The following is a 91933-nucleotide window of genomic DNA, read 5'->3' on the forward strand; positions in this document are numbered from 1 at the left end:
CCCTTACCTCCCCCACCCCCTCGCCCCCTCTCCCGCCCCGCGATCTTGCACTTTCTGCGGCGACAAATCGGGGCTCAAGGGGCATTACGTCAACCGAAAGTGCAAGATCGACGAGCAGGACGAGGGCGAGCAGGACGAGGGTGGGTAGACGCGACGGCGGGCGCCCCGTGCGGGGCGCCCGTCGTCGTGTGCGGGTCAGTTCTGTGCGGCCGCGTCGCTGGCGGTGAGGCGGTCCGGGGTGGCGTCCAGGCTGGAGATCCAGCCGGTGACGTCGCGGGCCACGTCCTGGGCGGTCAGGCCCAGGTCGGCGAGGATCTGCGCGCGGGTGCCGTGCGGGTGCCACTCGGCCGGCACACCCAGGTCCTTGAGCGGCACCCGGACGTCGGCGTCCCGCATCGCCTGGGCGAGCGCGTCACCCACACCGCCGACCCGGACACCGTCCTCGACGCTGACCACGAGCCGGTGGCGGGCGGCCAGGTCGACCAGCTCCGCCGGGACCGGACGCACCCAGCGCGGGTCCACGACGGTGACCCCGTAGCCCTGCTCGGCGACCCGGGCGGCCACCTCCATGCCCAGTTGGCCGAAGGAGCCGACGGCGACGAGCAGCACGTCGGTACGGGCGGACTCGGCCAGCACGTCGACCGGGCCGACCCGGCGCAGCGCCGGCAGGTCCGCGGCGACGGTGCCGGTCGGGAACCGCACCACTGTCGGGCCGTCGTCGACGGCCAGCGCCTCGCGCAGCTCCTCGCGCAGGGTGGCGGCGTCGCGGGGTGCGGCGATCCGCAGCCCCGGCACCACACCGAAGACCGACATGTCCCAGATGCCGTAGTGGCTGGGGCCGTCCGGGCCGGTGATGCCCGCCCGGTCCAGCACGAAGGTCACCGGCAGCTTGTGCATCGCCACGTCCAGCAGGACCTGGTCGAAGGCGCGGTTGAGGAAGGTGGCGTAGACAGCGACCACCGGGTGCAGCCCGCCGAGCGCCAACCCGGCCGCCGAGGTGGCGGCGTGCTGCTCGGCGATGCCCACGTCGTACACCCGCTCGGGGTACTTGCGGGCCAGCTTGGCGATGCCGGTCGGCTCGGCCATCGCGGCGGTGATGCCCACCACGTCCGGACGCTCGTCGGCGACGGCGAGCAGCTCGTCGGCGAAGACGTGCGTCCACTTCACCGCCGGGGCGGCCAGCAGCGCGCCGGTCTCCACGTCGAAGGCGCCGCCGGGGCCGTGCAGGCAGTCCGCCTCGTCCTCCTCGGCCGGGCGGTAGCCGTACCCCTTGCGGGTGACGGCGTGCACGATCACCGGGCCGCCGAAGTTCTTGGCCGCGCGCAGAGCCGCCTCGACCGCCGCCACGTCGTGCCCGTCCACCGGGCCCACGTACTTGATGCCGAGGTCCTCGAACATGGCCTGCGGGGCGACCGCGTCCTTGATGCCCTTCTTGACGGCGTGCAGCACCTCGTACATCGGCTTGCCGACCAGCGGGGTGGAGCCGAGGGCGTCCTTGACGGTGTCGAGGACCTTCTCGTAGCCGGGGTTGAGGCGCAGTGAGGAGAGGTGGTCGGCCAGGCCGCCGATGGTCGGCGAGTACGACCGGCCGTTGTCGTTGACCACGATGACCAGCGAGTTGCCGGCGGTGGCGATGTTGTTCAGCGCCTCCCAGCACATGCCGCCGGTCAGGGCGCCGTCGCCGACCACCGCCACCACGCTGCGCGCCTCGCCCCGCAGGGCGTACGCCTTGGCCAGGCCGTCGGCGTAGGAGAGCGCGGTGGAGGCGTGCGAGTTCTCGATGAGGTCGTGCTCGCTCTCGGCCTGGCTGGGGTAGCCGGAGAGGCCACCGCGCTGGCGGAGCTTGTCGAAGCCGGCCTGACGCCCGGTAATGATCTTGTGTACGTACGCCTGGTGGCCGGTGTCGAACAGGAGCCGGTCCCGGGGGGAGTCGAAGACGCGATGCATGGCGAGCGTCAGCTCGACCACACCGAGGTTGGGCCCGACGTGCCCGCCGGTACGGGACACCTTGGTGATCAGGAAGTCCCGGATCTCGGCGGCGAGGACGTCCAGCTCCTCGCCGGACATCCGCTTGACGTCCTGCGGACCGCGAACCGTCCCCAGCAGCCGGCCGTGGTTGGCCGTGTCCTCTTCAACACTCATGACCGGAGAGTCTATCGGCCGCCCGGTACTCCGCAGCTCGGCCCGAGCCCCGGCCACCCCGGCCGGGCGGGGAGTTGGCGGCTGAGCAACCGGTCAGGCGCCGGCCGGCGATCCTCGGGTGGCCGGCGACACTCCCGCTCAGGCCGGCGCCTGACCGGCAGCCCGACCTGCTCGACGTGCTGGGTCATCGGGAAGAGGTCGAAGCCCCGCAGCGCCGCCAGCCGCCACCCGAGGTCGGCGAAGGTGCGCACGTCCCGGGCGAACGCCGCCGGGTCGCAGGCCACGTACGCGACAGCCCGGGGGCCGGCGGCGGCCAACGCGCGGACGACCGGGGCGCCGGCCCCGGAGCGCGGAGGGTCGAGCACCACCACGTCGACCGGGCCGGTTATCCGTCGGCGGGCCAGCGCGGTCTCCACCCGGGCCGCGACCACCTCGACGGTGGGCAGGTCGGCGAGGTTCTCCCGGGCGGCGGTGACACCCTGCGCCGCCGCTTCGACAAGCGTCACCCGCCCGGTCGCGCCGACCCGTGCGGCCAGCCCGGCGGCGAACAGCCCCGCACCGCCGTAGAGGTCCCAGGCGGTCTCGCCCGGCTGCGGGTCCAGCATCTCCAGCACCGCGGTGGCGAGGGTGTCCGCCGCGGCCGGGTGCACCTGCCAGAACGCGGACGCGGGCAGCGTCCAGTCCCGTCCGGCGGCGACCTCGCGGACCTCGGTCGGGCCACTGACCGGGGTGGGCACCCCGTCGCGCAGCTCGGTGACTGTCACGTCCCCTCCGGTGCTGGCGACGGTCTCCACCGCCTCGGCGGCCGGCCAGCGCGCGCCGGTGGGGGTGAGCACCGGCAGCTCCTGGATGGCCGGGTGGGCGATCCGGCACCTGTCGATCGGCACCACCTCGTGCGAGCGGTGCTTGAGCAGTCCGGCCCGGTCCGCGCCGTCGACCGCGTAACGGACCCGGGAGCGCCAACCCAGCAGCCCGCCGGGCAGCGCCTCGACCCGGACGCCGAGCCGGTCCAGTTCGACGTCGGTCAGCCCGCCGAGGCGGACCAGCTGTTCGCGCACCACGGCCGTCTTCCAGGCCAGCTGTGCGGCCGGGGCGACGTGTTGAAGGTCGCAGCCACCGCAGGCGCCCGGCTTCGCGTACGGGCAGGGTGGCTCGACCCGGTCCGGTGAGGGGTCCAGCACTGTCACCGCGTCGGCCCGGACGAACCCCTTGTGCACCTCGGTGACCTCGGCGATGACCCGCTCACCCGGCAGCGCGTGCCGGACGAAGACCACCTGCCCGTCCACCCGGGCCACACAGTGCCCGCCCGGGGCGACCGCGTCGACGGTCAGCTCGACCCGGTCCGCCTCGGCCAGGCCCCGCTCCAGGGCCGAGGAACCCGACGCCGACGGCGTCCGAGGTGTCGCGGTCCGACTGCCCGGCTCAGTCACTGGTGTTCCCCCTCGTCGCACTACCTCCGCGCTGCTCACCCTCGCCGGACGGCGCGGCGACCACCGGCGGCACGGCGACCGGCGGCGGGACGGTGCTGCGCGGCCCGCGCGCCGGGGTCCGGGACAGCGTGGCGTCCAGCCGGTCCAGGTTCTTGCTCGCCGTCGACGCGAGCTGCCACGGCACGCTGACCACCATCACCCCCGGTTCGAAGAGCAGCCGGCCCTTGAGGCGCAGCGCGCTCTGGTTGTGCAGCAGGTTCTCCCACCACCGGCCGACCACGTACTCCGGAATGAACACGGTGACCACGTCGCGGGGCGACTTGCGGCGGGTGGAGGCGACGAAGTCCAGGATCGGCCGGGTGATCTCCCGGTACGGCGAGTCGACAACGGTGAGCGGGATCGCCATCTCCCGGCGCTCCCAGTCGGCCTGCAGGTCCCGGGTGTCCGACTCGTCGACGTTGACGGTCACCGCGGTCAGCGTGTCCGGTCGGGTGGCGCGGGCGTAGGCGATGGCCCGCAGCGTCGGCTGGTGCAGCTTGCTGACCAGCACGATCGCGTGGTTGCGGGCGGGCAGCACGGCGCGGCCCTCATCCGGCGGCGTCAGCTCCACGGCGATCCGGTCGTAGTGCCGGCGGATGGCCAGCATCAACACGTAGATCACCGCCATCGCGGCGATCGCGATCCACGCGCCGAGCAGGAACTTGGTGATCAGGACGATCACCAACACCGCGCCGGTCAGGCCCGCGCCGAACGTGTTGATGGCCCGCGACCGGTGCATCCGGCGGCGCGCCTCCGGGTCCCGCTCGGTACGCAGGTGCCGGTTCCAGTGCCGGATCATGCCGGCCTGGGAGACGGTGAACGAGACGAACACCCCGACGATGTAGAGCTGGATGAGTCGGGTCACCTCGGCCTGGAAGCCGACGATCAGCACGATCGCGAAGAGGGCCAGGAAGACAATGCCGTTGGAGAACGCCAGCCGGTCACCCCGGGTGTGGAACTGCCGGGGCAGGTAGCGGTCCTGGGCGAGGATCGAGCCGAGCACCGGGAACCCGTTGAACGCGGTGTTGGCGGCCAGGAACAGGATGAGGGCGGTCATCCCGGCCACCACGTAGAGCAGGATCGACCCGGACCCGAAGACCGTCTCGCCGAGCTGGGTGGTGACCGTCTTCTGCACGTACCCCTCGGGGCCGGCGACGATCTGCAGGCCCGGATCCTCGACGAACTGCAGGTGGGTCAGACGGGCCAGCCAGATGATGCCGACCAGCATGCTCACCGAGATGCTGCCGAGCAGCAGCAGGGTGGTGGCGGCGTTGCGGCTCTTCGGCGCCTTGAACGCGGGCACCCCGTTGGAGATCGCCTCCACGCCGGTGAGCGCGGCGGCGCCCGAGCTGAACGTCCGCAGCAGCAGGAAGATGAGCGCGAAACCGGTCACACTGTGCTCGGCCTGGATGACCAGGTCGGCGCTCGGCGCGCGGAGCTCGTCACCCAGCACGAAGACCCGGAACAGCCCGGTGAGCAGCATCCCGCCCATCACGATGACGAAGCCGTAGGTGGGGATGGCGAACGCGGTGCCCGACTCGCGCAGACCGCGCAGGTTGACCGCGCTCAGCAGGACCACCGCGCTCACCGCGATCAGGACCTTGTGGGTGGCCACGAACGGCACGACCGAGCCCAGGTTGGCCACCCCGGAGGAGACCGACACCGCCACCGTGAGCACGTAGTCGACGAGCAACGCGCTGGCCACCCCGACGCCGAACTTCGGACCCAGGTTGACGGTGGCCACCTCGTAGTCACCACCACCGGACGGGTAGGCGTGCACGTTCTGCCGGTAGCTGGCCACCACGGTGAGCATGACCACGACCACGGCCAGGGCGATCCACGGCGAGAAGACGTACGCGGAGGCACCGGCGATGGACAGGGTCAACAGGATCTCGTCGGGCGCGTACGCGACGCTGGACAGCGCGTCGGAGGCGAAGACGGGAAGCGCGATGCGCTTCGGCAGGAGGGTGTGCTGCAGCCGGTCGGACCGGAACGGTCGACCGAGCAGAAGCCGCTTCAGCAGCGAGGTGGGACTGGCCACGAACGCCAAGGGTACGACCACCACGGCGGGGGCGCGGGGGTGGGCGATCACGGCCGCTCAGCACGGCGGGGTACGGTCGGTCCCCGCTCGCGACCGGGACGTGGCAGGCTCGCACTCGGAAGGCCACCGGCAGCGGGAGTGGTGCGCACCTTGGGAGGGACAGCGTGCACGTCGTGATCATGGGGTGTGGTCGGGTCGGGTCGACCCTCGCCCACAGCCTGGAGTCCCGAGGGCACTCGGTGTCGGTGATCGACCAGGACGCCGACGCCTTCCGCCGGCTCGGCCCCGACTTCGCCGGGATCACGGTGACCGGTGCCGGTTTCGACGGCGAGGTGCTCCGGCAGGCCGGCATCGAACGCGCTGACGCCTTCGCGGCGGTGTCGAGCGGCGACAACTCCAACATCATCTCGGCCCGGCTGGCCCGCGAGACGTTCGGCGTGTCCCGGGTCGCCGCCCGCATCTACGACCAGCGCCGGGCACAGGTCTACGAGCGGCTGGGCATCCCCACCGTGGCGACGGTGCGGTGGACGGCGGACCGGATGCTGCGACACCTGGTGCCGGAGGGCAACGTGGAGATCTTCCGCGACCCCACGAGCACCGTGTCGATCGTCGAGGTGCCGGTGCACAAGGACTGGATCGGTCGACCGGTGCGGACCCTGGAGGAGGCGGCCGGAGCGCGGGTGGCCTACCTGATCCGCTTCGGCATCGGCACGCTGCCCACCGGCTCCACCGTCCTGCAAGAGGGTGACCAGGTGTTCATGCTGGTCAGCGACGACATCGTGGCGACGGTCACGTCGGTGGCGGCGACGGCGCCGGAAGGAGGGCACTGACCATGCGAGTCGCCATCGCTGGCGCGGGCAACGTGGGCCGCTCGATCGCCCAGGAGTTGATCGACAACGGCCACCAGGTGATGCTGATCGAGCGCCAGCCCAAGATGCTGCGCCCGGACCGGGTGCCGGACGCCGAGTGGGTGCTGGCCGACGCGTGCGAGCTGACCAGCCTGGAGGAGGCCGACGTCGCCGGGTGCGACGTCGTGGTCGCGGCGACCGGCGACGACAAGACCAACCTGGTGCTGTCGCTGTTGGCCAAGACCGAGTTCGCGGTGCCCCGGGTGGTCGCCCGGGTCAACCGGGCCGAGAACGAGTGGCTGTTCACCGAGCAGTGGGGCGTGGACGTCGCGGTGAGCAAGCCGCGGGTGATGGCCGCACTGGTCGAGGAGGCGGTCACCGTCGGCGACCTGGTCCGGCTGATGACCTTCCGGCAGGGTGAAGCGAACCTGGTCGAGATCACCCTGCCGCCGACCGCCCCGTACGTGGGTCAACCGATCCACGCGGTGCCGCTGCCCCGTGACTCCGCGCTGGTGGCGATCCTGCGCGGCAAGCGGGTCCTGGTGCCGAGCCCGGACGACCCGATCGAGGCCGGCGACGAGCTGATCTTCGTCTGCACCGCCGAGGTGGAGGACGACGTCCGCGCGGTGATCCTCGGGGCGGACAGCGTCGAACGGACCCGCGGCTCCCGCTGACCGCAGGGCCGCAGTGAGCGGCCGGGTGGCCCGGCCTCGCTCAGGCGCTGGGCAGCGGGGCCGGCGACGACTCCCGGGTGACCCGGCGAACCGTCCAGACCGTGATCAGCAGCAGCAGCGCGTACGGCGGGTAGCCCAGCGCCAGCCGGGCCACACCCAGCGCGGTGTCCTGGTGGGCCAGGTAGAGCCCGGCCTGCACGCCCACCTTGGCCAGCCAGACCACACCCCAGAGCACTGTCAGCTGGGTGAAGGTGCGGACCAGCTTCGGGTCGCTGCGCCACTCCGAACGGCCCTTGGCGACCAGCACCGACCAGATCCAGCCCACCAGCGGCTGCCGGATCGCGGCCGAGATCAGCAGGGCCACGCCGTACCCGATGCCGTAGAGGATGCCGGGGAGGTAGAAGTCACGTTCGTTGCCGGTGCGCCACGCGATGGCCGCGCCGACACCGACACCGAAGAGCCCGTTGACGGCGTGCCGGACGGGCCGGCGTTGGGCCAACCGCACCCCGGCGATCAGCACCGCGACGGAGACCGAGGCGATCACCGCCGGCCGCAGTTCGCCGATGATGTTGGCGAGGACGAAGACGACGACCGGGATGCTGGACTCGACCAACCCGCGCCAGCCGCCGAGCTGGTCGGCCATCTGCTCGGCGATCGTCGGCAGCCGCTCCTCGTCCTGAGGGCCCGTCTCGGGCTGTGCCGCCCGGTCCTGTCCCGTCGTCATCGCCGGCCTTTCGTCCGCAGTGTCGTCACTTGGGCGAGTCCAGCTCGTAGTAGGGGTTGTAGATGACCTTGCGGTCGTCGCGCACCGCCACCCGGCCACGGGCGGTCAGGTGCCGGCCCGGCTCGATCCCGGCGATGTGCCGCCGACCCAGCCAGACGAGAGTGACCACGTCACTGCCGTCGTACAGGTCGGCCTCAAGGGTGGGCAGGTTGGTGCGCGGGGTGTAGACCACGGTGCGCAACCGACCGGCGACCGAGACCATCTGCCCCCGGGAGCACTGCTGGGCGGGGATCCCGCCACACTCGGCGCTCTCCCGACGCAGCTCCTGCGCCTCGATCTCGGCCTCGCTGGCGGTGAACCTCTGCAGGATGCGCCGCAGCGACACCCGGCTCTCGTCGGCCGTCATGACCTCCGCGTCACCCTCTCCACGCTCGCCGTTCCCGGCCGGCCCCGGCGGCGCCGGAACCGTCCCGCCAGCGTACGCCGACGGGGCTGGTTCCGGCGGGCCGGTGCGCGCGGGTCAGACCTGACGCGGTGCGGCGGCGGCGTCGTCCGCCTCGGCCGCGGCCTGGTCGGCGACCTCCCGGGGCAACCGCAGCGGCAGCGGCTCGCGGACCGGCTTCGCCTCCTGCCCACGGTCGACCACCAGGCCGTCCAGGCACTCGACGAGCGGCCCGCCCAGGGCCGGGTCGGTGGCCACCGGGCCCTGGAACACGCCACGGACCATCCAGCGCGGCCCGTCGATTCCGACGAACCGCAGGTTCGTGGTGCCGTCCGGGGTACGCACCTGGGCGTGCAGCTCCGGGCCGTACTCGCCGGCGACCTCCTGCGCGCTCGCGCCGTCGCGGAGCAGCGACTGCCGGATCTCCTCGCGCACCTCGTCCCAGATCCCCTCGGACCGGGGGGCGGCGAAGACGCCCAGCTGGAGCGCGTTGTCGCCGTGCACCAGCACCACCTGCTGGATCACACCCTGCGGGTCGGCCTGCACCCGCACCTCGACGTCGGCGATCGCCGGGATGTGCAGGCTGCCGAGGTCGAGGCGCTGCACGTCGTCGTAGCTCTCGGAAATGTCGTACGGGCCGCGCTCCAGCGTCGGCGCCGCATCGCCCTGGTCCGGGACCTGGGTAACCCGCTCGTCACGGGTCTGCCGCTCGGCGTCGGCCCGCTTTCGGGAGAAGATCACTGCGCCTGCCCTCCGCTGTTCACACTCACCCTGCCACCTCTTCCGTCTGCCCGCGGCCCGGCTCGCTCGGCCGCCGCTCGATCCGGTCCTGACCCGTCGGCGACGGCACCAGCCCGGCGTGCCCACCGGTGGACCCGTGCCCACCGGTCCCACGCCGGGACGCGGGCAGCTCGACCACCGGCTCGAACCGCGCCCGTGCGACCTGCTGGACCACGAGCTGCGCGATCCGGTCGCCGCGGGAGATCTTCGCCGGCACATCCCGATCATGATTGATCAGGTTGACCAGGATCTCACCCCGGTAGCCGGCGTCGACCGTACCGGGCGCGTTGAGCACCGTCACGCCGAGCCTGGCCGCCAGACCGGAGCGCGGATGGACCAGGCCCACGTACCCCTCGGGCAGCGCGATGGCCACCCCGGTGGGCACCAGGGCACGACCACCGGGCGGCAGCTCCACGTCCGCGGCCGCCACCAGGTCGGCCCCGGCGTCGCCGGGATGGGCGTACGTGGGCAGCGGCAGCTCGCTGTCGAGCAGCTGCACGGGCACGGGTACGACGTCGGTCACGGGTCCCCTCTTCCGTCCGGTTCGCGGGGTGACCCTGCCATCCTGCCGGTTCGTCGCGCCGCCGTGCGCCGTACCCTCGCAGGAGTGAGCATGTCGTCCTCCCCGTCCGCCGATCAGCCGCCCGTCGCCGCCCGTGCGGCGTACGCCGAGCGGCTGGATCTGCCCTGGTGGCTGTGGCTGGCCGGGCTGGTGGCCGCCGCGTTGCTGGCCGTCGAGATCTGGATGGGCGCCTCCGGCGTCCGCGCCTGGCTGCCGTTCGTCGTGCTGGTGCCGCTCACCGCGGCCGGGCTGTGGTGGCTGGGCCGGATCCGGGTCGGGGTGGCCGATGGCGAGCTGCGGGTGGACGACGCCCGCCTGCCGGTACGTTTCGTGGCCGACGTGGTGCCGCTGGACGTGGCCGGCCGACGTGAGGTGCTCGGCGTCGGCGCGGACCCGCTCGCCTTCGTGGTACAGCGACCATGGATCGGTGGCGCCGTGCAGGTGATCCTCAACGATCCGGCGGACCCGACCCCGTTCTGGGTGGTCAGCACCCGCCACCCGGTCGAGCTGGCCGAGGCGGTGCTGGCCGCGCGGGACGCGCTGGCGCTCCCCGGTCCGACGGCGCGCGAGCCGGGCTGATCCGACGGCCGGAAGGCCCGTTCAGCCGGACGGCCAAGGCCCGCTCAGCTGCCGGCCTGGACGGCCAAGGCCCGCTCAGGTGCCGGTCGGCGGACCCGGCAGGGCAGCCGGCGGCGCGGGCCGGGCGATGCCCCGCCGTCGCAGGTCCAGCTGGAGCTGCTCGGCCATCTGCTGGGTGGCCCGCCGGTTGAGGAAGCTGGCCACCGCCGCACCGGTCAGGAACGGTCCGAGCGTGGTGAGGTTGCGACCGAACCGCCGCAGCAGCATCTCCCGCAGCTCCTTGCGGGCCGCGGTGCCGAGCACCGCGCCCACTCCCACGCCGGGCACCATCGGGTTGACGCCGCGCTGGGTGGCCCAGGAGTGCACCAGGGCGACCGCCCGTTGGGTGCCGGCGTCCGGCAGCGCCACACCGTGCAGCTCGTGCAGCTCGCCGACCAGTTTCAGCTCCACCGCCACCACGGCGACGGTCTCGGCGGCGAGCAGCACCGGGGCGGAGAGCAGGGTCGGTGCGACCGTCCACTCGACGGCGGCGACGCCCCCTCCGGCCGCGCCGATCGCGGCAGTGGTCCGGGACGCGTTGCGGACGAGCCGGTCGGCGATGGCACCGTCGTCCAGACCGGGAAAATGCCGACGCAGGGTGTCCAGGTCCCGTACCGGGACGTGCGGGGCGATCTCGGCGACTGTGTCGACCATCCACCGCACTGCGGCACGCGGCTTGAACAGGTCGGAGATGCCTCGTGCGCGGGCCTGCCCGACCATCCGGGTCAGCAGTTGGCGGCGACGGGCCGGCTCGATGTCGTCAGCTGTCAACGCCGCGACGGTGGCACCAAGGTCGCTCGCGCCGCCGTCAGTACCGAGGCCGCTCGCACCGCCGTCGGCGCCAGGATCACCCGCGCCACCAGGGGCCCTGACGTCACTCGCACCACCGGTGGCGCCGAGGCCGTCCGTGCCGCCATCGGTGGTGCCGCCTCGATCGCTCATCGGACCTCCCGGTGCTGTGGCTACCCGCTACGAGTCAAGCAGGTACCCACCGCTGACGCATGCCTACACCGGCAGCGGCGGCCCCGTTCCGGAGGCCGCCGCCGTGTCGTGGTTGTCAGACGCACTCGCGGCAGATCAGCTCGCCGTTGCGCTCGACCGCCAGCTGGCTACGGTGGTGGACCAGGAAGCAGCGGGCGCACCTGAACTCGTCCTGCTGCATCGGAAGCACCTTGACCGTGAGCTCCTCGTCGGCCAGATCGGCACCGGGCAGCTCGAAGCTCTCGGCCACCTCGGCCTCGTCGACATCCACCGCGCCCGACTGTGAGTCGACGCGCCGTGCCTTGAGCTCTTCCAGGCTGTCCTCGCCGAGGTCGACCTCGTCGCGACGCGGGGCGTCGTAGTCGGTGGCCATCGGTTTCACTCTCCCATATCGATGTTGTCGCTTCCGGTTGTAACGCCGGACGACGCTGTTTCGGTTCCGCTGGCCGGCCACCACTTGTGTCGGGCACCCGACCCGAGGACCGAACGGGTCGAGCTCGCTGGGGCGACTCCCCTGCGAGCGCGGAACCTTACCCCCCCTTGGGCGAGGCATGTATACCGCCCTTGCGGCTGAGATGTACGCCCCCGCACGCGAAGTTGTTCCCAATGTGATTCAGGCGACACGAAGATAGGGGTAGTAGTACCCGGTTCGCGGTCGCCGCGCCGGCATGTCGGGCTGTTTCCACGCGACGGCCGGACAACCGTTAACCTCAGCGGCGTATTCGACGGCCGGCGGCCTGAGCGATCGTTCCTGGCCGTCACCACCCACCTGAGGTTCGGGGAGTGCCCTGATGAGTTTTGCGCGCGTGCGAGCACTCGTCGTCGTCGGCCTGTTGGCGGTCATCGCCCTGGTCTTCGTCGTCGTCGCCGTGGTCCGCGACAGCCAGGGCAACGCGGGCACCGCGGCGGGTTGCCCCGAGGGTTGGCCACTGGCGGATCTGACCCTGCGCGAGCGCAAGGACGTCAAGATCAACGTATTCAACGCCACGGACCAGCCCGGCCTCGCCCACACCGTCGCCGACGAGTTCAGCAACCGACAGTTCCAGGTCAAGAAGACCGGGAACGAAAAGAAGGTCGACAGCGTCGCGGTGCTGCGGTTCGGCCCGAAGGGCGTCGGTTCCGCGCACCTGCTCCAGGCGTACTTCCTCAACAACGCCGTGCCGGGCTACGACCCGAAGCGCACCGACGACACCGTGGACGTGGTGCTGGGCAACCGCTTCCAGCAGCTCGCCACCACGACCGAGGTCAACCAGTCCCTCGGCGACTCGGGCCCGCCGGTGGCGCCCAAGGGCTCCTGCCCGTCCCCACCCGCCAAGTGACGGCGTAACCGCCCCGGCGTCAGGGACCGCCGGACGCGTCCAGGGCGGCCAGCCGATCGTGCAGCGGCGCGAAGAGCGCGGGCGGGGCCGCGACCACCAGGTCCGGCCCGGGCGGTCGACCGGCCAGGCCGGCGACCCGAACCCCCGCCTCGGCGGCCACCAGCCCGCCCGCCGCCAGGTCCCAGGCCGCAAGACCCTTCTCGAAGTACGCGTCGAGCCGCCCCTCGGCGACCAGGCAGAGGTCCAGCGCGGCGGCGCCGAGCCGACGGATGTCCCGCACGTGTGCGATCAGCCCGGCCACCACCCGCGCCTGGTGCGCCCGGCGGGCGGCGTCGTAGCCGAAGCCGGTGCCGACCAGCGCCTGCCCCAGGTCGACCTCGGCGGAGCAGCGCAGCCGGACGCCGTCGCGCCAGGCACCGCCGCCGGCCGTGGCGGTCCACTCCTCGCCGGTGCTCACGTTGCGCACGACGCCGGCGACCACCACCCCGTCCACCTCGGCAGCCAGCGAGACCGCCGAGTGCGGCAGCCCGTACAGGTAGTTCACGGTGCCGTCGATCGGGTCGACGATCCAGCGCACCCCGCTGCGCCCCGCGTCGGAGGTCCCCTCGCCGTACTCCTCGCCGAGCACCGAGTCGTCCGGGCGGAGCGCGGCCAGCGCGTCGAGGATCTGCCGCTCCACCGCCCGGTCGGCGGCGGTGACCACGTCGGTGACGGTGCTCTTGGTGGCGGCCACGACGACCCCCTCGGCGCGCATCCGGTACGCGGTGTCCGCCGCGTCCCGGGCGACCTCCAGCGCGATGGCCAGCAGCTCCGACGGCGGCGTAGCCGAGTTGGTCATGATTCGCCTCTTTCCGCACGCCGGGTGCAGGTGGGTGGAACTGGCGACCCGGCTTCCGAAGATCATCGTTCCCCACGCGGTGCGACGGCACCAGACCGGGATGTTTGCGCAGGGCATCCCCCTGCGGGGCCACCTGGCCCACAGGCGCGGACTGACCGGGCCAACCTCAGCAAATATGCCCCTTTAGGTTGGTAATGTCGCTTAAGTGCTTACCGCCCCGTCCGTGCTCAGCTCGCAACCGTTGCCCAACCGCGACCTGGTGGGGCCACCACCGGCCAGGCCGCCGGTGGTCCCGGTGATCCCCGCCGGCACCCTCGCCACCACGTACCCGCTGCTCAGGCGGCGGTTCGGACACGATCTGCGCACCGCCGGGCTCGACGACGGGCGCCCTTCGCCGGCCACGCGGCTATCATTACCGCGAAGCCAACATCTCCGCCGCGCTGACGGTCCCCACCGGCGGTACGCGGTGCGGAGCAGGATGATCGCCGCAGACGGCGTTACAATTCACCCCTGCCCACGCGGCACGGACCGCCGATCACCGGCCGGACCGTGACACGGGGGTCCCTCAACCACATCGCCCGGCACGGTAACCCTCGCTGCGCTGGACGAACACGCCGTGCCCGCTCTTCGCCTCCGGAAGGTCATTCGTGACAGAACCCCGCCAGCCCGGCGCCGACGTTCGCTCGCTCACCGACACCCTGATCGCCCACGCGCAGAGCGCCGGTGGCCAGCTCACGTCGGCCCAGCTCGCGCGCACCGTCGAGTCCGCCGAGGTGACTCCGGCCCAGGCCAAGAAGATCCTGCGGGCGCTCTCCGAGGCGGGAGTGACCGTCGTGGTGGACGGCTCGGCGAGCACCCGTCGCCGCGTCGCCGCGGCCCGCTCGACCACGCCGGCGTCCCGGGCCACCACCGCCAAGACCACCAAGAAGGCAGCCGCGCCGGCCCCGAAGCAGGCGCCCGCCGCCGACGACGCCCCGTCGACGCCGGGCCCGCGCAAGGTGGCCGCCCGCAAGGCGACCGGCACCGCCGCCGAGGCCGCCGCGGCGACGCCGGCGAAGGCGACCCGGTCGACCCGAGCCACCAAGGCGACGGTGGCAGCGGCTGCCGGAGCCAAGCCGACCAAGGCCGCCGGCAAGGCCAAGGGCGAGGGCGCCGAGGGCGAGATCGACCCGGAGGAGCTGGCCGCCGCGATCGAGGATGTGGTGGTCGAGGAGCCGGCCGAGCTGGCCCAGGCCGCCGAGACCGACGCCGCCGCCTCGGCGACCGACAACGACTTCGAGTGGGACGACGAGGAGTCCGAGGCCCTCAAGCAGGCGCGACGTGACGCCGAGCTGACCGCCTCCGCCGACTCCGTGCGGGCGTACCTGAAGCAGATCGGCAAGGTTCCGCTGCTCAACGCCGAGCAGGAGGTGGAACTGGCCAAGCGGATCGAGGCCGGGCTCTACGCCGCCGAGCGGCTGCGGGCCGCCGACGAGGGCGAGGAGAAGCTCGTCCGGGAGATGGTCCGTGACCTGGGCTGGATCTCCCGGGACGGCGAGCGGGCCAAGAACCACCTCCTGGAGGCGAACCTCCGACTGGTGGTGTCGCTGGCCAAGCGCTACACCGGCCGTGGCATGGCCTTCCTCGACCTGATCCAGGAGGGCAACCTCGGCCTGATCCGGGCGGTCGAGAAGTTCGACTACACCAAGGGCTACAAGTTCTCCACGTACGCCACCTGGTGGATCCGACAGGCCATCACCCGAGCAATGGCCGATCAGGCCCGTACCATCCGCATCCCGGTGCACATGGTCGAGGTCATCAACAAGCTCGGCCGCATACAGCGTGAGCTGCTCCAGGATCTGGGCCGCGAGCCCACTCCGGAGGAGCTAGCCAAGGAGATGGACATCACACCCGAGAAGGTGCTGGAGATCCAGCAGTACGCTCGGGAGCCCATTTCACTGGACCAGACCATCGGCGACGAGGGCGACAGCCAGCTCGGCGACTTCATCGAGGATTCCGAGGCCGTGGTTGCGGTCGACGCGGTTTCCTTCTCGCTCCTGCAGGACCAGCTCCAGCAGGTGCTGCAGACGCTCTCCGAGCGTGAGGCGGGTGTGGTACGTCTGCGCTTCGGCCTGACCGACGGCCAGCCTCGGACGCTCGACGAGATCGGCCAGGTCTACGGGGTGACCCGGGAGCGGATCCGGCAGATCGAGTCCAAGACGATGTCGAAGCTGCGTCACCCGTCCCGGTCGCAGGTCCTCAGGGATTACCTGGACTGAGCGGGTTTCGTCAACCCAACGTGTCGTTTTGACCACCTGGTGTGCAACACCAGATGGTGATCGTCCGGATGCACGAATGTGATCGTTGACGTGGCACCCTGGGTGCACGGCACACTGTCCCTTCCAGGTGTGACCTCGGTCCCCCGCGGGCACACAGGGAAGGCAGTGCCTAGTAAGGGTGTTGCACGATAGGTGAGCAACGACCGAAGAGATTGTTCATCGGTGACGACCAGAGGAGGAAGGCGATGACCCCGACCCTCACGCCGCCGCCCGAGACGGTGGCGCCCCCAGCCGCCGATGAACGGTGCGACCGCTGCAATGCTGCCGGGAAGCTCCGGATCACTCTGGCGGGTGGGAGCGAGCTGGTGTTCTGCGGGCACCACGCGAACAAGTACGCGGAGGATCTCGTGAAGATCACCGAGCGGTTCGCTACGGAGCCCGATTTCAGCTGGCGTGGCGCCGATCTGATGGCGAACTAAATCCGCAAACCGACATAGCCGGCCGGAGGCACCCCGAGGGTGCCTCCGGCCGGCTTTTCGGTCCAAACGTGCGTCGGGCATCCGCGCCGCCTCGGGCAGGCGATCCTCAGCGGCGGCAGGGCACGGTGATCCACTCGGTTTCACGGAAGTCGCGCTGTCCACCTCGCGCGGACACCGCGTTTTTCAGGAAACCGAGTTGATCAAGCAGCCAGCCCGGCCCGGCCCCAGCCAGCCCAGCCCGGCCCGGCGCCTGCCCGGCGGCCGGCGCGCTAGAGGGTCTGCACGGTGGCGATGCGTTCCTCGAGCTGCTCGATGGTGGCCTGGGCGCTCGGCGGGCCGCCGCAGAGCCGGCGCAGTTCGGCATGGATCTTGCCGTGCGGCTGGCCGGTGCGGTGGTGTCGGGCGGCCACGAGGGCGTTCAGTTGGCGCCGGAGCGCCACCCGACGCTGGGCGGCGCTCATGGGTGCCGGCGGCGCCGCGGTGGGCGCAGCGGCCGGCTCAGCGGCCCTGTCGGCCGTACGACGGCGTTGGGCGGCGAGCTGTGCGGCCTGCCGCTTGGTCAGCAGCAGCGACACCTGGTCGGCGGTGAGCAGGCCGGGCAGGCCGAGGTACTCCTCCTCCTCGGGGGTGCCGGCCTGGGCCGCGGTACCGAACGACGCGCCGTCGAAGATCACCTGGTCCAGCTCGGCGGTGGCCGAGAGCGCCGCGAACCGCTTCTCCAACTCCCCGCTGGCCTGGTCGTCGCGCTGCGCACGTTCCAGCAGGTCGTCGTCGAAACCGTCGGCTTCCTTGGGTTTGCCGAGGACGTGGTCGCGCTCGGTCTCCATCTCGCTGGCCAACCCGAGCAGGTGCGGCACGCTGGGCAGGAAGACCGACGCGGTCTCCCCCGGCCGGCGGGCCCGCACGAAACGGCCGATCGCCTGGGCGAAGTAGAGCGGCGTACTGGCACTCGTGGCATAGACCCCGACCGCCAGTCGCGGGATGTCGACCCCCTCGGACACCATCCGCACCGCGACCAGCCAGCGCTGGTCGGACGCCGCGAACGTCGCGATCCGGGCGGACGCGCCCTGGTCGTCGGAGAGCACCACGGCGGCCTTCTCGCCGGTCACCTGCTCGATCAGCTTGGCGTACGAGCGGGCGGTCTGCTGGTCGGTGGCGATGATCAGACCACCGGCGTCGGCCATGCCGGCGTTGCGCAGCACGGTGAGTCGGGCGTCGGCGGCCCGCAGCACCTGCGGCATCCAGTCACCGGCCGGGTCCAGGGCGGTACGCCACGCCTGCGCCACCAGGTCCTGGGTCATCGGCTCACCCAGGCGCGCCGCCAGCTCCTCCCCCGCGTTGGTACGCCAGCGGGTCTCCCCGGAGTACGCCAGGAAGAGCACCGGCCGGACCACGCCGTCGCGCAGGGCGTCGGAGTAGCCGTACACCGAGTCGGCGCGGGAACGCAGGAGCCCGTCCCCGCCCCGCTCGTAGCTGACGAACGGGATCGGGTTGTCGTCGGAGCGGAACGGCGTCCCGGTGAGCATCAACCGGCGTACGGCGGGTTCGAAGGCGGCCTTCACCCCGTCGCCCCAGGACCGGGAGTCGCCGGCGTGGTGGATCTCGTCGAGGATGACCAGGGTGCGCCGGGTCATGGTGCGCCGCCGGTGCACCTGCGGCGCCATGCCCACCTGGGCGTAGGTGACCACCGCGCCGTGGAAGTCGGCGGCGGAGTGCAGGTCGGCGTTACGGAAGGCGGCGTCGAGCTGGATGCCCACCCGCGCCGCGGCTTCGGACCACTGGTTCTTCAGGTGCTCGGTGGGCGCGACCACGGTGACCGCCTCGACGGTGCCGTCGCCGAGCAGTTCCGCAGCGATCCGCAGGGCGAAGGTGGTCTTGCCGGCGCCCGGCGTGGCGACCGCCGTGAAATCCTCGCTGCGCCGCCGCAGGTACTCCACCAGGGCCTTGCGCTGCCAGGCGCGAAGTGCCGGGAACGTCTCAAGCACCGGCGTCCGGGCTGCCACGCGAAGCTCCTCTCCGACCGCACGACGGCGGACCCCGGGCGAGGGCCACGAGTATCCGCCGCCCATGAAAACGCCTCCGCGCAGAAGCTGCCGCGAAGGCCGACTCAGCATAACCAGCGCGGGCGGTGCGGCCCAGGCGACGCCACGCTGGTCACATCTCTCGACCGCCTCACCACTCCCGGTCGGTGCGCGGATCCGCCCCGTCGGCGCGCGGCGGGCGCAGCCGGGCCACCGGCGCGGACCAGCGTCGACGCAGCGCGATCAGGCGCAGCCCGAAGACCAGGACGGCGGCGGCGGTGAGCGGTGCGGGTCCGGTCTGCCCGGTGGCGTACAGCAGCACCACCAGGATCGCGCCGGCCAGCGCGGCCAGCGCGTAGATCTCGCGGCGCAGCACGACCGGGATCTCGGCGGTGAGCAGGTCCCGGCCGAGCCCGCCGCCGATAGCGGCGAGCATGCCGATCAGGCAGGCTCCGACCGCCGGCACCCGGGCGTCGAGCGCCTTGAGCGTGCCGGTGACGGTGAACAGCGCCAGACCGGCCGCGTCCAGCACCAGCACTGTCGTCCGCAGTCGGGTCAGCTGGGGGTGCAGCCAGAAGACGGCGAGCGCGGTGATCGCGGCGGTGGCCGCGTACCGCCAGTCGGCGAAGGCCAGCGGTGGCACCTCGTCGATGACCAGGTCCCGCAGGATTCCACCGCCGAGGGCGGCCACGAAGCCGACGAACGCGATGCCGAACAGGTCCAGTCGCTTGGCCACCGCCGCCGAGGCCCCGGAGGCGGCGAACACCGCCACCCCGGTCAGGTCGGCGACGAGCAGGGCGGTGGAGGTGGTCACCGCCGCAGGCTACGTCGCCGGCCGGAGCGCCGGCCGAGGTTCACTCGCGGTACGAGTCGTAGATCTCCTTGCACTTCGGGCAGACCGGGGAACCGGGCTTGGCCGCCTTGGTGACCGGGAAGGTCTCGCCGCACAGAGCGACGACGAAAGTGCCCATGACGGCGCTCTCGGCGATCTTCTCCTTGCGGACGTAGTGGAACATCTCGGGACCGGTGTCGGCGTCCTTCAGCTCTGGACGCTCGAGAACCTCTGTGCTCACGTCTGCACCTCCGACCGTCAAGTTTGGCAGGTCATCACGGCCGGGTCCACTTGAGGCCGGTCGAGGCACCACCCCGTACGGTGCCCGTGTGACTGACTTTCGCATCAGCTACGGCACCCCCGTCGCCGAAGCCCTGCGCGACGGCCGGCCCGTCGTCGCCCTGGAGAGCACCATCGTCTCGCACGGCCTGCCCCGGCCGGAGAATCTGCGGGTGGCCCGGGAGATCGAGCAGACCGTTCGGGACGCCGGGGCCGTTCCGGCCACGATCGGGATGATCGCCGGCGAGCTGGTGGTCGGCCTGGACGACGCGCAGCTGACCCGGCTGGCCACTGTCGACGGCGTGACCAAGCTCTCCGTCCGCGACCTCGCGGTGGCCGCCGCGACCGGTGCTGACGGCGCGACAACGGTGGCCGCGACCAGCGCGGTGGCCGCCGCCGCCGGCATCGGCGTGTTCGCCACCGGCGGGCTGGGTGGGGTGCACCGGGAGGCCGCGCACACCTTCGACGAGTCGGCGGACCTGGTCACCCTGGCGCAGACCCCGATCGCCGTGGTCTGCGCCGGGGTCAAGTCGATCCTCGACGTGGGCGCGACGCTGGAGCGCCTGGAGACCCTCGGGGTAGCGGTGGTCGGTTACCGCACCCGCCGGTTCCCCGGCTTCTACCTCACCGACGCCGGCTTCGACCTGGACTGGTCGGTGGACTCGCCGGAGCAGGTCGCCGCCGTGCTCGCCGCCCGCGACGGGCACGCCGTGCACACCGGCGGGCTGCTCATCGCCAACCCGCTGCCGGTCGATGAGCAACTCGACCCGGAGCTGCACGACCGGACGCTCACCGAGGGTCTGGCCCTGCTGGAGCGCGACGGGATCACCGGCAAGGCCGTCACGCCGTACCTGCTCGCGCACTTCCACTCGTCGACCGAGGGCGCGAGCCTGGCGGTGAACGTGCGGATCATCCTGCGCAACGCCGACCTGGCCGCGCGGATCGCGGTCGCCTCGGCGGCCCGCAGCACCGCCGTCCCGGCATGACCCGACCGGCCCGGGTGCTCGTCGTCGGGGACGTGATCACCGATGTGGTCGCCGTGCTGTCCGGGCCGCTCGCGGCCGGTTCGGACACCGGGGCCGAGATCAGTCTCGGCGGTGGCGGGCAGGCGGCCAACACCGCCGCCTGGGTCGCCGCGCAGCGGGTGGACGTCACGCTCGTCGGCGCTGTCGGCGACGACGACGCCGGGCGGGACCGGGTGGCCGAGCTCGACCGGGCGGGCGTCGACTGCGCGATCGAGCGGGTCGAAGGGGTTCCGACCGGCACGGTCATCGTGTTGGCCTCCGACGACGAGCGCACCATGGTCAGCCAGCGGGGCGCGAACCTGCGGTTGAGCGCCGCGCACGTCGAGCGGGCCCTCGCGGCGGCGCCCGACGCGGGGCATCTGCACCTGTCCGCGTACACCCTGCTGGACGCCGAGTCGCGCGGCGCCGGGCTGCGGGCGTTGGCCGCCGCCCGCGAGCGCGGGCTCACCATCAGCGTCGACGCGGCCTCCGCGGCGCCGTTACGGCGGGTCGGTGCGGCGGCGTTCCTGAGTTGGGTACGCGACATCGACCTGCTCCTGGTCAACGCGGACGAGGCCACCGTGCTGGCCGGCGGGCTGGAACCGGCGGCGCAGGGGCGGGTGCTGTCGGCGACGGCTCGGCGGGTGGTGGTGAAGGGCGGCGCGGCCGGCGCGGTCTGGGTCGACCGCACCACGCCGGTCTGTGTGGCGCCGGCCCGTCGGGTGGCGGTGGTGGACGTCACGGGCGCGGGCGACGCCTTCGCGGCCGGTCTGCTCACCGCGTGGCTCGCGGGCGCCACCCCGGCGGCGGCGTTGAGCCGTGCCACCGATCTGGGCGCGCTGGCCGTCTCCACAGCCGGCGCCCGGCCACAGGCCTAACGGCCGGCGCGCGGCCACCGGCGTGGTACGGCCCGGACCGGGCGAACCCTGGCCCGCTCGCGGGTCAGGGTTCGACGTCGATGACCTTGTGCGGGCGCTCCTCGGCGGTGAGGCTCATCGGCGGGGTGTCGTCCTGCTGGCGGGGGTGGAACCGGTTGGCCAACCGGTGCTCTTCCTTCGGCGGCCGGTCGTTGGCCAGCAGCACGGCCAGCCAGGGGATGAGCACCATGCCGAGGCCGCACAGCGGCAGCCAGAGCCAGAGCAGTGGGGCGTTCGCACCGACCAGGATCGCGCCGACGATGATGCACAGCACCCGGATGCCCATCATGAGGACATAGCGGCGCTGGCGACTGTTGAGCTGATCGTCCTGGCTGCGCGAGGCGTCGGTGATCAGAATCGGCTGGTACGCCTGACGCTTCACCATGGACCTCCTCGAGGGGGTTACGCCTCATCCTGTCACCGCAGGCCCGTGATCAGCGAACTTCGAGTCATCCCGTCGCGTGTTACGTGCGTGGTACGCTCCCGGCGTGGGCAGCAGGTTCAGCTTCACCGACGAGGCGTTGGCCAACCTGAGGGTCTACGACGTCACACCCGGGGAAGTCTGGGAGGCGCTGCACAGCGCCCGACGGGTCATCCGCCATCTGGGTGACGACGTGATGGTGGTCTACGCCGCCGCCCGCCGGGGCCGCCGACTGGCCGTGCTGCTCGCCGAAGCCGATGGCACCGACAACGACTGGGACATCCTCTCCGCCCGCGAGCTGAGCGACGTCGAGTCCAAGCGCTACGACGAGGCCGTACGGAGAGACCGCCGATGAGGGGGGCCGTGACGATGCACCGTAACGACGCGACCAAGCAGTTCCACGGCGGCGATGACCGGATCGCCGACCTGATCGACGAGAGCCCGGCGGTGGACCTGCCCACCCCCGACACCGACGTGCCGATGGTGAGCCGCTCGGTGCGGCTGCCGCTCGACACCTACGAGCGGGTCCGCGCCGCCGCCGACGCCCGGGGCATCGGGGTCACCACGCTGATGCGCCAGTGGATCGAGGCCGGCCTGGCCGACCTGGACGACTCGGCGACCGTCTCGCTGGCCGACGTCCGGCGCGCGCTGGCCTCGCTGGCGCACCCCACCGCAGCCTGAGGGTCATCCCCCCGCAGCCTTGGCCGCCGCCTTCATCTGCTGCTTGAACTCCCGCACCCGGCGCAGCGAGTCGGCGTCGGTGACGTCGGCCACCGACCGGTACGCGCCCGGGTCGCCGTAGTCCCCGGCCGCCTTCCGCCAGTCCTGCGGGGTCACCCCGAACCGCTTGCCGAGCAGGGCCACGAAGATCTGCGCCTTCTGCTTGCCGAAGCCGGGCAGCGCGGCGACCCGGCGCAGCAGCTCCGGCCCGTCCGCGACCTCCGCCCAGAGCAGCGCCGCGTCACCGTCGTAGCGCTCCACCAGCACCCGGCAGACCTCCTGCACCCGAGCCGCCATGGCCTTCGGGAACCGGTGCAGCGCGGGCGGCTGGGCGAAGAGCGCGACCAGCGCCTCCGGGTCGTACCCGGCCAGCTCCGCCGCGTCCAGGTCGTGACCGAGCCGCTGCGCCAGCACGTACGGCGAGGAGAACGCCTTCTCCATCGAGACTTGTTGATCAAGGACCATGCCGACCAGCAGGGCCAGCGGGCTGCGCTCCAGCAGCCGGTTGGCCTCCGGGTCGATGGGCAGTACGAGCGTCATGCGGTCCATCCTGCCCGGCGCACCGATCCGGGTGGACACCGACGCTCCGACAGCTACCGGCGGGTGACGCTGACCCGGGACGCAACGGGAGGCAGGATGTCGGGGTGGACGAACACGACATGCTGCTCTCCCCCGCCGGCGTCGACGCGCTGCGGACCGCGCTGACCCGGACCGGTTTCACCAGCCACGGCATCGCCGAGCGCCTGGGCGCCCAGGCGACCGCAGCGGTGGCCCGCAACGACTACCGGGCCGCGCTGCGCGCCACCGAGGACGGCGACCCGCTGGGCACCCTGATCCGGGTGTTCATCTGCGACCAGACCGAGCCGGAAGCGCAGGTGGCCGCCGCACTGGCGCCGCTGAGCCTGGAGGAAGCGCTGGCCGGCGGGCTGGTCGAGCGGTACGGCGACGGCCTGCGCGCCGGCGTCGACCTGGAGCCGTACGGCGACGACTGGTGGGTGCTCGCCGACGTGCCGGCCAGTGCCCGACCGGGTCGCCCGTTGCACGCCGAGCACGTGCTCGGCATCGGCGGGGCCACCCACACCCTGATCGGGGCGACCATCCGCCGGCCGGTGGGCAGCGCGCTGGACCTCGGCACCGGCTCCGGCGTCCAGGCCCTGCACCTGGCCACCCACGCCGACTCGGTGACCGCCACCGACCTCTCGGAGCGGGCACTGCGCTTCGCGGCGACCACCGCCGCCCTCAACGGTCAGGACTGGGAGCTGCTGCGCGGCGACCTGGTCGCCCCGGTTGCCGGCCGGCGCTTCGACCTGGTGGTGAGCAACCCGCCGTTCGTGGTCGGCCCGGGCACCACCACGCACGTCTACCGTGACTCCGGCCGGGTCGGTGACGCGATCGGCGCGGAGCTGGCCGCCGCCGCCCCGGGCCTGCTCACCGAGGGCGGCACCATGCAGTACCTGGCGAACTGGGTGCACGTCGCCGGCGAGGAGTGGGACGAACGGGTCGCCGGCTGGTTCTCCGGGACCGGCCTGGACGCCTGGGTCATCCAGCGCGAGGTGGCCGACCCGATGGCGTACGTCGACCTGTGGCTCACCGACGCCGGCGAGGCCACCGACCCGCAGCGGATGGCCGCCTGGCTCGACTGGTTCGACGCGCACAAGGTGGAGGGGATCGGCTTCGGCATCGTGTCGCTGCGGCGGGGTGGGCACGCCGATCCGGTGGTCCGGGTGGAGGACCTGCGCCAGCGGGTGCAGCCGCCGTTGGGCGACCAGGTGGCCGCCTGGTTCGACCGCCAGGACTTTCTGCGGGTACGCGACACCGAAGCGCTGCTCGCCGAGCGCTACCGGGCCGCCGAGGGCCTCCAACTGCGCCAGGAGGCCACCATGGGCGACGAGAGCTGGGGGGTGGACCGACAGGTCCTCGCGATGCCGCACGGCCTGCGCTGGACCGAGGAAATCGACCCGCTGGTGCTGGCCCTGGTCGGTGGCGCCGACGGCCGCCTACCGCTGCGCGACCAGCTCGCCCTGCTCGCCGCCGCACACGACGTGGAGCCCGACGAGATGGCCGAGGCCGCCGGCCCGATCGTGGCGCACCTGGTGGAGCGGGGCTTCATTGAGCCGGTGAGCGCCTGATGCGCGCGGTGGTGCAGACCGTCGGGCAGGCCAGCGTGACGGTGGACGGCGAGGTGGTCGGCGCGATCGAGAACGGTCTGCTGGTGCTGCTCGGGGTGACCCACACCGACACCGAGCAGACCGCCCAGACGATGGCCCGCAAGGTGCACGAGGTGCGCATCCTGGACGGTGAACGGTCCGCCGCCGACACCGGCGCGCCGATCCTGGTGGTCAGCCAGTTCACCCTCTACGGCGACGTCCGCAAGGGCCGCCGCCCGAGCTGGACCGCCGCCGCCCCCGCCGAGGTGGCCGAACCGCTGGTCACGGCGGTCGTGGAGGCGTTACGGCAACGCGGCGCCAAGGTGGAGACCGGCCGCTTCCGCACCCACATGCTGGTCGAGAGCACCAACATAGGCCCCCAAACCCTCCTCCTGGACCTCTGACCCGCACCCCACCCTCAGCCCGCCGAGCCCGGTGATCAAGAGGTTTGCGTCAAACCACGGGCAAAATCTGACGCAAACCTCTTGATCACCGCAGAGAAGCGGCCGGGAGGGGGTGGGTTGGGGTTATGAGAAGAGGCCTCGGCGGGTCAGGGACTGGCGGAGCCAGTTGTCGAGCTCGGCGGTCCAGTCGGTGCGGTCGGCGGTGGCGTGGTCGACAGTGAACCGGCCGAACGCGTCGCGGCCCTCGGTGAAGACACCGCCGCGCTTGTCGACCTCCAGCACCACCTGCATCTGCTGCGCGTCGGCGATGAAGGTGACCTCCAACTGGTTGATCGAGCGGGCGTACTGCGGCGCAGGATTGAACTCGATCTCCTGGTAGAACGGCAACGTCTGGCGTACGCCGTAGATGTGACCACGCTCCACATCGGCGCGGGCGAACCGGAAGCCCAGTCGCAGCAGCGCGTCCAGCAGTCGCTCCTGTGCCGGCAGCGGGTGCACCACCACGGCGTCCAGGTCACCCTTGTCGACCGCGCGGGCGACCTCCAGCTCCGTCCGCAGGCCCATCGTCATCCCGTATAGGTGCTGTCCGTACAGCTCGGTGACCGGTGTCTCCCACGGCACGTCGAACCGGAACGGGATGTCGTAGCGCTGCCCCGGCTCCAGCCGGAACGCGCCGGTGACCTGCTGGCGGTGGAACTCCTGACTGGTGTCGTAGTCGTTGTCGCCGCTCTCGACCTCGACCCGGGTGACCAGGCCGAGGGTGACGTGGTCGATGTCGACCTGATGGTCACCGCCGAGCACCTGGATGCGGCCCTCCAGCTGGCCGCCGGGGCGGCAGTTCGGGTTGGCCAGCACCGTCTCCACCGACGGACCGCCGACGCCCATCGCCTTCATGAGCCGCTTGAAGACCACACCGTCCTCCTCTGTCGTTCTCGGCCGACCTAAGGTGGCCGGCCGTCCGCAACGTAGCCGGGCCGGGCAACCACACAGCGGGACGACACACCGCACCAGCGATCCGACCCAATTCCTGTCGGGTGCCCGATCGCCTCACTCCCGTTTTACGCCCCGCCCGCCAAGCTGTTGTCACACCGGCACCACTGGGCCGGGCACACGGCACAGATGTGGAAACGGGGAGACAGAGATGGTCCTGCAGATGACGGAACACCGGACGCGCCCGACCACCACGATCGACACTGACGGGGCCCCCGAGACCCTTGCCGACCTGGACGCCACCGACGAGCGCGGCATCTCCACCGACCTGGTCCGGGCCTACCTCAACGGGATCGGCCGGACCAAGCTGCTGACCGCCGCGCAGGAGGTCGACCTGGCCCGGCGCATCGAGGCCGGCCTGTTCGCCGACGAGAAGCTCGCCACCTGCATCCCCGTCTCCGCGGAGCTGCGAGCCGACCTGGAGCTGATCGTCGCGGAGGGTCGGGCGGCCAAGGACCACCTGTTGGAGGCGAACCTGCGGCTGGTGGTCAGCATCGCCAAGCGCTACACCGGCCGGGGCATGGCGTTTCTCGACCTGATCCAGGAGGGCAACCTCGGCCTGATCCGGGCGGTCGAGAAGTTCGACTACGCCAAGGGCTACAAGTTCTCCACGTACGCCACCTGGTGGATCCGACAGGCCATCACCCGAGCAATGGCCGACCAGGCCCGCACCATCCGCATCCCGGTGCACATGGTCGAGCAGGTCAACCGGATGGTCCGGGCCCGCCGCGAACTGGCGGTGACGCTGGGCCGCGAACCGACGGTCGCCGAGGTCGCCCGGGCGCTGGAGATCCCCGAGATCCAGGTCATCGAGCTGATCTCCTACGACCGGGAGCCGGTCAGCCTGGACCAGGCCGTCGGCGACGACGGTGAGAGCGCCCTCGGCGACTTCGTGGCCTCGGTGGACCCGCGCACCGAGCCGGGCGACGCCGCCGCCCAGGGTGAGCTGCGCAACGAGGTCAGCATCGTGCTCTCCACCCTGTCCCAGCGGGAGCAGGCGGTCATCCGCCTCCGGTTCGGCCTGGACGACGGCCGGCAGCGCACCCTGGACGAGGTGGGCCGCGAGTTCGGCCTGTCCCGGGAGCGGATCCGCCAGATCGAGAAGGTCACGCTGCTGAAGCTGCGCGCCCCGGAGCGGGCTCAGCGCCTGGAGGCGTACGCCTGCTGACGCACCCGGTTCCCACGAAAGGCCCCGGCGGTTCGCCGGGGCCTTTCGTGCTGTCGGGGTGTTTGACTGGGACACCGATCCGCGACCGACGAGGCGAGGAGAGCAACGATGAACTGGACGCTTGAAGTGGTGATCGTGCCGGTCTCCGATGTGGACCGGGCGAAGAAGTTCTACGCCGGCCAGCTCGGCTTCACGGTGGACCACGACACGGTGATCAGCGACGAGGCGCGCATCGTCCAGTTGACCCCGCCCGGCTCCGGCTGCTCGATCGTGATCGGTAAGGGTGTCGTCCCGGAGATGCCGCCCGGCTCACTCAAGGGCCTGCAACTGGTGGTGCCCGACCTGCGGCGGGCCCACGAGGAACTGCTCGGGCGAGGTGTGGAGGTCAGCGACATCCAGGTGGTCGGTCAGAACCCCCGGCCGGTCCCGGACCCACTGGACAATGTCGGCTTCGTCTTCTTCGCCGACCCGGACGGCAACACCTGGGGCGTCCAGCAGATCTCCAGCCGCGCCTGAGCGGGCACGCTCACAGGCGGCGGGGGCCGGTGTCCGGGCGGGCGACCACGCCACCCACCCTTAGCTGGGCGTGCAGGACCGAGAGGCCGTCCGGGCGGGCGAGCACCGGGTTGAGGGTCAGCGACCGCACCCGGGGCTGCTCGTCGGCGAGCTGACCCACCCGCAGCAGCAGGTCGACCAGGGCCGCCCGGTCGACCGGCGCGGCCCCCCGGTGCCCGCGCAGCAGCGGCGCGGCCCGGGGTTCGTCGACCAGCTCGGCCGCGTCCCGGTCGGTCAGCGGCACCGCCCGCCAGGCCCGATCGCCGAGCAGTTCGGTGGCGACCCCACCGAGGCCGAACCCGACCACCGGCCCGAACGCCGGATCTTCCACCACCTCCACCACGCAGGCCACCCCGGGCGCGACCATCGGCTGGACCAGCGCGTCCGCGCCGAAGGTCGCCGCCAGGTCGGCGTACGCGCGACGGAGGGTCGGCTCGTCGGGCAGGTCGAGCCGGACCGCGCCGAGGTCCAGCCGGTGCCGCAGCCCGGGGGCGGCCGCCTTGAGCGCCACCGGGAAGCCCAGCCGCGCCGCCGCGTCGACCGCCGCGTCGACCGAGTCGACGGACACCGAGGCCACCACGTCGATGCCGTACGCGGCCAGCAGCGCACCCGCGTCGGCGGCGTCGGCCCGCAGAGCGGCCTGCGCGGCGGCGCGGTCGAGGTCGGGCAGCTCCGGCGTCACCCCGGGCGGGCGACGAAGCCACTCGGCGTACCGGTGCGCGCGGGCGAGCGCGCGGACCGCCTCCTCCACGCCGCCGTACGCCGGCACCCCCGGCGGCAGCCGCCCGACCAGGAACGTCGCCACTGTCGGCTTGCCCAGCGCGAGGGCGTCCGGCAGTGCGGCTGTCACGTCGGCGTCCACAGCGGTGAGCTGGCCGGGAAGCGGCGGGGCGAAGACCACCACCAGGGCGTCCACCCGGTCGTCGGCGGCCGTCTCGGCGAGCGCGGCGGCGAACTCGGCGGCACCCGCGCTCGGCCCCACGTCGCGGGGGTAGCCGTCGGCGACGGTGAGGCCCTGCCCGACACAGGCGGTCGCGGCCAGCCCGGTGAGGGCGGAGGAGTTGCCGACCACACCGACCCGGCCGCCGGCCGGCAACGGCTGGTTGGCGAGCAGCACACCCACGTCGAGCAGCTCCGGCACGGTGTCCACCCGGATCACCCCGGACTGGGCGAAGAGCGCTGCCACCGCCACCTCGTCCGGCCCGGCGGCGTCGCCGACCCCGGGCGGGCGGGCCGGCGAGGCGAGCGCGACGACCGGTTTGGCGCGGCCGATCCGTCGGGCCAGCCGGGCGAACTTGCGGGGGTTTCCGAAGGTCTCCAGGTAGAGCATGATCACGTCGGTGCCGGTGTCGTCCTGCCAGTACTGCAGGAGGTCGTTGCCGGAGACGTCGGCCCGGTTGCCGGCCGAGACGAAGCTGGACAGCCCGAGGCCGCGCCGGTCCGCCTCGGCGAGCAACGCCACCCCGAACGCACCGGACTGGCTGAAGATGCCGACCCGACCGGCCGGCGGCAACGCCGGGGCGAGAGTGGCGTTGAGGCGTACCGTCGGGTCGGTGTTGGCCACGCCGAGACAGTTCGGGCCGACGACCCGCATGCCGGCGGCGTGCGCCGCGCGGACCAGCGCGCGCTGCGTGGCCGCGCCCTCCGGGCCGGCCTCGGCGAAGCCGGCCGAGATGACCACCAGGCCGTGCACCCCTGCGGCGGCGGCGTCGGCGACCACCGCTGTCGCCGCCTCCGGCGGGACCGCCACCACCGCCAGGTCCACCGGGACGCCCGCGTCCACCGCTGAGGGGTACGCGGGAAGGCCCGCCACTGTCGACGCGCTCGGATGCACCGGCACCACCGCACCGGTGAACCCGCCGTCGCGCAGGTGCCCGAGCACCGCCGCGCCGACGCCCTGACCGGTGGCGCTGGCCCCGTAGACGACGATGCCGCGCGGGGCGAGCAGTCGGGCGATCGATCGGGCCTCGGTGCGGTGTTCCCGGCCGCGCTGCACCTCCAGGCTGGCCTCGGTGGGCGCGATGGGGAAGCTCAGGTGGACCACGCCGTCGGCGTACTCGCGCTGGACCTGGTAGCCGAAGTCGGCGAAGACCCGCAGCATCGTCCCGTTGGCCGGCAGCACCTCCGCGACGAAGCTCATGATGCCGTTGCGGCGGGCCGCGTCAGCCAGGTGCTCCATCAGCACCGAGCCGATGCCGCGACCCTGGTAGGCGTCCTCCACCACGAAGGCCACCTCCGCCTCGGGAGCCTGCGGGCCGAGGCGCTCGTACCGGCCCACAGCGACGATCTGGTCGGCGGCCAGCACCACGAACGCCTCCCGGTCGTGGTGGTCGACGGTGACGAAACGGATCAGATCCCGCTCCGGGATGCGCGGGTACGGCGAGAAGTACCGCAGGTAGCGGGTGCGCTCGGAGAACCGGCTGTGCATCGCCACGATGCCGGGCGCGTCAGCTGGCTCGATCGGTCGCAACTGGACGGTGCTGCCGTCGCTGAGCAGCACGTCGACCGGATGGCCCACGGTCGTCACCGGAACAGCCCTCCCCCGGCCCGGCTCAGTCCCGCGGATCGTGCGGGTCGAGCCCGAGCAACGGGAAGACCGTCTTGCGGGTGGCCGCGATCGCCCGGTCCACCGCGTTCGGCTCGCCGGTCGGCTGCCACGGCTCGTACGACGGGTCGGCGTCGTCGGTCATCCGCAGCGGCACCTCCCGACCCAGCTGCCGGGAGGCGACCAGGTCCCGCCACGCGGGTGGGGTGAGGGTGGCCGGGTCGATCGGATCACCGGTGGCCACCGCCAACAGGTGGGTCCAGGCCCGGGGCACCACCTCGACGAGGGCGTACCCGCCGCCGCCGGTGGCCACCCACCGGCCGTCACACAACTCGTCGGCCAGCGCCCGCATCGCCAGGTAGGTGGCCCGCTGCCCGTCGACAGTCAGGTTCAGGTCGGCGAGCGGATCCAGTCGGTGCCCGTCGGCGCCGCACTGACTGACCAGCACCTGCGGGCGGAACGCGCGCAGCACCGACGGCACGATCGCGTGGAACGCGCGCTGCCAGCCGCTGTCGTCGACACCCGGCGGCAACGGCATGTTGACAGCGGTGCCCTGCGCGCCCGGCCCACCCGTCTCGTCCGGGAAACCCGTGCCCGGGAAAAGGGCCAACGGGGTCTCGTGCACGCTGACCGTGAGCACCCGCGGGTCGTTCCAGAAGATCTGCTGCACGCCGTCGCCGTGGTGCACGTCGACGTCCACGTACGCGACCCGCTCGGCGCCCAGGTCGAGCAGCCGGGCGATGGCCACCGCCGGGTCGTTGTAGACGCAGAAGCCGGCGGCGCGGGCGCGCATCGCGTGGTGCAGCCCGCCGGCCACGTTCACCGCCCGGCGGGCGTCGCCGCGCCAGACCGCCTCGGCGGCGGCCACCGTCGCGCCGGCGATGAGCGCGCTGGACTCGTGCATCGCCTCGAAGACCGGGTTGTCGGAGGTGCCCAGCCCGTAACCGGCGAAGAGCGGGTCACGCGGCGCGTTGCGTACCGCGGCGAGGTAGGCCGGCTCGTGCACCCGGGTGAGCAGTGCGTCGTCGGCGGGCTCCGGCTTGACCACCCGCACCCCTGGCCGATTCAGGATGCCCAGCTCGCGGGCGAGCGCGAAGGTCAGTTCCACCCGGACCGGGTCGAGCGGATGGTCACCCATGTCGTAGGCGAGCAGCGACTCGTCCCACACCACCACCGTGTCGTCGGACATGAGCCCATCGTCGCACGAGGACGGGCGCCGGCCCACCGCACGCGCTGGTCAGTGGCCTGGTGTCGACCCGGAGGCGACCGGCCGGGCCGGGTCGGCCACCCAGTTGCTCCACGATCCAACGTAGAGCGCGGCGTCCGTGCGACCGGCCAGGTGCAACGCGAGCACCGCCTGCGCGGCGGTCACCCCCGAGCCGCAGTACGCCCCGACGGCCCGCCCCCCGGTCACCCCGGCTTCGGCGAACCGCTCGCTCAACACCTCGGCGGCCGGGAAGCGGCCGTCCGGCCCGACGTACTCCCCGGCGGGCAGGTTCGCCGCCCCCGGCACGTGCCCGGCCACCGGGTCGATCGGTTCGACCTCGCCCCGGTAACGCGGCGCCGCCCGTACGTCGAGCAGCACGGCGTCGTCAGCGGCGGCCAGCGCGGCGGCCTGTCCGGCGTCCAGCACCGGGAGCTCACCGGGGCGCACCACGACGTCACCGGGGCGTGCGGCGGGCGCGTTGGTGGAGACGGGCCGGCCGGCGGCGACCCAGGCCGGGTAGCCGCCGTGCAGCAGGCGCACCGAACGGTGCCCCGCCCAGCGCAGCGTCCACCAGGCCCGCGCGGCCGCCAGGCCGTCGCCGCCGTCGTACACCACCACGGGGTGACCGGCGCGGACGCCGGCGGCCCGCAGCGCCGCCTGCAACGCGGCCGGGTCGGGCAGCGGGTGCCGACCGCCGGCGCCGGGGGGCCCGCAGAGCGCGGTGTCCAGGTCGACGAAGACCGCCCCGGGCAGGTGGCCGGCGAGGTAGTCGTCGCGGCCGGGCGGGCCGACGAGCCGCCAGCGCACGTCGAGCAGGGTGGGCGGATCGGCCTGGTCGAGCTCGGCGACGAGGGTGTCGACCTCGACCAACGGCTGCTGGGTACCGGACATGGCGACCATCCAACACCATTCGCGGAGACGGCACGCGGTTCGGCGGCGGTCGCCGGCCCGCCACCGAGGTAGCATCGTGCACCGGAGGGCCGCTGACCTTATGAAGTCTCACGACCTGGTCGACACGACCGAAATGTACCTGCGCACCATCCTTGAACTGGAAGAGGAGGGGGTGCCACCGCTGCGTGCCAGGATCGCCGAAAGGCTGCAGCAGAGTGGCCCCACCGTGAGCCAGACCGTCGCCCGGATGGAGCGTGACGGCCTGCTCACCGTCGAGGGAGACCGGCACCTGACGCTCACCCCCCAGGGGCGCGGCAGCGCGGTGTCGGTGATGCGCAAGCACCGCCTCGCCGAGCTGCTGCTGGTCAACGTCATCGGGATGCCCTACGAGGAGGCCCACGAGGAGGCCTGCCGCTGGGAGCACGTGATGAGCGACGCGGTGGAGAAGCGGGTGTACGACCTGCTCAACCGGCCGACCCGTTCCCCGTACGGCAACCCGATCCCGGGGCTTCAGGAGCTGGGTTCGCCGGCGGCGGAGACCACCGAGGCCGCCGAGGGCGAGCGCAACCTGGCCTTCCCGGGCCTCTCCGGTCCGGTCGTGGTGCGCCGGATCTGCGAGAGCGTGCAGAAGGACGCCGACGTGCTGCGCCAACTGCACGCCGCCGGTGTCGACCCGGGCGCCACGGTCACGGTGGCCCAGGAGCGCGACGGGGTGTCGATCGACCGCTCCGGTGACCGGGTGCGGCTGCCCCGCGAGGTCGCCTCCCGGGTCTTCGTCGCCGCCAGCTGATCGGGCGTGGGCCCGGGCGTCACAGCGCCCGGGTGTCCACCTTCTTGGCCAGTGCGACAAGGTCGCCGGTGAGCTTCTCCACCGCCGAGCGCTCACTGCCACGGGCCGCGGTCCAGCTCACCGTGGCGAGCCGTCCGTCGCCGGCCAGCCAGCCCACCTCGGCGACGGGTCCCCGCCCGCTGGCCGCGGCGGTGGTCCGCTTGTACGCCTGCTGACCCAGCCCGGTGATCTTCGCCGCCTTGTCCGGCACCACGTCCGCGCCGAAGCTGGTCTTGTCGATCGTGGTCTCGGTCACGCTGAGGGTCAGTTCCGGCAGGGTCGCACCGGCGGCCCGGACCACACAGGTGTGGGTGTCGCCCTGTTCGCTGGACGCCGCCACGTCGAAGCGCGTCTTCACCACCTGCTCGATCACCGTGAAGTCGAGCAGTCGGCAGGCGCCGCCCGAGGAGGCCGCCGCCACGTCCACAGCGGTCGGCACCGGCGGCGGTGCCGTCACCGGTTGCGCCTCGTCGGCGCAGCCACTCACCAGCAGCCCGGCCAACCCGGCGACCACGATCCGCCCGCGCACATTCCACCCTCTCGCCGACCGACGGCGGAAGGCGCCCGCCGGTTGTCCGTCGGACACCGTACGGGGTGTCGGTGTCGCGCGGAAGCCCCCGCGGACGACTACCCGGACGGCGTGTCGTCCACGTACGGGCAGTGCCGGCAGCCGCGCCCGCAACACGTGCCACGGCGGGCCAGGAAGTCGGCGCTCAGCACGAACAATCCGCTCGCCGGGTCGAGGTAACCGGCCTCCCCGGCGGCCAGCGCGGCGGCGTGCGCGGCGAGGACCCGGGCCCGGTCGGGGTGCTCCGGCGGCAGCCGGGACGGGTGCGGCTCGGTGAGCGGCCGGTCGGCCAGGGGTCGTCGCTCTCCGGTCACCGCAGCAGTCTAGGGACGGCTACCGCCCGGCCTCCGAGCTGGATGCGCGACATGCCCGGTGTCGTCGCGGTGCGCTGTGGTTTCGTCGTACGGTCCGGGGACGATCGGTTCGACGCCCGTCGACGCATACGGAGGGGACGCGATGCGGAAGATCGTTGTGCAGATGAGCCTGTCGTTGGACGGGTTCTTCGAGGGCCCGGGGGGTGACATCGGCTGGCACCAGGTCGATGAGGAGCTGCACCAGCACTTCAACGATGTGATCGCCCCGATGGGCGGGTTCCTCAGTGGCCGGGTCAGCCACCAGTTGATGGCCGCCTACTGGCCGACCGCCGATCAGGACCCGAGCGCCAGCGGCCCGGAACGCGAGTTCGCCCGGATCTGGCGGGACATGCCGAAGATCGTCTACTCGCGCACGCTCGACCACGCCGACTGGAACGCGACGGTGGTGCGCGAGGTCGACGTCGAGCAGGTCCGCAAGCTCAAGGCTGAGCCGGGCGGCGATCTGGCCCTCGGCGGGGCCGACCTGGCCGCGACGTTCGCCCGGCACGACCTGATCGACGAGTACCGGATCTACGTCAACCCGGTGCTGGTGGGTCGGGGCCGCCGGCTCTTCCCCGACGCCGAGACTCCGGCCGCGCTGCGACTGGTGGAGAGCCGGGTCTTCGGCAACGGCGTGGTCCTCCTCCGTCACGAGCGGGCCCGCTGACCGATGATCACCACCTTCGCCGCGTCCGACGGGACCACCCTCGCGTACCGGACGGTCGGGGTGGGCGACCCGCTGGTCTGCCTGCCGGGCGGGCCGATGCGTGACTCCGCGTACCTCGGTGACCTCGGCGGTCTGGGCGCGCACCGGTCGCTGCTCGTCCTCGATCCGCGAGGCACCGGCCGCTCGGCGGTCCCGGCGGACGCCTCGACCTGCCGCTGCGACCGGATGGTCGACGATGTGGAGGCGCTGCGCGGACACCTGGGCCTCGACCGGCTGGATCTGCTCGGGCACTCCGCCGGCGCCAACCTGGCCCTGCGATACCTGACCGGGCACCCCGATCGGGTGGGCCGGCTGGCGCTGGTCGCCCCGAGCGTCCGCGCGGTCGGGCTGAAGGTGACCGCCGCGCAGCGCCGGGAGGTCACCGAGGCCCGGTCCGGCGAGCAGTGGTTTCCGGTGGCGGCCGCGGCGATGGAGGCCGTCCTCTCCGGTCGGGCCGGGCCCGACGCCAAGCAGGAGATCGCACCCTTCCTCTACGGCCGGTGGGACGCTGCGGCGCAGGCCCACCAGGCCGCTGAGGCCGGCCAGCACAACGAGGAGCTGGCGGCGATCTTCAGCTCGGACGGCGCGTTCGACCCACCGGTCACCCGTCGGGCACTCGCCGCGCACGCGGGCCCGGTGCTGCTGCTCGCCGGTGCCGTCGACCTGGCCGCGCCGCCGGGCCTGGTGGCCCGGTTCGCCGAACTGATTCCCCGCGCCACGCTGGTCGTCCAGCCGGACGCCGGGCACTATCCGTGGCTCGACGACGCCGAGGCGTTCACCGCGACGGTCGCGGCGTTCCTCGCCGGCTCGGACGGTGCTTGAGTCTCCAGCGGGGGGAGACGCGAGGGTGAGGGCATGAGCGGGGAGACACGGCACACGATCGGCGAGCTGGCGCGACGGACGGGCCTGAGCGTCAAGACCATCAGGTACTACGCCGATAGCGGGATCGTGCCGCCGACGGACCGGAGCCCGGCCGGCTACCGACGGTTCGGCCCGGCGGCCGTGGCCCGACTGGAGCTGGTCCGCACGTTGCGGGAGCTGGGCGTGGACCTGGCCACCATCCGGCGGGTGGTGAACAAGGAGGTGCCGCTGCCCGAGGTGGCCGCCGCGCACGCCGAGGCGTTGGCGGTGCAGATCCGGGTGCTGCGGCTGCGCCAGGGGGTGCTCACCGTGGCGGCGCGGCGCGGGTCCAGCGCGGCCGAGGTGGACGAGCTGCATCGGCTGGCCCAGCTCACCAGGCACGAGCGCGGGCAGCTGGTGGCGGACTTCCTGGGCGGCGTCTTCGCCGACCTCGGCGATTGGCCCGCGTCCCCGGGGGTGATCGTCTCGATGACACCGGAGCTGCCCGACGACCCCACCAGCGCGCAGATCGAGGCGTGGCTGGAGCTGGTCGAGCTGTGCCGGGACCCCGGGTTCCGGGAGCGGATGCGGCTGCTGGTACGGCAGCACGCCGCCGATCATGACGTCCCGGGACTGCCCCGCCCGGACGCCGTCGCGGTGGTCCGGGACGCGGTGGCCGCCGCCTTGACGGCCGGTCTCGACCCGACCAGCCCGGACGCCGACCCGGTGGTCGCCGCCGTCACCGGCCGGTATGCGCGCCTGCGCTGTCACCCGGACGACGCCGACCTGCGCCAGCTGTTGCTCGACCGGCTCGTTCCGGCCAACGACCCCCGCCGGGACCGCTACCTCGACCTGTTGGCGGTGCTCAACGGCTGGTCGACCGGCACGGCGACAGCGCCGGCGGTGGACTGGTTCATCCGGGCCCTGCGCGCCCGGATGCCCGAGCCGGCTCGTTGACCCGCCCGTCAGCCGAACCAGGTCATCGCCTGGCCGTGGCCTCTGGCCCAGGCCAGCGGCTTCCCGTCGAGCGCGAGAACGTTGTGCAGCGCGTCGTTCGGCGGCGCGGGCAACGCGTCGTACCGGAGCACCTCCGGCCCCTCGGCCGCCACCCAGTGCCCCGGCAGTTCGCGGACCAACCGGACGAACGCCTCCCGGCGCGGGGGCGGCACCTGGTAGAGCACTGACGTATGGAAGACCACGAGCGTCGCGTCGGCCGGTGCCCGCGCGGCCAGCGCCGGCAGGTCGTCCACCAGGTCGCCGCGGACCAGCAGCGGCGGGTCGGCCGCGGCGATCGCCGCCGCGGCGCGCAGCCGGACCCGCCGGTGGGCGTGTTCCGGCCAGATCAGGGCGTCCAACCAGGACACGTCGTCAGGGTCGGTCACGTCGAGCGGGTTGAGGTCCAGGCCGGCCCGCCACACCACCTGGGGTAGGCGTGCCGGCGGCACCAACCCGTCGGCAGCGCAGTCGAGGATCGGCTCACCGGAGCCGACCTGGTGATCGCCGTAGCGGTACCCGTACCGGTCGGGGTAGAGGCAGAGCCCGGCCGACGCGCCGACCTCCAGCAGGGCCACTGGCTGTGGCAACGCGGCGAGCAGCGGCAGCAGGACCGCGCACCGGCCCGCCTCGTTCGTCTGGGTGGCCCGGGTGAGCATCTGCGCCTCGATGGCCGGCCAGTGCGTCAGCACGTAGTCGTGGAAGGTGACCGGGTCGTCGACCGGGCCGCCGAGCCAGCGGACGACGCCGAACAGCAGGTTCGGCTGCCGTTTGGCCGGCGGTAGCCCGTCGAGCAGGGCCAGCAGGTCCTCGTCGTGGGCGACTGCCTGCGACAGGCGCTCGTACGTGGGCGACACCCCGCGCGCCTCCCGGACGGCGAAGTCGACGTACTGCTCGCTGATCGTCATGGCCCGATGATGGCACCTGCCCGATGGCCGGACCGTCCGCTGCTGCGGCGACCGCACCCGGGATGACGGCCAGCACCCGGTTCGCGGCGCTGGTCAGCGGTTCTGCCGTTCGATGCCGCGTCGGACGAGTCCGCGGATGCCGGGGAGGGTGACCGCTCGGATCGTGAGGTCGTTCATCCAGACGTGCAGCCGGCTCGGTGGCGCGTACTGGTACATGCCCCGGCGGGCGAGCGCCTGCCGCCTGGTCACCTCGGGGCGCAGGCCGGTCTCCCAGCCGGCCAGGGCGGACGGGATGTCGTCGCCGTGCCGGCGCAGGGCGGCACCGAGTTGGTCGGCGCCGGCGAGCGCCAGTCCCGCGCCGTGCCCGGCGAAGAGGGTGACGCACCAGGCCGCGTCGCCGAGCAGGACGGCGCGGCCGGTGCTCCACCGTGGGCTGTCCACCTGGCTGACCCGGTCGAAGTACGCCCCGGCCGGGTCGGTCTGGAGGTGACCGATCGCCTCGGGCACTCCCCCGGCCAGGTCTCCGAACGTCGCGCGGATCGCGTCCACCGGTCCGCGTGCCAACTCGCGAGCGGGGTCGGCGCACCGGTAGGTGAAGAAGGCCGACGAGCGGCCGGGCCCGAGGTTGACGATCGCCGCGGTGCGCCCGGGGCCGATGAAGGTCGTCGCCGACGACTCGGGCACATCCGGCACCGGGTGCGCCAGCGGGAAGGCCGCCACGACGTACGGCAGGTCGACCCGATGGTCCGGGCCGAGGATCGTCGCCCGGGTCGTGGAGTGCACGCCGTCGGCACCGACGAGCAGGTCGACGTCCTGCGTGGTGCCGTCGCTGAGGCTGATCCGCACCCGGTCGGCGGTGGCGTCGATTGTGGACACGGTGGTGCCGAAGCGGATCTCCACCTGGTCGCGTACCGCCTCGTACAGTGCGGTTTCGAGGTCGCCGCGGAACACCGTCATGGTTCGGGGACCCAGCGCCGCCTCGGCGACCGCGGCGGGCACCGTGAGCTTCGGGCGACCGTCCGCCCGGACCAGCACTGTGGTGAACGGGCCCAACGCGTGGGCGGACAGCGCCGGAACCAGCCCGAGCCGCTCGGCCGCGTCGTAGCCGGCGCCGAGCAGGTTGACCAGGTAGCCACTGCTGCGCCGGGTCGGAGATCGCTCGACGACGAGCGGATGCCACCCGTCCTGCGCCAGACGTAGGGCCGTCGCGAGACCAGCTATGCCGGCCCCGACGATCACCGCTCGTTTCATCAGCACTCCCCAAGACCAGAATGAGCATATGCTCAAACATTATGAGCAGATGCTCATACCCGCACAACCCGCCTAGACTCAGGGAATGCCACGCGGAGTTCCCATCGCTGAGCCCCGGCAGCACCTCTTCGCCGCCGCCGAGCGCCTGATCGCCGCCGCAGGTCCCGGCCAGCTCACCAGCCGAGCCGTCACCGGCGAGGCCGGCGTCGCCACCGGGCTGCTCTTCGCCCACTTCGCGAACTTCGACGACTTCCTGGTGGGTTACGCCGTCGACCGCAGCTTCCAGATCGCCGGCACCGCGGCCGGCCTTCCCGCCCGCGCCGGCACCGGCACGATCGCCGCGAACCTCAGCGCGGCGATCCTCGCGACCCCGCTGATCGTCCTGCGCGGCGTCACCCGGCTGATGGCCTGCCGGCCGGCGTTGGCCGCACAGGTCGAGGCGGTACTGGGCACCGGCAGCACCGTGCCGCAGAGCCTCGAACGCGCCGTCGTCGACTACCTGAACGCCGAACGACAGCGCGGACGGCTACCAGCGGGCGTCGACACCGAGGCGCTGGCGCTGGCCGTGGTGGGCGTGCTGCACCACGTCGCCCTCATCGACGCGACCGACGAGGTGGCGCACGCACGCATCCGGCACACCGTGACCGCGCTGGTGGAAAGCTTCCCGGCCGTCACGTCCTGAGCCCGCCCCCTGGCCCGCACCGGCCCGCCGGCACCGTAGAGTTCTGCGGCGGCCGGACCGTTGATCAGCAGCTCAGCGGGCAGGGGCAACGGGAGGAACGGGTCGTGCGGGGTGCGGGTGTCCGGGTACTGATCGTCGGCGGAGGTGTCGCCGGACTGGCGACGGTGGCCGCGCTGCGCGAGTGGGGCGCGACGATCGACGTGGTCGAGCGGGCGTCCGGGCCGACCGGCTCCGGCACCGGGATCTACCTCACCGGCAACGCGACGCGGATGCTCGACGTCCTCGGTCTGCGCGAGCCGGTCGCCGACGTCGCCGTGGAGATCACCCGGCAGCGCAGCGCCAACCAGCGCGGGCGTCGCCTCTTCGACATCGACGTGGCAGCGCTCTGCCGGGGCGTCGGGCCGTGCGTGTCATTGCCCCGGGCGCAGCTGCACCGGGCGCTGCTCGACGGCGTCGGCGACGCCCCGATCCGCTGGGGCCGCCAGCCGGTCGCGCTGTTGCAGGAGGGCGGCCAGGTCGCCGTCGAGTTCGACGACACCAGCACCGACCGGTACGACCTGGTGATCGGCGCGGACGGGGTGCACTCGACCGTCCGCCGGCTCGCCTTCGACGGCCAGGCCGCCCGCGACCTCGGGCAGTACGCGTACCGGTGGGTCGCTCCGCGGATCGACGACGAGCCGGTCTGGTCGGTGCAGTTGGGGCGCGGGAGGCAGTTCCTGACGATCCCGATCAGCGCCGAGCAGACGTACTGCTACTACAACGACGGTCCGGTGGCCGAGCGGCAGGGCTGGCGCGACGACCTGGGTGCGACGTACAGCGAGCCGGTGGCCACCATGCTCAAGGCCCTGGACTACGACGACAGCACCCTGCACGCCGGGCCGAACCAGGAGGTGGTGCTCGACTCCTGGGCCCGGGGGCCGGTGCTGCTGGTCGGCGACGCCGCCCACGCCACCTCGCCGAACATGGCCCAGGGTGCGGCGATGGCGCTGGAGGACGCTGTCGTGCTCGCCTCGTCGTTGGCCGCCGCCGATTCCGTCGCCGACGCGCTGCGCGCTTTCGAGGCGCGGCGCCGCCCACGGACGAACTGGGTGCTCAGCCAGACGCACCGCCGCGACAAGGCCACCGGGCTCCCGCCCGCGCTACGCGACCTGGTGATGCGCCGCCTCGGCGAGCAGATGTTCCGCTCGAACTACGGGCCGCTGTTCGCCCAGCCCTGACCGGCGCTGCTCACGGCACCTGGCCCGGCCGGTCGACGATGGCGACCCGCAGGACGGCGGCGGCCGACTCCAGTGACTCCTTGCCGTTGCGTATCACCGAGTTGCGGGTGCCGAGGTAGACGTGGGAGTCCCTATCGAAGATGAGGTCCACGTTGCCACCGATCACACCGGGCATCCGAATCGCCACCCCGTGCCGGCCGGCGGCGTCCACCACGTCGCCGGAGATGACGACCGCCCCGGGCTCCCGTGCCAGCACCTCGTACAGCGCCGCCAGCGCTCGGGGTGGCACGTAGCCGCGAAGCATCGACCGCGCTGTGGTGTACGCCATGCTCTCGTCCCCGTACACGGCCTCCTCGTCGGCGCCTTCGGGAAGGTGCAGGTCGACCGGGTGCTTCCGGAGGTATCGCAGCAGCGCGTCCGGGTCGGTGGGCAGGCCGCCGTGGTACGCGGGCGGCTGGAACGCGTCAAGCTTCTTCTCGGGATCGCCGGCATCGTTCATACGGAGCTCCCTCAGCCCGCTCCACCCGTTCGGATCGGCCTCGGGTCGGTACCGCCCCTGGGTGTACGCGACTCCGCCGGCCGACTGCCACAGTTGGTTCCGGATCGTCAGGTACGGGCCGCTGTCCGGCAACTCCCGGGTCGTCGCCAGGATCTCCGTGAAGACGTACTGGTCGGGACGGGCGGTGAGCTCCGGTTGTTGCCGGGCGGCGTCGGCCGCCAGGTGGAAGATCTCCGACGCGCTGGCCGTCGGCGGCGGCTGATCACCCAGTTTGATCGTCTGGACCACCAGCGCACCGGCGGTCAACGTCACCGCCAGCCCGAACGCTCCGGCGAGGCGCCAACCGCTGAGAAACCGGGTACGGCGACCGGTGGGACGGGCCTCCGACGCCGCCTCGCCCCGATGGGCCACGTGTGCGGTCAGATCCCTGAGAAGTTGCTCCTCGAAACCCTGCGGCGACCGTTCGGTCTCGTTCATCGTCATCTCCGTCTCCTCAGGCGAGGGTGGTGGCAGGGCGGGCGAGCACGGCGCGGACGAGCCGACGGGCGCGATGCAGGCGGACCCGGGCGGCGACCGGCGACATCCCGAGCACTGTCGCCGCCTCCGCGACGGTGAGGCCGTCCACGGCGACGAGTTCGACAAGCGTCCGGGTGCCCTCGGGGAGGTCGCCCAGCGCCCGATACGTGCGGCGGGCGGCCTCCTCGGCGTCGATCCGCTCCTCGATCCGGGCGATGTCATCGGGGCCCAGGTCCCGCCGTCCGGCCAGACGACCGGCGACCCGCAGCCGTTGGGCCGCCCGACGCCGCTCGTCGCCGATGACGTTGCGGGCCACCCCGTACAGCCAGCCGATCTGGCTACCCCGGTCCGGCCGGTAGCCGGCCGCCGACTCGATCACCGCCAGGAACACGTCGGCGGTGAGGTCGGCGGCGAGGTGTGGATCGTCGACCCGCCGCGCCACGAACCGGCCCACCGCCTCCAGGTGCCGCCGGTAGAAGACCTCGAAGGCCACCGGATCGGTGCCGATGCCGGAAATGTCGTCATCGGCTCGGTCGGGCTCACTCACGGGCCGTCCTCTCTCGCGCCTTCACACCCCTTCTTCGTACGGCGGAGCGCGGGTGTTACGCCGTAATGCCGCTTCCCGCCCGGCGCGGAACGCGGCGCTGCCGGTCCAGTTGGGCAACCGCCCTGGTGATGCGGCATTATCGAAGCACCGGCGACTGGCGGCACGGGGATGGTGAAACCATCGGGGAGCCTCTCGCGGGCGTCGACCGCCTGGGCGCCTGCGTCGAGGGACCATCGTGACCACGACCAGCCCATCCGTCGACAACCGCAACCCGTCGGGCACGGCCCGACTCCTGCCGGGCGCACCAGTCGCCGCAGCCGTCCTGGCCGAAACCGCGGCTGCCGCCACCCGTCTGCGCGAGCGCGGCATCACACCGAGCCTCGCCACCATCCTCGTCGGCGACGACGACGCCAGCGCCGGTTACATCGCCATCAAGCAGCGTCAGGCCGCCGCGCTCGGGTTCGACTCCCCGCACGCGCACCTGCCGGCCACCGCCACCCAGGCGGAGCTGCACCAGGCCATCGCCCGGTTCAACAACGACCCGGCCGTGCACGGACTGCTCGTGCAGTACCCCGTTCCGGGGCACCTGGACTACGACGCCGCGCTGCAGACCATCGACCCGGACAAGGACGTCGACGGCATGCACCCGCTCAACATGGGACGCCTCGCCGTCGGGCTGCCCGGCCCGCTGCCGTGCACCCCCGCCGGCATCGAAGCCCTCCTGGCGTACCACGAGATCCCCGTCGCCGGTCGCGAGGTCGTCATCCTCGGCCGGGGCGCCACCCTGGGCCGCCCCCTGGCCATGCTGCTCGCCCAGAAGCGCCCGACCGCCAACGCCGCCGTCACCGTCGTGCACACCGGCGTGCCCGACTGGGACCGCTACACCCGCCGCGCCGACATCCTCGTCGCCGCCGCCGGCGTACCCGGCATCGTGCGGCCTGAGCACGTCAAGCCCGGCGCGGTCGTCATCGGCGCCGGCGTCCGCTACGACGGTCGGCGGCTCCTGCCCGATGTGGACGAAGCGTGCGCCGAGGTCGCCGGCGCCATCACGCCCCGGGTCGGCGGGGTCGGCCCGACCACCGTCGCGATGCTGTTCCGCAACGCGGTACGTGCCGCCGAACGCGCCAGCCAGTAGCCCGGTCGCCGAGATCGCCTGATGCTGAGCAGCCCGGTCGTCCACAGCTACTCGGCATCAGGTGATCCAACCGGCTTTCTACGGTTGGATATCTCCTCCAGGTGCTGGAGCTGGTGCTGCCGGACCATCTCGTCCCAGGCCTCCTGGTCGTAGTCCGGGTCCGGCGGGATCCACTTGTGCGAGTTGTCGCTGTAGTGGAACCGCTCATCGCCCCGCCGGATCAGACTCACCGGACCCAGCCCAGGAAACGCCGGTGCAGCAGCCCGGCGGGCACCCAGGTCAGATCCTCGGCCGCCCAGACCAGGTAGGACCCCATATAGAGGGCCAACGACACAGGTGTGCCCTCGAACTCTGCAACCAGCTCCGTGCGCCGGGTCCGGCAGGGCCACGGTGCAGCGCAGCCGCCGCAGGTCCACACCGGAAGGACCGGGCCGTGGGTGGTCACGGCCGACCATCCAGGAAGCGCCGGATGGCCGACCGGGCGTGCCAGCGGACCGCCCATTCCGCCTGATAGCAGGGGTACGGGGACAGCCGCGCCCACCACCAGCGACAGCCGGCGCAGAGCCCGTCAACGCCGGGCAGGTGCACGGACAAGATTCGTCCGACCTGATCCTCGGTCACTCCTGCTCCTCCCCTGGCCAGTGGCCTCGGCGGATCGGGATGCGGTGCCGGGCTCGGCACGGCAGGTCGGCGCCACATCGGCAGATCCGCCGCCACCGCTGCCACGACCAGACCGGCCGATGGCGCCGAGCCAACGTCAGCGCCACCGCCAGCAGGTAGTCGTCGTACGGCACGTGTTTGGGCACCCGACCTCCGCGCGAGTTGTCGCGCCGTCGCCGGGCGTGACCACTTCACCACACACCACTCAGCCGTGTCTTGTCAATCTGCAAGTGACAATAGTCAACTGAAAGTCGCGCCTACGTTCAGGGCGTGAAGCGACCGCGCTTGTACGGGCCTGGCGAGTTGGCCGCCCTGTTCAACGTGTCGCGCCAGCGGGTACTCCAGATCACCCGCCGACCCGGCTTCCCCGAGCCGGTGGCCCGCCTCATCGGGACGACCATCTGGGACGCGGACGAGGTGGACGAGTGGGCCAAGCACAATCGCCCACCACGCCCAACTGAGGGCGACGAAGACCGCTAATCCCGCAAATCAGGAGCTGATCCGATCGGGCATGGAGACTTCGGATCGCCTGGTCTGGCGCAAGTCGAGCCACAGCGACAACAACGGCGGCGCTTGTGTCGAGGTCGCCGAACTGCATACGAGCATCGCGGTGCGCGACAGCAAGGACCCCAACGGGTCGACCCTTCGCTTCACGAGAGGCGCCTGGACGGGGTTCGTGCGCAGCATCCGGTAGCTCCCGGCCGCAATACCCAGAGCAGCAGGCATGCCGTGCCCTCGGCCGGCCCCTAGCAGTGGAGGCCCGTTCCGGCTGCCCAGCGGATGGCGATGCCCGCCGGGTGCGCCTACCGGCCGCTGTCCGGCTGGGGGGCCTCCAGGCGCCGGGCGATCTGTTCGATGGCGGTGAGGTCCTCTGGCGTGAGCCGGTCGATGAAATGGCGTCGTACCGACTCGACGTGGGCGGGTGCGGCCGTGGTGAGGGCGCCCAGGCCCTCTTCGGTAAGCACGAGGAGGCAACCTCGACCGTCGGCCGGGTCGGGAGTGCGCCGGAGTAGGCCGCGCTCCTCCATCCGGCTGGCGTGCCGGGACAGCCGGCTGCGGGACCAGCCCATCTTGTCGGCCTGCGCGTGCAGGGTGCTGGTGTGGTCGGGTCTTTCCGACAGGGTGCTCAGCACCTCGTAGTCGGGCTCTGAGAGTCCGATCGCCGCCAGGTCACCCGAGGTGCCGGCCTGGACGGTCACCATCACCCGCAGAAACGCGCGCCACGCCCGCTCCTCGTCCGCGTTCAACCAGTGCACCTGCGCTACCTCAGGTCTCGTTGACATGTAAACAACCTACCCCTATATTTCGTTTCCATGTCAACGAAACCGCTCCGCCTCCTCGTCCTGGTATGCAGCACGCGCCCAGGGGCCCTCGGCCCGGTGATCGGGCAGTGGTTGATCGACGCGATCACGCCCTGCGCCGCCGAGCTTGGCGTCGAGTTGGTGCCAGTGGCCCTCGCCGACCTGGATCTGCCGTTCCTCGACGAGGAGGAACATCCGTCGTCGGGCATCTACCGGCAGGAACACACCCGTCGGTGGAGTTCGATCGTGGACACGGCGGACGGTTTCATCGTGGTGACACCGGAGTACAACTACGGGATGCCGGCGACCCTGAAGAACGCGCTGGACTACCTCGGCCGCGAGTGGGCGTGGAAGCCGATCGGCTTCGTCAGCTACGGCAACACGTCGGCCGGCACGCGGTCGGTCCAGCATGCCAAGCAGGTCGTGACTACGCTGCGACTGGTCCCGTTGGGCGCCACGGTCGCGATCCGCATCGGTGACGCGTTGGACGACGGACGGCTGCGCCCCGACGCCGCGCGCGATGCGGCGAGCCTAGGCCTCCTGAACGAACTGGTCCGGGTCTCCCACGCCCTCCGGCCGATGCGCGAACGGGCAGGCGCCGGGACGGTCGCTGGCCCCGTGCCGGGCTCGTATGCGCGGCGGCTGACCCCCGACGACGCGCCCGAGGTCACCGTGCTGCAGCGGTGCTGCTGGGTAGAGGAAGCCGTCGTCAACGACACCTTGGCCATACCTGCCCTGCACGAGTCGCTGGAGCAGGTCCGCGAGTGGCTGGCGGACCAGCACACCACGGGCGTCTGGCTGGACGGTCGACTCCTGGGCATGGTGCGTACCCGCCGCGCGGGCACCGACTGGCACGTGGGACGCCTCGCCGTCGTACCGGACCTACGCGGTCACGGGCTCGGCCGGTGGCTCCTGCGCACCGCCGAAGCCGCCGCCGACCCGAGTATCCGCCGCATCGTCCTGTTCACAGGTTCCAATAGCCAGCGGAACATCAACCTTTACCACAGCGAGGGATACGAGCTCGTGCCATCGACCAGCACGGACGGAACCGCGCTCCTCACCAAGGACGCTGAACCTACGCCCAAGCACCGACACTCGAGACTCGGTGAGAATGCACGCTCTTAGCCGCTGGCTGGGCGCTTACCTCTGCACGCTCCCGGGATGGAAGAGCCTGGAAACGGCGCTGCCCCGGCCTCCCAGAAGGGCAGCCGGGGCAGCGCTTATTGCGTACGTCAGCTGCAGCCGCTGGTGGAGCCGCAGCCCTCGCAGACGTAGCAGCTACCGGCCGGGCGCATCTTCGTACCGCAGGTGAAGCAGAGCGGCGCGTCGGCGGCCTTGCCGATCACGGCCTCCAGCAGCTCGGTGCTGGAACCCACTGTCGGAGCCGGCTTGGCGGCGGCCACGTCGGCCATCTCCTGGGCCGGCTGGGCGACCGCCTCAGTCTTGGCCGGAGCCTCGACCGGCGCGGACGACGCCATCGCGGTGAGCTCGGCGCCGGTGACCCCGGCGGCCTCCGCGTCGGCTTCGGCCCGCAACTGGGCGGCCCGCTCGCTGGCGGTGAAGATGCCCAGCTCGGCGCGACGCTCGTAGGGCAGGAAGTCCAGTGCCAGGCGACGGAAGATGTAGTCCATCACCGAGGCGGCCATCCGCACGTCCGGGTCGTCGGTCATGCCGGCCGGCTCGAAGCGCATGTTGGTGAACTTGCTGACGAACGTCTCCAGCGGCACGCCGTACTGCAGGCCGATGCTGATGGCCACCGAGAAGGCGTCCATCACGCCGGCCAGGGTGGAGCCCTGCTTGGACATCTTGAGGAAGACCTCGCCGAGGCCGTCGTCCGGGTAGGACGACGCGGTGAGGTAGCCCTCGGCGCCACCGACGGAGAAGCTGACCGTCTCGGACGGGCGCTTCTTCGGCAGGCGCTTACGCACCGGCCGGTACTCGATGACCTTCTCGACCGCGGCCGGCGCGGCGGCTGCGGTTTCGACGGCGGCCGGCTCGGTGGCCTTGTTGTTCTTCGCCACCGAGAGCGGCTGGCCGACCTTGCAGTTGTCGCGGTAGATCGCCAGCGCCTTCAGGCCGAGCTTCCAGCCCTCGAAGTAGATCTTCTCGACGTCCTCGACGGTGGCCGCCTCCGGCATGTTGACCGTCTTGGAGATCGCGCCGGAGACGAACGGCTGGATGGCCGCCATCATCCGCACGTGACCCATCGGGGCGATCGTCCGCTCGCCCATCGCGCAGTCGAAGACCGCGTAGTGCTCCGGCTTGAGGCCGGGGGCGTCCACCACGTGGCCGTGGTCGGCGATGTGCTCGACGATCGCCTCGACCTGCTCCTCGGGGTAGCCGAGGCTGCGCAGGGCGCGCGGCACCGTCTGGTTGACGATCTGCATCGAGCCGCCGCCGACCAGCTTCTTGAACTTGACCAGCGCCAGGTCCGGCTCGACGCCGGTCGTGTCGCAGTCCATCATGAAGCCGATGGTGCCGGTCGGGGCCAGGACGCTCGCCTGCGCGTTGCGCCAACCGAACTTGTCACCGATCTTGTTGCCCTGGGTCCACTGCTTGGTCGCCTCGCGGACGATCGCGGTGGCCACCGGGCTGGTCGGCTTGATCTCGTCGTTGGCCGCCGCGTGCTTGCGCATGACCCGCTTGTGCGGCTCGGCGTTACGGGCGTAGCCGTCGTACGGGCCGACGACGCCGGCCAGCTCGGCCGAGCGGCGGTAGGCGGTGCCGGTCATCAGCGAGGTGATCGCCGCGGCGACCGAACGGCCCTGGTCCGAGTCGTACGGCAGGCCGGTGGCCATCAGCAGGGCGCCGAGGTTGGCGTAGCCGATGCCGAGCTGCCGGTAGGCGCGGGACGTCTCACCGATCTTGTCGGTCGGGAAGTCCGCGAAGCAGATCGAGATGTCCATCGCGGTGATGACGAACTCGACGGACTTGACGAACTTCTCCACCTCGAAGCCACCGTCGGCGCGGAGGAACTTCATCAGGTTGAGCGAGGCGAGGTTGCACGAGGAGTTGTCCAGGTGCAGGTACTCCGAGCACGGGTTCGACGCGGTGATCCGGCCGGTCTCCGGGCAGGTGTGCCAGTCGTTGATCGTGTCGTCGTACTGCAGGCCCGGGTCGGCGCACTCCCAAGCGGCCTGGGCGATGGAACGGAAGAGCTTCTTCGCCTCGATCGTCTCGATGGTCGAGCCGTCGAGCCGACCCCGCAGGTCGAACCCGCCGTCGTTCTCCACCGCCGTCATGAACTCGTCGGAGACGCGGACCGAGTTGTTGGCGTTCTGGTACTGCACGCTGACGATGTCGGAGCCGCCGAGGTCCATGTCGAACCCGGCGTCGCGCAGCGCGCGGATCTTGTCCTCCTCGCGCGCCTTGGTGACCACGAACTCCTGGATGTCCGGGTGGTCGACGTCGAGGATGACCATCTTGGCCGCCCGGCGGGTCGCGCCGCCGGACTTGATGGTGCCGGCCGAGGCGTCCGCGCCGCGCATGAAGCTGACCGGGCCGGAGGCGTTGCCGCCGGAGGAGAGCAGCTCACGGGACGAACGGATGCGCGACAGGTTGACCCCGGAGCCGGAGCCGCCCTTGAAGATCAGCCCCTCCTCCTTGTACCAGTCGAGGATCGAGTCCATCGAGTCGTCGACGGCCAGGATGAAGCAGGCGCTGACCTGCTGCGGCGACGGCGTGCCGACGTTGAACCAGACCGGCGAGTTGAAGCTGAACACCTGGTGCAGCAGCATCCAGGTCAGCTCGTGCGCGAACACCTCGGCGTCGGCCGGGCTGGCGAAGTAGCCGTACTCCTCACCGGCGGTGCGGTAGGTGGTGACCACCCGGTCGATCAACTGCCGCAGCGACCACTCCCGCTCCGGGGTCCCCACCGCGCCCCGGAAGTACTTGGTGGTGACGATGTTCGCCGCGTTGACGCTCCACGACTCCGGGAACTCGACCCCCCGCTGCTCGAAGTTGATCGAGCCGTCCCGCCAGTTCGTCATCACGACGTCACGGCGCTCCCAGGAGACCTCGTCGTACGGGTGGACCCCCTCCGTCGTCCACACCCGGTCGATCTTCAGCCCCGTGCCTGCCTTGCTTCGTGAACGGCTAGTTGTCACGCCGTCGCCCCCCTCGTCTGCGCGGTGCCCCACCGCGCGTCCCAATCTCTCGAAAAACCGTGAAGACTCAGCTGGTACGGCCGGCGGCCTCAACCGCATCGGCCCGGCCCTGCTCCCGGGCTCGCGCCGCGGCCCGCAACGTCTCGATCTCGCGCTCGAAGTCAGCGAGCGAGTCGAACGAGCGGTAGACGCTGGCGAACCGCAGGTAGGCGATCTCGTCCAGGTCGCGCAGCGGACCCAGGATCGCCAGGCCCACCTCGTGACTGGGGATCTCGGCGGCTCCCTTGGCCCGGACCGTCTCCTCCACCCGCTGCGCGAGCAGCGCGAGGGAGTCGTCGTCCACCGGCCGGCCCTGGCACGCCTTACGCACCCCGCCGATGATCTTCGTGCGACTGAACGGCTCGGTCACCCCGCTGCGCTTGACGACCGCGAGGACCGCCTCCTCGACGGTGGTGAACCGCTTGCCGCACTCCGGGCAGGACCGCCGCCGTCGGATGAGCTGGCCGTCGTCGGCCTCCCGCGAGTCGACCACCCGGGAGTCAGCATGCCGGCAGTACGGACACCGCATCGCCCACCTCCAAAAAATGATCAACTGCGAGCACTACGGACACTTCCGGGCACGACTCACCGCGACGGTGCCATCCTCGGATGACGCCCGCCGTGATCGACGTTACGGGAGTGCGGTCGGTAGTCAGACCCAACCTGTAGGCAACTTACGCCCGTGTCACTACTACATCTAGGGGTCGACCGTATGTCGCCGAGGAAGCCGGGTCAAGTTGGCCGGCGTGTCCGGCGCGTCACGGACCATCCGCCCATCCACGCCCAGCAGCGCGCCCGAAGACCCAACGCCCCGACCCCGCCCGGGTTATCGGCCAGGGAGCCAGAACCGGGCCGGAAAACAGCCGACGATCGAACACCAGTTCTACCTGACGTACCATTTATCAGAACATCCGTACGAGCGGAGCGCTTTTTCACCCCGACACGCCGGTGAGAGGTCGTACAGATGTTTGAAAATGACTGATCTCACCTATACGGTCATGAACAACGTGGCACCACCGCACGCACCACGAGCCGACGAGGCACCCAGCGCCGACCAGGGAGGACGGACGTGACCGAGGACCGGGCCAGCCGGCCGAAGAGCCCGCAGCAGATCACCGAGGCGGGCCCGCCGGCCACCCGACGCCGCAGCGCCGCGCGCAGCCGGACGGGTCAGCCCGCCGTGCGCCAGGTCACCCCGGTGGTCAGCGCCTTCCCCGACCCGGCGACGGTCGACCTGACCGCCCGCCAGCGCCGCATCCTGGAGTTCATCCGCACCTGGGTGGAGCGCCACGGCTACCCCCCGAGCGTCCGGGAGATCGGCGAGGCCGTCGGCCTGGTCTCGCCGTCCAGCGTCGCCTACCAGCTCAAGGAGCTGGAAAAGAAGGGCTTCCTGCGGCGCGACCCCAACCGGCCACGCGCGGTGGACGTCCGCGCCCCCAGCGAGGCGATCGACGACGAGCTGTCGAGGGCACAACGACCCACCCCGGCATACGTGCCGATGCTCGGTCGGATCGCCGCCGGTGGGCCGATCCTCGCCGAGCAGGCCGTCGAGGACATCTTCCCGCTCCCCCGCGAGCTGGTGGGTGAGGGCGAGGTCTTCATGCTCCAGGTCAAGGGCGACTCGATGCTCGACGCGGCGATCTGCGACGGCGACTGGGTGGTCGTCCGGCAGCAGCCGACCGCCGACTCCGGCGAGATCGTGGCCGCGATGCTCGACGGCGAGGCGACCGTCAAGACCTACCGGCGGCGCGACGGGCACGTCTGGCTGATGCCCCAGAACCCTGCCTTCGACCCCATCCCCGGCGATGACGCCACCATCATGGGCCGGGTCGTGGCGGTGCTCCGCCGGATCTGACCGATCGGCGGGTGGGTGCCGACGGCGCTCACCCGCACCGCTCGTCACGGGCGGGTGAGCGCCTCAACGCTGATCAGTAGCGGTCGCCCCGGTGACCGCGACCGCCACCGGGATACTGCCGGTACGGGTCGTTGGGCGCGTCGTCGTCGCGTCGGCGAGCGGGCCGCTGACCCCGGTAGTCGGGCTCCTGCCCACCGCGTCGGGGCGGCTCCGCGCGACCGGGTTGACCGCCGTCGCCGCCGCCGTACACGCCACCGCCGGGACGACCACCGCCCGCGCCCTGTGGGCGACCACCGCCACCGTGCGGGCGACCACCGCCAGCCGGAGGCCGACCGCCACCAACCGGTGGGCGAGCGCCACCACTGACAGGGGGCCGACCGCCGCCACCGGCCGGGGGACGTCCGCCGCCGTACACGCCGGCGCCACCCGGTGCTGGCGCACCGTAGCCACCATCGGCCGGGGCCGGCCGAGGGCCACCGCCGTACACGGCGCCACCGGCCGAGGCCGGGCCGCCGCGACCCGCGCCCCCGCCGTAGACCGCGCCGCCGGCCGGCGCGCCGCCACCGTAGACACCGCCCCTGCGGTCGTCGTCAGCACGGCCGCCACGCGGGCCGAACGGGTCGTCATCGGGATCCGAGGTGTCGGACGGGTCGGCGGTCGGCGGACGACGCCGCGCGCGAACGATGCCGAAGATGCCGGCGGCGACCAACAGCAGGCCGATCAGCCCGACCGCGCCGACCATGTACGTGATGTCGTCGAGGCTCAGCCCGTCCGTCCAGGACTTCGAGGCGGCCGGCTTGCCACCTTCCTCAGGGGCCAGTGGCACCGCGGTGGAGGTGGACGGGGTGTAGCTGAGGATGTCGAGCGGCTCGTCCTCGGTGAACCGGGCCGCATCGGAGACGGTGAGGAACGACTTCCCGTCCGAGGTGTAGCTGATGGCCTCACCGAACGGGTCGGCCAGCGGCGTCACCCGCGGCTTGCCGGTGGTGAGCGCGGCAACGATGTCACCATCGGTCACGTCGAATTCGAAGGCGTCCGCGTAGGTGCGCAGGACCACCCGAGAACCGTCAACGGTCCGGGACGCGCCGGTGATGGCGATCCGGCCGAACGTGTTGAGGGGGTTTTCCGTCTGGGTCTTCGGCAGCGTGAACTCGCCGGCCTTCTGCAGCGGCACCGGGTCGGTGTCCCCGCTCTTCAGGGCCGCCGACGGCGTGTAGATCTCGGCCTTGCCGCTGGTCACCTTGGTGATGATCAGCGGCTTTCCGTCGTCGCCGATGAGCAGCGCCTCGGCGTCGTGCGGCTTCGACTCGGGGTAGGAGAGCCGGTGCAGCGTCGGCAGCCTGGAACCCGCGACCGGCATCGACCAGAGCGCGATGCGGCTGCGGCGCTCCTTCGAGTCGGGATTGTCACCGGTGTCGGCGATCCAGAGGGTCTTGCCGTCCTTGGACAGGGCGAGATCCTCGGTGTCCGACGGACCCTGCCCCGAGTAGCGGATCGGCTCCTTCGCGATCTTGCACTTGCTGTCGAGGAAGAAGATCCGCTTGCGTGCCGCGACCTCGGTGCCGTCGTTGATGACGATGAAGCCGGTCTTGGTGGCGACCAGCCCGGACAGCTCCCGAAGGCGCTCGTCGGTGATCGTGCATCGCTTCTGGCCAGGATTGGCGGCGGGCGGCCCGGACGCCCCGGGGGCGGGAGCCGCCGCGGCGACTCCGGCAAGCGCCACGGTTGCCCCGAGCAGGCCGAGGGCAACCGTGACCGAGGAAACAACGCGGCGCATTCGGCCAGTGTCGCATGCCGCGCGTTTCCAGTGGATGACGCCGTGGCCGGTCAGGACCGGCTGCCGGCCACCTGCTCCTGCCGTTCCACGTCGAACGCCGCCAGCTCCGCCGCCAACTCCGCGCCGACACGCACATGCAGCAGGGTGCCCTCCGGCAGGTGCGCAGTGCTGAGCACCTCGCCCGTGCGGTGCGCCCGAGCCACCAGGTCACCCCGGTCGTACGGCAGCACGGCCCGGACCTCCACGGCCGGGCTCGGCAGCCGCTCCTCGATCGCCGCGCGCAGCTCGTCCATGCCCCGACCGGAGTACGCGGAAATGAAGATCGCGTCCGGCCACAGCCGCTTGAGCCGCAGCAGCGTGTCCTCGTCGGCGGCGTCGGTCTTGTTGACCACCAACAGCTCGGGCAGCCGGTCCGCGCCCACCTCGGCGAGCACCTCGTGCACCGCCCGGACCTGCTCCTCCGGATCCGGGTGGGTGCCGTCGACGACGTGCACCACCAGATCCGCCTCCGCGACCTCCTCCAGCGTCGAGCGGAACGCCTCGACGATCTGGTGCGGCAGGTGCCGGACGAAGCCGACAGTGTCGGAGAGGGTGTAGAGCCGACCGTCCGAGGCGGTGGCCTTTCGGGTCGTCGGGTCCAGCGTGGCGAACAGCGCGTTCTCCACCAGGACGCCCGCGCCGGTCAGGCGGTTGAGCAGGCTGGACTTGCCGGCGTTGGTGTAGCCGGCGATGGCGACCGCGGGAACGGCGTTGCGGGAACGCCGGGCGCGCTTGGTCACGCGTACCGTCTTCATGCTCTTGATCTCGCGACGCAGCCGGGAGATGCGGTGACGGATGCGCCGCCGGTCGGTCTCCAGCTTGGTCTCACCGGGACCACGAACACCCACACCGCCGCCGGCGCCGCCGCCCCGGCCGGAACCACCGGTCTGGCGGGAGAGCGTCTCACCCCAACCGCGAAGTCGGGGCAGCAGGTATTCGAGCTGGGCCAGCTCGACCTGCGCCTTACCTTCCTTGCTCTTGGCGTGCTGGGCGAAGATGTCCAGAATCAGCGCCGTCCGGTCGACAACCTTGACCTTGGTGCGCTGCTCCAGGTTGCGCAGCTGCGACGGGGACAACTCACCGTCACAGATGACGGTGTCGGCGCCGGTGGAGAGCACCACAGCGCCCAGGTCGTCGACCTTGCCGCGGCCGATGTACGTGGCCGGGTCGGGTCGGGTCCGCCGCTGGATGAGCCCTTCGAGCACCTGCGAACCGGCGGTCTCGGCCAGCGCGGCCAGCTCGGTCAGGGAATTCTCCGCGTCGGTGACTGTGCCTTCGGTCCAGACGCCCACCAGGACGACCCGCTCCAACCGCAGCTGGCGGTATTCCACCTCGGTGACGTCGGTGAGCTCGGTTGACAGGCCCGGGACGCGTCGGAGGGACTGCCGCTCCGACAGCTCCATCTCGCCGGTGGTGACGTCGTCGAGCTCGTCCTCGACGGGGACAAAGCTCTCCTGGTCTCGCAAGCGGTTCTCCTGTCCGTTTTGATAAGTAGAACGTAATCCTGACATGACACAACGCCGAACGCACCTGCTATATGCCCATGGTGAAGGTCGCCAAAAGTGGGGGCGAATGCTGGTCGGCACCGACAACCCGGTAGAAATGCGGGCGGCGGCCGATCGGCCGCACAGCCGTTACGGAGGGATCCCGTGGCCATCACCCGACTGCCCAGCGCCGGATTTTCGATCACCATCCGGATCGCCGTGACCGCGGACGCGTCCTCGATCGGCCGGCTCACCACCTCCGTCGGCGAGGCCGGGGCGATCGTCACGGCGCTGGACGTGGTGGACTCGGACCCGACCAACGTGATCGTCGACCTGACCTGCGACACCGCCGACGCCGGTCACGCCGACCAGGTGGTCGACGCGCTGACCGCGCTGGACGGCGTGGACGTGCGCAAGGTGTCGGACCGGACGTTCCTGCTGCACCTGGGCGGCAAGATCGAGGTGACCTCGAAGGTCGCGCTGCGCAACCGCGACGAGCTGTCCCGCGCGTACACGCCGGGGGTGGCCCGGGTCTGCATGGCGATCGCCGAGAACCCGGCCGACGCCCGGCGACTGACCATCAAGCGCAACACCGTCGCGGTGGTCAGCGACGGCTCGGCGGTGCTCGGCCTGGGCAACCTCGGCCCGGCCGCGTCGCTGCCGGTGATGGAGGGCAAGGCGGCGCTGTTCAAGCGCTTCGGCGGGGTGGACGCCTGGCCGGTGGTGCTGGACACCCAGGACACCGACGAGATCGTGCAGATCGTCAAGGCGATCGCGCCGGCGTACGGCGGTATCAACCTGGAGGACATCGCCGCGCCGCGCTGCTTCGAGATCGAGGCCCGGCTGCGCGAGGCGCTGGACATCCCGGTCTTCCACGACGACCAGCACGGCACCGCGATCTGCGTGCTGGCCGCGCTCACCAACGCGCTGCGGGTGGTGGGCAAGCAGCTCCAGGACGTCCGGGTGGTCGTCTCCGGGGCCGGCGCGGCCGGCACCGCGATCATGAAGCTGCTGCTGCGCCAGGGCGTCGGCGACATCATCGCGTACGACCGGGAGGGCGCCCTGCACCGTGGGCTGACCGGGCTCAACTCGGCGTGGCAGTGGCTGGCGGAGAACACCAACAAGGAGAACTACTCCGGCGACCTGCCCGGCGCGATCCGGGGTGCCGACGTGTTCATCGGGGTCAGCGCGCCGAACCTGCTCACCGGCGACGACATCGCCCAGATGGCGAAGGACTCGATCGTCTTCGCCCTCGCGAACCCGGACCCGGAGGTCGACCCCCGGGAGGCGCGCAAGCACGCCGCAGTGGTCGCCACCGGCCGCTCGGACCAGCCGAACCAGATCAACAACGTGCTCGCGTTCCCCGGGGTGTTCCGCGGCATGCTGGACGCGCACGCCGAGGAGTTCACCGAGGAGATGGCCATCGCGGCGGCCCAGGCCATCGCGGACGTGGTCGGCGAAGACAAGATCAACCCGACGGTGATCGTGCCGAGCGTCTTCGACTCCAGGGTCGCCCCGGCGGTCGCCGCCGCCGTCCGCGCCGCCGCGCACAACCCCAGCCCACTCCCCGCCGCCGACCCCGGCCCCGCCGACCTCCCCGAGATCGCCGCCAACGCCAGCGCCACCCCCTAACCCCGCACCCACCCCCACCCACGTTGTTGATCAAGAGATTTGCGTCAGGAACGACGCGAAATCCGACGCAAACCTCTTGATCAACAACGGTGGGGCAGGGCCGGCGTCAGGTGAGGCGTGCTGGCGTCAGGGGTGCAGGGCGGTGGGGTTGATGTCGCCGGTGGCTACCAGCACGGCCGGGCCGGAGAGCCAGCACGAGTTCTCGGTGACGGTCACCGTGAGGCGGCCGCCGGGCACGTCGACAGCTACCACTCCGGTGTCCCGGCCGAGGTCGCGCAGGGCCACCGCGCCCACCGCGCAGGCACCCGTGCCGCAGGACAGGGTCTCGGCGCTGCCGCGCTCGTACACCCGCATCAGCGTGTGCCCGTCGGTGCCGTCGACCGGGTCGCCCGCCACGATGAACTCCACGTTCACCCCGCTCGGGAAGACCGCCGGGTCGTACCCGGGGGCCCTGGTGAGGTCCAGCGCCGACAGCTCCACGCCGGCCGGCAGGACGCAGACCAGGTGCGGGTTGCCGACGTCCACCACCGCGCCGGTCAGGGTCAGCCCGCCGAGGGTGGCGGCCGACTCGTCGTACACCCGGGGTCGGCGCATCTCGACGGAGACGGCGTCACCCTCGACGAGCGCGCGCACGACGCCGGCCCGGGTGGCCACCGGCAGCGCCGCGCCGGCGGGCGTGGCCAGCCCGGTGTCGAGCAGGTAGCGCACGAAGACCCGGGCGCCGTTGCCGCACATCTCGGCGAACGAGCCGTCGGCGTTCCAGTAGTCCATGAACCACTCGGCTTCGCCGGCCTGACCTGCGCCGTCCGGATGCTTGGCCGCGCGGACCACCCGTAGTACGCCGTCCGCGCCGATGCCCCGCCGCCGGTCGCAGAGCGCCGCGACCAGCTCCGGGGTCAGGTCGAGCTGACCGTCCGGGTCGGGGAGGAGGACGAAGTCGTTGCCGGTGCCGTGGCCCTTGGTGAACTCCACTCCCCCATCATCGCGCAACGGCCGGCACCAGGCGCAGGGCGGCCCCGATCAGGTCCGGGGTCGTCGAGTCCAGCCAGTGGATCCGCGGGTCGCGCCGGAACCAGGACCGCTGCCGGCGGACGAAGCGCCGGGTGGCCCGGACCGTCTCGTCGTGCGCCTGCGCCTCGGTCAACTCGCCGGCCAGCATGCGCAGCACCTGCTGGTAGCCGAGCGCCCGACTCGCCGTGCGACCCTCGGGCAGCCCGTGCCTGACCAGCTCACGGGTCTCGGACACCAGGCCGTCGGCCCACATCCGGTCCACCCGCAGCGCGATCCGCTCGTCGAGCAGCCCGGTGTCCAGGTCGACGCCGAGCTGCACCGACGGGTAGTACGGCGTGGGCTGCGGCAACGACGCGGCGAACGGCGCGCCGGTCAACTCGATCACCTCCAGGGCCCGCACGATCCGACGCCCGTTACCCGGCAGGATGCTCTCGGCGGCGGCCGGGTCGGCGGCGCGCAGCCGCGCGTACAGCGGGGCCGGGCCGACCTCTGCCAACTCCCGTTCCAGCCGCTCCCGCAACGCCGCGTCGGTGCCCGGGAACTCGAAGCGCTCCAGCACCGCCCGCACGTACAGCCCGGAGCCACCGACGAGCAGCGGCACCCGCCCCCGGGACAGGATGTCGTCCACCGCCGCGCGCGCCAGCCGCTGGTACTCCGCGACGCTCGCCGGCTCGGTGACCTCCCAGATGTCCAGCAGGTGATGCGGCACACCGTCCCGCTCGGCGACTGTCAGCTTGGCGGTGCCGATGTCCATGCCCCGGTAGAGCTGCATCGAGTCGGCGTTGACCACCTCCCCGTCCAGGGCGTGCGCCAACGCGATGCTCAGCGCCGACTTGCCGGCCGCCGTCGGGCCGACCACCGCGACGACCGTGCCGCTGGTCACGCCCGCTCCCAGGACGCCACGAAGTAGGCCACACCGTAGGGGACGGAGTCGTGCAGCAACTCGCCGCGCCACGGTGAGCCGGCCGCGCGGGCCGCGCCGGCCAGCACCTGCCAGGGGGCGCGACCGGCGGCCTTCAGCTCCGCCGACACCACCGGGTCGAGGTCGAGCAGGGCGTCCAGGTCCGCGGCGGCCAGCGCCGCGGCAACCCCCTGGTCGTACGGGAGGGCACGCGCGTCGTCGTACCCGGGTGCCTTCTCTCCCCGGCAGGCCGACCCGTCCCCCAGCACCAGCGCCGCCACCCGGTCACCCGCGGTGTCGACCTGCTCGGCGAGCGCGGCCAGCTCGGCCGGGCCGGCGTCGGTGGCCACCTGCACGGCGGTCACCGGGACCCGAGGGTTGTGGCGACTCAGCAGCCACGCGCCGATGGTCAGGCTCAACGGCAGCACCGCGCCCCGGTCGGGCTGGCCGGGCACCAGCGGCACGTCCAGGTCGACGCCCCAGGGCTGGAGGGACCCGGTCGCCGGGGTGCGGATCGGGCCGGTCACCGGGCCGGTGCCCAGCAGCACCACGATGTCCGGGTCGGTGGCCAACAGCCGGCGTACGGCGGTGTCACAGGCCGCCCGCAGATCGTCCAGCTCGGGGGCCGCTGACCCGGCCACCTCGGGCACGAGCAGGGGCGGATGCGGGCAGACGGCGGCGGCGACCAGTGGCACCCTGTCACCGTAGCGGGAATCCCCGGTGCGTCTCCGCGCCGATCCGGTCATTCGGCCCCTAGGACACCGTATGGTCACGGTCGGCGATAGGCGCTCGACGCGGACCGGGTGAGACCTGTGACAATGCCGGAAGTAACTTGGCTGCGCCGTGGCGGCGACGGGGGTTCGTTCCCTCGACGCCGGGAGAACGAGGATGGGCACATGAGCGACTGGACTGCCTTCGGACGGGTGGACGCGGACGGCACCGTGTACGTCAAGACCACCGAGGGCGAGCGGGTGGTCGGATCCTGGCAGGCGGGTGCGCCGGAGGAAGGTCTGGCACACTTCGCGCGCCGCTTCGCCGATCTGGTCACCGAGGTGGACCTGACCGAGGCACGGCTCAAGTCGGGTGCGGCTGATGCCGGGCACTCGTTGAGCACGATCCGGCGGATCCGCGCCACGCTGCCCGAGGCCAACGTGGTCGGCGACATCGACGCGCTCGCCGCACGCCTGGACAAGCTGGCGACGTTCGCCGAGGAGAAGGCCGGCGAGGCGCGCGCCGCCCGGGACGCCGCGCGCGTCGAGGCCCTGGCCCGCAAGACCGCCCTGGTCGAGGAGGCCGAGAAGCTGGCCGCCGAGTCCACCGGGTGGAAGACCGCCGGGGACCGGCTCAAGGAGATCCTCGACGAGTGGAAGACCATCCGTGGGGTCGACAAGAAGGCCGACGGTGAGCTGTGGAAGCGGTTCGCCGCCGCCCGGGACGGCTTCACCCGCCGCCGTGGCGCCCACTTCGCCTCCCTGGACTCGCAGCGCAAGCAGGCGCAGACCGTCAAGGAGGAGCTGGTCGCCGAAGCGGAGAAGCTTCAGGACTCCACCGACTGGGCCGCCACGGCAAACCAGCTCAAGGACCTGATGACCCAGTGGAAGGCCGCTCCGCGCGCCTCCAAGGAGGCCGAGCAGAAGCTCTGGGAACGGTTCCGGGGTGCCCAGGACGCCTTCTTCAGCCGGCGCAGCGAGGTCTTCTCTGCCCGCGACAACGAGCAGCGCGGCAACCTGGAGCGCAAGCAGGCCCTGCTCGCCGAGGCCGAGGCGTTGGACATCGACGCCGACCCGAAGGGCGCCCAGGCCAAGCTGCGGGAGATCCAGGCCCAGTGGCACGAGGCCGGTCGGGTGCCCCGCGAGGCGGCCGCCGGGCTGGAGCGGCGTCTGCGCGCCATCGACGACAAGGTCCGTGACGTGATGGACTCGGCGTGGCGTCGCACCACCAAGGAGGACAACCCGCTGCTCGCCCAGATGCGGGCGCAGGTGGCGGAGGCCGAGGACCGGCTGGCCCGGGCGCAGAGCGCCGGGGACGCACGCCGGATCAAGGAGGCTGAGCAGGCCCTCGTCTCCAAGCGGCAGTTCCTGCAACTCGCCGAGCAGGCCGGCTGAGCTGACGAGTCCGGAGCCCCCGGCCCCTCGTGGGACCGGGGGCTCTCGCGTGTCCAACCCACACCCGACCGCGCCGCCGGGGGCCAAGATCCGCGCAAGTTCAGGGATGTTGCTGCCTCCGGCGACCGACAGACAGCAACATCCCTGATGTTGCGCGGATCTTGCCGGAAGGCGGGACCGCGGAGACGGGTGGGCGGCGCCGGGACGGCGGGGGCGGGGCGGGGCAGGGCGGGGTGGGCGGGGGCGCAGGTTGACGCATTGACCTGGGCTGATCAGAATGAGCGACGGAGTCAGGTAGGGCCACCGGCACGAGGGCGACGAAGGCGGAGCAACCGCCGTCGAGGGTCGCCGGTGAGCCTGCGCGAGTGACACGTCCGCGTGACATGGGCCGTCGCGCACTGTCCGCGTACCCCTGAGGGACCGTGACGTGCGCACGGCCGCCCGCCGGCGTCGTCACTGGACGGCGCCGGACCTCCGAAGTGGAGCTCGAATGTTCCGTCCCAAAGCTCTCGGCGGCGCGCTCACCGCGCTCGTCACCGTCGCGGCCGGCGTGTTCATCGCCGCCGCCAGCACCAGTCCGGCCGTTGCCGCTGGCACCGGTACCGGTTATCTGCACACCAGCGGCAACCAGATCGTGGACAGCACCGGTGCCACGGTCCGGTTGACCGGCATCAACTGGTTCGGCATGGAGACCGACAACAAGACCTTCCACGGGTTGTGGTCGAACAACCCGTGGAAGGGGCAGCTCGACACGATGGCCCGGCTGGGTTACAACACGCTGCGGGTGCCGTACTCGAACGACGCGCTGAAGGCGGGCGCGACGGCCAGTGGGATCAACGACTTCGTCAACCCGGACCTGATCGGGCTGTCGCCGTTGCAGATCCTGGACAAGGTGATCGACTACGCCGGCAGCAAGGGCATGCGGATCATCCTGGACCGGCACCGGCCGACGGCGGCCGGGCAGTCGCCGCTCTGGTACACCTCGACGGTCTCCGAGGCGACCTGGATCAACGACTGGAAGATGCTCGCCCAGCGGTACGCGGGCAACCCGACGGTGATCGGCGCCGACCTGCACAACGAGCCGCACGCGGAGGGCACCAACCCGGCGGCCACCGGCGCGTGCTGGGGCTGCGGTGACACCACCCGGGACTGGCGGCTCGCCGCCGAGCGGGCCGGAAACGCCATCCTCGGCGTCCAGCCCAACTGGTTGATCTTCGTCGAGGGGGTGAGCTGCCCCAGCGGTGGCCTCTCCAACGTCTGGGACAACGACCCGAGCAATGACGAGGACTGCGGCTGGTGGGGCGGCAACCTGTCGAAGGCGGGGCAGTTCCCGGTACGGCTGAACGTGGCGAACCGGCTGGTCTACTCGCCGCACGAGTACGCGACCTCGGTGTACCGGCAGACCTGGTTCGACGCCCCGGACTACCCGGCGAACATGCCGGCCATCTGGGACAAGTACTTCGGTTACCTCTACAAGCAGAACATCGCGCCGATCATGATGGGCGAGTTCGGCAGCACCCTTGTCGACCCGAAGGACAAGGTGTGGCTGGAGAAGTTGATGGCGTACACCGGGACCGGGGTGACCGGGATGTCCTTCACCTACTGGTCGTGGAACCCCAACTCGGGTGACACCGGCGGCATCGCGTTGGACGACTGGACCAATATCAACACCGCCAAGCAGGCGATTCTGCAGCCGTACCTGATCGCGCCGTCGGGTGGCACGGGCGGGCCGACGGGTGGGCCGACCGGTGGCCCGACGGGTGGGCCGACGGACCCGCCGACCGGCGCCTGCACGGCCACGTACCGGCAGGTGAACGCCTGGCAGGGCGGCTTCCAGGGTGAGTTGACGGTGAAGAACACCGGCTCGGGCGCGGTGAACCCCTGGTCGGTCACCTGGAGTTGGCCGTCCGGGGTGACGTTGGGCAGTGGCTGGAACGCCACAGTCACGCAGTCCGGCACGACGGTCACCGCCGCCGCCCCGAGTCACGCCCCGTCGCTGCCGGCGGGCGGGTCGGTCACCGTGGGCTTCACCGCCAACGGCACGGCCAGCGCGCCGGGCACCGTGAAACTCAACGGCACCAGCTGCTGAACCACCCGGGACGGCCGGTGCGCACCGCATCGGCCGTCCCGGCCATTTACATCGAGGTTCGCCTATGCTTTTATCGGGAAAGCGCTTGCCTCTTCGTCGGTGGGCGCGAGCGCGGGAGCCGCTTTCCTTCACGAACCTGCACTGGCGGGCCCGAGGACCACTGGTCCCGGCCGAGACTCGCCGCCCACGGGCATGGGCGTCGCGACACCTCCGTCCGCCTCACCGAAAGGAAGCAGCATGCGCACAGCACGCCGTCGAACAACGCTGATCGCCACCACGGCCGCAGCGACCGCCGCCCTCGTCACCGCCGGGCTGCTGACCTCCGTGTCCGCCCAGGCGGCCGCCGGCTGCCAGGTGGCGTACTCGGTCGCCAGCCAGTGGCCGGGCGGATTCACCGGAAACGTCACTGTCACCAACCTCGGCGACCCGATCTCCGGGTGGACGCTGCGCTGGTCGTACGGGGCCGGTCAGCAGGTCAGCCAGGCGTGGGGCGCCACCGCCACGCAGAGCGGCAGCCAGGTCTCCGCGACCAACGTCGACTACAACGGCAACCTGGCGACCAACGGCAGCGCCACGTTCGGCTTCAACGCCAGCTGGAACAACTCCAGCAACCCCGCGCCGAGCAGCTTCACAGTGAACAACGTCGCCTGCACCGGCAGCACCACACCGACCACGCCGCCGCCCAGCACCCCACCGCCGAGCACCCCGCCACCATCGAGCACTCCCCCGCCCGGCCAGCAGCCGTCGGCACTGGTCGGCTGGGCCACCCAGAACGGCGGCACCACCGGCGGCGGCAACGCCGGCACCACCACCGTCAGCAACGCGTCGGGCCTGACCAGCGCGCTGAACGCCACCGGCGCCGCGGTGATCCGGGTGACCGGGACCATCACCTGCTCCGGCATGCTGCGGGTCCGGTCCAACAAGACCATCCTCGGCAACTACGGGGCGACGATCGTCGGCTGCGGGTTCAACATCAGCGGTGACCGCAACGTGATCATCCGCAACCTGACCTTCCGCAACTGGAACGACGACGCGATCAACGTGCAGGAGTCGGCCACCAACATCTGGATCGACCACAACAGCTTCAGCAACGGCTACGACGGCGCCGTCGACATCAAGCGCGGCTCGGACTTCGTCACCGTCTCGTGGAACCGGGTCTTCAGCCACGACAAGACCATGCTGCTCGGCCACAGCGACGACAACGCCGGCCAGGACGTCGGTCACCTGCGGGTCAGCTACCACCACAACTGGTTCGACGGCAGCAACCAGCGCAACCCCCGGGTGCGCTTCGGCAACCCGGTGCACGTGTACAACAACTACTACCGGGCCAACGGCGGCTACGGCGTGGCCTCCACCGAGAACGCCGGCGTGCTCGTCGAGGGCAACTACTTCGAGAACGTCGACGACCCGTACCACCTCGGTGAGGGCGACTCGGGGCCCGGCAGCCTGGTCGCCCGCAACAACCACTTCGTCAACTCGCCCACCGGCCAGGCCGGCGGCAGCGTGGCCAGCATCCCGTACTCGTACCAGCTGGACACCGCGAGCAACGTCAAGTCCATCGTGACGGCGGGCGCCGGCGCCGGCAAGATCACCGTCTGACCGGGGAAGGGCCCCTCGGCGAGGGGCCCTTCCGTGCGGTCAGTGGGTGGCGCAGCCGGCGGCGGGGGCAGGCGCGACCGGCGGTGCGCCGATCGTCGGCAGACCGAGCAGCACGCCGGGGGTACGCGGGGAGCGACCCGCCTCGGCCGCGTCGCCGGCCCGGGTACGCCGGTGCGCCACCGGCGCGCCGTCGGCGTTCAGGTGATGCGGCGCGGCGTACGTGATCGTGGTGTGCACGATGTCGCCCGGCCGGATCTGACCGGCGAGGGACTCCCCGCCGGGCGTCCCGGTGGCGAAGTGCACGAGCCGACCGTCGCGGGCCCGACCGGACATCCGGCCGGTCCGCTCGTCCTTGCGGCCCTCGCCGACGGCCACCAGCACCTCGACGGTCTCCCCGACGAGGCGCTTGTTCTCCGCCCAGGTGATCTCCTCGACGCAGGCGACCAGCCGCTCGTAGCGCTCCTGCACGACCTGCTTGGGCAGCTGGTCGTCCATTGTCGCGGCGGGGGTGCCGGGCCGCTTCGAGTACTGGAAGGTGAAGGCCGAGGAGAACCGTGCCTCGCGGACCACGTCCAGGGTGCGCTGGAAGTCGGCCTCGGTCTCACCGGGGAAGCCGACGATGATGTCGGTGGTGATCGCCGCGTCCGGCATCGCCGCCCGGACCTTCTCGATGATCCCCAGGTAGCGCTCGGAGCGGTAGGACCGACGCATCGCCTTGAGCACGTCGTCGGAGCCGGACTGCAACGGCATGTGCAGCGAGTGGCAGACGTTCGGCGTCTCGGCCATCGCGGCGATCACGTCGTCGGTGAAGTCCTTCGGGTGCGGGCTCGTGAACCGGACCCGCTCCAGGCCGTCGATGTCGCCGCAGGCCCGCAGCAGTTTGCCGAACGCGTACCGGTCGCCGAACTCGACACCGTAGGAGTTGACGTTCTGCCCGAGCAGGGTCACCTCCAGCACGCCCTCGTCGACCAGGGCGCGCACCTCCGAGAGAATGTCGCCGGGGCGCCGGTCCTTCTCCTTGCCGCGCAGCGCGGGCACGATGCAGAACGTGCAGGTGTTGTTGCAGCCCACCGAGATCGACACCCAGCCGGCGTAGGTGGACTCGCGGCGGGTGGGCAGCGTGGACGGGAAGACGTCGAGGGACTCGAGGATCTCCACCTCGGCGGCGGCGTTGTGCCGGGCCCGCTCCAGCAGCACCGGCAGCGCGCCGATGTTGTGGGTGCCGAAGACCACGTCCACCCAGGGCGCCTTGCGGACGATGTCGCCGCGGTCCTTCTGGGCCAGGCAGCCGCCGACAGCGATCTGCATCCCGGGGTGCTTGTCCTTCACCGGGCGGAGCCGACCGAGGTTGCCGTAGAGCCGGTTGTCCGCGTTCTCCCGGACGGCGCAGGTGTTGAAGACGACGATGTCCGGGGTGTCGTCGGTCGGCACGGCGCGCACGTAACCGGCCTGTTCCAGCAGGCCGGAGATCCGTTCGGAATCGTGCACGTTCATCTGGCAGCCGTACGTCACGACGTTGTAGGTCCTAGCCACCCTCTTGGTGCCCCTTCCCCTCGGGCTACCAGGGTAGCGGCCCCTTCGGGTGCCCCAACCCACCGGCATTGACCCGCCGGCCCATAGCGGGCATCCACGACGGGCAGTACGCTGCACAACAAGGATGTGTTCTGGGCGATTTCGGGGGCTTTGCACTCGGCGCCGACGATGCGCGGCTCCGTTCACGGGGGAGCACATGACGACCCGCGGGAGGCCAACCGTGACGCGACAAGAGGCGACACAGCGCACCGTCACGACCCCGGACGGCCGGCACCTCGCGGTGGAGACCTCGGGCGCACCGGACGGGCCGGCGGTCTTCCTGCTGCACGGCACCCCCGGCAGCCGCAGCGGCCCCCGACCCCGCGGCATCGTCGTCTACCGCCTCGGCGTGCACCTCGTCTGCTACGACCGCCCCGGGTACGGCGACTCCGACCGGCACGAGGGTCGACGGGTGGCCGACGCCGCCGCCGACGTGGCGGCGATCGCCGACGACCTCGGCATCGACCGGTTCGCCGTGGTGGGCCGATCCGGTGGCGGACCACACGCCCTGGCCTGCGCCGCGCTGCTGCCGGACCGGGTCACCAGGGCCGCCGTGCTGGTGGGGCTCGCCCCGGCCGGCGCACCCGACCTCGACTGGTACGCGGGCATGGCGGAATCGAACATCGAGGACTACGGGCAGGCCGACGAGGACCTGGCCGAGCTGACGCTCAACCTGAAGGTTCGCGCGGACGAGGCCCGCCGGGACCCGATGACGCTACTGGACTTCCTCCGCCCCCAACTGCCCGACGAGGACATCCGGGTCGTCGACGACGTGGCGATCCGCCGACTGCTGACCGACATGTACTCCGAGGCGCTGCGCCACGGCCCGGAGGGATGGATCGACGACGTCCTGGCGATCCGGCGCGGCTGGGGGTTCGACCTGGGCGCCATCCGTGCGGAGGTCCGTCTCTGGCACGGCGAGCAGGACCGCTTCTCCCCGGTGGAGCACTCCCACTGGCTCGCCTCGCGGATCCCACGCGCCGAGGTGCAGGTGCAGCCCGGCGCCGCGCACTTCGGGGCCGTGGAAATCCTCCCGCAGACCCTGGCCTGGCTGGCCACGCCGGACCTCGCGACCAGCCCGCACCTCTGAACGCCCGGCCGGGCGGGCCCGGACATCGGACCCGCCCGCCGAACGACCCGATCAGATGGTGTGCGGGTCGATCACCCGGACCACGAACCGCCGTTCGCGCAGGGTCCGCACGGTGGGGTGCTCCACACCGATCACCTCGGCCAGCCGGTCCGCCACCACGCCGACGTCCTCGGTGGCCGGGCCGTCCCCGGCCCGCCGCGCCACCAGGGCGAGATCGCCGAGGCAGCGCAGCGTGTCCGGGTGGTCCGCACCGATCACCGTGGCCAGCCGGCCGGCGGCCTCCCGCAACCGGTCCCGCGCCGACTCCCAGTCACCCTCCTCGGCGAGGCACACCGCCTGGTTGACCTCCGCCGCGAGGGTGTGCGGATGGTCCGGGCCGAGCACCTTGCGCAACTCGCCGACCGCCCGGGCCGCCGAGGCGAGCGCGTCCGACCTGCGACCCAGCGCACGCTCCGCCGCGGAGATGTTGCTCACCGTCGCCAGCACGTGCGGGTGCTCCGGGCCGAGCCGGAGCTGCTCCTCGAACGCCACGCGCACGGCGTTCATCTCGGCCAGCGCCCGAGCCGCGTCACCCACCGCCAACAGGTTCGCCGCGCGACTCGACCGGCACGCCACCGTGTCCGGATTGTCCGGACCGAAGCGTTCGTCGAGTTCGCGGTAGGCCGTCTCGAACATCGGTGCCGCCTCGCTGCCCCGACCGGAGCTGCGCATCGACACCGCCAGGTTGACCTGGGCGGCGAGACTCTGGCCGTCATCCGGGCCGAGCACCTCGCAGTACGTGTCGTACACCGTGCGCAGCAGCGTGGCCGACCTTTCGTACTCGCCGGCTTCCCGCAGGTCACTGCCCAACCGCAGGGCGGAGACGAGGGTGTACGGATGGGTGGGGCCGAGCACCAGCCGCCGCCGCTGGTGCACCTCGTCGTCCCACCGGCGGGCCGACCGGTAGTCACCGACCAGCCGGTACGAGACGGCGAGGTTGTTGGCCGCGCTCAACGTCCGGGGATGGTCCTCGCCGAACACCTGCAACCACGACGCGTAGGTGGACCGGTCCCGTTCCAGGGCCTCGGCGTAGCGGCCGAGCGCCCGCAGGTCACCACCGAGGCTGCCGGCCGTCATCAGGCTGTGCGGGTGCAGCGGGCCCAGCAGCCGACGCTGCTCGGCCAGTACCGCCTCGTCCAGGTCCCGGGCCTCGTTGAACCGGCCCAGGCTGCGCAGGATGTTCGCCCGGTTGAACCGCAGGTGCAGCAACTGTCGGTGCAGCGCCGACGCCTCGACCTCGTCGCGCGTGTCGCCGAGCCGGGCGCTCCAGGTGTCGTCCACCTCCTGGCTGAACCCGTCGGCCTGGTTCAGGCCGCCGCGCTGCCACAGGTAACGGACCCGGTCGATCAGCAGTTGGCACACCGACTCGTCGGGGCAGGTCAACGCCTCGGAGACCTCCAGGTGCGGCCAGAGCATGCGCAACCGGGCCCAGGTGGTCGGGTCGTCCACGTCGCCCCGGGGCCGGGACGCGGCCAGCACCAGGTGCACCTGGTGTCGGGCGGCGGTGATCTCGTCCTCGGTCATCCGGTCGCGGACCACCGCCTGCAACAGCCGGTGCACCTGGACGCGACCGCCCTGGACGTCGAGTTTGAGCAGCGCCAGGCGGTTGATCTGCTGGACCAGGGCGCCGCGCACGAGCCGCTCCGACACCGACGGGTCGAACGGGACCAGGGCCGCCGCCATCTCGTCGCTGTAGATGAGTTCGAGGGCGATCTCCGGGGCCAGCACCGAACAGAGCTGCAACAGCCGGTACGCGGCGGGCGCCTGTTCGAGCAGCCGGTTCAGTGACAGGTCCCAGGTTGCCTCCACGGAGAGGGCGCTGGGGCCGTGCCGCTCGATCTGCCGCAGGTAGTCACCGACCGACGTGCCGGTGTCGGCCAGCCAGGCGCCCGCCGCGGCCACCGCGATCGGCAGGTCACCGAGCGCCTCGGCCACCCGGTCGGCCTCCTCGGCGCTGATCGTGGGCACCCGCTGGGCGAGGTGCGCCACGCTCTCGGTGCGGTCGAAGACGTCCACCTGGATCGGGTTCGCCCGGTCACCCCAGGCGCGGTTGCGGGAGGTCAGCAGGACGTGCCCGGGGCCCTGCGGCAGGAAGGGCTCGATCTGGTCGAGCTCCTCGGCGTTGTCCAGCACGACGAGCCACCGCTCGTACGGCTCACCACGGCCGAGCACCTGCAGCACCGACCGGACCGTGTCGGGCAGGGTGGGGCCGACGAGGATGCCGAGGCGACCGGCGAGGTCGGCGAGAGCGCTGTCGACGAACTGCGGCGGGTCCGCCACGATCCACCACACCACGTCGTACGCGGCCTTGAACCGGTGCACGTACTCCAGGGCCACCTGCGTCTTTCCGACGCCGCCCATGCCCTGCAGGGCGACCGGCAGCACCACCGCGCTGCCCCCGCTCTGCAACTGCGCGCGCAGCCGCGCCAGGTCGTCCTCCCGGCCGGTGAACCGGGCGTTCCGGTTGGGCGCGTTGAAGATCAACGGCTCGGTGCCGGGGAAACGGGTCGCCCCACCGGCCGGCCCGTCCGCCGACGACGGCACCGGCCGGCCGACCAGCCGCAACACCCGCTCCACGGCGGTCGCGGCGCTCACGTTGACCAGGTTGGTGGAGCTCTGCGACGGGAACTCCGCCAGCGGGCGCAGGTCAGCGACGTAGACGGCCAGGGCCGTGGAGCCGGTGCTCGTGTCGCGGTCGGGCAGACCGCCCGACGGCGTCGCCACGTAGGCCGGCGAGACCACCGTCAGCGTGCGCGGGGCCGGCGTACCGGCGGACCCGACGGCGGCGGTGGGCTCCACCACCCGCAGCCCCGCCGAGCTGAGCACCCGCTCCAGCCACTCGGCCCAGATGGCGTCCTCCGGCGCGTACCGGAGCACGATCTGGTCGTCGATCGCCTCGGTGCGGCGGCGGAACCGGGCCTTGCCCCGCTCCCGCACCGACTCGTCCATCACCGGCAGCGCGGTCACCGCCCCGTCGGTGAGGATCCCCGTCAACGTCTCGAACGCGGCCAGCAGCGACGTCGGTGAGCCCGGCGGATCGCCGAACGTGGCGAGGGTCTCCTCGTACGCGTAGAACGGTCGGTACGGGACCTCCACCGCGGCCCAGTAGCGCCGCCGTTCCGCCTCGGTCATGCCCGCCGGCAGGCCGGCGAAGCGGCGCATGGCCAGCAGGCGACCCGCCTCGGCCCGCTCCTTCTCCGCCTGGTCGACCCGCATCGGCACCGGCAGCACCCGGATGTCGCGCCGCCGGTACCGGTCCCGGACCGAGTGCGCCACCCGGGCCGCGCCGTCGATGCCCTGGTCGCTGAGGGTGAAGCAGTCGACAAGGGTGTCCGGCAGGTGCAGGGTGCAGATGTCGGCGACGTCGCTCAACCCCGTCCGACTGTCGATCAGGGTGAAGTCGTACTGGCGTTTCATGTCCGCCCGCAGCGCCTCGAAGAACTGCGCCCCGCCCAGCCGGTTGTAGAAGTTGTCCCAGTCCAGGCCGCTCACTGACACGGCGTAGTCGCTGTTCTGCCGGCCGGCGGAGAGGAAGTCGAGGCCACCACCGTCGGGGAAGGTCCACCGCAGCGAGAAGGCGTGCCGCCCCACCCGGGCGTACTGCTCCATCCAGCGGTCCGGCCGGTCGTTGACCCGGGTGGTCTCCCACTCGTAGTCGCGGATCATGTCGATCACGCCGCTGGTGCCCTGGATCGCCTCGGCGTCGAGGAACGGGTGGAAGAAGCGGTGCAGACCCGGCGACTCGAGGTCCCAGTCGGCGACGAGCACCCGCCGGCCGCTGGCCGCCAGGATCCAGGCGACGTTGGCCAGCGCCATCGTCCGGCCCGTTCCACCCTTGAACGAGTAGAAGGTGACGACCTGGCCTTCGCGATCGTTGTTCATCGGTCTTCTCCGTGGGGACGCGGTGGGGCCGGATCATCAGGCGGGGACGCGGAGTCGGTCGACACGATCGAGCCGGCCGCGGGCAGGCCGTCACGCAGACGCGGCACCGGCTCCGGCGGTGGTTCGAAGGGGACGACCGGGCCGTGCTTGAGGAACTGCCGGCGCGCCTCGGTGACCAACGCCGGCATCAGGTCGACGAACTCCGGCATGCTGCACGCGCGCTTCACCTGGGGCAGACCGGCGTCCTGCAGGAGCTGGGTCACCTCGGTGGCCCAGTGGGTGGCGTCCTGCGTGTCGTCGTCGTCGGTGACCACCAGCGGAACGACCCACTCGCGCAGGCCGCGCACCATCCGGGCGAGGACCTTGGCCGCGTCCGGGGCCGCCGCGATCCACGGGTCGACGAGCAGCACCGCGGGCCGCCGATCGAGCAGCGCCGAGGCCTGCGCGAAGTCCTCCGTCCGGGCCGACAGCCCGAGCCGCTCGGCGGTGCTGGCCGCGTACTCGGCGGCGGGCAGCTGCTGGCTGCGCCCGTACGGCCGCCAGAGCCGGCCGCTGGCGGCGTAGCCGGCGGGGTCGCGATCGGTCGGCAGCCGGTCCCGGGTCGGGGCCAGGACGGCGACGACGAAGTCCGGGTCGGTCGGCGCCGGGCGGACCACCTCGTCCAGGCCGGGCGCTCGGGACGGGCCCATCGGTCGCCGCTCGGCGGTGTGCACGATCCGGCTCGCCAGCCGGCTCAGCAGCAGCTCGTACTGGGTCCGGTAGGAGGCCAGCATGCAGAACGCGCGCAGGCCGTCGGCGGCGTACTCCGGGACGTCGCGGCCCAGGTCGAGGGCGCCGTCCAGCTCCGGGTGGGCCTCCCACGGGGGGAACGGGATCCACAGCACCGGGGTGAGGTGCCCGGCGGTGAGCCGGGCCGGGCCGGCGGCGGCCAGCCGGGCCCGGAAGGACTCCTGCTCCCCCAGTGCCCAGGGACGGCTGAAGTAGCCGGGTGAGTAGAGCGGGACGAAGACCTCGGCGTCACCGAGCGCGTCGGCGAGCGCGGCCTTCCAGTCGGCGCCCAACGGGATGTGCTGGTCGAAGAAGCCGATCCGCATCCCGGCGACCGGTCGCGCCTGACGCCGCACCTCGTCGGTCAGATCGGCGAAGAACTGGCCGACCCAGACGTCGGCGTCGGCCCGGGCGCCCGGCGGGGGCGCCGAGTGGGCGTAGCTCAGGAAGAAGTACGTCCCGCGCGCCCCCGACCGACGCCGGTCCGTCGGCGGGCTCACGACGGCTCCTCGGCGAACCGGTTGCACAGCTCGTCCACGCTCGCCGGCACCCAGGGTTCGACCAGGTAGGACCGGTGGATGGCGACGATCCGCTGCGCGAGCCGCCAGACCACCGCCCGGTACGCGTTCTCCCACTGCATGGTCAGCAAGCCATAGACCCCGTCCCGCTGGTAGTGCACCGCGATGTCGGGATCCGGCATCGCGGTCGGGGAGAAGCGCTGGATGTCGCGGAGCACCCGAGGCAGTGCCGTGCCGTTGGTCGGCGACCAGGTGACCGGCACGATCGCCGTCTCGTGCACCGACGCGGAGCTGTGTCGCGGGGTGATCCGCCGGCGGGAGAACGCGTCCCACTCCCGGCCGCACCACTCGCTGCCGAGCAGCGCGCTGGACACCAGCGGAACGAAGACCTGGCAGGTGCCGGCGGCCTGGAGCAGCTCCGGGCTCCAACGTTCGCCACCGGCGATGGAGGTGTCCAGGAAGCCGGCGTCCACTCCGGTCACCGGGCCGACCAGCTCGCTGACGTGGACGGAGAGGTCTTCGAAGAAACGGGAGACGTATTCGGCGGGTTTGCCGGTGGCCCGGCCGACCGGCGCCCGCGAATAGCTGATGAAGAAGAGCGGGGCGCGCGCTCCGGAGGGTGCGTCCACTGTGCTCACCGCTGCCCCTCCGCCCTCCCCACGCGGCCGGAACATCAGCGTAGTCCCCGCGTCAACGCCGCGCCGCCAACCGGTTCGCGGCGAACCAGGCAGTCGCGAAGTCGACAGCGGCCCGCGCCGGCAGCAGACGGGCGTCGGCCCGCCCCACCCGACCGTGGCGCACCAACGGCGTCTCGTCGAGCGCGGCACCCACCTTCGGGAAGTCCCGGTCGTCCAGGTCGAGCGCCCGGAAGTCGAGGCGGACCCGCCGCCCGTCGACGAGCCGGAAACAGTGGTAGTCGCGCTCGGGCGGCGGCACCGGCAGCCGGTACTCGGCCAGGTGCAGGGCACTGCACGCCTCGTAGCCGAGGCCGAGCAGCAGGATCTGCCCGTCCGCCGCGTAGAGGCCGCCAACCGGTGAGCGTTCCCCCAGGTGGCAGGTGAGGTCATGACCGTCGGTGAGCTGCCGGGCCCGGGGACCGAGCGCGGCGAACGAGGTCTGCGGATGGTCGCTGCGCACCGCTCCGGGGGTGCACCGGACGTACTCGGCGAGCACACCCATCCGTTGCGAGGGGGTGCTGCGCCGGTCCCAGCCCGGCAGCGCCGCCTCGTACCGCTCGCGCTGCGCCCGGTCCATGCCGGCGGTGGCCGCCAGGTGGGCGCGGGAGGTGGTCGAGTTGCCGTCGGTCTGGGTGGGCACCAGCAGGGTCCCGGCCGGGCCGAGGACGTCGCGCAGCGCGCCGGCGAGGGTCGCGGGGCCGTGCTCCAGCGGGCCCACCCGCCGCAGGCCACAGTGCACCAGCAGGCACACCCCCGGGCGTACGCCCAGCGCCCGCAGGTCGTCGGCGAGGCGGGAGCGGCCCAGGCGGGGCGGTGGCTGCTCATCCGGACCCGACACGGGTCTCCTCCAGCGCGTGGCGCAGCTGGCCGACGAACCGCTCGCCCGCCGCCGTGAGCGACCGGCTGGCCAGCAGCGCCTCGACGCCGTCCCGGGTCCACGCCCGGAAGTGGGCCGCCTGCGCCGACGCGTCCGGATCGTCGGTGTCCGCCCGGGACCGCCAGACCTGGGTGACGGCGAGGTGGGCGTACACGCCCTGCAGGACGCCCTCAGGTGGTCGCGGGTCAGGGCGCCAGGGCACCCGGATCCGGGTGCCCTGGCCGGGTTCGACAAGGTCGTACAGGTCGAGCACCGCGCCCAGCTTCGCGTGCTGCCACTCGTGCACGAGCAGCACCGCCAGCGTCTCCGGGTCGGGATGCGGGGTGACGGCGACCGCGCCGAACGCGTGCCGGGCGGTCGCGCTGCGCAGTGGTCGCGCCGGGTCGGGGGCCAACGGAACGACGGCACGCAGGCCGCCGTCGAGCGCCGCCGCGTGCGCCGGCACGTCCCGCTGCACGACCCGCCAGGCGTCGGTCAGGGTACGGCCCAACGCCCGCGCGGCCGGAGCCTCCAGGCGGGGTTCCACCGGCTGGCCGTAGCAGTCGCGGTACGGGTCGCCGTCCTCGATGAGCAACCGGCCGCCGGGCACCGGCACGTCGCGGGTCGGCAGCCAACCGGTCGACGGCGGCGCCAGCGGATCGAGGGACACCGTCCGCTCGACCGACCCGATCCGGGCCCGGAACTCGCCGGGCCCGACGGTCACCTCGGCGCTCTCCCCCGGGCCGGGTAGCACCAGGTCACCGAGCGTGGGCACCGTGATCGCGCCGGCCCGCAGCGGGACGCGCACCGTGGCCGGCACGCCCGCCCGCAGGGCCGCGGCGACGGCGAGGGCCGGCAGTGGGTCGAGTGCCGCGCCGAGGCCCGGCAGGGCCGCCGGGTCGAGGCGGTGCACCAGCGCGGGCCGGACGAAGGGGTGTGCCAGGACCGCCTGGACGGCGTCCGGGGCCGCCTGGTCGAGGTGGACGAGCAGGTCCCAGGCGGCAGTGCTGCCAAACCGGTCCCGGCAGGCCGCCAACAGCGCCCGGGTGATGGAGAGCTGGGTGGCGGCGAGCAGCGCGAGCGTCGACGTCGACCCGTGCCCGGTGGCCAGGTCGTCGAGCAACTCGTCGACGGGCGCGGTGGCGGACCATTCGCCCGACGCGGGCGGGGTGGGCGGCGGGTAGGCGTCCACCGCGTCGATCAGGCCGAGCAGGTCGGGGCAGTACACCGAGGGGTTGTCGAAGCCGGAGCCGGTGCGCCAGCGGTGGGCGTACAGGCCGCCGCCGCACCTGTCGACCACCGGGCAGGCACGGCAGGTCGCGCAGAGCCCGTCCACGCCGTCCTGCCGGACCGCGACCCCGGGGTGCCGCACGACCTCGTCCACCGGGTGGTCGAACACGTCGAGCCCGGTGCCGGCCGCGCCGTGGTATGCGGTCTTCAGCGAGTCGACCTGCTCCCAGGCGCCGTCCGTCTCGATGACCAGCACGTCGGCCGGCGCGAGACCGAACGCCTCGGTGCCTCCGCCGCCCGGGCGCAGCGCCTCGAACATGCGGATCGACACCGGCCGCCCGTCGTCCACCCACCGTCGGTGGATCCGCCCCAGCCACCGCGCGTACGGGGTGGGGTCGGGCCCGGGGCGAAGCGGGGGGTGGTCCCAGGTGGCGTGTGGCAGCAGCAGGTCGACACGGGGCGGGCGCTCGGCCAGCAGCGCCTCGTACACCCGGTCGGGATCGTTGCGGACGTCGACGGTGCAGAGGATGCCGGCGTAGCTGGCGCGGTGTTCCGGCCGCCGGAGCAGGGCCAGTGCCCGCCGGACCTGGTCGTGGCTGCTGCCACCGTGGGCGAAGACCCGGTGCCGGTCGTTGGCGGCACGGTCACCGTCGAAGGACACCCCGACCCGCACGTCGTACTCGACGAAGAGCCGGCACAGCTCCTCGTCGAGCAGCACCCCGTTGGTCTGCAGGCGCAGGTCCAGCCGGGCCCAGGGGGTGATGGCCGCGCGCAGCTCGGCCAGCACCTCCCGCAACCCGGCGGCGCCCAACAGCAGCGGCTCACCCCCGTGGAGCACCACGTGCACGACCGGCACCCCGTGCTCGCGGGCGTGCTCGGCGATGCGCCGCGCGGCTCGGCGGACCGTGGCCGGCGGCATTCGCGCCGGGCGGCCACGCCAGGTCTGGTCGGCGTGCTGGTAGATGTAGCAGTGGTCGCAGCTGAGGTCACACCGGCTGTGCACCTTCAGCACGAACTGGCTGATCCGCCGGCATGATCCGCCCACTCCGGGTGGACCGCACCGGCAGACCATCACTCAGATGGACGAGTTGAAGGCGGCGACGGCGACGACACCGGACGGCACGGAGCCGGTCGTGACGACGCGCCTGCGCACCGCCTCAACCAGATCGGCGTGCTCGACAGTGATCCGTTCCAGCGGGGTGTGCAGGCTACGGGTGAGATCGTCTAGGTCGGGACGGGTGGGGCGGGCGGGGGCATGGTCCACAATGAGTCTCCGGGGGCCCGGGGCGCTGGGAGCGCGAGCGGCGGCTGTGGCTCGAACGGCTCTGGTCCGTGACCAGGATAGACAAATATCGACCCAGTGTCACCGTCGGTACCACCGCCGGCACGGCGAGTGGCAGATCACGGTGGACGAAGGAGGAGCTCACATGTGCCGGAGCATCAAGACGCTGCGTGAACCGTTCACCCCGCAGGTGACCGACGCGGATGTCGAGGCGGCGGCGTTGCAGTACGTCCGGAAGATCTCTGGCTTCCGGGCGCCCGCCGCGCACAACGCCGCCGCGTTCGACGCCGCGGTGGCCGCCGTGGCCGGGGCGACGCGCACCCTGCTCGACCAACTCGTGGTGCGGGGCGCCGGAGCGGGCGTCACCGACCGGTCGGCCCCCGCCGCCAACTGATCGCCGCCCACCGGCACGGCACCCGGCCGGGCCTGACCCTGGGCAGGGTCAGGCCGCGGCGAGTGCCGGGGCGACGGTGTCCGGCGCCCAGCGCGAACGGTGACACTGCGACCAGCCCCGGCATCCCGGGTCACCCAGCGAGCAGAGCCGCATCTTGCTGAGCACCTCACCGTCGTCGGTGTCCCGCACGTCGAAGTGCACCGGACGGACCGTGCCGTCCGGGGCGACGAGCAGGTGCCGGCCCGCGTCGAGCGTGTCGTCGCGCAACAGGCAGTTGCGGCCCAGCAGTCGGGCCAGCGCGGCGATGCCCGCGTGCTCGGAGAGCTGCTCGGGCACCCCGTAGCAGTCCACCACCGTCGCGAACTCGCCCGGCGCCTGCCAGACGTCACACACCACCGCGTACGTCGGCAACCGCGCCGGGTCGGCCACCGCCAACGGCATCACCACCCGGCCAAGCGCCTCGGCCAGCGCCGGGTAGACCTCCACGGGCTGAGCCCCGTCGATTCTCCAGTTCCACAGCTCGGTCATTCCGCCTCCTCGCTGCGTTCGTCCCCACCGGCCTCCGGATCGGGCCTTACTCACGATGGTGGGGGGCATTTGACCCCAGCCGGGGGCAAGTTACCGGTCTGTGACCATTCCGGGCAAAATTTCCCTGAGCGGCATTGCTCGGAGTAGCGGGAAGGTGACAGTTTATCGGGTATGGTGCGCCATCCGTACCACCGCCGCCGCGTGTCCCCCGCCGGGCAACAGCACCCCGGTCAGCGCAGCACGACCAGGTGCTCCCCCCGGGGCAGCAGCTCACCCACCACGGGAGCGCCGGGCACCTCACCGGCGACCAGCAGGCCACCCGAGGTCTGCGCGTCGGCCAGCAGCAGCCGCTCCGCCTCGTCCGCCGCACCGAAGTCGGTCCACGGGGTCACCCAGTCCAGGTTCCGCCGGCTGCCGCCGCTGACGAACCCGTCGCGCAGCGCCTCGCGCGCACCGGCCAGATAGGGCACCCGGGCGGTGTCGATGGCCACCGTGAGCCGGCTGGCCCGGGCCAGCTTCGAGGCGTGCCCGAGCAGCCCGAACCCGGTCACGTCGGTGCCGCAGCGGATACCGGCGGCGACCGCCGCGCGGGCCGCGTCCCGGTTGAGCGCGGCCATCGTGGCCACCGCCTCCGGGAAGCTCTCCCCGGTCGCCTTGTGCCGGGTGTTCAGCACACCCACCCCGAGCGGCTTGGTCAGCGACAACGGCACCCCGGCCCGCCCGGCGTCGAGGGTGATCAGCTCCTCCGGCCGGACCGTGCCGGTGACCGCGAGACCGTACTTTGGGCCGTCGTCGTCCACGCTGTGCCCGCCGGCCAGGTGACAGCCGGCCTCCCGCGCCACGTCCTGGCCGCCGCGCAGCACCTCACGGGCCAACTCCAACGGAAGCACGTCACGCGGCCAGCAGAGCAGGTTGAGCGCGACCAGCGGGGTGCCGCCCATCGCGTACACGTCGGAGAGCGCGTTGGCCCCGGCGATGCGACCCCAGTCGTACGCGTCGTCGACCACCGGGGTGAAGAAGTCGGCGGTGCTGACGAGGCCGGTCCGCTCATCCAGGCGCACCACCGCCGCGTCGTCGCCGTGGTCCAACCCGACCAGCAACTCGGCGGTGCCGGTCGCCGGACCGAGACCGGCCACCATGATCTCCAGCTCACCCGGGGGAATCTTGCAGGCGCAGCCACCGCCGCGGGCGTACGTGGTCAACCGTACGGGTTCGGTCATCCCCCCATGATCTCGACAAGGCGCCACGATCGCCACCGGCACCACCCAGCCGGTGACCAAAATCGGACGCCCGAGAACGATCGTGACCGGTGTTACCGCTCCGTGACCCGCTGGGTTGCGTTCTGCCACATCACGCCGCCTACAGTGGCCGCACCGGGGGTCAACCGACCCCGCTCCGGGAGACGACAGGGACGGTGAACGACGTGACGACGGGCGAACCGCTCATCGTGCTGGACGCGGTCAACAAGTGGTTCGGGCCGCTGCACGTGCTGGACGACGTCTCGCTGTCGGTGGGTCGCGGCGAGGTGGTCGTGGTGATCGGCCCGTCCGGCTCCGGCAAGTCGACGCTGTGCCGCACGATCAACCGACTGGAACCGATCAACTCGGGCACCATCACCTTTGACGGTCAGCCGCTGCCGGCCGAGGGCAAGCCCCTCGCGAAGCTGCGCAGCGAGGTGGGCATGGTGTTCCAGTCCTTCAACCTCTTCGCCCACAAGACCATCCTGGAGAACGTCACCCTCGGCCCGATCAAGGTCCGCAAGGAGAAGCCGGCCGCCGCGCGCGAGCGGGGCCTGGCCCTGCTCGACCGGGTCGGCATCGCCAACCAGGCGGACAAGTTTCCGGCTCAGCTCTCCGGCGGGCAGCAGCAGCGGGTGGCGATCGCCCGGGCCCTGGCCATGCAGCCCAAGGCGATGCTCTTCGACGAGCCGACCTCGGCGCTGGACCCGGAGATGGTCGGCGAGGTGCTCGACGTGATGACCTCGCTGGCCAGCGACGGCATGACGATGGTCGTGGTCACCCACGAGATGGGCTTCGCCCGGCACGCGGCGAACCGGGTCATCTTCATGGCTGACGGGCAGCTGGTCGAGGACGCCCCACCAGCGGAATTCTTCGCCAACCCGCGCAGCGAGCGGGCCCGAGACTTCCTCTCCAAGATCCTCACGCACTAGGCGTCCGTTGTGGAGCGTGCCGCACGCCGGCGGGCTCCGTTGAAGAAGGAGAAAAGTATGCGTATCACGCGCGTTGCGGCAGTTGCCGCGGTCGCCGCTCTGGCGCTCGGCCTCACCGCCTGTGGTGGCGATGACGGCGGGGAGGGCACCGGCGCTGGCAGCAAGTCGTTCACCGCCGGCACCACCATGGAGAAGCTGAACAAGGCCCAGAAGATCAAGGTCGGCACCAAGTTCGACCAGCCCGGCTTCGGCCTGAAGGGCCTCTCCGGCAAGCCGGAGGGCTTCGACGTCGAGATCGCCAAGATCATCGTCAAGGAGCTCGGCATCCCCGAGGACAAGATCGAGTGGGTCGAGGCCCCCTCGAAGGTCCGCGAGGACGTGATCGTCAACGGCACCGTCGACCTGGTCGCCGCGACCTACACGATCAACGACAAGCGCAAGGAGCGCATCGCCTTCGCCGGGCCGTACTACGAGGCTGGCCAGAACATCATGGTGAAGAAGGACGACACCACGATCACCGGTCCGGACTCGTTCAAGGACGGCACCAAGAAGGTCTGCTCGGTCACCGGCTCGACGCCGTTCGAGGAGATCAAGAAGTACGTCAAGGACGTCGCCACCCAGCTGGTGCCCTTCGACACCTACGACAAGTGCCGCGACGCCCTCAAGAGCGGCCAGGTCGACGCCGTGACCACCGACAACGTGATCCTGCTCGGCTACATCGCCAAGGACGAGGCCTCCTTCAAGCTGGCCGGCAGCAACTTCACCAAGGAGCCGTACGGCATCGGCGTGAAGAAGGAGGACGCGGACTTCCGCAGCTTCATCAACGACACCCTGGACAAGGCTGTCGCCGACGGCAGCTGGAAGAAGGCCTGGGACGACACCGCCGGTAAGTTCGGCGCGGAACTGGGCTCGGCGCCCACCATCAACCGCTACTGATCCTTCGATCTGGAGGGTGGGGAGGAACACCGACCCGTGAACGTGCTCATCGACAAGTTCGACGTCTTTGCGGGTGGTTTCTGGCTCACCCTCCAGATCTGCTTCCTCGCCGCGATCGGCGCCCTCATCCTGGGCGCCGTCGTGGCGGTGCTCCGCATCTCGCCGGTGCCGCCGCTGCGCGCGCTCGGCACCAGCTACGTGAACGTCTTCCGCAACATGCCGCTGACCGTGGTGATGTTCTTCGCCGCGTTCGGCCTGCCGGCGCTCGGTTCCAACGCGGACTTCCTCCGCATCCCGGTGATCGACTCGCTGTTCACCCGGCTCGGCACCGATCTGCCGTACTTCCGATTCGCCCTGATCGCCCTCGTGCTGTACACCGCCGCGTTCGTCTGCGAGGCGCTTCGGTCCGGGGTCAACGCGGTGCCCGCAGGCCAGGCGGAGGCGGCCCGCTCGCTGGGCCTGACCTTCGGGCAGAACCTGCGCTACGTGGTGCTGCCGCAGTCGTGGAAGGCATCCATCGTGCCGCTCGGCTCGGTGATCATCGCGATGATCAAGAACTCGGCGCTGGTCGGCTTCTTCGGGGTGGTCGGTGACCTGTCACAGACCGCCGACCAGCTCACCTCGGCCGAAGGCTACGCCTTCGTGCCGGTCGCCCTCGGCATCTCGATCGGCTATCTGATCATGACCGTGCCGCTCGGCACCCTGCTGGACCGGATCGAGAAGCGACAGGCGGTGGCCCGATGAGTCAGCAGACCAGCGTCCTCTACGACGTTCCCGGGCCCCGGCAGCGGCGGATCACGCTGATCAGCAGCATCGTCGCCGGGCTGGCCCTGCTCGTCGGTGCGTACTTTCTGGTCTACCGGCCCCTGGACGAAAAGGGCCAGTTGTCGATGGAGCTGTGGGGTCCGCTGGTCGACCCCTCCAACGAGAACTTCTCCCTGGTCTGGGAGCGGATCGGCCTCGGCTTCAAGAACACCCTGATCGCGGCGGCGATGGCCATCGTGGCCTCGCTGGTCGTCGGCACCCTGCTGGCGGTGCTGCGGATCCAGCTCAAGAGCCTGACCGGTCGCAAGTTCACCGGTCTCGCCGCGCCGCTGGCGTACCTGCTGCGCGGGCTGAGCGTGCTGCTCTCGGTGGTCACCCGGGTCTGTGTCGAGGTGTTCCGCGGCCTGCCTGTCGTGCTCACCATCTTCTTCGTGGCCCGCGGCTTTCCCGAGTTCGGCATCTACTTCGACAACCTCTGGTACCTGGTCATCGGCCTCACCATCTACAACTCCGTGGTGATCGGTGAGATCCTCCGCTCGGGCATGGAAGGTCTGCCGGGCGGCCAGGCGGAAGCCGCCTCCGCCATCGGGCTGTCCCCGGCGCAGAGCACCCGGATGATCCTGCTGCCGCAGGCCTTCCGGATCATGCTGCCGGCGCTGATCAGTCAGCTCGTGGTGGTGCTCAAGGACACCTCACTCGGCTTCATCATCAGCTACGAGGAGACCCTGAACATCGGCAAGCAGATCATCGGCGCACTGGGCAACCCCATCCAGGTCTACGTCGTGATCGCCGTGCTCTTCATCGTGGTGAACTACTCGCTGTCGAAGCTCGCCCAGTACGTCCAGCGGCGGCTCGCCCAGGGTCGCAAGACCGCGAACACCCCGGCGCAGAACCCGCCGCCCGCGGCCCTGATGTCCCAGGCCGAGGGCGCGGGCGGAGGCGGCGGGGGCGTCTGAGCCACGTCACACCGACCAGAAGACCCGAAGGCCGCCCCGAACTGCTCGGGGCGGCCTTCGGTCATCTCCAGCGTCCGCGCGGTGAGGGGGCCGCCGGTCTGACTCAGCGGGCGATCTCGGTGACCCGGGACTCGCGGACCACCGTGACCCGGATCTGACCCGGGTAGGTCAGCTCCTCCTCGATCTGCTTGGCCACGTCCCGGGCCAGCACGGCCGCCCCGATGTCGTCCACGTCGTCCGGCTTGACCATCACCCGGATCTCCCGGCCGGCCTGCATGGCGAAGACCTTGTCCACGCCGAGCTTGCCGGCGGCGATCTCCTCGATCCGCTCCAGCCGCTTGACGTACGCCTCCAGGCTCTCCCGGCGCGCGCCCGGCCGACCACCGGAGCAGGCGTCGGAGGCCTGGGTGAGCACTGCCTCGATGGTCTGCGGCGGCACCTCGTTGTGGTGCGCCTCGATGGCGTGCACCACGTCCTCGTGCTCGCCGTACTTGCGGGCTAGGTCAGCGCCGATGATGGCGTGGCTGCCCTCCACCTCGTGGGTGAGCGCCTTGCCGATGTCGTGCAGGAACGCCGACCGCTTGATGATGGGCACATCCAACCGCAGTTCGGCGGCCATGATGCCGGCGATGTGGGCGGTCTCGACCAGGTGCTTGAGCACGTTCTGCCCGTACGAGGTGCGGTAGCGCAGCCGACCGAGCAGGGAGACCAGCTCCGGGTGGATCTCGGTGATGCCGACCTCGACCAGGGCGTCCTCGGCGGCGCGCAGGCAGAGCTGCTCCACCTCCTGCCGGGCCAGGTCGTAGACCTCCTCGATCCGGTGCGGGTGGATGCGCCCGTCCAGCACCAGCTTCTCCAGGGTCACCCGGCCCACCTCCCGACGGACCGGGTCGAAGCAGGAGAGCAGCACCGCCTCGGGGGTGTCGTCGATGATCAGGTTGACACCGGTCACCGACTCGAAGGCGCGGATGTTGCGCCCCTCCCGGCCGATGATCCGCCCCTTCATCTCGTCACCGGGCAGGTGCAGGACGCTGACCACGCTCTCCGCGGTCTGCTCGCTGGCGACCCGCTGGATCGCGTCCACCACGATGTGTCGGGCCCGCTGCTCGGCCGTGTTGCGCGCGTCGGACTCGATGTCCCGCACGAGCAACGCCGCCTCCCGCTTGGCCTGGGTCTCGATGGCGTCGATCAGCTCCAGTCGCGCGGATTCGGCGGTGAGCCCGGCGACGCGTTCCAACTCCCGGCGGCGCAGCTCCTCCGACTCGGCCAGCTCGGCCTCCCGCTGGGCGAGCGCGGCCTCCCGGGCGGCGAGGGCGGCCTTCGCGGCGGTGAGCTGCCGCTCCCGCTCGGCGAACCGCTCCACCTCTTCGGTGTGCATCCGCTCCCGCTCGTCCATCCGGGCGGCCCGACGTTCCACCTCGGCGGCCTGCTCCCGGGTCGTGGCGGCGAGCACCGCCACCTCCCGCTCTCCGCTGCGCCGGGCTGCCGTACGCAACTGCTCGGCGTCCGCCTCGGCCTGCTTGTGGGCGCGCTCCAGAACGGTGTCCGCCTCGGCCCGGGCGTCGTCGAGGACCCGACGCGCCTCGGCGCGGGCCGCTTTCGCCTCGGCCTTCGCCGCCGCCGCCTCGGTGCGGGCCGCAGCGGCCGCTGACTTCGCCACGTCGATCGTGCTGTTCGCCTGATCCGCCGCGGTCCGCAGGGCAGCGAGGGACTGCTCCTGCCGGTCCTTCTCGGCGATGAAGGCGGGGTCCTCCGGAGCCGGCGCGGCGCCCATCCGGCGCAGTGTCCGGATGCCGACCAGCACGGCCCCGATCACCACCACCGCGAGGACGAGGACGGCCGCGAGGAGCACGACGTCGAAGGCGTTCATGCCGGGACCCCGTCGGGTCTACCGATGAACCTGTGCCGCCGCCCCGCCATGGCCGCCTCCCCTAACGTCGAGACCGCAGCGACCGTGCCGAGGGCACACTCCTGCGGCTGTGGACGCCCGACCGGAGCGGCTGGCCGTGGATAGCTTTCTCCGCCGGCGGTGCCCGCAGGCAGCGTCGGCGACCGGGTGCAGTTGTCGCAGCGATCCGGACCGGCCTGTCCGGAACTGCTGCCAAAGGCCGCAGAGTCGGCCAAAGTGATGCTGTTCTGTTACGCGATCTATGTTGTGCGCTTAGCCTGCGCTGGTCGGGCAATGTGAGCCTGTATGGCGAGGCTAGGTCGCCGGGGGTGCTCTGGTCAAGGACTCATGATCAAACCCCCCGAACGGAGAGAAGTCGTACCGTCACCACGCGCTGACATCGCGCCGGACAGGAGAGGACAAACTCCGCGAGGTGCACCGCTCGTTGGACACGTCGGGCCTGCTCAGCGCCGTCCAGCCGACTCTCAGACAAGGCCGACGACCCTGCCAGGTGTGACCCATCCGTCTCATCACACGTCAGCTGGCTCCCACCGCCACCGCTGCCGCGACCAAGGCGGCGTTGTCCGCGGCCGGTGAGCCGTCCGGTAGGTACACCGTGTCCTCAAGGCCGATCCGGGTGGCCAGGCCCCGGCGTACCGCCTCGGCGAGGACCGGCCAGGTCGCCGGCCCCTCGGCGTGCAGCAGCACCGACGGCGCGTCCGCCGGCAGCGCGGCGAGGATCCGGGCGGCGTCGGCCAACGCGACCGCCACGTCCTCAGCCATGCACTCGACCAGCAACCGCCCGGCCGGCACCCGCCACCTGCGGTACGCCGCGACCGCGTCAAGCGTCCACAGCCCTGCCTCGACGAGCACACCGCGCTCGTGCAGGGCGGCCGCGACCGCCTCGGCGCCGGGCTCGTGCGCGTTCACCGAGGCGAAGTCGGGCAGCACCTGCCAGGCCCGGACGGCGGCCACCCGCGCAGCCGGATCCGGCGAGATCCAGGCCCCGGTGCTCACCCCGACCGGCAGCCCCGGCCGGGCGGCACGGATCGCGGTCAGCGCGTCGGCGATCACCGCCGGCCGCAGCGACTCGGCACCAGCCTCGTCCCGGGGATGGACGTGCACGGCCGCGACGCCGAGCGCCGCGCAGCGGGTCGCATCGGTGGCCAGCTCCGCCGCCGTCAGCGGCACCGCCGGATGGGCCCGTCGGTCACGCCCGCCGTTCAGACATGCCTTCAACATCAGGCCCGCACCCCCATCGGGAGTCGCAGCGGACCGCTGAGCGGGCCGCTCACTCGGCCAGCCGGTTGTCGCGCTCCAACTCGCCCTCGGCGTCGGCTAGCGCGTCGGCGTCGATCTGCTCGGCGAACTCGGCCGCCTCGGCGCTCTGCGCGGCGAGCGCGTCCTTCACCGCCCGGATGGCCACACCAGGCGGGTAGCCCTTGCGGGCCAGCATGCCCACCAGCCGGCGGAAAACCGCGTCCGGCTCGCCCCGGGCGGTGCGCAGCTTGCGCTCCACGAGACTGCGGGCGGTGTCCGCCTCGGTCTCCTCGTCCAGCTCGCCCAGCGCCTCGGTGGCCACCTCGCCGTCCACACCCTTGCGGCGCAGCTCGTTGGCGAGCGCCCGGCGAGCGAGGCCCCGCCCGGCGTGCCGGCTGGACACCCACGCCCTCGCGAACGCGGCGTCATCGATGATGCCGACCTCGTCGTACCGGTCGAGGACCTCTGCCGAGACCTCCTCGGAGATGCCCCGCTTGGCCAGCGCCCCGGCCAGCTCGGCCCGGGTACGGGGCCGGACGGCCAGCTGGCGCAGGCAGATCTCACGGGCCACCTCGGACTCGTCCCGGGGAGGAGCCGGAGACTCGACGGCGTCGGCCTCCCCGGAACCACCCCGGCGGCCTCGCCGAGGGCGGGGCGGGTCGGTGGCGTCGCCCGTACGAGGCGGACTGGCATCCCAGCCCCGCCCCGTACGAGCGCGTCGTCCTGCCACGGGTCAGCGACCGGTCAGAAGTCGACCGGCGGCAGCTCCGGGCCACCGGCGGCGTCACCCGCGCCGACCCCGACGCCGAGCTTCTCCAGGATCTTCTTCTCGATCTCGGCGGCCACGTCCGGGTTTTCCTTCAGGAACTCCCGAGCCTTCTCCTTGCCCTGGCCGAGCTGGTCGCCGTCGTACGTGTACCACGCTCCGGACTTGCGGATGATCGCCTGCTCCACGCCGACGTCGATCAGCGAGCCCTCCCGCGAGATGCCCTTGCCGTACATGATGTCGAACTCGGCCTGCTTGAACGGCGCGGCGACCTTGTTCTTCACGACCTTGACCCGGGTGCGGTTACCGACCACGTCGGTGCCGTCCTTGAGGCTCTCGATGCGTCGCACGTCGAGCCGGACCGAGGCGTAGAACTTCAGCGCCCGACCACCGGTGGTGGTCTCCGGGCTGCCGAACATCACGCCGATCTTTTCCCGCAGCTGGTTGATGAAGATCGCCGTGGTGCCGGTGTTGCTGAGCACACCGGTGATCTTCCGGAGCGCCTGGCTCATCAGCCGGGCCTGGAGGCCCACGTGGCTGTCGCCCATCTCGCCCTCGATCTCGGCACGGGGCACCAGGGCCGCCACCGAGTCGATCACGATGATGTCCAGAGCGCCGGAGCGGATCAGCATGTCCGCGATCTCCAGCGCCTGCTCGCCGGTGTCCGGCTGGGAGACCAGCATCGCGTCGGTGTCGACGCCGAGGGCCTTCGCGTACTCCGGGTCGAGCGCGTGCTCGGCGTCGATGAAGGCGGCGATCCCGCCGTTGCGCTGGGCGTTGGCCACCGCGTGCAGTGCCACGGTGGTCTTACCGCTGGACTCGGGACCGTAGACCTCGACCACCCGGCCACGCGGCAGACCACCCACGCCGAGCGCCACGTCGAGCGCGATGGAGCCGGTCGGGATCACGGCGGTCTGGATGACCGGCCGCTCCCCCAGCCGCATCACCGAGCCCTTGCCGAATTGCTTGTCAATCTGAGCGAGAGCAAGGTCGAGTGCCTTCTCCCGGTCAGGCCCTGCTGCCATGGTTGCCACCCCTGCCTTCGCCGGCGTCTTTGCTGAGCTTCGCGTCACGCGGACACGCTAGGCGCTAGGTCCGACAGAAAACCAGCCGACGGGCCGCGAGCTGTGGAAGAGCACCCCGCTGTGGACAATAGCCGAACAGGTGTACGACTCGACAAGCGACACGCGGAACCGGCGAAAAGGCTGCTCAGCGTAGTCGAGCGGGCACCCGGTCGGGGTAGGCGGCGCAGACCGCCCGCCACACCACGTGCGTCTGCTCCCCCGCCGCCAGGGCCTGCTCGATGGTCCGTCCGCCGAGCTGGGACAGCACCTGATCGCGGGCGATGCTGGCCGCGTAGCCGGGCCCGAACGCCTCGTCCAGCCGCGTCCAGAAGTCGGTCAGCCGCACAGTTATCAGCCCTCCTCGTCCGGTGCCCCGGTCGGCACCGGGCGCAACGCTAGCGCCACCAGGGGCGCCACCGCGACCGCCGCGAGCAGGGTGAGCACGGGATATCCGGCGAACTGCATGACAAACCCGCTGACCACGGCCGCGCCGGCCCCGGCCAGTCCCATGATCAGGTCGGAGAGCCCCTGGACGCTCGGCCGCACCTCGGCCGCCACCGACTCGGACAGCAGGGTCGAGCCGGCCACCATCGTCCCCGACCAGCCCAGCCCGAGCAGGACCAGACCGACCGAGAGCCGAGGTGTGTGGTGCCCGGCGGTGCCGGCGACCGCGCAGGCGGCCAGCAGCAGCCCGACCCCACCGAGGATCACCGCCCGTCGACCGAGCCGGTCGGTGAGCCAACCGACCACCGGGGAGAACGCGTACATGCCGGCGATGTGCAGGCTCAGCACGATGCCGACCAGCCGCAACACGTCGGCGTCGGCGTGCGACTCACCGAGCCGGACCGGCGTCATCGCCATCACCGCCACCATCACCAGGTGACCCACCGCCACGGCGGCGATGCCGAGTCGGGCGGCGGGCTGTCCGCGTACCACCGACCAGGCCGCCCGCATCCCGGCGGCGCGTGGCGCGCGCACCCCGACCGGCGCGGCGGCCGGCCGCCCGGCACCACCCGCCGCCGGCGCCTCGGCCGCCACCGCGGTCGCCGTCGCGTCGGCGGCCGACGGACGGTCGGCGGCAGGTGCGTCGGCCGCCGCGAGCCGGCGCGCGGTGAGCAGCGGGTCGGGCCGGAGCAACCCGAGGAGTACGACGGCAGCCAGCACGAAGGCGACCGCGCTGAACGCGAACGGGCCGGCCAGCGGGGGCAGCCCCCAGCCGGTGGTGACCCGGTCGGCCAGCGCGGCGAAGTTCGGCGCGGCCACCGCACCGATGGTGGTGGCCCAGACGATCAGGGACAGCTGCCGCCCCCGGCGGGCCGGCTCGGCGAGGTCCACGGCCGTGTACCGGGCCTGCAGGTTCGCGGCGGTGCCCCCGCCGAAGAGCAGCATGCCGAGGAAGAGCAGCGGCACCCAACGGGTGGCAGCGGCCAGCACCACCAGCACGCCGCCGACGGCGCCGACCGCGTACGCCAGCGCCAGACCCGGCCGGCGACCGTGCCGCGCCATGATCCGGGTGACCGGGACGGCGAGCAGCGCGGCACCGACCACCCCGGCGCTCTGCGCGACACCGGCCACCGCGGTCCCGGCGATCCGGGCCGCGAGCAGCGCGCCCACGGCGATGCCGATGGTCACGCCGATCCCGCCGATGATCTGGGTGGTGAAGAGCAGCCGCAGGGTACGCCGCTGGATCGACGCGACGTCGGGTCGGACGCCGGTACGCGGTGCGGTCAGGTCGGTCGCCATCGGCGCTCCTGTCGGAAGGGGTGAACTCATCCTCGCGCACCCGCACCGACCAGCGGCAGTGGGTTTTGCCACCAGCCGAACCGGTCGCCCCGCCCGGCCCTCCCGGTACGCCCCCTTCACCCCTGCGATCGTGGTGTCTCCGGTGGACCGGGCAGCAGGGATGCCAGCCGACGGATCCGGGTCAGGGTGAGCGCGGCGACGGCCGCACTGACGGCGGCGACCACGCCGAAGATCACCGCGAAGCCCTCGTTGTCGGCGGCGAGCAGAGCGAGCAGGATCAGCCCCAGGGCGGTGACCAGGACGGACAGCAGCGCCGCCCAGGTGGCCCGCCGCTGTCCGGCGAGATAGCCGGGCAGGTCGGCCCGCACCGCGTCGTCCTCGGGCACGGCGCCGGTGCGCACTGCCTGGCGCAGCGGGTACCCCTCGGGATCCTGCCGAGCCTCGCCCACCACGCGCTGCGCCAGATAGATCGAGGGGCCGATCCAGACGGCGTTCAGGGCGGCGCCCAGCACGGCTTCGTCAAGTGCTTCCTGTCGGTCGAAGAGCCAGCGCATCGGCAGCCCGATGAGCACCGTCATCGGCACCCAGTACACGGCCATGAGCTGCAAGCCGGTCGCCCGCGCGAAGAACCGCCTCCCTCTCCCGCGAAGCCCGGCGGCCGCGGTGGCGCGACGCTCCTCGTTGTCAACGTCCATCGACATCCGTTACCCGCGCACACGACCCGGGACACACTGTCGACCGTGGACAGCTTCCGTTCCGCGCGAACGGAAACTGTCCACGATCTGGACGGCGCACGGTCGGGTCAGCCCGCCATCACCCGCTGGTGCAGCGCGGAGACCGCCGAACGCGCCGCCACGAACGCGCCGTGCTGCCAGGCCACCTCGTGGCTGAGCCAGTCCCCGGCGAAGTAGACCCGTCCGGCCGGCTGGAGCAGCAGGTTGTAGCCGGCCGTGCCGTACCGGGGTGAGGTCCAGGCGCCCTCGATGTAGCGGGTCCGGTCCCAGGCGTGGGAGTACGAGGTGACCAGCTCACTGCGGTACTTGTCGCCGTGGATCTTCACACCCTGGCTGACCGCGCGCTCGGCGCGCTGCTCCGGGGTCAGCCCGCTGTACGCCCTGGCGTTCGCCCCGGTGTTGTAGTAGCCGACGACCAGGCCGCGCTTGCCGTGGAAGCCGTACGACGGGTACCAGATGTGCGACAGGTCCAGGTCGGTCTCGGTGATGCCGCCGTAGATCCGCTGATCGGTCTCCCACCAGCGGCTGCGGTACTCCAGGCCGATCTTGCCGGAGGCGGTGACCGGGAAGTCGGCCAGGGCCGCGGTCACCGCCGTGCCGAGATTGTGCGGCACCCGGGCCATCAGGTGCGGCGGCAGCGCGGCCACGCAGTAGTCGGCGGTGATCTGCGACTGCCGGCCATGCTGTCGGTAGGTCACCTCGACCCGGCTGCCCCGGTCGGTCACCGCTGTCACCTCGGCGTCGAGTCGGATCCGGTGCGTGCCCACCGCCCGGGCCAGGGCTCGGGGGATCTGGTCCATCCCGCCGACCGGTTGGAACATCAGCATCGCCTGGTCGTAGCCGAACTCGAAGGAGAAGTACCGGCCGATGTTGCTGGCGAACACGTCGGAGAGCGCCGGCGGCGTGCCGAGCGGGGTCCCCACGTCGTTGCCCGCACCCGGGTACGCGGAGAAGCCCCGACGGCTCGTCCCGGTGTACGCCCAGTCGCTGCCCCGTCCGCCGATCGCCCCGAAGCTCTGCAGGAACGACAACAGCCGCTCGCGGTCCTCCGAGCTGAGTCGGGCGTCCAACGCGCCCTGGTCGGTGGCCTTCGCCAGCAACTCCGAGACGTAGCCGTACACGTCGGCCTTGGCGGTGCGGTACCGGACCGGCGCGGTCATCCCGGCGGACTCGTTGTAGATCCAGGCGTCGGCGTTCTGGTTGGTGAAGACCTCGACGGGCACGCCCAGTTCCCGGCAGTAGTCCATGGTGACCATCCACTGTGCGATCCGCCCCGGGCCGGCGTTGAAGTAGACGCCGTCGGAGAAGCCGGCCCGCTGCGTGCGTCCGTCCAGGTCGGTCTCGACGTCGCCGCCCCGGATGGTCAGGTTCCGACCACCGACGCGGTGCCGCGCCTCCAGGATGGTGCAGTGGTAACCGGCCTTGCCCAACTCGTACGCGGTGGTCAGCCCGGCGATGCCGCCGCCGAGTACGACCACGCTGGCGCCGGACCGCCCGGTGAGGGTGAAGTCGGACCGCTCCGGAGGCCGGAACGCCGGGGTGACCGACGCCGCCGCGCTGGGGGCCAGCCCCATGGCACCCATCGTGGCGAGCATCGCTCCGGCCCCACCGCTGATCCCGACCGAGCGCAGGAACCCACGCCGGCTGACCATCGACTGCGTCTGATCGCTCATAACGGCCTCCCCTACAAGATCGACTCGCATGAGTCTGCAGAGACGCTGTTACGTGGATCGCGCGACGCCGTTTCCGGTAGGTATCAGCCTCACTCGATGACAGGGGATGGCCGCCACTCGCCCGGCCGTCGCGGGGGCGTCTTCAGCAACGTCACGACGAGCGGTTGACCCGCCGTCCGGCGCTGGCGCGGGACACGACGGTGAGGTCGGCGACCAGACCCTCGTACGCCTTGTCCTGGTCGTCGGCCCGCAGCACGGCGGACGGATGGATGGTGGCCAGCAGTCGGGTGGGCGGCGCGTCGGCCCGCTTTCCGGCGTTGTCCACCGGCACCTGTGCGAAGTCCGCTGGATGCTGCGCCGACTCCGGCCAGGGCAGCAGCTCGCCCCGCTGCCGGGTGACCCGGAAGGACGGGCCGAGCAGCGCCTTGGCGGCGGTCGCGCCGAGCACCACCACGAACTCCGGACGCAGCCGGGCGAACTCGGCGACCAACCACGGTCGGCAGGCGGTGATGTGCACCTGGTCCGGGGTCTGGTGGATCCGCCGCTTGCCGCGCAGTTCAAAACGGAAGTGCTTCACGGCGTTGGTCAGGTAGAGCTGGCCCGGGTCCAGCCCGGCGTCGTCGACCGCGCGGCGCAACAGGCGTCCGGCCGGGCCGACGAAGGGCAGCCCTTTCAGGTCCTCCATGTCGCCGGGCTGCTCGCCGACCAGCACCACGCGGGCGCTCTCGTCACCCCGGCCGAAGACCGTCTGCGAGGCGTCCCGGTACAGCTCGCAGCCCCGACAGCCGCCGGCGGCGGTGCGCAGGTCGTCGATGGTGTCGGCGTCGGGCGGGATGAACCGCTGGGCGCCCGGAGCGTTCCCGGTCTGCTCGGCCATGCCGACTGTTATATACCCGTTCGGTGCCCGCCGCCGGACACGCCGCAGCGCATTCCGGCCGCGTCAGGTCAGTACCCGTTACCGCCCCCGTCGCCGCCGGACGCGATCGCGATCAGCACAATGATGATGATGATGATCGCCACCGCGATGGCGATCCAGATCCCCTTACGAGCCCCACCAGAAGCCATATCCCACACCTCCGGGCGCCCGCATACCCGTCCCCGCCGCCCCGAATCCTCGCGATCTCGCACTTTCTGTCCCGACCAAAGCCAAGACATCGGGCATTTCGCCAGCAGAACCTGCAAGATCGCGGAAGGGGTGGGGGTCAGGTGGGGAAACCTGGGGGG

Annotated in this window: 88 protein-coding genes and 1 pseudogene; 35 read left to right on the forward strand and 54 right to left on the reverse strand. The window is 71.9% G+C overall.

The genetic code is table 11. From position 1 onward, the window contains the following. Positions 1 to 195: 195 nt before the first annotated feature. The 3 genes and pseudogenes from dxs to KBX26_RS26575 form a co-directional block, all read right to left on the reverse strand. Entirely contained in the window at positions 196 to 2142 is a 1947-nt protein-coding gene (gene dxs, locus KBX26_RS26565; protein WP_210866650.1) for a 1-deoxy-D-xylulose-5-phosphate synthase, read from the reverse strand. A gap of 158 nt (positions 2143 to 2300) precedes the next feature. After that, positions 2301 to 3509: pseudogene (locus tag KBX26_RS26570) on the reverse strand (class I SAM-dependent RNA methyltransferase); the annotation flags it as partial. A gap of 55 nt (positions 3510 to 3564) precedes the next feature. Further along, positions 3565 to 5652, reverse strand: a complete 2088-nt coding sequence (locus tag KBX26_RS26575; protein ID WP_210866651.1) for an APC family permease — start codon at positions 5650 to 5652, stop codon at positions 3565 to 3567. Between the two features lie 164 nt (positions 5653 to 5816). Between KBX26_RS26575 and KBX26_RS26580 the strand changes: the two genes are divergently transcribed. Further along, positions 5817 to 6482: a TrkA family potassium uptake protein gene (locus KBX26_RS26580; protein WP_030337451.1), complete on the forward strand. Its 666-nt coding sequence runs from the start codon at positions 5817 to 5819 to the stop codon at positions 6480 to 6482. Positions 6483 to 6484: 2 nt separating this feature from the next. After that, complete coding sequence (locus tag KBX26_RS26585; RefSeq protein ID WP_030337449.1) at positions 6485 to 7174, forward strand: TrkA family potassium uptake protein; 690 nt, start codon at positions 6485 to 6487, stop codon at positions 7172 to 7174. A gap of 40 nt (positions 7175 to 7214) precedes the next feature. Here KBX26_RS26585 and KBX26_RS26590 read toward each other — a convergent pair whose 3' ends face one another. From KBX26_RS26590 to dut, 4 genes are all read right to left on the reverse strand, one after another. Beyond that, positions 7215 to 7898 carry a DUF3159 domain-containing protein gene (locus tag KBX26_RS26590; RefSeq protein ID WP_030337448.1) on the reverse strand — a complete coding sequence of 228 codons (684 nt, stop codon included), beginning with the start codon at positions 7896 to 7898 and terminating at the stop codon, positions 7215 to 7217. 25 nt (positions 7899 to 7923) lie between these two features. Next, positions 7924 to 8304, reverse strand: a complete 381-nt coding sequence (locus KBX26_RS26595) for an OB-fold nucleic acid binding domain-containing protein (protein ID WP_030337446.1) — start codon at positions 8302 to 8304, stop codon at positions 7924 to 7926. Positions 8305 to 8418: 114 nt separating this feature from the next. Next, positions 8419 to 9081, reverse strand: coding sequence for a DUF3710 domain-containing protein (locus KBX26_RS26600; RefSeq protein ID WP_030337444.1), 663 nt, complete (start codon positions 9079 to 9081; stop codon positions 8419 to 8421). 25 nt (positions 9082 to 9106) lie between these two features. Then, positions 9107 to 9643 (reverse strand): dUTP diphosphatase, encoded by a 537-nt coding sequence (gene dut, locus KBX26_RS26605; protein WP_210862625.1) that lies wholly within the window; start codon positions 9641 to 9643, stop codon positions 9107 to 9109. A gap of 84 nt (positions 9644 to 9727) precedes the next feature. Between dut and KBX26_RS26610 the strand changes: the two genes are divergently transcribed. Beyond that, the gene (locus KBX26_RS26610; RefSeq protein WP_374224331.1) at positions 9728 to 10261 is read left to right on the forward strand and encodes a DUF3093 domain-containing protein; all 534 of its coding nucleotides are present in this window, start codon (positions 9728 to 9730) and stop codon (positions 10259 to 10261) included. Between the two features lie 75 nt (positions 10262 to 10336). Here the strand turns inward: KBX26_RS26610 and KBX26_RS26615 are convergent, their stop codons facing one another. After that, positions 10337 to 11242 carry a hypothetical protein gene (locus tag KBX26_RS26615; RefSeq protein ID WP_247676355.1) on the reverse strand — a complete coding sequence of 302 codons (906 nt, stop codon included), beginning with the start codon at positions 11240 to 11242 and terminating at the stop codon, positions 10337 to 10339. 115 nt (positions 11243 to 11357) lie between these two features. Beyond that, positions 11358 to 11654, reverse strand: coding sequence for a DUF4193 domain-containing protein (locus tag KBX26_RS26620; RefSeq protein WP_007075406.1), 297 nt, complete (start codon positions 11652 to 11654; stop codon positions 11358 to 11360). 433 nt (positions 11655 to 12087) lie between these two features. Between KBX26_RS26620 and KBX26_RS26625 the strand changes: the two genes are divergently transcribed. Further along, the gene (locus tag KBX26_RS26625; RefSeq protein ID WP_030337437.1) at positions 12088 to 12600 is read left to right on the forward strand and encodes a LytR C-terminal domain-containing protein; all 513 of its coding nucleotides are present in this window, start codon (positions 12088 to 12090) and stop codon (positions 12598 to 12600) included. Between the two features lie 19 nt (positions 12601 to 12619). On the opposite strand, the gene KBX26_RS26630 is transcribed toward KBX26_RS26625, so the two are convergent. Beyond that, positions 12620 to 13438, reverse strand: a complete 819-nt coding sequence (locus tag KBX26_RS26630; protein WP_210861505.1) for an inositol monophosphatase family protein — start codon at positions 13436 to 13438, stop codon at positions 12620 to 12622. Between the two features lie 647 nt (positions 13439 to 14085). Here KBX26_RS26630 and KBX26_RS26635 point away from each other — a divergent pair. Then, complete coding sequence (locus tag KBX26_RS26635; RefSeq protein WP_030337433.1) at positions 14086 to 15696, forward strand: RNA polymerase sigma factor; 1611 nt, start codon at positions 14086 to 14088, stop codon at positions 15694 to 15696. Positions 15697 to 15941: 245 nt separating this feature from the next. After that, on the forward strand, positions 15942 to 16175 hold the full coding sequence (locus tag KBX26_RS26640) for a hypothetical protein (RefSeq protein ID WP_030337431.1): 234 nt from the start codon (positions 15942 to 15944) through the stop codon (positions 16173 to 16175). 269 nt (positions 16176 to 16444) lie between these two features. On the opposite strand, the gene KBX26_RS26645 is transcribed toward KBX26_RS26640, so the two are convergent. From KBX26_RS26645 to KBX26_RS26655, 3 genes are all read right to left on the reverse strand, one after another. Next, a complete protein-coding gene (locus KBX26_RS26645) occupies positions 16445 to 18178 on the reverse strand; it encodes a DEAD/DEAH box helicase (RefSeq protein WP_210866652.1) in 1734 nt (577 codons plus the stop codon). Positions 18179 to 18347: 169 nt separating this feature from the next. Continuing rightward, positions 18348 to 19010 carry a trimeric intracellular cation channel family protein gene (locus KBX26_RS26650; RefSeq protein ID WP_030337428.1) on the reverse strand — a complete coding sequence of 221 codons (663 nt, stop codon included), beginning with the start codon at positions 19008 to 19010 and terminating at the stop codon, positions 18348 to 18350. Positions 19011 to 19050: 40 nt separating this feature from the next. Further along, positions 19051 to 19269 (reverse strand): DUF3039 domain-containing protein, encoded by a 219-nt coding sequence (locus KBX26_RS26655; protein WP_007456912.1) that lies wholly within the window; start codon positions 19267 to 19269, stop codon positions 19051 to 19053. Between the two features lie 88 nt (positions 19270 to 19357). On the opposite strand from KBX26_RS26655, the gene KBX26_RS26660 reads away from it, so the two are divergent. Together KBX26_RS26660 and KBX26_RS26665 are read left to right on the forward strand one after the other, a co-directional pair. Beyond that, positions 19358 to 20293 carry a pseudouridine-5'-phosphate glycosidase gene (locus KBX26_RS26660; RefSeq protein WP_210866653.1) on the forward strand — a complete coding sequence of 312 codons (936 nt, stop codon included), beginning with the start codon at positions 19358 to 19360 and terminating at the stop codon, positions 20291 to 20293. Further along, positions 20290 to 21189, forward strand: a complete 900-nt coding sequence (locus KBX26_RS26665) for a carbohydrate kinase family protein (RefSeq protein ID WP_210866654.1) — start codon at positions 20290 to 20292, stop codon at positions 21187 to 21189. Before KBX26_RS26660 ends, KBX26_RS26665 begins: the two co-directional genes overlap by 4 nt. A 64-nt stretch (positions 21190 to 21253) precedes the next feature. Here the strand turns inward: KBX26_RS26665 and KBX26_RS26670 are convergent, their stop codons facing one another. Beyond that, on the reverse strand, positions 21254 to 21613 hold the full coding sequence (locus KBX26_RS26670) for a DUF3099 domain-containing protein (protein WP_030337423.1): 360 nt from the start codon (positions 21611 to 21613) through the stop codon (positions 21254 to 21256). 103 nt (positions 21614 to 21716) lie between these two features. On the opposite strand from KBX26_RS26670, the gene KBX26_RS26675 reads away from it, so the two are divergent. Both KBX26_RS26675 and KBX26_RS26680 read left to right on the forward strand, forming a co-directional pair. Further along, positions 21717 to 22004: a hypothetical protein gene (locus tag KBX26_RS26675; protein WP_124771959.1), complete on the forward strand. Its 288-nt coding sequence runs from the start codon at positions 21717 to 21719 to the stop codon at positions 22002 to 22004. Between the two features lie 14 nt (positions 22005 to 22018). Beyond that, entirely contained in the window at positions 22019 to 22330 is a 312-nt protein-coding gene (locus KBX26_RS26680) for a hypothetical protein (RefSeq protein ID WP_030337420.1), read from the forward strand. A 3-nt stretch (positions 22331 to 22333) separates the two neighbouring features. Here KBX26_RS26680 and KBX26_RS26685 read toward each other — a convergent pair whose 3' ends face one another. Further along, entirely contained in the window at positions 22334 to 22918 is a 585-nt protein-coding gene (locus KBX26_RS26685; protein WP_210866677.1) for an HhH-GPD-type base excision DNA repair protein, read from the reverse strand. A 95-nt stretch (positions 22919 to 23013) separates the two neighbouring features. Between KBX26_RS26685 and KBX26_RS26690 the strand changes: the two genes are divergently transcribed. Both KBX26_RS26690 and dtd read left to right on the forward strand, forming a co-directional pair. Further along, the gene (locus tag KBX26_RS26690) at positions 23014 to 24498 is read left to right on the forward strand and encodes a methyltransferase (protein ID WP_210866655.1); all 1485 of its coding nucleotides are present in this window, start codon (positions 23014 to 23016) and stop codon (positions 24496 to 24498) included. After that, a complete protein-coding gene (gene dtd, locus KBX26_RS26695; protein ID WP_030337416.1) occupies positions 24498 to 24920 on the forward strand; it encodes a D-aminoacyl-tRNA deacylase in 423 nt (140 codons plus the stop codon). Before KBX26_RS26690 ends, dtd begins: the two co-directional genes overlap by 1 nt. Before the next feature lie 123 nt (positions 24921 to 25043). Here dtd and KBX26_RS26700 read toward each other — a convergent pair whose 3' ends face one another. After that, a complete protein-coding gene (locus tag KBX26_RS26700; RefSeq protein ID WP_210866656.1) occupies positions 25044 to 25832 on the reverse strand; it encodes a sporulation protein in 789 nt (262 codons plus the stop codon). Positions 25833 to 26061: 229 nt separating this feature from the next. On the opposite strand from KBX26_RS26700, the gene sigB reads away from it, so the two are divergent. Together sigB and KBX26_RS26710 are read left to right on the forward strand one after the other, a co-directional pair. Further along, positions 26062 to 27078: an RNA polymerase sigma factor SigB gene (sigB, locus tag KBX26_RS26705; RefSeq protein WP_030337412.1), complete on the forward strand. Its 1017-nt coding sequence runs from the start codon at positions 26062 to 26064 to the stop codon at positions 27076 to 27078. A 108-nt stretch (positions 27079 to 27186) separates the two neighbouring features. Beyond that, positions 27187 to 27594 carry a VOC family protein gene (locus KBX26_RS26710; protein WP_210866657.1) on the forward strand — a complete coding sequence of 136 codons (408 nt, stop codon included), beginning with the start codon at positions 27187 to 27189 and terminating at the stop codon, positions 27592 to 27594. Positions 27595 to 27604: 10 nt separating this feature from the next. On the opposite strand, the gene KBX26_RS26715 is transcribed toward KBX26_RS26710, so the two are convergent. From KBX26_RS26715 to KBX26_RS26725, 3 genes are read right to left on the reverse strand one after another with little or no spacing between them, the layout of a single operon-like run. Beyond that, positions 27605 to 30160: a bifunctional GNAT family N-acetyltransferase/acetate--CoA ligase family protein gene (locus tag KBX26_RS26715; RefSeq protein WP_030337410.1), complete on the reverse strand. Its 2556-nt coding sequence runs from the start codon at positions 30158 to 30160 to the stop codon at positions 27605 to 27607. A 25-nt stretch (positions 30161 to 30185) separates the two neighbouring features. Continuing rightward, a complete protein-coding gene (locus tag KBX26_RS26720) occupies positions 30186 to 31367 on the reverse strand; it encodes an acetoin utilization protein AcuC (RefSeq protein ID WP_210866658.1) in 1182 nt (393 codons plus the stop codon). Positions 31368 to 31415: 48 nt separating this feature from the next. Further along, positions 31416 to 32276, reverse strand: coding sequence for a sulfurtransferase (locus KBX26_RS26725; RefSeq protein WP_210866659.1), 861 nt, complete (start codon positions 32274 to 32276; stop codon positions 31416 to 31418). A 100-nt stretch (positions 32277 to 32376) separates the two neighbouring features. Between KBX26_RS26725 and KBX26_RS26730 the strand changes: the two genes are divergently transcribed. After that, on the forward strand, positions 32377 to 33066 hold the full coding sequence (locus KBX26_RS26730; RefSeq protein ID WP_030337404.1) for a metal-dependent transcriptional regulator: 690 nt from the start codon (positions 32377 to 32379) through the stop codon (positions 33064 to 33066). Positions 33067 to 33085: 19 nt separating this feature from the next. Here KBX26_RS26730 and KBX26_RS26735 read toward each other — a convergent pair whose 3' ends face one another. Together KBX26_RS26735 and KBX26_RS26740 are read right to left on the reverse strand one after the other, a co-directional pair. Continuing rightward, entirely contained in the window at positions 33086 to 33634 is a 549-nt protein-coding gene (locus KBX26_RS26735; protein ID WP_030337402.1) for a hypothetical protein, read from the reverse strand. A 98-nt stretch (positions 33635 to 33732) separates the two neighbouring features. Next, a complete protein-coding gene (locus KBX26_RS26740; protein WP_030337400.1) occupies positions 33733 to 33987 on the reverse strand; it encodes a DUF5522 domain-containing protein in 255 nt (84 codons plus the stop codon). A gap of 142 nt (positions 33988 to 34129) precedes the next feature. Between KBX26_RS26740 and KBX26_RS26745 the strand changes: the two genes are divergently transcribed. Genes KBX26_RS26745 through KBX26_RS26755 form a run of 3 tightly spaced genes read left to right on the forward strand, consistent with a single transcriptional unit; the run spans position 34130 to position 36529 of the window. After that, the gene (locus KBX26_RS26745; protein ID WP_210866660.1) at positions 34130 to 34693 is read left to right on the forward strand and encodes a dihydrofolate reductase family protein; all 564 of its coding nucleotides are present in this window, start codon (positions 34130 to 34132) and stop codon (positions 34691 to 34693) included. Between the two features lie 3 nt (positions 34694 to 34696). Then, a complete protein-coding gene (locus KBX26_RS26750; protein ID WP_247681097.1) occupies positions 34697 to 35554 on the forward strand; it encodes an alpha/beta fold hydrolase in 858 nt (285 codons plus the stop codon). 33 nt (positions 35555 to 35587) lie between these two features. Beyond that, complete coding sequence (locus KBX26_RS26755) at positions 35588 to 36529, forward strand: MerR family transcriptional regulator (protein WP_210861064.1); 942 nt, start codon at positions 35588 to 35590, stop codon at positions 36527 to 36529. A gap of 8 nt (positions 36530 to 36537) precedes the next feature. Here KBX26_RS26755 and KBX26_RS26760 read toward each other — a convergent pair whose 3' ends face one another. Then, the gene (locus tag KBX26_RS26760) at positions 36538 to 37473 is read right to left on the reverse strand and encodes a DUF2332 domain-containing protein (RefSeq protein WP_030337396.1); all 936 of its coding nucleotides are present in this window, start codon (positions 37471 to 37473) and stop codon (positions 36538 to 36540) included. 93 nt (positions 37474 to 37566) lie between these two features. Beyond that, positions 37567 to 38724 carry an FAD-dependent oxidoreductase gene (locus KBX26_RS26765; RefSeq protein ID WP_030337395.1) on the reverse strand — a complete coding sequence of 386 codons (1158 nt, stop codon included), beginning with the start codon at positions 38722 to 38724 and terminating at the stop codon, positions 37567 to 37569. A gap of 85 nt (positions 38725 to 38809) precedes the next feature. On the opposite strand from KBX26_RS26765, the gene KBX26_RS26770 reads away from it, so the two are divergent. Together KBX26_RS26770 and KBX26_RS26775 are read left to right on the forward strand one after the other, a co-directional pair. Then, positions 38810 to 39406 carry a TetR family transcriptional regulator gene (locus tag KBX26_RS26770; RefSeq protein WP_210866661.1) on the forward strand — a complete coding sequence of 199 codons (597 nt, stop codon included), beginning with the start codon at positions 38810 to 38812 and terminating at the stop codon, positions 39404 to 39406. 104 nt (positions 39407 to 39510) lie between these two features. After that, on the forward strand, positions 39511 to 40623 hold the full coding sequence (locus tag KBX26_RS26775) for an FAD-dependent monooxygenase (protein WP_307857915.1): 1113 nt from the start codon (positions 39511 to 39513) through the stop codon (positions 40621 to 40623). Between the two features lie 10 nt (positions 40624 to 40633). Here the strand turns inward: KBX26_RS26775 and KBX26_RS26780 are convergent, their stop codons facing one another. Together KBX26_RS26780 and KBX26_RS26785 are read right to left on the reverse strand one after the other, a co-directional pair. Further along, entirely contained in the window at positions 40634 to 41605 is a 972-nt protein-coding gene (locus KBX26_RS26780; protein WP_210866662.1) for a CU044_5270 family protein, read from the reverse strand. Between the two features lie 10 nt (positions 41606 to 41615). Next, a complete protein-coding gene (locus tag KBX26_RS26785) occupies positions 41616 to 42185 on the reverse strand; it encodes an RNA polymerase sigma factor (protein WP_051708848.1) in 570 nt (189 codons plus the stop codon). Positions 42186 to 42420: 235 nt separating this feature from the next. Here KBX26_RS26785 and KBX26_RS26790 point away from each other — a divergent pair, with 235 nt between their 5' ends. Then, positions 42421 to 43320, forward strand: coding sequence for a bifunctional 5,10-methylenetetrahydrofolate dehydrogenase/5,10-methenyltetrahydrofolate cyclohydrolase (locus KBX26_RS26790; protein ID WP_051708847.1), 900 nt, complete (start codon positions 42421 to 42423; stop codon positions 43318 to 43320). A gap of 441 nt (positions 43321 to 43761) precedes the next feature. Here KBX26_RS26790 and KBX26_RS26800 read toward each other — a convergent pair whose 3' ends face one another. Both KBX26_RS26800 and KBX26_RS26805 read right to left on the reverse strand, forming a co-directional pair. Further along, a complete protein-coding gene (locus KBX26_RS26800; protein WP_210858239.1) occupies positions 43762 to 43941 on the reverse strand; it encodes a hypothetical protein in 180 nt (59 codons plus the stop codon). After that, the gene (locus KBX26_RS26805; RefSeq protein ID WP_030337387.1) at positions 43938 to 44126 is read right to left on the reverse strand and encodes a hypothetical protein; all 189 of its coding nucleotides are present in this window, start codon (positions 44124 to 44126) and stop codon (positions 43938 to 43940) included. The genes KBX26_RS26800 and KBX26_RS26805 overlap by 4 nt, the downstream gene beginning before the upstream one ends. A gap of 124 nt (positions 44127 to 44250) precedes the next feature. Here KBX26_RS26805 and KBX26_RS26810 point away from each other — a divergent pair, with 124 nt between their 5' ends. Both KBX26_RS26810 and KBX26_RS26815 read left to right on the forward strand, forming a co-directional pair. Beyond that, on the forward strand, positions 44251 to 44460 hold the full coding sequence (locus tag KBX26_RS26810) for an AlpA family transcriptional regulator (protein ID WP_030337386.1): 210 nt from the start codon (positions 44251 to 44253) through the stop codon (positions 44458 to 44460). 31 nt (positions 44461 to 44491) lie between these two features. Further along, positions 44492 to 44674 (forward strand): DUF397 domain-containing protein, encoded by a 183-nt coding sequence (locus KBX26_RS26815; protein WP_210858238.1) that lies wholly within the window; start codon positions 44492 to 44494, stop codon positions 44672 to 44674. Positions 44675 to 44783: 109 nt separating this feature from the next. Here KBX26_RS26815 and KBX26_RS26820 read toward each other — a convergent pair whose 3' ends face one another. Then, positions 44784 to 45263, reverse strand: a complete 480-nt coding sequence (locus KBX26_RS26820) for a MarR family winged helix-turn-helix transcriptional regulator (RefSeq protein ID WP_210866663.1) — start codon at positions 45261 to 45263, stop codon at positions 44784 to 44786. Positions 45264 to 45362: 99 nt separating this feature from the next. Here KBX26_RS26820 and KBX26_RS26825 point away from each other — a divergent pair, with 99 nt between their 5' ends. After that, complete coding sequence (locus KBX26_RS26825) at positions 45363 to 46406, forward strand: GNAT family N-acetyltransferase (protein ID WP_374224333.1); 1044 nt, start codon at positions 45363 to 45365, stop codon at positions 46404 to 46406. A gap of 107 nt (positions 46407 to 46513) precedes the next feature. Here KBX26_RS26825 and KBX26_RS26830 read toward each other — a convergent pair whose 3' ends face one another. Both KBX26_RS26830 and nrdR read right to left on the reverse strand, forming a co-directional pair. After that, positions 46514 to 49387 (reverse strand): vitamin B12-dependent ribonucleotide reductase, encoded by a 2874-nt coding sequence (locus KBX26_RS26830; RefSeq protein ID WP_374224332.1) that lies wholly within the window; start codon positions 49385 to 49387, stop codon positions 46514 to 46516. 67 nt (positions 49388 to 49454) lie between these two features. Then, positions 49455 to 49955 carry a transcriptional regulator NrdR gene (gene nrdR / locus KBX26_RS26835; protein WP_210858234.1) on the reverse strand — a complete coding sequence of 167 codons (501 nt, stop codon included), beginning with the start codon at positions 49953 to 49955 and terminating at the stop codon, positions 49455 to 49457. Between the two features lie 540 nt (positions 49956 to 50495). On the opposite strand from nrdR, the gene lexA reads away from it, so the two are divergent. Further along, positions 50496 to 51281: a transcriptional repressor LexA gene (lexA, locus tag KBX26_RS26840; RefSeq protein ID WP_030337371.1), complete on the forward strand. Its 786-nt coding sequence runs from the start codon at positions 50496 to 50498 to the stop codon at positions 51279 to 51281. Positions 51282 to 51354: 73 nt separating this feature from the next. Here the strand turns inward: lexA and KBX26_RS26845 are convergent, their stop codons facing one another. Continuing rightward, positions 51355 to 53058, reverse strand: a complete 1704-nt coding sequence (locus tag KBX26_RS26845; RefSeq protein WP_210866666.1) for a hypothetical protein — start codon at positions 53056 to 53058, stop codon at positions 51355 to 51357. 50 nt (positions 53059 to 53108) lie between these two features. Next, positions 53109 to 54563, reverse strand: a complete 1455-nt coding sequence (gene hflX / locus KBX26_RS26850; RefSeq protein ID WP_210866667.1) for a GTPase HflX — start codon at positions 54561 to 54563, stop codon at positions 53109 to 53111. A 183-nt stretch (positions 54564 to 54746) separates the two neighbouring features. On the opposite strand from hflX, the gene KBX26_RS26855 reads away from it, so the two are divergent. After that, entirely contained in the window at positions 54747 to 56213 is a 1467-nt protein-coding gene (locus KBX26_RS26855; protein WP_030337368.1) for an NAD-dependent malic enzyme, read from the forward strand. Positions 56214 to 56339: 126 nt separating this feature from the next. Here the strand turns inward: KBX26_RS26855 and dapF are convergent, their stop codons facing one another. From dapF to KBX26_RS26870, 3 genes are read right to left on the reverse strand one after another with little or no spacing between them, the layout of a single operon-like run. Next, positions 56340 to 57185: a diaminopimelate epimerase gene (dapF, locus tag KBX26_RS26860; protein ID WP_210861499.1), complete on the reverse strand. Its 846-nt coding sequence runs from the start codon at positions 57183 to 57185 to the stop codon at positions 56340 to 56342. Positions 57186 to 57192: 7 nt separating this feature from the next. Then, a complete protein-coding gene (gene miaA, locus KBX26_RS26865) occupies positions 57193 to 58221 on the reverse strand; it encodes a tRNA (adenosine(37)-N6)-dimethylallyltransferase MiaA (protein WP_210866680.1) in 1029 nt (342 codons plus the stop codon). Then, the gene (locus KBX26_RS26870; RefSeq protein ID WP_247681099.1) at positions 58104 to 58871 is read right to left on the reverse strand and encodes a class III extradiol dioxygenase subunit B-like domain-containing protein; all 768 of its coding nucleotides are present in this window, start codon (positions 58869 to 58871) and stop codon (positions 58104 to 58106) included. Before KBX26_RS26870 ends, miaA begins: the two co-directional genes overlap by 118 nt. Before the next feature lie 150 nt (positions 58872 to 59021). Here KBX26_RS26870 and KBX26_RS26875 point away from each other — a divergent pair, with 150 nt between their 5' ends. The 3 genes from KBX26_RS26875 to KBX26_RS26885 all read left to right on the forward strand — a co-directional run bounded on the left by KBX26_RS26875 (position 59022) and on the right by KBX26_RS26885 (position 63918). Next, positions 59022 to 60230, forward strand: a complete 1209-nt coding sequence (locus KBX26_RS26875; RefSeq protein WP_210866669.1) for a DUF349 domain-containing protein — start codon at positions 59022 to 59024, stop codon at positions 60228 to 60230. Between the two features lie 490 nt (positions 60231 to 60720). After that, a complete protein-coding gene (locus tag KBX26_RS26880) occupies positions 60721 to 62319 on the forward strand; it encodes a cellulase family glycosylhydrolase (RefSeq protein WP_210866670.1) in 1599 nt (532 codons plus the stop codon). 237 nt (positions 62320 to 62556) lie between these two features. Further along, complete coding sequence (locus KBX26_RS26885) at positions 62557 to 63918, forward strand: cellulose binding domain-containing protein (RefSeq protein ID WP_030336745.1); 1362 nt, start codon at positions 62557 to 62559, stop codon at positions 63916 to 63918. Positions 63919 to 63957: 39 nt separating this feature from the next. On the opposite strand, the gene miaB is transcribed toward KBX26_RS26885, so the two are convergent. Then, positions 63958 to 65451, reverse strand: coding sequence for a tRNA (N6-isopentenyl adenosine(37)-C2)-methylthiotransferase MiaB (gene miaB / locus KBX26_RS26890; RefSeq protein WP_030336748.1), 1494 nt, complete (start codon positions 65449 to 65451; stop codon positions 63958 to 63960). Between the two features lie 220 nt (positions 65452 to 65671). On the opposite strand from miaB, the gene KBX26_RS26895 reads away from it, so the two are divergent. Then, positions 65672 to 66580, forward strand: a complete 909-nt coding sequence (locus tag KBX26_RS26895; RefSeq protein WP_030336749.1) for an alpha/beta fold hydrolase — start codon at positions 65672 to 65674, stop codon at positions 66578 to 66580. A 51-nt stretch (positions 66581 to 66631) separates the two neighbouring features. Here KBX26_RS26895 and fxsT read toward each other — a convergent pair whose 3' ends face one another. The 6 genes from fxsT to KBX26_RS26925 form a co-directional block, all read right to left on the reverse strand. After that, on the reverse strand, positions 66632 to 70501 hold the full coding sequence (gene fxsT / locus KBX26_RS26900) for an FxSxx-COOH system tetratricopeptide repeat protein (RefSeq protein ID WP_030336751.1): 3870 nt from the start codon (positions 70499 to 70501) through the stop codon (positions 66632 to 66634). Beyond that, a complete protein-coding gene (locus tag KBX26_RS26905) occupies positions 70498 to 71769 on the reverse strand; it encodes a TIR-like protein FxsC (protein ID WP_051708808.1) in 1272 nt (423 codons plus the stop codon). Before KBX26_RS26905 ends, fxsT begins: the two co-directional genes overlap by 4 nt. Then, positions 71766 to 72425 (reverse strand): TIR-like protein FxsC, encoded by a 660-nt coding sequence (locus tag KBX26_RS26910; protein WP_030336755.1) that lies wholly within the window; start codon positions 72423 to 72425, stop codon positions 71766 to 71768. The genes KBX26_RS26905 and KBX26_RS26910 overlap by 4 nt, the downstream gene beginning before the upstream one ends. A gap of 52 nt (positions 72426 to 72477) precedes the next feature. Continuing rightward, positions 72478 to 73302, reverse strand: coding sequence for an aminoglycoside N(3)-acetyltransferase (locus KBX26_RS26915; protein ID WP_245233744.1), 825 nt, complete (start codon positions 73300 to 73302; stop codon positions 72478 to 72480). Further along, complete coding sequence (locus tag KBX26_RS26920) at positions 73286 to 75562, reverse strand: FxsB family cyclophane-forming radical SAM/SPASM peptide maturase (RefSeq protein ID WP_307857917.1); 2277 nt, start codon at positions 75560 to 75562, stop codon at positions 73286 to 73288. The genes KBX26_RS26915 and KBX26_RS26920 overlap by 17 nt, the downstream gene beginning before the upstream one ends. A gap of 63 nt (positions 75563 to 75625) precedes the next feature. After that, positions 75626 to 75814, reverse strand: coding sequence for a hypothetical protein (locus tag KBX26_RS26925; protein ID WP_030336759.1), 189 nt, complete (start codon positions 75812 to 75814; stop codon positions 75626 to 75628). 163 nt (positions 75815 to 75977) lie between these two features. Here KBX26_RS26925 and KBX26_RS26930 point away from each other — a divergent pair, with 163 nt between their 5' ends. Beyond that, a complete protein-coding gene (locus tag KBX26_RS26930) occupies positions 75978 to 76226 on the forward strand; it encodes a DUF2277 family protein (RefSeq protein ID WP_030336761.1) in 249 nt (82 codons plus the stop codon). Between the two features lie 48 nt (positions 76227 to 76274). Here KBX26_RS26930 and KBX26_RS26935 read toward each other — a convergent pair whose 3' ends face one another. Next, positions 76275 to 76754 carry a hypothetical protein gene (locus tag KBX26_RS26935; RefSeq protein ID WP_030336763.1) on the reverse strand — a complete coding sequence of 160 codons (480 nt, stop codon included), beginning with the start codon at positions 76752 to 76754 and terminating at the stop codon, positions 76275 to 76277. 230 nt (positions 76755 to 76984) lie between these two features. Continuing rightward, entirely contained in the window at positions 76985 to 77974 is a 990-nt protein-coding gene (gene selD, locus KBX26_RS26940; RefSeq protein WP_210866671.1) for a selenide, water dikinase SelD, read from the reverse strand. Between the two features lie 194 nt (positions 77975 to 78168). On the opposite strand from selD, the gene KBX26_RS26945 reads away from it, so the two are divergent. From KBX26_RS26945 to KBX26_RS26960, 4 genes are read left to right on the forward strand one after another with little or no spacing between them, the layout of a single operon-like run. Continuing rightward, positions 78169 to 78924: an amino acid ABC transporter ATP-binding protein gene (locus KBX26_RS26945; protein WP_030336767.1), complete on the forward strand. Its 756-nt coding sequence runs from the start codon at positions 78169 to 78171 to the stop codon at positions 78922 to 78924. Between the two features lie 57 nt (positions 78925 to 78981). After that, complete coding sequence (locus tag KBX26_RS26950; RefSeq protein WP_030336769.1) at positions 78982 to 79860, forward strand: glutamate ABC transporter substrate-binding protein; 879 nt, start codon at positions 78982 to 78984, stop codon at positions 79858 to 79860. Positions 79861 to 79896: 36 nt separating this feature from the next. Next, positions 79897 to 80604, forward strand: coding sequence for an amino acid ABC transporter permease (locus KBX26_RS26955; RefSeq protein ID WP_210866672.1), 708 nt, complete (start codon positions 79897 to 79899; stop codon positions 80602 to 80604). Beyond that, on the forward strand, positions 80601 to 81581 hold the full coding sequence (locus tag KBX26_RS26960; protein ID WP_030336771.1) for an amino acid ABC transporter permease: 981 nt from the start codon (positions 80601 to 80603) through the stop codon (positions 81579 to 81581). The genes KBX26_RS26955 and KBX26_RS26960 overlap by 4 nt, the downstream gene beginning before the upstream one ends. 103 nt (positions 81582 to 81684) lie before the next feature. Here KBX26_RS26960 and rny read toward each other — a convergent pair whose 3' ends face one another. The 10 genes from rny to KBX26_RS27010 form a co-directional block, all read right to left on the reverse strand. After that, the gene (rny, locus tag KBX26_RS26965; protein ID WP_030336772.1) at positions 81685 to 83451 is read right to left on the reverse strand and encodes a ribonuclease Y; all 1767 of its coding nucleotides are present in this window, start codon (positions 83449 to 83451) and stop codon (positions 81685 to 81687) included. A 555-nt stretch (positions 83452 to 84006) separates the two neighbouring features. Further along, positions 84007 to 84711 carry a 3-keto-5-aminohexanoate cleavage protein gene (locus KBX26_RS26970; protein ID WP_210866673.1) on the reverse strand — a complete coding sequence of 235 codons (705 nt, stop codon included), beginning with the start codon at positions 84709 to 84711 and terminating at the stop codon, positions 84007 to 84009. A 49-nt stretch (positions 84712 to 84760) separates the two neighbouring features. After that, positions 84761 to 85459: a regulatory protein RecX gene (locus tag KBX26_RS26975; protein WP_030336774.1), complete on the reverse strand. Its 699-nt coding sequence runs from the start codon at positions 85457 to 85459 to the stop codon at positions 84761 to 84763. Positions 85460 to 85473: 14 nt separating this feature from the next. Further along, the gene (gene recA, locus KBX26_RS26980) at positions 85474 to 86520 is read right to left on the reverse strand and encodes a recombinase RecA (RefSeq protein WP_030336775.1); all 1047 of its coding nucleotides are present in this window, start codon (positions 86518 to 86520) and stop codon (positions 85474 to 85476) included. Positions 86521 to 86704: 184 nt separating this feature from the next. Beyond that, the gene (locus KBX26_RS26985) at positions 86705 to 86905 is read right to left on the reverse strand and encodes a DUF3046 domain-containing protein (protein ID WP_030336777.1); all 201 of its coding nucleotides are present in this window, start codon (positions 86903 to 86905) and stop codon (positions 86705 to 86707) included. A 5-nt stretch (positions 86906 to 86910) separates the two neighbouring features. After that, on the reverse strand, positions 86911 to 88302 hold the full coding sequence (locus tag KBX26_RS26990) for an MFS transporter (protein WP_210866674.1): 1392 nt from the start codon (positions 88300 to 88302) through the stop codon (positions 86911 to 86913). 116 nt (positions 88303 to 88418) lie between these two features. After that, positions 88419 to 88997 (reverse strand): hypothetical protein, encoded by a 579-nt coding sequence (locus KBX26_RS26995; protein WP_210859449.1) that lies wholly within the window; start codon positions 88995 to 88997, stop codon positions 88419 to 88421. A 107-nt stretch (positions 88998 to 89104) separates the two neighbouring features. Further along, complete coding sequence (locus KBX26_RS27000) at positions 89105 to 90709, reverse strand: flavin monoamine oxidase family protein (protein ID WP_210866675.1); 1605 nt, start codon at positions 90707 to 90709, stop codon at positions 89105 to 89107. A 151-nt stretch (positions 90710 to 90860) separates the two neighbouring features. Then, positions 90861 to 91586, reverse strand: coding sequence for a UdgX family uracil-DNA binding protein (locus KBX26_RS27005; protein WP_030336785.1), 726 nt, complete (start codon positions 91584 to 91586; stop codon positions 90861 to 90863). A gap of 68 nt (positions 91587 to 91654) precedes the next feature. Further along, positions 91655 to 91933 (reverse strand): hypothetical protein (locus KBX26_RS27010; protein ID WP_210866676.1); only part of this gene is annotated, 279 nt, incomplete at its 5' end.

This window comes from Micromonospora sp. C97, assembly GCF_018070385.1.
Classification (GTDB): domain Bacteria; phylum Actinomycetota; class Actinomycetes; order Mycobacteriales; family Micromonosporaceae; genus Micromonospora; species Micromonospora parva.

What these genes read in the sequence shown, in the direction of transcription:
- KBX26_RS26710 (WP_210866657.1), top strand. Translation starts at nt 27,187, where the DNA reads ATGAACTGGACGCTTGAAGTGGTGATCGTGCCGGTCTCCGATGTGGAC.
- KBX26_RS26820 (WP_210866663.1), bottom strand. Translation starts at nt 45,263, where the DNA reads ATGTCAACGAGACCTGAGGTAGCGCAGGTGCACTGGTTGAACGCGGAC.
- KBX26_RS26750 (WP_247681097.1), top strand. Translation starts at nt 34,697, where the DNA reads ATGATCACCACCTTCGCCGCGTCCGACGGGACCACCCTCGCGTACCGG.
- KBX26_RS27000 (WP_210866675.1), bottom strand. Translation starts at nt 90,709, where the DNA reads ATGAGCGATCAGACGCAGTCGATGGTCAGCCGGCGTGGGTTCCTGCGC.
- KBX26_RS26930 (WP_030336761.1), top strand. Translation starts at nt 75,978, where the DNA reads ATGTGCCGGAGCATCAAGACGCTGCGTGAACCGTTCACCCCGCAGGTG.
- nrdR (WP_210858234.1), bottom strand. Translation starts at nt 49,955, where the DNA reads ATGCGGTGTCCGTACTGCCGGCATGCTGACTCCCGGGTGGTCGACTCG.
- KBX26_RS26595 (WP_030337446.1), bottom strand. Translation starts at nt 8,304, where the DNA reads ATGACGGCCGACGAGAGCCGGGTGTCGCTGCGGCGCATCCTGCAGAGG.
- KBX26_RS26640 (WP_030337431.1), top strand. Translation starts at nt 15,942, where the DNA reads ATGACCCCGACCCTCACGCCGCCGCCCGAGACGGTGGCGCCCCCAGCC.
- KBX26_RS27005 (WP_030336785.1), bottom strand. Translation starts at nt 91,586, where the DNA reads ATGGCCGAGCAGACCGGGAACGCTCCGGGCGCCCAGCGGTTCATCCCG.
- KBX26_RS26755 (WP_210861064.1), top strand. Translation starts at nt 35,588, where the DNA reads ATGAGCGGGGAGACACGGCACACGATCGGCGAGCTGGCGCGACGGACG.
- rny (WP_030336772.1), bottom strand. Translation starts at nt 83,451, where the DNA reads ATGAACGCCTTCGACGTCGTGCTCCTCGCGGCCGTCCTCGTCCTCGCG.
- KBX26_RS26780 (WP_210866662.1), bottom strand. Translation starts at nt 41,605, where the DNA reads ATGACGATGAACGAGACCGAACGGTCGCCGCAGGGTTTCGAGGAGCAA.
- KBX26_RS26720 (WP_210866658.1), bottom strand. Translation starts at nt 31,367, where the DNA reads ATGTCCGACGACACGGTGGTGGTGTGGGACGAGTCGCTGCTCGCCTAC.
- KBX26_RS26760 (WP_030337396.1), bottom strand. Translation starts at nt 37,473, where the DNA reads ATGACGATCAGCGAGCAGTACGTCGACTTCGCCGTCCGGGAGGCGCGC.
- KBX26_RS26845 (WP_210866666.1), bottom strand. Translation starts at nt 53,058, where the DNA reads ATGCGCCGCGTTGTTTCCTCGGTCACGGTTGCCCTCGGCCTGCTCGGG.
- KBX26_RS26970 (WP_210866673.1), bottom strand. Translation starts at nt 84,711, where the DNA reads ATGTTGAAGGCATGTCTGAACGGCGGGCGTGACCGACGGGCCCATCCG.
- KBX26_RS26670 (WP_030337423.1), bottom strand. Translation starts at nt 21,613, where the DNA reads ATGGTGAAGCGTCAGGCGTACCAGCCGATTCTGATCACCGACGCCTCG.
- KBX26_RS26815 (WP_210858238.1), top strand. Translation starts at nt 44,492, where the DNA reads ATGGAGACTTCGGATCGCCTGGTCTGGCGCAAGTCGAGCCACAGCGAC.
- KBX26_RS26880 (WP_210866670.1), top strand. Translation starts at nt 60,721, where the DNA reads ATGTTCCGTCCCAAAGCTCTCGGCGGCGCGCTCACCGCGCTCGTCACC.
- KBX26_RS26615 (WP_247676355.1), bottom strand. Translation starts at nt 11,242, where the DNA reads ATGAGCGATCGAGGCGGCACCACCGATGGCGGCACGGACGGCCTCGGC.
- KBX26_RS26630 (WP_210861505.1), bottom strand. Translation starts at nt 13,438, where the DNA reads ATGACCAACTCGGCTACGCCGCCGTCGGAGCTGCTGGCCATCGCGCTG.
- KBX26_RS26995 (WP_210859449.1), bottom strand. Translation starts at nt 88,997, where the DNA reads ATGGACGTTGACAACGAGGAGCGTCGCGCCACCGCGGCCGCCGGGCTT.
- KBX26_RS26950 (WP_030336769.1), top strand. Translation starts at nt 78,982, where the DNA reads ATGCGTATCACGCGCGTTGCGGCAGTTGCCGCGGTCGCCGCTCTGGCG.
- KBX26_RS26590 (WP_030337448.1), bottom strand. Translation starts at nt 7,898, where the DNA reads ATGACGACGGGACAGGACCGGGCGGCACAGCCCGAGACGGGCCCTCAG.
- KBX26_RS26885 (WP_030336745.1), top strand. Translation starts at nt 62,557, where the DNA reads ATGCGCACAGCACGCCGTCGAACAACGCTGATCGCCACCACGGCCGCA.
- KBX26_RS26685 (WP_210866677.1), bottom strand. Translation starts at nt 22,918, where the DNA reads ATGGACCGCATGACGCTCGTACTGCCCATCGACCCGGAGGCCAACCGG.
- KBX26_RS26875 (WP_210866669.1), top strand. Translation starts at nt 59,022, where the DNA reads ATGAGCGACTGGACTGCCTTCGGACGGGTGGACGCGGACGGCACCGTG.
- KBX26_RS26935 (WP_030336763.1), bottom strand. Translation starts at nt 76,754, where the DNA reads ATGACCGAGCTGTGGAACTGGAGAATCGACGGGGCTCAGCCCGTGGAG.
- KBX26_RS26990 (WP_210866674.1), bottom strand. Translation starts at nt 88,302, where the DNA reads ATGGCGACCGACCTGACCGCACCGCGTACCGGCGTCCGACCCGACGTC.
- KBX26_RS26870 (WP_247681099.1), bottom strand. Translation starts at nt 58,871, where the DNA reads ATGACCGGATCGGCGCGGAGACGCACCGGGGATTCCCGCTACGGTGAC.
- KBX26_RS26725 (WP_210866659.1), bottom strand. Translation starts at nt 32,276, where the DNA reads ATGTCCGGTACCCAGCAGCCGTTGGTCGAGGTCGACACCCTCGTCGCC.
- recA (WP_030336775.1), bottom strand. Translation starts at nt 86,520, where the DNA reads ATGGCAGCAGGGCCTGACCGGGAGAAGGCACTCGACCTTGCTCTCGCT.
- KBX26_RS26585 (WP_030337449.1), top strand. Translation starts at nt 6,485, where the DNA reads ATGCGAGTCGCCATCGCTGGCGCGGGCAACGTGGGCCGCTCGATCGCC.
- selD (WP_210866671.1), bottom strand. Translation starts at nt 77,974, where the DNA reads ATGACCGAACCCGTACGGTTGACCACGTACGCCCGCGGCGGTGGCTGC.
- KBX26_RS26770 (WP_210866661.1), top strand. Translation starts at nt 38,810, where the DNA reads ATGCCACGCGGAGTTCCCATCGCTGAGCCCCGGCAGCACCTCTTCGCC.
- fxsT (WP_030336751.1), bottom strand. Translation starts at nt 70,501, where the DNA reads ATGAACAACGATCGCGAAGGCCAGGTCGTCACCTTCTACTCGTTCAAG.
- KBX26_RS26960 (WP_030336771.1), top strand. Translation starts at nt 80,601, where the DNA reads ATGAGTCAGCAGACCAGCGTCCTCTACGACGTTCCCGGGCCCCGGCAG.
- KBX26_RS26665 (WP_210866654.1), top strand. Translation starts at nt 20,290, where the DNA reads ATGACCCGACCGGCCCGGGTGCTCGTCGTCGGGGACGTGATCACCGAT.
- sigB (WP_030337412.1), top strand. Translation starts at nt 26,062, where the DNA reads ATGGTCCTGCAGATGACGGAACACCGGACGCGCCCGACCACCACGATC.
- KBX26_RS26765 (WP_030337395.1), bottom strand. Translation starts at nt 38,724, where the DNA reads ATGAAACGAGCGGTGATCGTCGGGGCCGGCATAGCTGGTCTCGCGACG.
- KBX26_RS26620 (WP_007075406.1), bottom strand. Translation starts at nt 11,654, where the DNA reads ATGGCCACCGACTACGACGCCCCGCGTCGCGACGAGGTCGACCTCGGC.
- KBX26_RS26730 (WP_030337404.1), top strand. Translation starts at nt 32,377, where the DNA reads ATGAAGTCTCACGACCTGGTCGACACGACCGAAATGTACCTGCGCACC.
- dtd (WP_030337416.1), top strand. Translation starts at nt 24,498, where the DNA reads ATGCGCGCGGTGGTGCAGACCGTCGGGCAGGCCAGCGTGACGGTGGAC.
- dxs (WP_210866650.1), bottom strand. Translation starts at nt 2,142, where the DNA reads ATGAGTGTTGAAGAGGACACGGCCAACCACGGCCGGCTGCTGGGGACG.
- KBX26_RS26680 (WP_030337420.1), top strand. Translation starts at nt 22,019, where the DNA reads ATGCACCGTAACGACGCGACCAAGCAGTTCCACGGCGGCGATGACCGG.
- KBX26_RS26745 (WP_210866660.1), top strand. Translation starts at nt 34,130, where the DNA reads ATGCGGAAGATCGTTGTGCAGATGAGCCTGTCGTTGGACGGGTTCTTC.